Source organism: Streptomyces sp. NPDC002276 (assembly GCF_053891435.1).
This window is the reverse complement of record NZ_JBSFCQ010000028.1, coordinates 1-90,255: the sequence shown is the minus strand read 5'-3', so window position 1 is coordinate 90,255 and position 90,255 is coordinate 1. Positions and strand designations below refer to the sequence as shown.

Annotated in this window: 81 protein-coding genes; 42 read left to right on the top strand and 39 right to left on the bottom strand. The window is 70.3% G+C overall.

Annotated elements, in window-relative coordinates; all coding sequences use genetic code 11:
- The first annotated feature begins 192 nt into the window (after positions 1–192).
- The 3 genes from ACWIHT_RS42980 (at position 193) to ACWIHT_RS42970 (ending at position 2,899) form a co-directional block, all read left to right on the top strand.
- Entirely contained in the window at positions 193–489 is a 297-nt protein-coding gene (locus ACWIHT_RS42980; RefSeq protein ID WP_456174071.1) for a hypothetical protein, read from the top strand.
- A gap of 166 nt (positions 490–655) precedes the next feature.
- Positions 656–1,678, top strand: a complete 1,023-nt coding sequence (locus ACWIHT_RS42975) for a phosphotransferase family protein (protein WP_456174070.1) — start codon at positions 656–658, stop codon at positions 1,676–1,678.
- A 6-nt stretch (positions 1,679–1,684) separates the two neighbouring features.
- Positions 1,685–2,899: an acyl-CoA dehydrogenase family protein gene (locus tag ACWIHT_RS42970; protein WP_456174069.1), complete on the top strand. Its 1,215-nt coding sequence runs from the start codon at positions 1,685–1,687 to the stop codon at positions 2,897–2,899.
- Between the two features lie 64 nt (positions 2,900–2,963).
- On the opposite strand, the gene ACWIHT_RS42965 is transcribed toward ACWIHT_RS42970, so the two are convergent.
- Positions 2,964–3,530, bottom strand: coding sequence for a hypothetical protein (locus ACWIHT_RS42965; RefSeq protein ID WP_456174068.1), 567 nt, complete (start codon positions 3,528–3,530; stop codon positions 2,964–2,966).
- 199 nt (positions 3,531–3,729) lie between these two features.
- On the opposite strand from ACWIHT_RS42965, the gene ACWIHT_RS42960 reads away from it, so the two are divergent.
- Positions 3,730–5,724, top strand: a complete 1,995-nt coding sequence (locus ACWIHT_RS42960; RefSeq protein ID WP_456174067.1) for a sensor histidine kinase — start codon at positions 3,730–3,732, stop codon at positions 5,722–5,724.
- Positions 5,721–6,422: a response regulator transcription factor gene (locus ACWIHT_RS42955; RefSeq protein WP_456174066.1), complete on the top strand. Its 702-nt coding sequence runs from the start codon at positions 5,721–5,723 to the stop codon at positions 6,420–6,422. The genes ACWIHT_RS42960 and ACWIHT_RS42955 overlap by 4 nt, the downstream gene beginning before the upstream one ends.
- 7 nt (positions 6,423–6,429) lie before the next feature.
- Here ACWIHT_RS42955 and ACWIHT_RS42950 read toward each other — a convergent pair whose 3' ends face one another.
- The 3 genes from ACWIHT_RS42950 to ACWIHT_RS42940 are packed head-to-tail and all read right to left on the bottom strand — an operon-like array spanning position 6,430 to position 9,493.
- Positions 6,430–7,023 (bottom strand): TetR/AcrR family transcriptional regulator, encoded by a 594-nt coding sequence (locus ACWIHT_RS42950; RefSeq protein WP_200714572.1) that lies wholly within the window; start codon positions 7,021–7,023, stop codon positions 6,430–6,432.
- Between the two features lie 26 nt (positions 7,024–7,049).
- The gene (locus tag ACWIHT_RS42945) at positions 7,050–8,732 is read right to left on the bottom strand and encodes a class I adenylate-forming enzyme family protein (protein WP_456174065.1); all 1,683 of its coding nucleotides are present in this window, start codon (positions 8,730–8,732) and stop codon (positions 7,050–7,052) included.
- A complete protein-coding gene (locus ACWIHT_RS42940) occupies positions 8,729–9,493 on the bottom strand; it encodes an SDR family oxidoreductase (RefSeq protein WP_427923458.1) in 765 nt (254 codons plus the stop codon). Before ACWIHT_RS42940 ends, ACWIHT_RS42945 begins: the two co-directional genes overlap by 4 nt.
- Before the next feature lie 158 nt (positions 9,494–9,651).
- Here ACWIHT_RS42940 and ACWIHT_RS42935 point away from each other — a divergent pair, with 158 nt between their 5' ends.
- Together ACWIHT_RS42935 and ACWIHT_RS42930 are read left to right on the top strand one after the other, a co-directional pair.
- On the top strand, positions 9,652–10,872 hold the full coding sequence (locus tag ACWIHT_RS42935) for an exo-beta-N-acetylmuramidase NamZ family protein (RefSeq protein ID WP_456174064.1): 1,221 nt from the start codon (positions 9,652–9,654) through the stop codon (positions 10,870–10,872).
- 81 nt (positions 10,873–10,953) lie between these two features.
- Positions 10,954–12,318 carry a serine-threonine protein kinase gene (locus ACWIHT_RS42930; protein ID WP_456174063.1) on the top strand — a complete coding sequence of 455 codons (1,365 nt, stop codon included), beginning with the start codon at positions 10,954–10,956 and terminating at the stop codon, positions 12,316–12,318.
- Here ACWIHT_RS42930 and ACWIHT_RS42925 read toward each other — a convergent pair.
- Positions 12,307–15,090 (bottom strand): penicillin acylase family protein, encoded by a 2,784-nt coding sequence (locus ACWIHT_RS42925; RefSeq protein WP_456174062.1) that lies wholly within the window; start codon positions 15,088–15,090, stop codon positions 12,307–12,309. The two genes, ACWIHT_RS42930 and ACWIHT_RS42925, sit on opposite strands and share 12 nt — an antisense overlap.
- Positions 15,091–15,311: 221 nt before the next feature.
- On the opposite strand from ACWIHT_RS42925, the gene ACWIHT_RS42920 reads away from it, so the two are divergent.
- Entirely contained in the window at positions 15,312–15,914 is a 603-nt protein-coding gene (locus ACWIHT_RS42920) for a hypothetical protein (RefSeq protein WP_456174061.1), read from the top strand.
- 154 nt (positions 15,915–16,068) lie between these two features.
- Here ACWIHT_RS42920 and ACWIHT_RS42915 read toward each other — a convergent pair whose 3' ends face one another.
- Positions 16,069–16,860 (bottom strand): G1 family glutamic endopeptidase, encoded by a 792-nt coding sequence (locus tag ACWIHT_RS42915; protein WP_456174060.1) that lies wholly within the window; start codon positions 16,858–16,860, stop codon positions 16,069–16,071.
- A 237-nt stretch (positions 16,861–17,097) separates the two neighbouring features.
- Here ACWIHT_RS42915 and ACWIHT_RS42910 point away from each other — a divergent pair, with 237 nt between their 5' ends.
- Both ACWIHT_RS42910 and ACWIHT_RS42905 read left to right on the top strand, forming a co-directional pair.
- The gene (locus ACWIHT_RS42910; protein ID WP_456174059.1) at positions 17,098–18,036 is read left to right on the top strand and encodes a hypothetical protein; all 939 of its coding nucleotides are present in this window, start codon (positions 17,098–17,100) and stop codon (positions 18,034–18,036) included.
- Positions 18,037–18,072: 36 nt separating this feature from the next.
- Positions 18,073–18,801, top strand: coding sequence for a 3-keto-5-aminohexanoate cleavage protein (locus tag ACWIHT_RS42905; RefSeq protein WP_456174058.1), 729 nt, complete (start codon positions 18,073–18,075; stop codon positions 18,799–18,801).
- On the opposite strand, the gene ACWIHT_RS42900 is transcribed toward ACWIHT_RS42905, so the two are convergent.
- Positions 18,783–19,253, bottom strand: coding sequence for a GNAT family N-acetyltransferase (locus ACWIHT_RS42900; RefSeq protein WP_456174073.1), 471 nt, complete (start codon positions 19,251–19,253; stop codon positions 18,783–18,785). The genes ACWIHT_RS42905 and ACWIHT_RS42900 overlap by 19 nt on opposite strands.
- Before the next feature lie 196 nt (positions 19,254–19,449).
- Between ACWIHT_RS42900 and ACWIHT_RS42895 the strand changes: the two genes are divergently transcribed.
- Entirely contained in the window at positions 19,450–20,517 is a 1,068-nt protein-coding gene (locus ACWIHT_RS42895) for an RNA ligase (ATP) (RefSeq protein WP_456174057.1), read from the top strand.
- A gap of 348 nt (positions 20,518–20,865) precedes the next feature.
- Here the strand turns inward: ACWIHT_RS42895 and soxR are convergent, their stop codons facing one another.
- Positions 20,866–21,369: a redox-sensitive transcriptional activator SoxR gene (gene soxR, locus ACWIHT_RS42890; RefSeq protein ID WP_456174056.1), complete on the bottom strand. Its 504-nt coding sequence runs from the start codon at positions 21,367–21,369 to the stop codon at positions 20,866–20,868.
- A gap of 124 nt (positions 21,370–21,493) precedes the next feature.
- Between soxR and ACWIHT_RS42885 the strand changes: the two genes are divergently transcribed.
- Positions 21,494–21,955: a MaoC family dehydratase gene (locus ACWIHT_RS42885; RefSeq protein ID WP_456174055.1), complete on the top strand. Its 462-nt coding sequence runs from the start codon at positions 21,494–21,496 to the stop codon at positions 21,953–21,955.
- A gap of 25 nt (positions 21,956–21,980) precedes the next feature.
- Here the strand turns inward: ACWIHT_RS42885 and ACWIHT_RS42880 are convergent, their stop codons facing one another.
- From ACWIHT_RS42880 to ACWIHT_RS42870, 3 genes are all read right to left on the bottom strand, one after another.
- A complete protein-coding gene (locus ACWIHT_RS42880) occupies positions 21,981–22,604 on the bottom strand; it encodes a TetR/AcrR family transcriptional regulator (protein WP_093624869.1) in 624 nt (207 codons plus the stop codon).
- Positions 22,605–22,698: 94 nt separating this feature from the next.
- Positions 22,699–22,944, bottom strand: a complete 246-nt coding sequence (locus tag ACWIHT_RS42875; RefSeq protein WP_019066249.1) for a YiaA/YiaB family inner membrane protein — start codon at positions 22,942–22,944, stop codon at positions 22,699–22,701.
- Between the two features lie 61 nt (positions 22,945–23,005).
- Complete coding sequence (locus tag ACWIHT_RS42870; RefSeq protein WP_456174054.1) at positions 23,006–24,157, bottom strand: acyl-CoA dehydrogenase family protein; 1,152 nt, start codon at positions 24,155–24,157, stop codon at positions 23,006–23,008.
- A gap of 95 nt (positions 24,158–24,252) precedes the next feature.
- On the opposite strand from ACWIHT_RS42870, the gene ACWIHT_RS42865 reads away from it, so the two are divergent.
- Entirely contained in the window at positions 24,253–24,891 is a 639-nt protein-coding gene (locus tag ACWIHT_RS42865; protein ID WP_456174053.1) for a TetR/AcrR family transcriptional regulator, read from the top strand.
- 75 nt (positions 24,892–24,966) lie between these two features.
- On the opposite strand, the gene ACWIHT_RS42860 is transcribed toward ACWIHT_RS42865, so the two are convergent.
- Positions 24,967–25,902 carry an acetamidase/formamidase family protein gene (locus tag ACWIHT_RS42860; protein ID WP_456174052.1) on the bottom strand — a complete coding sequence of 312 codons (936 nt, stop codon included), beginning with the start codon at positions 25,900–25,902 and terminating at the stop codon, positions 24,967–24,969.
- Positions 25,903–26,071: 169 nt separating this feature from the next.
- Here ACWIHT_RS42860 and ACWIHT_RS42855 point away from each other — a divergent pair, with 169 nt between their 5' ends.
- Entirely contained in the window at positions 26,072–27,022 is a 951-nt protein-coding gene (locus tag ACWIHT_RS42855) for a DMT family transporter (protein ID WP_456174051.1), read from the top strand.
- A gap of 45 nt (positions 27,023–27,067) precedes the next feature.
- On the opposite strand, the gene ACWIHT_RS42850 is transcribed toward ACWIHT_RS42855, so the two are convergent.
- From ACWIHT_RS42850 to ACWIHT_RS42810, 9 genes are all read right to left on the bottom strand, one after another.
- Positions 27,068–28,150: a Zn-dependent alcohol dehydrogenase gene (locus tag ACWIHT_RS42850; protein ID WP_456174050.1), complete on the bottom strand. Its 1,083-nt coding sequence runs from the start codon at positions 28,148–28,150 to the stop codon at positions 27,068–27,070.
- 27 nt (positions 28,151–28,177) lie between these two features.
- Positions 28,178–29,566 carry an aldehyde dehydrogenase family protein gene (locus tag ACWIHT_RS42845; protein WP_456174049.1) on the bottom strand — a complete coding sequence of 463 codons (1,389 nt, stop codon included), beginning with the start codon at positions 29,564–29,566 and terminating at the stop codon, positions 28,178–28,180.
- Between the two features lie 146 nt (positions 29,567–29,712).
- Positions 29,713–29,988, bottom strand: a complete 276-nt coding sequence (locus ACWIHT_RS42840; RefSeq protein ID WP_456174048.1) for a DUF3574 domain-containing protein — start codon at positions 29,986–29,988, stop codon at positions 29,713–29,715.
- Between the two features lie 20 nt (positions 29,989–30,008).
- On the bottom strand, positions 30,009–31,343 hold the full coding sequence (locus ACWIHT_RS42835; protein ID WP_456174047.1) for an ABC transporter ATP-binding protein: 1,335 nt from the start codon (positions 31,341–31,343) through the stop codon (positions 30,009–30,011).
- A 156-nt stretch (positions 31,344–31,499) separates the two neighbouring features.
- Positions 31,500–32,726, bottom strand: coding sequence for an MFS transporter (locus ACWIHT_RS42830; protein ID WP_456174046.1), 1,227 nt, complete (start codon positions 32,724–32,726; stop codon positions 31,500–31,502).
- Positions 32,727–32,749: 23 nt separating this feature from the next.
- Positions 32,750–34,174 (bottom strand): CitMHS family transporter, encoded by a 1,425-nt coding sequence (locus ACWIHT_RS42825; protein ID WP_456174045.1) that lies wholly within the window; start codon positions 34,172–34,174, stop codon positions 32,750–32,752.
- 122 nt (positions 34,175–34,296) lie between these two features.
- A complete protein-coding gene (locus ACWIHT_RS42820; protein WP_456174044.1) occupies positions 34,297–36,537 on the bottom strand; it encodes a molybdopterin oxidoreductase family protein in 2,241 nt (746 codons plus the stop codon).
- A gap of 153 nt (positions 36,538–36,690) precedes the next feature.
- Entirely contained in the window at positions 36,691–37,311 is a 621-nt protein-coding gene (locus tag ACWIHT_RS42815) for a TetR family transcriptional regulator (RefSeq protein ID WP_456174043.1), read from the bottom strand.
- Positions 37,312–37,375: 64 nt separating this feature from the next.
- Positions 37,376–37,939: a hypothetical protein gene (locus ACWIHT_RS42810; RefSeq protein WP_456174042.1), complete on the bottom strand. Its 564-nt coding sequence runs from the start codon at positions 37,937–37,939 to the stop codon at positions 37,376–37,378.
- A gap of 168 nt (positions 37,940–38,107) precedes the next feature.
- Here ACWIHT_RS42810 and hmgA point away from each other — a divergent pair, with 168 nt between their 5' ends.
- From hmgA to ACWIHT_RS42795, 3 genes are read left to right on the top strand one after another with little or no spacing between them, the layout of a single operon-like run.
- Positions 38,108–39,424 carry a homogentisate 1,2-dioxygenase gene (gene hmgA, locus ACWIHT_RS42805; protein ID WP_456174041.1) on the top strand — a complete coding sequence of 439 codons (1,317 nt, stop codon included), beginning with the start codon at positions 38,108–38,110 and terminating at the stop codon, positions 39,422–39,424.
- 60 nt (positions 39,425–39,484) lie between these two features.
- Positions 39,485–40,237: a GntR family transcriptional regulator gene (locus ACWIHT_RS42800; protein WP_456174040.1), complete on the top strand. Its 753-nt coding sequence runs from the start codon at positions 39,485–39,487 to the stop codon at positions 40,235–40,237.
- A gap of 12 nt (positions 40,238–40,249) precedes the next feature.
- The gene (locus tag ACWIHT_RS42795; RefSeq protein ID WP_456174039.1) at positions 40,250–41,413 is read left to right on the top strand and encodes a type ISP restriction/modification enzyme; all 1,164 of its coding nucleotides are present in this window, start codon (positions 40,250–40,252) and stop codon (positions 41,411–41,413) included.
- Positions 41,414–41,493: 80 nt separating this feature from the next.
- On the opposite strand, the gene ACWIHT_RS42790 is transcribed toward ACWIHT_RS42795, so the two are convergent.
- On the bottom strand, positions 41,494–42,201 hold the full coding sequence (locus ACWIHT_RS42790; RefSeq protein WP_456174038.1) for a TetR/AcrR family transcriptional regulator: 708 nt from the start codon (positions 42,199–42,201) through the stop codon (positions 41,494–41,496).
- Positions 42,202–42,264: 63 nt separating this feature from the next.
- On the opposite strand from ACWIHT_RS42790, the gene ACWIHT_RS42785 reads away from it, so the two are divergent.
- Genes ACWIHT_RS42785 through ACWIHT_RS42775 form a run of 3 tightly spaced genes read left to right on the top strand, consistent with a single transcriptional unit; the run spans position 42,265 to position 45,246 of the window.
- A complete protein-coding gene (locus tag ACWIHT_RS42785) occupies positions 42,265–43,209 on the top strand; it encodes an ATP-binding cassette domain-containing protein (RefSeq protein ID WP_456174037.1) in 945 nt (314 codons plus the stop codon).
- On the top strand, positions 43,206–43,988 hold the full coding sequence (locus ACWIHT_RS42780) for an ABC transporter permease (RefSeq protein ID WP_456174036.1): 783 nt from the start codon (positions 43,206–43,208) through the stop codon (positions 43,986–43,988). The genes ACWIHT_RS42785 and ACWIHT_RS42780 overlap by 4 nt, the downstream gene beginning before the upstream one ends.
- A 49-nt stretch (positions 43,989–44,037) precedes the next feature.
- A complete protein-coding gene (locus tag ACWIHT_RS42775; RefSeq protein ID WP_456174035.1) occupies positions 44,038–45,246 on the top strand; it encodes a CaiB/BaiF CoA transferase family protein in 1,209 nt (402 codons plus the stop codon).
- A 42-nt stretch (positions 45,247–45,288) separates the two neighbouring features.
- Here the strand turns inward: ACWIHT_RS42775 and ACWIHT_RS42770 are convergent, their stop codons facing one another.
- The 3 genes from ACWIHT_RS42770 to ACWIHT_RS42760 all read right to left on the bottom strand — a co-directional run bounded on the left by ACWIHT_RS42770 (position 45,289) and on the right by ACWIHT_RS42760 (position 47,054).
- Positions 45,289–45,555: a hypothetical protein gene (locus ACWIHT_RS42770; protein ID WP_456174034.1), complete on the bottom strand. Its 267-nt coding sequence runs from the start codon at positions 45,553–45,555 to the stop codon at positions 45,289–45,291.
- A 126-nt stretch (positions 45,556–45,681) separates the two neighbouring features.
- A complete protein-coding gene (locus ACWIHT_RS42765) occupies positions 45,682–46,515 on the bottom strand; it encodes an anti-sigma factor (protein WP_456174033.1) in 834 nt (277 codons plus the stop codon).
- Positions 46,512–47,054, bottom strand: a complete 543-nt coding sequence (locus ACWIHT_RS42760; protein ID WP_093624915.1) for a sigma-70 family RNA polymerase sigma factor — start codon at positions 47,052–47,054, stop codon at positions 46,512–46,514. The genes ACWIHT_RS42765 and ACWIHT_RS42760 overlap by 4 nt, the downstream gene beginning before the upstream one ends.
- A gap of 250 nt (positions 47,055–47,304) precedes the next feature.
- Between ACWIHT_RS42760 and ACWIHT_RS42755 the strand changes: the two genes are divergently transcribed.
- The 4 genes from ACWIHT_RS42755 (at position 47,305) to ACWIHT_RS42740 (ending at position 54,200) form a co-directional block, all read left to right on the top strand.
- Complete coding sequence (locus ACWIHT_RS42755; RefSeq protein ID WP_456174032.1) at positions 47,305–48,843, top strand: DUF4331 domain-containing protein; 1,539 nt, start codon at positions 47,305–47,307, stop codon at positions 48,841–48,843.
- Positions 48,844–48,966: 123 nt separating this feature from the next.
- Entirely contained in the window at positions 48,967–50,820 is a 1,854-nt protein-coding gene (locus ACWIHT_RS42750; protein WP_456174031.1) for a tetratricopeptide repeat protein, read from the top strand.
- The gene (locus tag ACWIHT_RS42745) at positions 50,817–52,538 is read left to right on the top strand and encodes an urease accessory protein UreH domain-containing protein (protein WP_456174030.1); all 1,722 of its coding nucleotides are present in this window, start codon (positions 50,817–50,819) and stop codon (positions 52,536–52,538) included. Before ACWIHT_RS42750 ends, ACWIHT_RS42745 begins: the two co-directional genes overlap by 4 nt.
- A gap of 45 nt (positions 52,539–52,583) precedes the next feature.
- Entirely contained in the window at positions 52,584–54,200 is a 1,617-nt protein-coding gene (locus tag ACWIHT_RS42740) for a serine/threonine-protein kinase (protein ID WP_456174029.1), read from the top strand.
- A 4-nt stretch (positions 54,201–54,204) separates the two neighbouring features.
- Here the strand turns inward: ACWIHT_RS42740 and ACWIHT_RS42735 are convergent, their stop codons facing one another.
- Positions 54,205–55,011, bottom strand: a complete 807-nt coding sequence (locus tag ACWIHT_RS42735) for an SGNH/GDSL hydrolase family protein (RefSeq protein ID WP_456174028.1) — start codon at positions 55,009–55,011, stop codon at positions 54,205–54,207.
- A gap of 283 nt (positions 55,012–55,294) precedes the next feature.
- Between ACWIHT_RS42735 and ACWIHT_RS42730 the strand changes: the two genes are divergently transcribed.
- The 6 genes from ACWIHT_RS42730 to ACWIHT_RS42705 all read left to right on the top strand — a co-directional run bounded on the left by ACWIHT_RS42730 (position 55,295) and on the right by ACWIHT_RS42705 (position 63,921).
- Positions 55,295–56,503: a S8 family serine peptidase gene (locus ACWIHT_RS42730; RefSeq protein ID WP_456174027.1), complete on the top strand. Its 1,209-nt coding sequence runs from the start codon at positions 55,295–55,297 to the stop codon at positions 56,501–56,503.
- Between the two features lie 274 nt (positions 56,504–56,777).
- Positions 56,778–57,104: a hypothetical protein gene (locus tag ACWIHT_RS42725; RefSeq protein WP_456174026.1), complete on the top strand. Its 327-nt coding sequence runs from the start codon at positions 56,778–56,780 to the stop codon at positions 57,102–57,104.
- Between the two features lie 369 nt (positions 57,105–57,473).
- Entirely contained in the window at positions 57,474–58,292 is an 819-nt protein-coding gene (locus ACWIHT_RS42720; RefSeq protein ID WP_456174025.1) for a glycosyltransferase family 2 protein, read from the top strand.
- Positions 58,289–59,290 (top strand): glycosyltransferase family 2 protein, encoded by a 1,002-nt coding sequence (locus ACWIHT_RS42715; RefSeq protein ID WP_456174024.1) that lies wholly within the window; start codon positions 58,289–58,291, stop codon positions 59,288–59,290. Before ACWIHT_RS42720 ends, ACWIHT_RS42715 begins: the two co-directional genes overlap by 4 nt.
- Positions 59,283–60,083 (top strand): polysaccharide deacetylase family protein, encoded by an 801-nt coding sequence (locus tag ACWIHT_RS42710; RefSeq protein ID WP_456174023.1) that lies wholly within the window; start codon positions 59,283–59,285, stop codon positions 60,081–60,083. Before ACWIHT_RS42715 ends, ACWIHT_RS42710 begins: the two co-directional genes overlap by 8 nt.
- Entirely contained in the window at positions 60,076–63,921 is a 3,846-nt protein-coding gene (locus tag ACWIHT_RS42705; RefSeq protein ID WP_456174022.1) for a lipopolysaccharide biosynthesis protein, read from the top strand. The genes ACWIHT_RS42710 and ACWIHT_RS42705 overlap by 8 nt, the downstream gene beginning before the upstream one ends.
- A gap of 24 nt (positions 63,922–63,945) precedes the next feature.
- Here ACWIHT_RS42705 and ACWIHT_RS42700 read toward each other — a convergent pair whose 3' ends face one another.
- Positions 63,946–65,361 carry a GH39 family glycosyl hydrolase gene (locus ACWIHT_RS42700; protein ID WP_456174021.1) on the bottom strand — a complete coding sequence of 472 codons (1,416 nt, stop codon included), beginning with the start codon at positions 65,359–65,361 and terminating at the stop codon, positions 63,946–63,948.
- 188 nt (positions 65,362–65,549) lie between these two features.
- On the opposite strand from ACWIHT_RS42700, the gene ACWIHT_RS42695 reads away from it, so the two are divergent.
- The gene (locus ACWIHT_RS42695) at positions 65,550–66,644 is read left to right on the top strand and encodes a DUF5925 domain-containing protein (RefSeq protein ID WP_456174020.1); all 1,095 of its coding nucleotides are present in this window, start codon (positions 65,550–65,552) and stop codon (positions 66,642–66,644) included.
- A 16-nt stretch (positions 66,645–66,660) separates the two neighbouring features.
- Here ACWIHT_RS42695 and ACWIHT_RS42690 read toward each other — a convergent pair whose 3' ends face one another.
- Positions 66,661–67,029 (bottom strand): GntR family transcriptional regulator, encoded by a 369-nt coding sequence (locus ACWIHT_RS42690; RefSeq protein WP_456174019.1) that lies wholly within the window; start codon positions 67,027–67,029, stop codon positions 66,661–66,663.
- A gap of 71 nt (positions 67,030–67,100) precedes the next feature.
- Between ACWIHT_RS42690 and ACWIHT_RS42685 the strand changes: the two genes are divergently transcribed.
- Positions 67,101–68,030 carry an N-acetyltransferase family protein gene (locus ACWIHT_RS42685; protein WP_456174018.1) on the top strand — a complete coding sequence of 310 codons (930 nt, stop codon included), beginning with the start codon at positions 67,101–67,103 and terminating at the stop codon, positions 68,028–68,030.
- Positions 68,011–68,511 carry a DUF402 domain-containing protein gene (locus ACWIHT_RS42680; protein ID WP_456174017.1) on the top strand — a complete coding sequence of 167 codons (501 nt, stop codon included), beginning with the start codon at positions 68,011–68,013 and terminating at the stop codon, positions 68,509–68,511. Before ACWIHT_RS42685 ends, ACWIHT_RS42680 begins: the two co-directional genes overlap by 20 nt.
- Positions 68,512–68,518: 7 nt before the next feature.
- On the opposite strand, the gene ACWIHT_RS42675 is transcribed toward ACWIHT_RS42680, so the two are convergent.
- Positions 68,519–69,118, bottom strand: coding sequence for a class I SAM-dependent methyltransferase (locus ACWIHT_RS42675; protein ID WP_456174016.1), 600 nt, complete (start codon positions 69,116–69,118; stop codon positions 68,519–68,521).
- A gap of 135 nt (positions 69,119–69,253) precedes the next feature.
- Between ACWIHT_RS42675 and ACWIHT_RS42670 the strand changes: the two genes are divergently transcribed.
- Positions 69,254–69,388, top strand: a complete 135-nt coding sequence (locus ACWIHT_RS42670) for a hypothetical protein (protein WP_267930306.1) — start codon at positions 69,254–69,256, stop codon at positions 69,386–69,388.
- 21 nt (positions 69,389–69,409) lie between these two features.
- Here ACWIHT_RS42670 and ACWIHT_RS42665 read toward each other — a convergent pair whose 3' ends face one another.
- Positions 69,410–69,856 carry a GNAT family N-acetyltransferase gene (locus ACWIHT_RS42665; protein WP_456174015.1) on the bottom strand — a complete coding sequence of 149 codons (447 nt, stop codon included), beginning with the start codon at positions 69,854–69,856 and terminating at the stop codon, positions 69,410–69,412.
- Positions 69,853–70,209: a cupin domain-containing protein gene (locus ACWIHT_RS42660; protein WP_456174014.1), complete on the bottom strand. Its 357-nt coding sequence runs from the start codon at positions 70,207–70,209 to the stop codon at positions 69,853–69,855. The genes ACWIHT_RS42665 and ACWIHT_RS42660 overlap by 4 nt, the downstream gene beginning before the upstream one ends.
- Before the next feature lie 191 nt (positions 70,210–70,400).
- Between ACWIHT_RS42660 and ACWIHT_RS42655 the strand changes: the two genes are divergently transcribed.
- Positions 70,401–71,438 (top strand): lytic polysaccharide monooxygenase auxiliary activity family 9 protein, encoded by a 1,038-nt coding sequence (locus tag ACWIHT_RS42655; protein ID WP_456174013.1) that lies wholly within the window; start codon positions 70,401–70,403, stop codon positions 71,436–71,438.
- Positions 71,439–71,510: 72 nt separating this feature from the next.
- Here the strand turns inward: ACWIHT_RS42655 and ACWIHT_RS42650 are convergent, their stop codons facing one another.
- The gene (locus ACWIHT_RS42650; RefSeq protein ID WP_456174012.1) at positions 71,511–72,368 is read right to left on the bottom strand and encodes an esterase/lipase family protein; all 858 of its coding nucleotides are present in this window, start codon (positions 72,366–72,368) and stop codon (positions 71,511–71,513) included.
- Positions 72,369–72,514: 146 nt separating this feature from the next.
- Positions 72,515–72,961 (bottom strand): MarR family winged helix-turn-helix transcriptional regulator, encoded by a 447-nt coding sequence (locus ACWIHT_RS42645; RefSeq protein ID WP_456174011.1) that lies wholly within the window; start codon positions 72,959–72,961, stop codon positions 72,515–72,517.
- Positions 72,962–73,055: 94 nt separating this feature from the next.
- Here ACWIHT_RS42645 and ACWIHT_RS42640 point away from each other — a divergent pair, with 94 nt between their 5' ends.
- Complete coding sequence (locus ACWIHT_RS42640) at positions 73,056–73,430, top strand: cupin domain-containing protein (RefSeq protein WP_456174010.1); 375 nt, start codon at positions 73,056–73,058, stop codon at positions 73,428–73,430.
- A gap of 90 nt (positions 73,431–73,520) precedes the next feature.
- Here the strand turns inward: ACWIHT_RS42640 and ACWIHT_RS42635 are convergent, their stop codons facing one another.
- Positions 73,521–74,504, bottom strand: a complete 984-nt coding sequence (locus tag ACWIHT_RS42635; protein ID WP_456174009.1) for a DNA polymerase Y family protein — start codon at positions 74,502–74,504, stop codon at positions 73,521–73,523.
- The gene (locus ACWIHT_RS42630; protein WP_456174008.1) at positions 74,501–77,953 is read right to left on the bottom strand and encodes a DNA polymerase III subunit alpha; all 3,453 of its coding nucleotides are present in this window, start codon (positions 77,951–77,953) and stop codon (positions 74,501–74,503) included. Before ACWIHT_RS42630 ends, ACWIHT_RS42635 begins: the two co-directional genes overlap by 4 nt.
- A 415-nt stretch (positions 77,954–78,368) precedes the next feature.
- On the opposite strand from ACWIHT_RS42630, the gene ACWIHT_RS42625 reads away from it, so the two are divergent.
- From ACWIHT_RS42625 to ACWIHT_RS42600, 6 genes are all read left to right on the top strand, one after another.
- On the top strand, positions 78,369–79,709 hold the full coding sequence (locus ACWIHT_RS42625) for an aminotransferase-like domain-containing protein (RefSeq protein WP_456174007.1): 1,341 nt from the start codon (positions 78,369–78,371) through the stop codon (positions 79,707–79,709).
- Between the two features lie 52 nt (positions 79,710–79,761).
- Positions 79,762–80,916: a 3,5-dihydroxyphenylacetyl-CoA synthase DpgA gene (gene dpgA / locus ACWIHT_RS42620; RefSeq protein ID WP_456174006.1), complete on the top strand. Its 1,155-nt coding sequence runs from the start codon at positions 79,762–79,764 to the stop codon at positions 80,914–80,916.
- A gap of 23 nt (positions 80,917–80,939) precedes the next feature.
- Entirely contained in the window at positions 80,940–81,638 is a 699-nt protein-coding gene (gene dpgB / locus ACWIHT_RS42615) for an enoyl-CoA-hydratase DpgB (RefSeq protein ID WP_456174005.1), read from the top strand.
- Entirely contained in the window at positions 81,635–82,993 is a 1,359-nt protein-coding gene (dpgC, locus tag ACWIHT_RS42610) for a (3,5-dihydroxyphenyl)acetyl-CoA 1,2-dioxygenase DpgC (protein ID WP_456174004.1), read from the top strand. The genes dpgB and dpgC overlap by 4 nt, the downstream gene beginning before the upstream one ends.
- Positions 82,990–83,796 (top strand): enoyl-CoA-hydratase DpgD, encoded by an 807-nt coding sequence (dpgD, locus tag ACWIHT_RS42605; protein ID WP_456174003.1) that lies wholly within the window; start codon positions 82,990–82,992, stop codon positions 83,794–83,796. Before dpgC ends, dpgD begins: the two co-directional genes overlap by 4 nt.
- Positions 83,797–83,858: 62 nt before the next feature.
- Complete coding sequence (locus ACWIHT_RS42600; RefSeq protein WP_456174002.1) at positions 83,859–84,506, top strand: histidine phosphatase family protein; 648 nt, start codon at positions 83,859–83,861, stop codon at positions 84,504–84,506.
- A gap of 78 nt (positions 84,507–84,584) precedes the next feature.
- Here the strand turns inward: ACWIHT_RS42600 and ACWIHT_RS42595 are convergent, their stop codons facing one another.
- From ACWIHT_RS42595 to ACWIHT_RS42580, 4 genes are all read right to left on the bottom strand, one after another.
- A complete protein-coding gene (locus ACWIHT_RS42595; RefSeq protein WP_456174072.1) occupies positions 84,585–85,877 on the bottom strand; it encodes a cysteate synthase in 1,293 nt (430 codons plus the stop codon).
- A 130-nt stretch (positions 85,878–86,007) separates the two neighbouring features.
- Positions 86,008–87,156 (bottom strand): alpha-hydroxy acid oxidase, encoded by a 1,149-nt coding sequence (locus ACWIHT_RS42590; RefSeq protein ID WP_456174001.1) that lies wholly within the window; start codon positions 87,154–87,156, stop codon positions 86,008–86,010.
- Positions 87,153–88,274, bottom strand: a complete 1,122-nt coding sequence (gene hppD / locus ACWIHT_RS42585) for a 4-hydroxyphenylpyruvate dioxygenase (protein WP_456174000.1) — start codon at positions 88,272–88,274, stop codon at positions 87,153–87,155. Before hppD ends, ACWIHT_RS42590 begins: the two co-directional genes overlap by 4 nt.
- Positions 88,275–88,496: 222 nt before the next feature.
- A partial coding sequence (locus ACWIHT_RS42580; protein WP_456173999.1) for an alpha/beta fold hydrolase occupies positions 88,497–90,255 on the bottom strand: 1,759 nt, incomplete at its 5' end.

Below are 90,255 nucleotides of genomic sequence, written 5' to 3'. Positions count from 1 at the left end.
CGAGCCCGCCGCTTAGCTGGTCCCCACGCCGTCCACTGTGACAACACCAGAGGGGCACAACCGCGGCGGGCTCGCCGTACCGCCACGCCCCCGACCCCACCCCCGGCGCCACGCGGCCGAGATGACCCGATACGCGGCGTTTGCATGACAGCCTGTGCGACGTCATCCCCCGCACCTCCGAAGGTGAGCACCATGACCACCCTGCACCTGGAGCACTCCGCGCACACCCACGCCCACGGCCCCGACTGCGGCCACGCCCCGGTCCCGCACGGCGACCACGTCGACTACGCGCACGACGGCCACCTGCACCGCGAGCACGGCGGCCACTGGGACGAGTGCGAGCCCGGCGGCCATGTCGCCCACCAGGAGCACGCACACCAGCACGGCCAGGACTGCGGCCACGAGAGCGTGCTGCACGGCGACCACATCGACTACGCCCACGACGGCCACCGCCACGCCGAGCACAACGGCCACTGGGACGACCACTGAGCCGACAGACAAGGCACCCGACAGCTCCCCGCCGCCCCGCGCGGGGAGCTGTCGGCCTATCGTGGCCCCTCGTGGCCCCGGTCACGTTTCACTCCCCCACTGGACGACATACCGACCGGTCGGCATGATGGTGCACGACCTGTTCGTCCATTCACAGGAGTGATGTATGAGCCCCGACCACCCGCCCGGACTCGATCTCGACCGGCTGCGCGGTCTGCTCGACCGCGAGCGGCCCGGTCTGGTCACCGCGCCCCTGTCCGGCCGGCTGATCGAGGGCGGCAGGTCGAACCTCACCTACGCGGTCACCGACTCCACCACCAAGTGGGTCGTACGACGCCCCCCGCTGGGCCACGTCCTGGCCACCGCGCACGACATGAAGCGCGAGCACCGGGTGATCAGCGCCCTGCACCCCACCAACGTACCGGTGCCGAACCCCGTACTCCTCTGCGAGGACGACGACGTACTGGGCGCACCCTTCTACGTCATGGAGTTCGTGGAGGGCACCCCGTACCGCACCGCCGACGAACTGCTCCCACTCGGCCCGGACCGCACCCGGGGCGCGGTGCTCGAACTGGTGGACACCCTGGTCGAGTTGCACGCGGTGGACCCCGCAGCCGTGGGCCTCGCGGACTTCGGCCGCCCCGAGGGCTTCCTGGACCGCCAACTGCGCCGCTGGGGCAAGCAGTTGGCGGCATCCCGCAACCGCGAGCTGCCCGGCGTGGAGGAGCTGCACGCAGCCCTCGGCCGCCGCCTCCCCACCTCCCCCACCCCCACGGTGGTCCACGGCGACTACCGCTTGGACAACGTCCTCATCGGCGAGGACGACAGGATCAAGGCGATCCTCGACTGGGAGATGTCGACGCTCGGCGACCCCCTCACGGACCTGGGCCTGCTGGTGATGTACAGCATCCCGCTGGAACTCCCCAACTCCCCCATTTCCACGACCGCTTCGGCCCCCGGCCACCCGACACCCGCCGAGCTAATCGAGCGATACGCCGCGCGCTCGGGACGCGACGCGTCGTCGGTCGCCTGGTACACGGCGTTCGCGTGGTTCAAGCTCGCCGTGATCCTGGAGGGCATCCACTACCGCTACACCCTGGGCCAGACCGTCGGCCGCGGCTTCGACCGCATCGGCGAACTGGTCCCGGTCTTCATCGAGCACGGCCTGACCACCCTTCAGGAAGGCTGATCCACCATGGACTTCGCGTTCGACGCACGCACCGAGGAACTGCGCGCCAAGCTCCTGGCCTTCATGGACGAGCACGTCTACCCGGCCGAAGCCGTGGCGGAAGAGCAGCGCGCCCAACTCCCCTCCCCCTGGGACACCCCGGCCGTAGTAGGGGAGTTGAAGGAAGAGGCCCGCAGCCGAGGCCTCTGGAACCTCTTCCTCCCGGACGCCGAGTACGGCGCCGGCCTGACCAACCTCCAGTACGCCCCCCTCGCCGAAATCACCGGCCGCTCCCCGCACTTGGCCCCCACCGCCCTGAACTGCGCGGCACCGGACACAGGAAACATGGAGGTACTCGCACAGTTCGGCGACGAACAACAGAAAAAGCAGTGGCTGGAGCCGCTACTCGCAGGCGAGATCCGCTCCGCATTCGCGATGACAGAACCAGAGGTGGCTTCCTCGGACGCCACCAACATCACGACCCTCATCGAGCGGGACGGCGACGACTACGTCATCACGGGCCGCAAGTGGTACATCTCCGGGGCGATGAACCCGGACTGCAAGATCTTCATCGTGATGGGCAAGACGGACCCGACAGGCGCCGACATCCGCCGCCAGCAGTCGATGATCCTCGCCCCCCGCGACACCCCCGGCGTCACGGTCAAGCGCGCGATGCAGGTCTTCGGCTACGAGGACCACTCCCACGGCGGCCACGCCGAGGTGATCTTCGACCACGCGCGGGTACCGGCGACGAACCTGATCGGCGAGGAGGGCGGCGGCTTCGCCATCGCCCAGGCGCGGCTGGGCCCGGGCCGTATCCACCACTGCATGCGGCTGATCGGTATGGCCGAGCGGGCGATCGAGTTGATGTGCCAACGGGCAGTGTCCCGAGTCGCGTTCGGCAAGGCACTCGCCCAACAGGGCGTCGTCCACAACTGGATCGCGGACGCCCGGGTAGCCGTGGAACAACTAAGGCTGCTGGTCCTGAAGACGGCATGGATGATGGACACCGTAGGCAACAAGGGTGCCCACGCGGAGATCCAGGCCATCAAGATCGCCACGCCCCGCACGGTGGTCGGCATCCTCGACAAGGCGATCCAACTGCACGGCGCGGGCGGTGTCAGCCAGGACTTCCCGCTGGCGGAGCTGTACGCGAGCGCCCGCACGTTGATGCTGGCCGACGGCCCGGACGAGGTGCACCAACGATCTCTCGCCCGCCGGGAGTTGAAGAAGTACCTGTAGCAAAACGAATGGGCTGGAAGGGATACGCGAACCCCCCTCCAGCCCATTCCCCCCGAGGCGATGGTCAGTTGGGCGTGCTCGCCTTCAACGTCCAGCCCTGCCGGCAGGTGTGCCCGAAGGTCCCGATGTCACAGCCCTCAACGACGAACACATACGCGCCAGTGTTCCGCTCCTGCACCCGGATCCGCCCGCCCGTCCCCCCGCCGAACTCCCGCTGGGTCCCCCCAGGGTCGGAGGCGCTCGTCCAGCGGACCAGGAACGAGTCGTAGCGGTGCTCAGGGGCCGTCGTACCCCAGTTGAAGTAGGCGTAGCCGCGGTCCTCCCACGCGGCGACGACCATGTTCGAGCCCTGGCGGGGCGACCACGTGGCGGTGCCGTAGGTGAAGTACTGGCGCTTCCCGGCGTAGGCGCCGTTCAGGTACACGTCCCTGGTACCGGTGGTCGGACAGCCCAGCCACCCACCGCCCCCGCCGAGCGCGCTCCACCGCTGATAGATGTGAGGCTCGTTCACCGCGATACCGCACCCGGCCCGCGCCGGAGTCTGCGCGGCGGCAGGCACCGCCGCCGTACCGCCGAGAGCGAGCACGGACCCCAGGACAACGCCGGTCAGGCGCCGCTTCGTTGACAGCATGGTGTTCCCCCGTTGGTTCCCGTTGGTTCCTGTCGGTCGATCCGGCGGTGCGTGCGCCCGCCGTTCCGCTGCTACGAGCATCACGGCGACGGGGGCCGGGAGTTGAGGGGAAGCCCCCGGGCAACGCCGGGGACCTCTCCCGGGTGGTCCGGGAAGCGTTCCCATGACACCCGGGTGCCGGGCCCCCACGATGGGACGCATGGAAGACCGCGACGGGCGCACCCGGCCCCACTCGGCCGCCGCGTACGCGCTGTTGGGCCTGGCGGCACTCCAAGTGGCGGTCGGGTCGGCCGCGTTGGCGGCGGCCGACGTCTCCCTCACCGACCTGGTCCACTACGACATGGTGGTCGACCTGGCGGTGGGCCTCGCCTACCCGGTCTGCGGCACGGTGATCGCGTTGCACCGCCCCCGCAACCCCATCGGCTGGCTGCTGATCGCCTACGGCCTGGGCCACGCGTTCACGGGCATGTCGATCGGACTGGCCGTAGAGGGGCTGCGGTTGGGCTGGCCGCCGGACGTACTGCACGCGGTCACGACCGTCGGCCGCCACAGCTGGATCCTCGGCAGCTCCACTGCGTTCGTGCTCGTCTTCTTCCTCTTCCCCGACGGCCGGCTGCCCGACCACCGCTGGCGCTGGGCCCTGGCCGCCCAACTCCTGTCCTCCCCACTGGACTTCGCGATCTGGGCCCGGGACGACTGGGGCCTGTTCCGCGGCACGCCCGCCCAACCCTCGTACCTCCCGGTGCCGGACGGCTGGATGCCCGTCCTGCGGGACGTGGAGACCGCCAAGGCCTGCCTGGTACTGGCCGCCGTGTTCGCCGTCATGGCCGTCCGCTACCGGCGTGGCGGGGAACAGGACCGCCGCCGACTCCTGTGGCTCATCGCGGGCATGCTCCCGCTGGCACTGAGCGTGGCCCTCCAGATCCTCGGCTTCCCGGCCGTCTACACCTCGTGCTGCACCCTGTTCCTGCCGACCGCCATCATGATCGCCGTGGTCCGCGAGGAACTCCTCGACATCCGCCTCGTCGTCTCCCGCAGCCTCCTCTACGGCACGCTCACGGTCGGCGTGATCGTCACCTACGTCGGCCTCGTCACCTCCGTGCAGGCCCTCGTCAACCCCGACCCCGCCCTCCTCGGCCCGGCGCTGATCACCGTCACCCTGGCCCTCGCCTTCGCCCCCGCCCGCCGCCTCCTCCAACGCATGGTCGACCACGCCCTCTACGGCGACCGGCACGACCCGGTGCGCGCGGTCTCCCGCATCGGCGAACGGCTGGCCGGCACCGGAGTAAACGCGATCCCCGAGGCGGTCGGCGAGGCGCTGCGGCTGCCGTACGTCTGCGTGGAGTCGAAGTCCGGGGTGACGGACGGCAGTTGGGGCGAGCCGGGCGAACGCATCCACGCCATACCCCTCGACTACGACGGCAGGACCGTAGGCGCCCTGGTGATCGGGCTGCGCCCCGGCGAACAGCAGCCGACACCCGCCGACCTGGCCGTACTCGAACTGCTCGCCGTACCGCTGGCCGCCGCGCTCCACGCCACCGACCTCACCCGGCAGTTGCAGCACTCCCGCGAACGCATCGTGGCCGCGCGCGAGGAGGAACGGCGCCGGATCCGCCGCGATCTGCACGACGGGCTCGGACCGACCCTCGCCGGAGCGGCCTTCCAGGCGGACGCCGTCCGCAATCTGCTGGCGTTCGATCCGGAGCGGGCGGCGGAGCTGCTCACCGAGTTACGCTCCGAGGTCGGCGGCGCGGTCGCGGAGGTGCGCCGCCTGGTGGACGGGCTACGGCCCCCGGATCTCGACCAGTTGGGGCTGCTGGGCGCACTGCGGGAACGTGCGGTGCGGCTGTCCTGGCGGGCGGACGGCATCCCGCTCCAGGTGCGGGTCCAGGCACCCGAGCGGCTGCCCGCCCTGCCCGCCGCGGTCGAGGTGGCCGCGTACCGCATCGCGATCGAGGCACTCACCAACGCGGCCCGGCACGCCCGCGCCTCCCGCGTCGACCTGCGGATAGAGATCGGCGACGGGTTGCGGCTTGAGGTGTCCGACGACGGTTCGCCGACCGGCGAGGAGACGGCATGGACACCCGGCGTGGGCATCACGTCGATGCAGGAGCGCGCGGCGGAGCTGGGCGGCCGGTGCGTGGCGGGGCGCGGGCGGGTGGTGGCGACGCTGCCGCTGGGAGGCGTGACGTGACGGAACACGACGTGACGGAACAAGAGGACGACACCGACGCGCTGCGGGTCGTACTCGCCGATGATCACCCCGTGGTCCGCACCGGGTTGGCCGCGCTGCTGGAGTCCGTGCGGGACGGGACCCCGCGGGTGCGGGTCGTCGGAGTCGCGGCGAGCGGGCGGGAGGCGGTGCGGGCGGCGGTGACCCTGCGTCCGCACGTCATGGTGATGGACATCCGGATGCCCGACGTCAACGGCATCGAGGCGACCCGCGAAATCGGCCGGGTCGCGCCCCGGGTCGCCGTGCTGATGCTCACCATGGTCGAGGAGGACGACTCGGTGTTCGCCGCGATGCGGGCGGGCGCCCTGGGCTATGTCCTCAAGGGCGCGGGCCAGGACGAGATCGTCCGGGCGATCCGCGCGGTGGCCGCCGGTGAGGCCATCTTCGGCCCCGGTGTCGCCCGGCGCGTGCTCGGCCAGCTCAGCAGACCGCCCGACCGGCCCGACCCGTGCCCGACGCTCACCCCGCGCGAACGGGACGTACTCGCCCTGATCGCCGACGGTGAGCCCAACTCGACGGTGGCCACCCGGCTGGGCCTGTCCCCCAAGACGGTCAGCAACCACATGTCGGCGGTCCTGGCCAAACTGGGCCTCCCGGACCGCGCGGGAGCGGCGGCCTGGGCCAGGGAGGCGGGACTGGGACGCCCACCGGACACGTGACCGCGGATCAGGGGCGCAGTGCCCGCAGCAGCAGGTCCGCGAGGTGGTCGGCGACTTCCTGGGGGCTGAGCGGGCCGCCCGGCCGGTACCACGTCGACAGGTGGTGGACCGAGCCGAAGTGGTAGTCGACGACGAGGTCCGCGGGGGTCGCCGTGGAGAAGACGCCCTCGCGCTGGCCCTCCTCCACCAGCGCGCGGAAGCGCTCGTGGTAGCGGCGGCGCTCGGCGCGCACCTGTTTGTTCTTCTCCGGGCTCAGATGGTGCATGGACCGGAAGAAGATCGACGCGTCGTCGAGGTTGTCGATCGTCGTCACGACGACGTCGGCCGCAGCCGCCCGCAGCCGCTTCTCCACCGGCTCGTCCGCGCCCGCGAACACCTCAAGACGCTCCATCTGCACACGCAGCACGCGCGCGTACACCTCGTGCAGGAGGTCGTCCTTGGAGCCGAAGTAGTGGTAGAGCGCCCCCTTGGTGACCCCTGCCGCCTCGACGATCTCCTGCACCGAGGTGCGGTCGTAGCCCTGCTCGGCGAAGAGCCGGGTGGCGGCGGCCAGCAGCCGCTGCGGGACGGGAGCCCCGTCTCCGTCGGTCGTCCTGGGCACTGCCGCCACCTGCCTTTCCTAGGTGTTCACTCGCTGTCGTGCGACCGGGAACGCAGTTCCCGCCGGAGGATCTTCCCACTTGCCGTCTTCGGCAGCTCGGGCAGGATCTCCACCTGGCGCGGGTATTTGTAGGCGGCCAGTCTCTCCTTGCAGTACACGGCGAATTCATCCGGGTCGGTTTCGGCGCCCGGACGGAGACTGATGTACGCCTTCACGGTCTCGCCCCGGTACCCGTCGGGCACCCCGACGACGGCCGCCTCGCGTACCGCCGGGTGGGTGTACAGGACGTCCTCGACCTCGCGCGGCCACACCTTGAAGCCGGACGCGTTGATCATGTCCTTCTTGCGGTCGACGACGTACAGCCAGCCCTCCGCGTCCATGAACCCGATGTCCCCGGTGCGCAGTTCACCGTCCGGGAAGGTCTCGGCGGTGGCCTCGGGGCGCCGCCAGTACCCGGGCACGACCTGCGGCCCGCGCACGACGATCTCGCCCTGCTCCCCGAAGGGGACCTCGTCGCCCTGGTCGTCGACGATCCGTACGACGGTGTCGGGCCCTGGCACGCCCACGGCCAGCGTCCCGGACGCGGGGTCGACGGGCGCCTCCAGCTGGGGCGGCACGGAGGCGCAGGGCGCGGTGCACTCGGTGAGGCCGTAGCCGTTGCGGATGTACGGCCCGAAGCCGGCCCGGAACTTCTCGACCAGGGTGGGCGGTACGGGCGCGCCGCCGGAGGAGATGTTCCGGAAGGACGCGAAGTGTTCGCGGGTGACGGCCGGGTGTGCGGCGAGTGCCATGAAGGCGGTGGACGGGCCGACCGTGTAGTGCGGCTTGTGCTCGGCGAACGCGTCGAGCACGACCCCGCCCTCGAAGCGGTACGCCAGCACCAGCGAGCCCCCGCTGACGAGCGAGGCACCGAGCTGGCACACCATCCCGGTGATGTGGAACAGCGGCGCCATCGCGAAGTAGACGGGCGGGTCCGGCAGTCCGAGCCCGGTGCGCTGCCGTTCGGCGTTGTAGAGGATGTTGCCGTGGGTGTTGGTGGCGCCCTTCGGGGCACCGCTCGTCCCCGAGGTGTAGCTGATCAGCGCGATGTCGGAGGGCACCGGGGCGGGTACTTCGGGCGTCTTGCGCCCCTCCTTGGCGACGGCCACGAGATCGGCCGCGTCCTCGGCCTGCGGAAGCCGCTCGAAGGTGAGCACGCGCGCGTCGTCGCGAGTTTGGAAATCCAACTCACACGCGGTGAGGACGATCCGCACCGGCGGCCCGCTCTCCTCGACCGCAGCCGCGGTCTCGCGCAGATACGACTCCCACGCGCGATCGGAACAGATCAGCGCGGCCACCTCGCCGTCCCGCAGGACATGGGTCACCTCGCCCGACTTGTACATCGGGTTGACGGGCACGACGATCGCGCCCGCCTTCCAGGCGCCGAGCAGCGCGAGCACGAAGTGCGGCGAGTTCTGGAGCAGGATCGCGACCCGGTCGCCGTGCTCAAGTCCCCGCGCGGCCAGGTACCCGGCGACGGAGTCGCTCAGCTCGTCGACCTCTCGGTAACTGAGCGAGCCGTCGAAGTAGGTGAGGAAGGTGCGGTCGGGCGTCTCGGCGACGACCCGTCGCAGGGCGTGCACCAGCGAGTCGTCGGGGCTGACGGGCCCGCGCTGGGCCTCGTTGAGCAGCCCGACCCAGGGCCGGGCGGCATAGCGGGAGTCGGTCACTCTCCGGCCTCCCACTTCTGCTGGATGTGGTTCATGGTGGTCAGCCAGCGGTCCGGTTCGGCGGCCCTGAGCTGGTAGTACCCGGCGACCTCGGGGTGCGGCAGGATCAGGAAGCGCTCCTCCTCGATCCCCGCCATCAGCGCGTCCGCCACAGCGTCGGGCTCGATCGCGGTCGGCTGGAGCACGAGGTCGCCCGCGCTGCCCGTGGCGGCCAGCATGTCGGTGCGGACGCCCTGCGGACAGATGGCGTGGACCTTGATCCCGCGGTGGCGGTACGTCAGCGACAGCCACTCGGCGAAGGCGTACGCGCCGTGCTTGGTGACGCTGTAGGGCGCGGCGCCGATCATGGTGAGCAGCCCGGCGGCCGACACGGTGGACACGAACCGCCCGCCGCCCCGCTCCAGCCACCCCGGAATCAGCGCCTCCGCGGCCCGTACATGGGCCATGACATTGACGTCCCAGGCCTGCGCCCAGACCTGCTCACCGGCGGCTTCGGACCCACCCGAGCCGAGCCCGGCGTTGGCGCAGTAGATGTCGACGGTCCCGCCGAGCGCGTCCCGGGCCTCACCGACAACGGCGGAGGCATCGCCCGGCACGGCGATCCCGCCGATCTCGTCGGCGACGGCTTTCGCACGATCACCGTCCAGGTCGTTGACGACGACCCGGGCCCCCTCGGCGGCGAACCGCCGCGCGAGCGCAGCGCCGATGCCACCCCCGGCCCCCGTGACGACTACCCCGGCACCCTGAACGGCTTCCACCATCGGTCTCCTTCGACTGCGGCTCCACTGCACGGCCAGACTAACCGGTCGGTATGTAACACCGGAAGGGCAGATCCGCTTACGGGCGCGGGGAACGGCGCGACCAGCCACACACAGCCCGCAGCCGACAAACCACACGCGGTAGCACATACCGTGCCGACATGCCCCTCACCAGAAGAGCCCTCCTGGCAGCGACCCCGGCGGCAACCCTCACTCCGACACAGCCCAGGAAGACCGCACTACGCACCGGCTTCGAACAACTCGCCGCACACGACTACACCCAGCTCGACGGCCAACGCATCGGGATCGTCACCAACCCCACCGGCATCACCAGAGACGCCCACCACATCGTCGACGTCCTGCACGCCGGCCCCCATGTGAACCTCACCGCGGTCTTCGGCCCCGAACACGGCTTCCGCGGCACCGCGCAAGCAGGCGGCTCCGAAGGCCGCCACACCGACCCGGCCACCCAACTCCCGGTCTACGACACGTACTTGAAGAGCGGTCAGCCCCTCGCCGACATCTTCGAGGCCTCCGCCGTCGACACCGTGGTCTTCGACATCCAGGACGTGGGCGCCCGCTTCTACACCTACATCTGGACCCTGTACGACTGCATGGAGGCGGCCCGACTCGCCGGCAAACGCTTCGTCGTGCTCGACCGCCCGAACCCGGTGACCGGCCGCAGCGCCCAAGGCCCGGTCCTGCACCGGGAGTTCGCGACCTTCATCGGCAGGCAGCCGATCGCGCAGGCGCACGGGATGACGGTGGCGGAGCTGGCGCGGTTGTTCAACGGGGAGTTCCTCAGGACACCCGTGCCGCTGGAGACCGTACTGATGACGGGCTGGAAGCGGTCGGAGTTCTACGACGCATGGTCGCTGCCGTGGGTGCCGCCGAGCCCCAACATGCCGACGCCGGACACCGCCCTCGTGTACTCGGGAACGTGTCTCTTCGAGGGGACGAACCTGTCCGAGGGGCGCGGCACCACCCACCCCTTCGAACTGCTGGGCGCGGAGGGGATCGACGGCCGTTGGGCGGCGGCGGTGAATCAACTCACCCTGCCCGGTGTGCACTTCAGGGAGGCGTACTTCGCGCCGACGTTCTCCAAGTTCGAGGGCAAGACCGTCGGCGGAGTCCAGATCCACGTCCACGACCGGGCCGCGTTCGACCCCGTGCGCACCGGGATCGCGCTCCTGGTGACCGCCAAGAAGGTCTGGAGCGGCTTCCGTTGGCGCTCGGACCACTGGATCGACAACCTCACCGGGTCCGCGCGGGTGCGTACGGCGATCGACGCGGGCGCGGGCACCGACGAGGTGGTGGCGCAGTGGCAGGAGGAGTTGAGGGTGTTCCAGGGGATTCGAACTGAATACCTCTTCTACAAGTGACTCGTGACGTATGGCCAATCTTCACCGGTAGCGGGACGATGCGCCCACATTGAGCCACTCCGGGGGACGAGGAGGCCGGTCATGGCGGATCCGGCGATGAGTGTGAGCCCGTACTGGGAGTTGACCTTCGACGCCGACGGAGACGTCGACCAGGGGGAATGCGATCGGATGCTGCGTGAGGTGCGGCAGCGCGGGGTCGGTGACCTGATCGTGTTCTCGCACGGGTGGAACAGTCAACGCGCCGGTGCCACGCGGCTCTACAGCCGCTTCTTCGCGCCGATTCCGAAGCTCGCACCGAAGGCCCGCATCGGGTACGTGGGCGTGATCTGGCCATCGATGGAGTTCCCGGACCAGCCGATCCCGAACTTCCCGCGATCGAACGTGGCCGCGACCGAACCGATCGCCTCTCGGGTGCTCGACGACGACACCCGGCACACACTCCTGGACGCCTTTCCGGGCAACGCGACGCTGATCGACCAGATCGCCCGCATGCTGGACCAACAGCCCGCCCAGGACGCCGAGTTGGAGGAGTTCGGGCGGCTGGTGCGGACGCTCGTGGAGGTGGTGCCGACCGGGCCGCAGGCGCAGTTCGGCGCGGACACGATGGCGGAGGGGTCGCCACAGTGCGAGCCGCGGATGCTCGCCGTCGGCTGCACGGCCGAGGTCTGCGACCAGTTCGCGCAGGCCCTGGAGCAGCTCGTGTCGCCCCAACCACCGGGCGCCACCGTGGAGTTCACGCTGCCGAACCCGTGGAAGGGGGCGCGGGAGCTGCTGCGGCAGGCGGCGTACTACGCGATGAAGCGGCGCGCGGGCACGGTCGGCGAGCGGGGTCTCGGTCCGGTGATCGGGCGGCTCGCGGGGGTGGCGCCGGAGGTGCGGGTGCATCTCGTGGGGCACAGTTTCGGCGGGCGCCTGGTGTCGTTCGCGCTACGCGGTCTGCCCGAGGGGGTGCACTCGGTCAAGTCGGTGACGCTGCTCCAAGGGGCCTTCTCGCACTACGCGTTCGCGTCCCGGCTGCCGGACGACGTGCGCGCCGGGGGTGTGTTGCAGGGGCAGCAGAACCGGGTCGACGGTCCGTTGGTGTGCTGCTACTCGCACTTCGACTCGGCGCTCGGCACGATCTATCCGCTGGCCTCGCGGATGGCGGACGACGACCGCTCGTTCGCCGCGTTCGAGATCGGCCGGGTGCTGGGCGACAAGTGGGGCGCGATGGGCCACGACGGGGTGCGGGCGGTGCCCGGCACCCAGGCGCTGACGCTGGCCGAGGCCCTCAACTCGCCGCTGCCGATGTCGGGTTGTGTGAACGTCGACGCCTGTGCGGTGGTGTGTCAGGGCGGCGCTCCTATGGGAGCACACAGCGACATCGTGCACCCTGAACTGGCCCGGGTGGTGCTGGCGGCAGGCCGGATCGGCCGGCCCACCGCCGCTACGGCGTCACCGGTGTGACGTGTACTCCACCACTTGCTGGAAGGTGGGCCGGTTCTGCCAACTGATGTTGTAGTGCTTGATGCCGCCCAGGGTGCGCTGGACGATCGAGTCGGCGCACCACTGGTCGCCGGCCGAGCACAGGGAGTCCCCGGGGTAGACGGTGGCCGCGGTGGTGCCGGCCGCCGTCTTCAGGGTGCTGATGAGGATGTCCCGGCAGGCGCTGAGGCTGCCGCCGCCGCAGTACTGCGCGCCCAGCGGCCCCGACACGGTCTGCCCGAGCACCGACCGGATGTCCTTGTCGACGTAGCTCCACCAGCCGTACTGGAAGGAGCTGCCGGCGTGCGACCCGGTCGGGCCGTGGGCGGCCGACGGGGTCTCGTCGATGTACAGGTTGTTGGTGAAAGCGGTGTACAGGCTGTCACCGAGGCCGGGTTGGAACTCGGCCTTCACCAGCAGCGGCCACCAGCCGTCCAGGATCCGGATGGCGTCGGCATTGGCGTAGGTCTTGGACCCGGCCGAGGTCTCGGTGCGCTTGCCGCCCGCGGTCAGCCAGGTCTGGAGCTTGGTGACGGCGGCCGCCGCGGTGGTGTCGGTGACCGTACTGCTGTTGACGACCTTCAGCAGGTCGGGCAGTACGTCCTCGGCGCGCAGGTCGGTGAGCGAGGCGTCCGACATGGCCTTCACGAGCGCGGATCTGGTGACCCCGCCGGCCGCGACGAGTTTCTTCACCCGGTCGTCGAGGAGGTTGCCCCGATGGACGGACCCGTCGCCCCAGCTCGCGGTCGTGTAGTTGAGGGCCTGTTTGTTGTTCCAGGAGATGTAGTAGTCCTGGTCGATGGAGTTGGGGTGCGCGGAGGCCGGGGTGTAGTCGGAGGTGTTGGTGGTGGGGTCCCAGTTCTGCCACTCGTAGGCGGCCTGGCCCCAGACCGGGAACTCGGGGTCGACACCGCTGGCCCGCACCGGGTTGTTGCCGCTGTTGTAGTACGCGGTGTGCTGGGAGTCGGCGTAGAACCAGTTGAACGTGAAGTTGATGTGCTGGGCCGCGGTCTGGAAGGTCTGCGGGCTCTTCACGTAGTCCGGGTCGTTGAGCATCTGGAAGCCGATGATCGAGTCGGCCTCGTGCATGTAGGAGGAGCGCAGGGTGGTGTAGGCGACCTTCTTGCCGCCGACGGTCGCCCGGTACTCGACGGGTCCGTACTCGGTCTTCCAGACCCGCATGGTGTACGACCCGGCGGCGGTGCCGTCGGCCGTGGTGGGCTTCCAGGAGTTCGCCTGCTGGACCTCCTCCATGGCGGTGCAGGTGCCGTGGAAGAGGTAGTGGTAGTCGTCCTGGCAGAGTTCGACCGCGTAGGTGTCGATGATGTCCTGGCCGGAGGTGGTCGCGGACCACGAGTAGTCCTGGCCGCGGCCGAGTTCGACGTACATGCTCAGGCCCGCGAAGGAGGCGCCGCGGGCGCTGATGCCCGGGCCCTGGATCTCCTGGAGCATGAGCAACTGGGGTGCGAAGTAGCCGGTTTGGGGTCCGAAGACGGCGATCGGGTGGCCGCTGGCGGTGTATTTGCCGCTCACCACAAGGGCGTTGGACATCCCGCGCTTGGCGGAGCTGAGGGCGGTGGCGGTCGCCGCGGCGGAGGCGGCGTCGGCGCTCTGGTCGGCACCGGTGCCCGTGGCGTCGTAGACGAGTGGTTCGGTCGTCACCGAACCGGCGTCCGGCAGGGCCTCGCCCAGTGCGGTGGTGGGCTTGGTGCCGTACGGGAAGCTCTCGCCGTTGTGGACGGTGAGCACGGCCTCGGGGTCGTTGCGTTCGCGGAAGGACTCCCAGACCTTGGTGCCCTGTTCCACGCCGTACTTCTCCTGGGCGGCGAGCAGGGAGATCGCGTTGTTCACCTCGCCGCCACCGCCGGAGCCGAACAGGGTGCCGATGACGGAGGCCAGCGCGACCAGGTCGGTGATCTTGAAGTGGTCGATCGTGCCGGCGTTGGTGATCGAGTCCTTGTGGCCGGTGAGGACGTACTCGCCGGGGAAGTAACGGCCGCTGTCCGAGGCGTCGATGTAGGCGTTGATGCCGGCCAGATAGGCGTTGGCGTCGGCGAGTGCCTGCTGGCCGCGGGCGCCGTTGTTGGCGACGGCGTTGTCGATCTGGGACTGGAGTTCGGCCTCGGTGTAGGGGGCGTTGCGGTAGAACTCCTGCTCAAGGCCCTGGTTGGCGGCGACGCCGCCCGCGAAGGTGGTGAGCTGGCCGCGTCCGACGTGCCGGAAGACGTCCATCAGCCACAGCCGGTCCTCGGCCGCCGCGTATCCGGCGCCGTACTCGGTGCCGTAGCGCGTGGTGCCTGTGATGTGCGGCACACCGGTCGCCTTGTCGCGGACGATGGTCACATCGGTGCGACCGCTGGGGCTCTCGGTCGAGGCGACGTTGGCGGCGGGGACCCCGAACGAGGCGTCGTTGAAGAAGGTGTTGATCTTCGCGTCGGTCAGTGTGGAAGCGCCCGTGGCCAGGTTGGCGTAGGGGCCGAGCTGATCCTCGGCGTGCGCGGGCTGCACTCCGAAGGCCTGGTTGAGAAGGATCTGGGCGAGGGTCGCGTTGCCGTTCTCGCCGGCCGGGAGGATGTCCGAACACTGGCCGCCGCAGTAGTCGTTCGAGGCGGTCGCGGCGGTCGCCGTTCCCTGGGCAAGAGGAGACAAAAGGGCGGCAATGAGGGCGCATACGGATGCGGCCTTCAGGAACCCGGGGAATCTGCCGGGAGTTCTCAGTCTGTCGAACAAGTTACGTGGGGTGCGCCGAGGCATGGCGGCTCCTACCGACGGGGGTGTGGCCGGACGTTACCGCCGGTATCCCCGGGATTGAAGATGAACATGCGTCAAGTTTTGGATGAGCAGCAGCGGCTTATGGGGGCCATCGGAAATCGGATGGAGCCAAATCGCTTGTCGATACGTCTATTCGGCGACGTCCGTACGACGACGCCGAGGTGACCGAAGTACAGGTGCAGGTGTGACGGAGGTGCAGGGCGATGGCCGGTTTCCGGAGTCTGGCGAGACAGGTGCGAGACCCTCGGTGCGATCTGGCGCTGCGGCGCTACTCGCTGCGCAAGTGCCTTGAGCGGTTCGCCCCTTATGGGCACAGGGCGACCTGGGACCACTTGAGCTCCCGGGCTGGGTTCGGACCCGAGGACCGCTCCCCCGACCCGGCGCGGCTCGTGGCCGCACTGGACGAACTGGAGGAAGCGCGCAAGGTCTGGCTCGCCTACGAGGCAGGGTTCGCCGAACGCCGCAAGAAGGAGAAGCACGACGGGCTCCGCCGCCCGGGCACCGTGGACGACTGGCACCGGCTGACCTGGGGCGGCTTCGGTGTCGCCTGGTGCGACGACCCCCGACTCCACCCCCATGAACCACTGGCCGAGGTGCTGCGACGGCTGATCGCCGCCCTGGAGCGCGAACCGGGTTCCGTGTGCCCGGTGTGCGCCGGGGAGCGCCTCCAGTGGAAGTACGACCTGGCCCACGAACCCTCCTCGGGCCCGGTCTGCACCGACTGCGGCATCGTCGTCCCGCGTCCGGTGCTCACGCCCGAGGCCCTGGCCTACGCCAGGCGCGGACGGCTGCTCATGTCGGCCTGAACCGGGGCGATCTACGAAGGGCGCCAGGGGTGCGCCGGGGATGCCGCACCCCCTTTGGACCGAACCGGTTTGCCCTTGCTCCCGCAACGGCCGAGGCTGCCGACGGCGATCCGTCGACAGCCCCGAAGTGGTGCGCCACAAGTGCCGGCAGGTGTCAGCTGGCCTTCCACACGTCGGCGAAACTACCGCCGGAGATCGAGCCCGGCTGCGCCCGTACGGCGGAGCTGCTGCTCTTCGTCATGACGATCTCGTTCGGCGAGTAGGTGTCCAGGTTGCTGCCGTTCGTCTTGGCGCCGGTGAAGGTCACGGTGCCGAAGTTGGCGAGGCTCGCGACCGAGCCGCCGACCTCGGGGGCCTCGGCGATGACCTCGGCGGAGGCGTTCTTGAAGCCGGACGAGCCCGCGTGCGTGGTGGTCTTGGTCCAGCCCTCGGTGGAGTCGGCGAGGGTCATGGTGAAGGTGGAGCCGGTGTAGGTCACGGTCGCGGTGAACTTGTCGCCGCCCTTGACGGTGACACCGGAGTACGCGCTCTCGGAGGCGGGCAGCACCTCCCACCAGGCGCCGTAGGTGGCCTTGCCGCCGATGCAGTCGGCTTCCGTTCCGGTCTGCTCCAGCGCGGAGTTGCTGTAGCCGTCGAGGCCGACCCAGAACGACGAGTACGTGGTGGCCGAGCCGCAGGTGACGGTCGGCTGGGTCCAGGCCGAGGTCACGGATGTGTAGGCGCCGGTCGAGCCGGTGGCCGCGTAGCCGGACCAGTTGGTGGACGAGACGGTGGCGTTGACCTTGCCGGGGTTCGCGAGCCCGTGCAGGGTGTGGCTCTCGTGGCTCGCTATGGCCTGGGTGAGCTGGGCGGGGGTGTTCGAGGCCGCAAGCGAGGGCGTGGCCAGGGCGGCGGTGAGGGCCGCGGCGGTGACGAGAACGAACCCGGCGGAAGATCTCGGGGACATGACTCTCCGTCATTCGAGGGGTGGGGGGCTGCCGTGACGACAGTGGACAGCAGCTTCCGCGAGGCCTCATGAGCATGGCAAGACGGTCAAGCCCCTTCAGTCTTGAGGGAATTGACGGCGCAACAACTGAGAAATCTGACAGGTTCATTCAAATTTGATCAATAACCGGGCAAGACTGACCAAACTTCAGGGCAACGGTCTTCCGCCCCACGACAGCCCTGACTTGAGCTGGAGTACGTGACTTCCAGACCGGAGTACGCGACGCCCGTCGGCGGGGCGATGCCGTTCCACGAGGCCTTGCGCGCGGCCATCGCGGCCAGCGGGCTGAGCCTGGACCGGATCCAGGACCGGCTGCTGCGCCGCGGTACGCCGGTGGCGTCGGCGACGCTCAGTTCCTGGCAGTCCGGGCGCTACCAGCCCGAACGCCAACGGTCGTTGGCGGCCCTGACCGTCCTGGAGGACGTCCTGCGGCTGCCGCCCGGCGCGCTCACCGGACTGCTCGGCCCGCCCCGGCCCCGAGGCCGGTGGCTGCCACCGGTCGGCGACCACCCGGATCTGGCCCGGGTCTGGTCGGACCACCGCGACCTCACCGCCACCCTCGCCGCGCTCGACACCCGCTGGGACGACAGCCTGACCCGGCTCAGCTGCCACAACCGGGTCGACGTGGCCGCCGACCGCAGCGTCCGCTCCATGACCAGCCGCCGACTTCTGCGCGCCGAGGCGGACGGCGCGGACCGCTGGATCGCCCTGTACCGCCTCGACGCGCCCGGCCCGTTGCCGCGGATCCGGCTGGCGGCCCCGGCCCGGCTGGGCACCGTCGTCGAACTGCCCGCCGAGGGGCTGGTGGCCGCGGAGCTGCTCTTCGACCGCCCGCTGGCCCGCGGCGAGACCGTGATCGTCGACTACACGGTGGAGCACCGGGACCCGCCCCCGTACTCGCTGCGCGCCGAGACGACCATCCACGTGCCGATGCGCGAACACCTCCTGGAGGTCCGGTTCGCCAAGGGGGCACTCCCGCGCGCGTGTTACTCGTTCCGCACGAACGGCCTCGACTCCCACGCCGGTACCGCGCGGCCCAGGGAGCAACGGCTACGGGTGGACGCGTCCGGGTCGGTGCACGCGGTGGCGTTGGGGGTGGGGCCCTGCCGGGTGGGGATTCGGTGGGTATGGACGTGAGTGGGCGTTGTCAGTGGTGGGTGGCACCATCGAGGCATGGTGCAGGTCTGTCTCAACGGGGCCCGAGGGGCCGCCGACGGCTGGATGGTGCCGGTCTCGCCCGGGGCGTTGGCCGATGCCGCGGTGGAGGCCGTCGCGGCGGGGGCCACGGATGTCCACCTCCACCCCAAGTCCCCTTGCGGGGACGACACGTTGTCGCCGCGTGTCCTCGCGGTGACGCTGGACGCGATACGGGCGCGGGTGACCGTGCCGGTCGGTGTGACCACCGGCGCCTGGGCCGAGCCGGACCCCGCCGCCCGGCTGGAGCGGGTGCGCGGCTGGACCGTGCTGCCCGACCACGCCTCGGTCAACTGGCACGAGCCGGGCGCCGAGGAGGTCGCGGCGGCGCTGCTGGACCGGGGCGTCGGCGTGGAGGCCGGTATCTGGTCCGGCACGGACGGCGCCGCCCGCTTCGCCGTCTCACCGCTGCGGTCGAGGGTCCTGCGGGTCCTCGCGGAGGTGACGGACCGGGACGGGGACACGGCGGAGGCGTCCGCGTACGCGCTCCTCGCCGAACTCGACACCGGTCACGGCCGCCCGGTGCTGCTGCACGGCGAGGACGGCGGCGCCTGGCCCGTGCTCCGGCTGGCGGGACGGCTGGGGCTCGCGACCCGAATGGGGCTGGAGGACACACTGTTCCTGCCGGACGGCCAACGGGCCCTGTCCAACGCCCAGTTGGTCGCCGAGGCGCTGGTGCGGTACGGATGTCAGGACGGCGCCGCATAGCAACTGACGGCCACCGTCTGCTGGGGGCTCCATCGCTGCTCGACCGTGGCCATCAGTTCCCAGCCCAGCCGCTCGTACAGGGCGGCGGCTGCGGTATCCGTGGTGACGACGTCGAGCACCGGATGCAGGCCGTGCCGCCGCGCCTCCTGGACTGCCCGGCCGATCAGCAGTGCGCCGATCCCATGTCCCCGCGCCTCCGGGGCGACGAACAGTCTGCCGACCACGGCGGCCGTACCCGGCGGCACCCCCGTCCGCTCGCCCCACAACACCGGTGCCAGATCGCCTTCGCCGACCCGCGACAGACTGACGTGCCCGACGAGGCGGCCTCCGCCGGCGGACTGTTCGGCGACCCAGGAGCCCAGCGAGGGCCCGTGTGTCAGCCAATCACCGGGCCGATCGGGCCAGTTGACCGGATAGCCGTCGTGCGCGTGGACCTCCGCGAGAACCCGCACGCACTCCTCGACATCGCCGTCGGCCCTCTCCCGGATCTTCACTCAGGAAGGGAAACACAGGCCACGGCGTCACGACCACCGGTTTCGACACCGGCCGCAGCCCGGCCCTAGCAGCCGAAATTCCCCTCGCTCAACCCGTTTCGTATCAGGACAGTTGAGGACGATGAAACCCAGTTGAAGAACCCGAGGAGTCCCGATGTCGACGCTGCGCGTCACCGCCGAAGTGCTGACCGTCCACGAACACCCGAACGCCGACGCCCTCGAACTGGCCCAGGTCGGCCTGTACCGGGCCGTCGTCGCCAAGGGCGCGTACCGCACCGGTGACACCGCCGTCTACATCCCCGAGCAGTCCGTGCTCCCGGCCGCGCTGATCGAGGAGTTGGGGCTGACCGGACGCCTCGCGGGGAGCAACGCCGACCGGGTCAAGGCGGTGCGCCTGCGCGGTGAGCTGTCGCAGGGCATCGTGTGCCGGCCCAAGGCGCTCGCGGACGTGGATCTGGCCCGGGCCGCCCTGGACGGCACGGACTTCGCGGAACTGCTCGGCATCGTCAAGTGGGTGCCGCCGATCCCGCCCACGATGGCCGGGGACGTCGAGTCCGCGCCCGATCTGCTGCCCTGGGTGGACATCGAGAACATCCAGCGGTTTCCCGGGATATTCGAACCGGGCGAGGCTGTGGTCCTGACCGAGAAACTGCACGGCTCGGCCTGCCTGCTCACGTACTTCGCCGAGGACGGCCGCGTCCAGGTCTCCTCGAAGGGCTTCGGCGCCAAGTCCCTTGCCCTGAAGGAGGATCCACGCAATCTGTACTGGCGGGCGGTCCGCGGCCACGCCGTCCCCGAGGCCGCCGCCCGCCTCGCCGAACGACTCGGCGCACGCCGGATCGGAATCTTCGGCGAGGTCTACGGCGCGGGCGTACAGGACCTGACCTACGGCGCCGACGGCCGACGCGCCACGCTCGGGTACGCCGTGTTCGACGTCTCCGCCGAGATCGACGGAACGCTGCGCTGGCTGAACCCGACCGAACTCCTCGCCGGGGAGCTGCCGTTGGTGCCCCGACTGTACGAGGGACCGTACGACATCGAGCAGGTACTGAAGGTCGCGAGCGGCCGGGAGACCGTGTCCGGGCGGGAACTGCACCTACGAGAGGGCGTCGTGATCCGCCCCGCCGTAGAGCGCTACAGCCCCGTGACCGGCGGCCGGGCGATCGCCAAGGCGGTGAGCCCCGCGTATCTGACACGGAAGGGCGGCACGGAGTACGAGTGACGCCCGGGCGCGGCCTCCGGCGGGGTGTGAGTGACGGCCGTCGCGCGAAACCCCCGGCAGGGTACGCGTGACGGCCCGACGCGCAACGCCCCCGCCGGGGTACGGGTGACGACCCGACGCGCGAATCCCGCGGCCCGATACGGGCAACGCCTCGGACGCTCAGCCCCGGCACGGTGCGCATGACGGCCGACGTGCGAAACCCTCGGCGCGGTACGGGTCACGCCCGTGAGGGAAGCCTTCGTGCGGTGCGCGTAACAGCTAGCGTGCGAGCCCCTCGGCGCGGTGCGCCTGTCGGCCGGTGTGCGAAGCGTTCGTCGTTGTGCGCGTGGCGGACGGTGTGCTCGCCGGTCAGTCGCGCTTCTCGGGGTCGGGGCCCGGCGCCCCGCCCCTGCCTGTGCCCGGTTCCGGCATCAGGCGGGAACCCGCGCCCCGTTCGCCGATCACGTCGTCCGGGTTGGAGAGGACGCAGGTCGCCAGGGAGAGGCAGCCGCAGGCGATGCAGTCGGTGAGGTGGTCGCGGAGGCGGTTGAGCTGCTTGATGCGTTCGTCGAGTTCGGAGCGCCAGGCCTCGGAGAGGTGGGCCCAGTCCTCACGGGTCGGGGTGCGCTCCTCGGGGAGTTCGGCGAGCGCCTCGCGGATCGTGGCCAGCGGGATGCCGACGCGCTGGGCGGCCCGTACGAAGGCGACCCGGCGCAGGGTGTCACGGGTGTACCGGCGCTGATTGCCCGTGGTACGGCGGCTGCTGATCAAGCCCTTGGCCTCGTAGAAGTGCAGGGCGGAGACGGCGGCACCGCTGCGCGCGGCGAGTTGGCCGACGGTCAGCTCGTGGATCTTCTCGGGAATCTGGGGCACCCCTCGAACCCTACCCATCCACCGGCACGGGTGTTCCGTTGACAGCGGCCCGGCATACGACCATGCTAAGCAGTTGCTTAGGCATGGCGACACATATGAGCTGGATGACGTGAGAGGCCGGGACATGGCAGAGCCGAGGATCTTCACCTCCGTCGACGACCTGCGGGCGGCGGTCGGCGAGCAGTTGGGGTACACCGACTGGGTGGAGGTGGACCAGAAGCGGATCGACCTGTTCGCGGACGCGACGGGCGACCACCAGTGGATCCACGTGGATCCGGAGAAGGCGGCGGCCGGTCCCTTCAAGACGACCATCGCGCACGGCTACCTCACCCTGTCGCTGCTCCCCCTCTTCGGACCGCAGCTCATCAAGGTCGAGGACGTGAAGATGGGCGTCAACTACGGGACGAACAAGGTCCGTTTCCCCGCCCCGGTCCCGGTCGGCTCCCAACTGCGCGCCACCGCGACGATCACCGGCGTCGACGACGTCCCCGGCGGCGTCCAGGTGACCGTCGCCTTCACCGTGGAGCGCGAGGGCGGCGACAAGCCCGTGTGCGTCGCCGAATCGGTGTCGCGCTACTACCTCTGAGCGGCCGACTCCCGCTCGGCAGGGGCTAGTTGGCCCCCACCATCCGCAGCACGAGGTCGGCGTACAGCGCGCCGACCTCGTCGGGCGTCCGGGGTCCGTCGAGGCTGAACCAGCGCGCCACGTCGATGCACAGCGACAGGATCGCGAGGGTCGTGCCCTTCACGTCCGGCACGTCGAAGGAGCCGTCCGCGACCCCGTCCTCGACGATCCCGCGCACCTCGGCGTCGACCTGCCGGCGCAGCGCGAGGATCTCGGCGCGGGCGTCCGGCCCGAGCGAGTCGAGTTCGTACTGCACGACCCGCGCGGTGGTACGACCGCCCGCGTGCCAGCGCACGAAGGAGCTCACCGCGTCGGCCAGCCGCTCGGCCGCGCTGCCCTCGCGCGCCGCCGCCGTACGCAGGATGTCGAGGGCCTTCTCGTGGCCGATCCTGCTGATCCGGTGAAGCAGCTCTTCCTTGGTCTTGTAGTGGATGTAGAGCGCGGCCGGGCTCATCCCGGCGCGGCCCGCGATGTCCCGGGTGGTCGTCGCGTGGTAGCCGCGCTCGGCGAAGGCCTCCACGGCGGCGATCAGCAGCCGCCGGGCCGCGTCGGGCGTGACCTCCGCCCAGGCCTGCGGGTCGCCCGCGGTGGTCTCCTCCGCCGTACTCATCGCTCGTGAACCCCTCTTCGATGACCCTTGATGACTCTCGATGACAAGGGCTCCACCATACCGCCGAACCTGAGCGAGCGCTTAGTCTCCCCGCTCAGAGCTTTTCGAACGGGTTGTAGGTGCCGCGCGCCCCCTCCTGCCGGTCCCGGATCACCTTCGCGAGGGTGAAGGAGGAGGTGACCAGATACAGGACGGCGATCGCGAGGAAGGCCCGCACCCAGGCGTCGGCCTGGAGCTTGAAGATGCCGATGGCGGTCGCCGCGATGGCGACGGAGAAGGACGCGACGGCCTGGCCGTAGAAGGCGGCCGTGTTCTGCGGTTTGCCCGATGCTTCACTCATGGGGACAAGCGTCCGCTCCTACGGCCGTCCCGGCATCCGTACGGATACTCAACTCCCGTACTCAGAAAGCCGAAACACCCGTCAACGCCCGCCCGATGAGGAGTTTCTGGATCTGGCTGGTGCCCTCGTAGAGGGTCATCACGCGGGCGTCGCGCAGCAGCTTCCCGGCCGGGTACTCGTCGATGTAGCCGTAGCCGCCGAAGACCTGGAGCGCGTTGTTGGCGGCACGCACGGCCGCCTCCGAGGCGAAGAGCTTGGCCTTGGAGGACTCGGTGGCGAAGGGGAGCCCTCGGTCGATGAGGTCGGCGACCCGCCAGGTCAGCAGGCGGGCCGCGTCCACGTCCACGGCGATGTCGCTGATGAGTTCCTGGACGAGCTGATGGTGAGCGATCGACTTCCCGAACTGCTCGCGCTCACCGGCGTATTGGACCGCCACGTCCAGCGCGGCCTGGGCGATGCCGACGCAGCCCGCCGCGACCGACATCCGCCCCTTGGCCAGCGCCGACATGGCGACGGAGAAGCCCTTGCCCTCGGGCGCGAGCATCGCGGAGGCGGGGACACGGACGTCTTCGAGGACAAGCTCGGCGGTCGCCTGGCCGCGCAGGCCGAGCTTGCCGTGGATGGTGCGGCGGGTCAGGCCGGGGGTGTCGGTGGGGACGAGAAACGCGGAGACGCCCTTGTGGCCGGGCGCGTCCGTCGAACGGGCGAAGAGCAGCACCACATCGGCCCAACTGCCGTTCGTGATGAACATCTTGGTGCCGTTGACGACGTAGTCGTCGCCGTCGCGGACCGCGCGGGTGGTGAGGTTGCCCGCGTCGGAACCGGTGCCGGGTTCGGTGAGGCCGAAGCAGCCGACGTACTCGCCGGAGGTGAGCCCCGGCAGCCAGCGCCGTTTCTGCTCCTCGCTCCCCCAGGCCGCGATCGACTTCGCGACGAGCCCCAGCGACACGGAGACGATGCCGCGCACGGAGGAGTCGCCGCGGCCGAGCTCCTCGGTGACCAGGCAGTACGCGAGATGGTCGCCGCCCGAGCCGCCGTACTCCTCGTCGATGGTCAGCCCCAGGAAGCCGACCCCGCCGAGCTTCTTGACGATCGACCGGTCGACCTCCTCGGCACGGTCCCAGGCGATGACGTGCGGGGCGATCTCGCGGTCCACGAAGTCCTTGGCGAGCCGCCGTACGGCTTCCTGCTCCTCGCTCAGTCCCAGGTCCATCGCGTGTCACCCCATAGCCGTATGCCCATTGCCCAATTGCCGCACATTTAAATTAGCACTGCTAGTTTCCCTCTCGCAGCCCTACTATGTGCGCCATGGCCCGACCGCGCAAGCCCCTCCTCAGCACCGACCGGATCGTCGAGACGGCTCGCCTGCTGGTGGACTCGGAAGGGCTGGCGGCCGTCTCCACGCGTCGGCTCGCCGCCGAGCTGGGGGTGAGCGGGCCCTCGCTCTACAACCACTTCCGCACGAAGGACCAGATCCTGGAGGCGGTCGCGGACTCGGTGAGCGCGCAGGTCGATCTGTCGATGTTCGAGGACGGCCGCGACTGGCGTACCGCGCTGCACGACTGGGCCGTGTCCTATCGGTCCGCGCTGCGGGATCACCCGAACATCGTGCCGGTGCTGGCGACCGGGCCCGGGCGGCGGCCGGCGGGGTTGCGGCTCGCCGACGCGGTGTACGGCGGGATGGTGGAGGCGGGATGGCCGCCTGCGCAGGCCACGTCGATCGGGGCGTTGATGCGGTACTTCGTCATGGGGTCGGCGTTGGGGTCGTTCGCCGGGGGGTTCGTGGGCGACGCGAGTGCGTACGATCCGGCCGACTATCCGCATCTCGGGCAGGCGCATCTTCTTGCCGAGCAGCAGGAGAAGGTTGACGAGCGGGCTTTCGAGGTGGGGCTGGCCGCGTTGCTGGATGGATTGGCGGGGCAGTTCTCGGAATTGACAGACAGGTAGGGTTCCGCGGTTTGCCCGGTGCCGGTCCGCTGTGGCTGGTCGCGCAGTTCCCCGCGCCCTGGCAGGCAGCGCTTCTCAAGAAGCTCGCAGGATCGCCTTCGGTAGGTACGCCGACACCACCCAGTTCGGCGCGTCCACGACCTCCGTGATTCTCAGGTCTACGGCGACACTGCACAGCACGTACGCGTCGATCGGGGCGAGGCCGTAGCGGCTGCCCAGGTGGTCGATCATTGCGCGGGTCGCGTCCTGGGCCGCCCTCATGAGATCCGGAGCTACGCCCATCGTGGCGTAGTGGCCGACGCGGTCGGCGTCGGTGCGGAGTGGGCCTGCCGTTTCGAATTGGGGGGCCGTGATGCGGCGGCCCTTGTGCAGGCGGATCCGGGCCGCGCCCGACAGGGACGCCTCGATCGCGCTGACGCACAACTCGCCGTCGCCCTGGGCCGCGTGGGGGTCGCCGAGGCTGAGGCGGGCGCCGGGTACCTGGACGGGGAGGTAGAGCTTTGTGCCGACGACCAGGTCCTTGCAGTCCACGTTGCCGCCGAAGTGGCCCGGCGGGAGCACGCTTTGGGGCTCGGTCGCGTCCGGGCAGACCCCAACCACCCCGCAGAAGGGGCGAATTGGGATGTCGGCCACGTCGAGGAAGTCGGCCGTGGATCCGCCGCTCAGGTCCCACAGGTGCAGATGCGCGTCGGGGAAGTCCTCGCTGAGCAGGCCGAGTCCGGGGAGTACGGCCGTCCAGCCCCAGTCCACCGAGCGGAGTTCAAGGAACTCCACCTCCAGTACGTCGCCCGGTTCGGCGTCCTTGACCACGATGGGCCCGGCCAGCGGATAGACCCGGTCCCAGTCGAAGCCCGCGACCGCGTCGACGGTCGACGTCGGGTCGAACTGGCCGTCCGTCGCCTCGGTGAGGTCGAACGACACGGTGTCACCGTCCTCGACCTCCAACACGGGTTCGTGCTCGGTCGACCACAGGCGATGCACGCGCTTCGGTACGGAGTGGTGGTGGCTCATCTGACCGTCCTCACCTGTCGGCACTTGTGCCGGACTCTGCCCCTCCGACCGAGCCGACGTCAAGCCTCATAGGCAACAAATCTAACCTCGTGGGCATCGCGCCGGCACCCCGAACCTCACGTCCGATTTCCGCTAGCGCCCCCTCCCCGCCCCCGCATAGTCTCGGGACATGAAGAAACCTCTCCGTCCCGCCGAAGCAACCGCCGCCGCAGCCGCTGTCGTCACCGTCGTGCTGTGGGCCTCCGCGTTCGTGTCCATCCGAAGCGCCGGAACCGCATACTCGCCAGGAGCCCTGGCCTTGGGGCGGCTGACGAGCGGGGCGCTGACGCTGGGAGTGTTCTGTCTCTTACGGCGGGAAGGGCTGCCGCCACGGTCCGCGTGGCGGGGGATCGCGATCTCGGGCGCGCTGTGGTTCGGCTTCTACATGGTCGTCCTGAACTGGGGCGAGCAGCAGGTCGACGCCGGTACGGCCGCCCTGGTCGTGAACACCGGGCCGATTCTCATCGCTCTGCTCGGCTCGCGACTGCTCGGTGACGCGATGCCGCCGCGGCTGCTCGCGGGGATGACGGTGTCCTTCGCCGGTGCGGTGACCGTGGGGCTGTCGATGTCGGGTGAGGGCGGCTCGTCCGTGCTCGGCGTGGTGCTGTGTCTGCTCGCGGCGGTCGCGTACGCGGGTGGGGTCGTCGCCCAGAAGCCGGTCCTCGGCCGGGCCAGCGCGCTCCAGGTGACGACGTTCGGGTGTCTCATCGGGGCGGTGCTGTGCCTGCCGTTCGCGGGGCAGCTCGTCCAGCAGGCGGCCGACGCGCCCGTCTCAGCCACGCTCAACATGCTCTACCTGGGCATCTTCCCGACCGCCATCGCCTTCACCACCTGGGCCTACGCCCTCGCCCGTACGACCGCCAGCCGCATGGGCGCGACGACGTACGCCGCGCCCGCACTGGTCGTCCTCATGTCGTGGCTCGCGCTCGGCGAGGTACCGGGCCTGCTCACGCTGGGGGGCGGGGTGCTGTGTCTCGCGGGTGTGGCGGTGTCGCGGTCCCGGCCGCGCGCCAAGGCGAAGGCCGAGACAGAGGGGGCTACGGCCATCGCCACTGACCCGCAGCCCGAACAGGTCCCGTAGGCAAGGCAGTTCAGCCCGAACCGCCAACGCTGCCGACCGGGCCGGTCAGAACACCACCAACGCCCGGCCGCCCTTCCCCGCCACCATGTTGTCGAACGCCGCCGGAATCCCCTCAAGCCCGATCCGTTCCGTCACCAGCGTTCCCAGGTCCAGGCGTCCGGCCCACACGTGTTCGGCGAGTACCGGCAGGTCCTTCGCCGGGTCGGAGTTGCCGTAGACGCAGCCGCTCAACGTCCGTCCCCAGTGGAAGAGTTCGAGGGCGTTGAAGGTGACCTGCTGGTCCTTGCCGCCGATGCCGACGACCGTGGTGCGGCCGCCCCGGCGGGTGGACTCCCAGGCGGTGCGGATGGTGACCGCGCGGCCGACGCACTCCACGGCGACGTCGACGCCCTGCTTTCCGGTGAGGGCGCGGATCTCGCGGGCCGTGTTGTCGGAGGCGACCACGTAGTCCGTCGCTCCGGCCGCGCGCGCCAACTCCTCCTTCTCCGGGGAGACATCGACGGCGACGATCTTCGTGGCGCCGGCGATCCGGGCCGCCTGGAGCGTCGAGAGACCCACTCCGCCGACGCCGAACACCGCGACCGTCTCGCCCTCCCGCACCTGCGCCGAGTGGTGCACGGCGCCGTAGCCGGTGAGGACGGCGCAGCCCAGAAGTGCCGCGTCCGTCAACGGGATTCCGCCCGGGAGGGGGAGCACGCAGGCGGCGGATACGACCGTCTCCTCGGCGAACGCGGCTACGTTCAGGCCGGGGTGGAGGTCGGTGCCGTCGGAGGCGCGGTGGGCGTAGACGTCGGCGGCGCCGTTGAGCGCGTTGGCGCAGAGCCAGACCTCGCCGAGCGTGCAGGCGTGGCAAGTGCCGCAGGACGGGGCCCAGTTGAGGACGACGGGGTCGCCGGGTGCGATGTGGGTGACCTCCTCCCCCACGGCCAGCACCGTGCCCGCGCCCTCGTGGCCGAGGACCGCCGGGACCGGTACGCGCATGGTGCCGTTGGTCAGGGACAGGTCGGAGTGGCAGACCCCGGCGGCCGCGAGGCGGACACGGACCTGGCCGGGGCCGGGGTCCGGGAGGTCGATCTCGGCGATCTCCAGCGGAGCGCCCACGGCGGGCAGTACGGCGGCGCGAACCATGCGAGGCCTCCTGGAGGGTCAACGGGATCAGAACTGAAGGGACTTGGTCTGGAGGTACTCGGACAGCCCGTGCGAGCCGAGTTCCCGGCCCACGCCCGACTGCTTGTAACCCCCGAACGGGGCACGGGGGTTGAAGCGTCCGCCGTTGATGTCCACCTGCCCGGTCTCCAACCTCCGTGCGAACGCGACCGCTTCCGCCTCCTCCCCGGCCCACACCGCGCCCGCCAGGCCGTAGACCGTGCCGTTGGCGATGCGCACGGCGTCGTCCTCGTCGTCGTAGGGGAGGATCGACAGGACCGGGCCGAAGATCTCCTCCTGCGCGATGGTCATGTCGGGGGTCACGTCGGCGAAGACGGTCGGGGCGACGAAGTAGCCCTGCGGGGACGGGTGTTCCGGCCCTCCCGCGACCAGGCGCGCGCCCTCCGCCACCCCCTTCTCGATGTAACTCCGCACCCTGGCCCGCTGCTTGGCGTTCACGACCGGGCCGATGCGGTCGCCGTACTTGACGGCGGCCGTCGCGGCCAGTTGCACCGCCTCGTCGTACTGGTCGCGGTGGACCAGCATGCGGGTCCAGGCGCTGCACGTCTGGCCGGAGTTGGACATCACGTTGGCGACGCCGACGTTGACGGCCTTGGCGAGGTCGGCGCTCGGGAGGATGACGTTGGCGGACTTGCCGCCGAGTTCGAGGGCGACCTTCTTGATCGCGGCGCCCGCCGTGGCACCGATCTGGCGGCCCACCGCCGTGGAGCCGGTGAAGGAGACCAGGTCGACGCCCGGGTGCTCGGCGAGGGCCTGTCCCGCGATCGGGCCGAGGCCGGTGACAAGGTTGAAGACACCGGCCGGGATGCCCGCCTCGGCGACCGCTTCGGCGAACAACTGGGCGGTGAGCGGGGTGTCTTCGGCGGGTTTCAGCACCACCGTGCAGCCTGCCGCGAGCGCCGGGGCGACCTTGGCGACGATCTGGTGGAGGGGGTAGTTCCAGGGGGTGATCGCGCCGACCACGCCGATCGGCTCCTGGTGGACGGTCGAGTTGCCGACCTTCTCCTCGAAGGCGTGGGTCGCGGCGAGTTCGGCGTACGAACCCGCGACCGCGATCGGCACGCTCGCGTGGACGGCCTGCGAGAAGGCGAGCGGGGAGCCGAGTTCGGCGGTGACCGTCTCGGCGATCTCGTCCTTGCGGGAGACGAGCACGTCCCTCAACACCCCCAAGAGCGCGGCCCGTTCGGCGGGCGGGGTGGCGGCCCAGCCCGGGAGGGCGGCACGGGCGGCCCGTACGGCGGTGTCGATGTCCTCGGCGTTGCCGACCGGGACGCGGTCGATCACCTGCTCGTCGACCGGGTTCACCACGTCGATGGTCTCCCCGCTCGCGGCGGGGCGCCAGGCGCCGTCGATGTACATGCCGTCGTGTGCCTTCATCGTGCTGCCTCCCGGGCGTGACTGCGTCGTCCGCCTCACAAACTAGCGGTGTTAGTTTTCCGGCGCCAGAGACCTCCGGTCACGGGTGCTCAGAGGTCCTCGGTCACGGGTGTCCAGAGGTTCCCGGTCACGGGTGCGCGGCCGGGTCAGAAGTCGGCCCGGGTCCGGTCGTCCACCCGGCCCACCGACTCCTGCGCGAACGCCTTCTCGTACGCCCGCCGGATCTCCTCGATCTTCCGGTCGCTCGCGCCCGCCGCCACCGGATATCGCGTCTCGACGTACGGCGTTCCGCGCGTCGACGCGGGAGCGGTTGCGGGGGCGGTCTCCGTGTCGAGGGTGGCGTAGGCGGTCGGGGCCGCGGCGGTCAGGAGGAGGCCGGCGAGGGCGAGGGCTGCCCGGTTTCGGGTGAGATGCACGTTCATGCGCCTATCCGTACCGGTCGTCACTCGTCCAGGTCGGGCAGCCGCGCCGGGGCGGGCGAGATCCGTTCGCCGTGCTGGTCGAAGACGAACAGGTGGGCGATGTCGACGAGGAGCGGGACCTGCATGCCGTGGCGGAGCTGGATGTCGGGGGTGGTGCGGACGACGAGGTCGCCGGGGAGCCGGCCCTCGGGCGGTATGAGGTCGGGTTCCGTGTCCGCCGGGTGGTCCAGGACGACGACCGGTCCCGCGCGCAACACGCCCGCGCGCTCCCGCAGTCGGCCCAGGACGCCGCCCTCGCGTCGACGGCGACGGGCCGGGCGGGTGGGGCGCGGGGCCTCCAACTCCGGTACGACGGCGGGCCGGGAGCCGGTGTTGAAGTGGACGAGGACCTCGTGGCCCTGGAACTCCACATGCTCGACGAGACCGCTGATCGCCACCTCGCCGGGGCGGGCGGAGGCGGGCTTGGCGATGCGGATGGCCTCGGAGCGCAGGCCGACGATGACCTCGCGGCCCTGCTGGACGCGGAGCAACTGGTGGTCCAGGCACAGGGGTTCGGGCAGGCGCAGATACTGCTTGCCGAGGCTGATGGTCATCGCGCCGTCCAACGGGGCCCGGACCAGGCCGCGCAGGAGGTTGATGCGCGGGGTGCCGATGAAGGCGGCGACGAAGACGTTGCGGGGCAGCGCGTACACCGAGCGGGGGCTGCCGACCTGCTGGAGGACTCCGCCGCGCAGGACGGCGACCCGGTCGCCGAGCGACATGGCCTCGGCCTGGTCGTGGGTGACGTAGACCGTGGTGACGCCCAACTCGCGGGTGAGGGAGGAGATTTCGGCGCGCAGGTGGTTGCGGAGTTTGGCGTCGAGGTTGGAGAGCGGCTCGTCCATCAGGAACGCGGAGGGGTGGCGGGCGATGGCCCGGCCCATGGCGACGCGCTGGCGTTCGCCGCCGGAGAGCTGGCTGGGGAAGCGGTCGAGGAGTTCCTCGATGCCGAGCATGCGGGCGGTGGCGTCCACGCGGGGGCGCGGGTCGGTGCCGGGTGACTCGATGCGCAGCGGGAAGCCGATGTTGTCGCGGCTCGTCATGCTCGGGTAGAGGGCGAAGTTCTGGAAGACCATCGCCATGTCCCGTTCGGAGGGGGCGAGATCGTTGGCGTACTCGCCGTCGAGCCTCAACTCGCCCTCGGTGATCTCCTCCAGGCCCGCGATCATGCGCAGTACGGTCGACTTGCCGCACCCGGAAGGCCCGAGCAGGACGAGGAACTCCCCCGGCGCGATGTCCAGCGACAACCGGTCCACCACGCGGGCGCCTCGCGGGTAGGCCTTGCTCACGTCGTGCAGGGAGATGGCGCGTGTCATGACGAGTGCCCCCGGGGGCTCCGCGATCGGATCACCCCGTACGGGTCGTACGAGGCTTGTGAGTCACGGAAGTTAACGGATTGTGCGCGCCGGGGGGAAGAGACCGGACGGGATCGGGCGGGTGGGTCCGGGTGGTGAGAAAACGGACGATCGCGTTCAGGGGATGCGGCGCTCCGCCGAGGTGTCGGCGGACCTGATCCGCTGCCGCGTGCGGGGCGGTTTCGCCGGTGAGCGCAGCGCGACCCCGGCCGAGAGCACCAGCAGCGCGCCGAGCATCACGAACGGGGCGGCCACGCCCGCGACTCCGGCGACGAGACCCGCGGCGGCGGGCGCGGCGACCTGGCCGAGGCGGTTGCCGGTGAGCCGTAGGGCGAGGGCGGTGGAGCGGGCGTCGTCGGGGGCGGCCTGGACGACCGTCGTCATGGAGAGGGGCTGGCCGACGCCGAGGCAGAAGCCGAGGGCGGCGAGCATCAGGCCGACGGCCCACACCGGCAGCGGGAGTGCGATGCCCGCGCAAACGACGCCCGCCAGGAGGCAGGTCGCGGTCAACAGGGCGGCTCGGCCGAGGAGTTGGAGGAGCGGGGTGAGGACGAGACGGCAGGCGATGGTGGCCGCCGCGCGGATGCTGAGCAGTACGCCGATCACCGAGGGCGCGATGCCGCGGTGTTCGCCGACCACCGGGAGGTAGGCGGTGAGGATGTCGGTCGCGGACAGCACGGAGAGGCTGACGAAGATGCCCGCGGGCACGCCCCGGGCGCCGAGGATGCTCCGCATGGGCACGCGATCGCCTTGTGCCGTACGGGACTTGACGGTCGTACGGTCCTCGATGCGCCACAGGGACGTGAACGACACGGCGGCGCCCGCGCCCGCGACGAGCAGGGCAAGGGCGCTGGTGCCGGCCATGTCGGGGCCGCCGATCAGGGCGCCCGCGGCGATGGGGCCGACGAGTTGGCCGAGGGAGGCGCCGATGGTGAAGTGGCCGAAGTTGCGGTCCTGTTCGTGCGGTGCGGACTGGCGGGCGACCAGCGACTGGGCGCCGATCACGAAGCAGAGATGGCCCAGGCCCATCACGCCGCTCCACATGGCCATCGCCCAGAGGGAGTTGGCGAGTCCGCTCAGTGCGCAGCCGCCGGAGATCAGGAGTACGCCGACGGGCAGCAGGGGTGCGCAGCGGCCGTGGTCGGTGCGGCGGCCGAGCGGTACGGCGGCGAACAGCGGGAGCAGCGCGTACACCCCCGCGATGACACCGATCGCCCGCTCGTCCGCGCCGAGGGCGAGGGCCCGGTAGGAGACCGCCGGGCGGGCCATCGACACGGCCGCCTGAGCGAAGCTGAAGGCGATGACGAGGCGGAGCAGCCAGCCGCGGTTCCTGCCGGACGTCATGGTGAAGTCCCTTGTCGTGTGGGTCAGATGATGCCGAACAGGATTCCTGCCCCGAGGACGACGAGCGATGTCAGGGCGGCCCACTTGACCACGAACCTGGTGTGGTCGCCGAACTCCACCTTGGCCATGCCGACCAGGACGTACACGGCGGGCACGAGCGGGCTCGACATGTGCAGGGGCTGGCCGACGAGGGAGGCGCGGGCGATCTCCAGGGAGGAGACGCCGTGTGCCTGACCGGCCTCGGCGAGCACGGGGAGGATGCCGAAGTAGAAGCCGTCGTTCGACATGAAGTATGTGAGCGGGATGCTGAGCACGCCGGTGACGAGGGCCATGTGCGGGCCCATGCCGTCGGGGATGCTGTCGACCAGCCAGGTCGCCATGTGGTCGACCATGCCGGTGCCCTGGAGGACGCCGGTGAAGACGGCGGCGGCGAAGACCATGCCGGAGACGTTGAGGACGTTCTCCGCGTGGGCGCCGAGGCGGGCCTTCTGGTCGGGCATGTGCGGGAAGTTGACGGTGAGGGCCATCGCCGCGCCGAGCAGGAACAGGACCGGGATCGGCAGCCACTCCATGATCATGGCGGTGAGCAGGGTGACCGTGAGCAGCGCGTTGAACCAGTAGAGCTTGGGGCGCAGGGTCGCGCGGTGGGGGTCGAGGCCCTGGAAGCCGTCGTCCTCGTGCTCCTCCGGAAGGTCCGCGCCGGAGCCGGAACCGCCGGTGGCCTTACGGTCGTTGCCGACGCCCGGGTCACCGGCGCCCTTGCCCGTACCGGCGCCCACGAGCACAGTCTCCGACTCGGCGGGCTCCTCGACCAGCGCCTCGTCCAGTGTCAGCACGCCGAGCCGCTTGCGTTCGCGGCGGCCGAGGACGTACGCGAGGACGAGGACGCCCAGCAGGCCCACGGCGAGCGCCGGGATCATCGGGACGAAGATGTCACTGGCGTTGAGCTTGAGGGCGGTGGCGGCACGGGCGGTCGGGCCGCCCCAAGGGAGCGTGTTCATCACGCCGTTGGCCATCGCGGCGACCCCGGTCATCACGACCAGGCTCATCTTCAGGCGCTTGTACAGCGGGTACATCGCCGAGACGGTGATCATGAAGGTGGTCGAGCCGTCGCCGTCCAGCGAGACGATCGCGGCGAGGACCGCAGTGCCGACCACGATCCGCAGGGGATCCGCCTTGCAGAACTTCAAGATCCCCCGGACGATCGGGTCGAAGAGACCCACGTCGATCATCACACCGAAGTAGACGATCGCGAACATGAGCATCGCCGCGGTGGGCGCGAGGCTGGTGACGCCGTCGATGACGTAGTCGCCGAGCTTGCCGCCCTTTCCGACGACAACGCAGAACAGCGCGGGTATCAGGACGAGCGCCGCGATCGGCGACATCTTCTTCAGCATGATCAGGACCAGGAAGGTCGCGATCATGGTGAAGCCGAGGATGGTCAGCATGAGTGGAACACCTAACGTTCGCCTTTGAACTCCCACCAGGGGCGGCGGTCCGACGACGTTAGGTCGCGCAAAGCTGCGTTAACAAGATGTTGACGCGCGAGCAATAAGCGCAAAACTCCAGGTCACAGCGGTGCGATGAGTGCGGCGACCTCCACGGGTACTCCGTTGAGCACCGCGTTGCCCGACAGCGGGTCGAGGAGACTGCCGTCGAGCAGCTGGTTCACGTTGACGCCCGGATCGGCGGACGCGTGGTTGAGGCGGGTGCCGGGACGGTCGTGGCCCCAGCCGTGCGGGAGGCTCACCACACCGCGCCGCAGACCGTCCGTGATCTCGGCGGGGGCGGTCACCTCTCCCCCGGCGCCCTTCACCCGGACCGGCGCTCCGTCGACCACGCCGAGGCGCTCGGCGTCCTCGGGGTGGATGTGCAGGGTGCAGCGGTTGGTGCCGCCGGTGAGGGCGGGGACGTTGTGCATCCAGCTGTTGTTGGAGCGGAGATGGCGGCGGCCGACGAGGACGAGTCCGTCCGCGCGCTCGCTCATGGCCTGCCGGAGCCGGGGCAGGTCGTCGACGATCGGCCGCGGCAGCAGTTCGACCTTGCCGCTGCGGGTCTTGAGCGGCTGGGGCAGGCGGGAGGCCAGCGGGCCCAGGTCGATGCCGTGCGGATGCGCGAGGAGTTTCTCCAACGACAGCCCGTCGGGCCGTACGCCGAAGCCGTCGCCGTAGGGGCCCAGGCGCAGCATCATGTCGAGCCGGCGCTCGGGGCCGGTGTCGCCGGTGAGTTGAGCGGCGACCTCGCCCGGATCGCGGCCGTGGACGGGCGAGTTGGGGTCGGTGACGGCCTTGCCGAGGGTCTGGTCGATGACCATCGTGTCGACGGCGGCCGGGTCGGCGCCGTGCATGCCGGTCGCGGCGAGGATCAGCCGGGCCAGGATCTCGGTCTCGGCCATCCGGCCGGGCTCCAGCGGGATCGCGGGGCGGGTGTAGCGGACCTGGTTGCGGACGGCGAGGGTGTTGAACGCGAAGTCGTGGTGCGGACTTTGGGAGGGCGGGGGCGGCGGCAGTACTACGTCGGCGTGGCGGGCGGTCTCGTTGAGGTACGGGTCGACGCTCACCATGAAGTCGAGCGAGTCGAGGGCCTTGTCGAGGCGGGTGCCGTCCGGTGCGGAGAGCACCGGATTGGAGGCTACGGCGATCAGCGCGCGGATCGGTTCGCCCTCGGCGGTCGCGGTGTCGATCTCCTCGGCGAGCGCGGAGAGCGGCAACTCGCCCTTCGCTTCCGGGTATTGACTCACCCGTGAGTGCCAGCGGCCGAGCGCGAAGCCGCGTCCCGGTCCGGCGGGCCGGGGTGTCCGGTCGGTGGCGGCCTGGGGGAAGAGGGCGCCGCCGGGCCGGTCGAGGTTGCCGGTGAGGATGTTGAGGACGTCGACGAGCCAGCTGGCGAGGGTGCCGTGCGGGACGGTGCAGCTGCCGATGCGGCCGTAGACGGCGGCAGTTGGGGCGGCCGCCAGTTCGCGGGCGAGGGCGCGGATCTCGTCGGCAGTCACATCGCAGGCCTCCGCCACGGCCTCCGGGGTGAAGTCGCCCATCTCGGCCCGGAGTTCCTCGACACCCTGGACGTGCGGGGCCAACTCCCCCAGCTCCACGAGGTGTTCCTCGAAGAGCACGTACGTCATCGCCGCGAGCAGCAGGGCGTCGGTGCCGGGGCGGACCGCGATGTGCCGGTCGGCGAGCTTGGCGGTGCGGGTGCGGCGCGGGTCGATGACGGTGAGGGTGCCGCCGCGGGCCTTGAGCGCCTTGAGCTTGCCGGGGAAGTCGGCGGCGGTGCACAGACTCCCGTTGGACTCAAGGGGGTTGGCGCCGATGAGGAGCAGATGGTCGGTGTGGTCGAGGTCGGGTACGGGGATCGCGTTGGCGTCGCCGTAGAGCAGGCCGCAGGAGACGTGTTTGGGCATCTGGTCGACCGTGGAGGCGGTGAAGACGCTGCGGGTGCCGAGGGCGCCGAGCAGGACCTGGGGGTAGAGGGCGCCGGCCATGGTGTGCACGTTGGGGTTGCCGAGGACGACGCCGACGGCGTGCGGGCCGTGGCGTTCGACGACCGGGCGCAGGCCTGCCGCGACCGCGTCGAAGGCCTCCTCCCAGGTGGCCTCGCGCAGTTCGCCGTCGCGGCGGACGAGGGGGGTGCGCAGCCGGTCGGGGTCGCCGTCGACGGCTCCGAAGGAGGCGCCCTTGGGGCAGATGAACCCCTTGCTGAACACGTCCTCGCGGTCGCCTCGGGCGCCGGTCACCCGGGTGCCCTCGATGGTGAGGGTCAGCCCGCAGGTGGCTTCGCACAGGGGGCAGATACGCAGGGCGGTGCGGGACACGGGGCCTCCCAAGGGCGACGTTGCCTCTTGGCGGTGAGCATACCGACCGGTATGGACGGTGGCGAGGGGGTGCAGGGGTGAGGTCGGAAACCCGCGGACCGGCAGGCGCCCGGCCGTACCTCGGTCCGGCCCGCACGGAAGGGCGACCGCCGCTCAGTCCAGCACGCGCGCCAGATAGGCCCGCAGCAGCGCCCGGGTCTCCTCGATGACCTTCTCGTCGCCCTCCGGAGCGACCCGGAAGGCGAGATGGACGAGGGAGTCCGCGGTCTCCACCGCGATGAGGAAGGTGCGGCGGAGGTCCTCGTCGGGTTCGCGCGAGAGATAGCCGGAGAGCAGGTCGGTGAGGCGGTCGGCGACGCGGTGATTGGGTTCCGCGTGGCCCGAGCCGACCGGGATCTGGTTGCCGAAGTCCACGAGGGAGAAGCCGGGCGCGGTGCGCTTCATGGCGATGTACTCGTCCAGGACGGCGTCCACCGCCGCCCGCCACCCTCCCCCGCCGCCGGTCTCCTTGAGGCGCTCGGTGACGCGCTCCGTGTAGCGCTCCAGGTTCCGCAGGGCGAGGGCGTCGGCCATCGCGCGCTTGTTCCCGAAGAAGCGGTAGACCGACCCGATGGGGACACCGGCGCGCACGGCCACGGCCCGGGTGCTCAGCGCGTCGTAGCCGACCTCGTCGAGGAGGTCGGCGCAGGCGTCGAGGATCCTGGTCAGCCGTTCGGCGCTGCGCCGCTGCACGGGCGCACGGCGGAGCGATGTCGTGTGGGGCACGGGCTTCATGATGCCTTTCCGCAGCGGTCAGGAGAAGCTCGCACCTCAGTACGGAACTGGGTGCCCGTTGCACTCATTCCGGCCCCCGCGTCGATGCGGAACCGGGTGTCTTGCTGCCGTCGGGGGTGGCCTGCACCGCCGACTCCGTGATGTCGGCCGTACTCTCCACCGGTTTGCCGTGCACGGCCCACACGGTGCCGTCGTCGGCGTAGAGGCGCGCGGTGACGTGGTGGGTGCCGTGCGGGACGAGGTCGGACGCGAGCCGGTACTCGGGGACGCGGAGCCGCGCGACGGTGCGGCCGTCCACGAGGAGGCGGACGGTCCCGCGCCCCGCGACCGCGACCGGCTTCGCGCCGGCGGGCGAGAAGCGGAAGTCGTGGACGGTCAGCCGGACGTCCCAGCTGTCGTCGGCGGCGTCGGGCTCCACCTCGATACCGACCTCGGGCGCGCCCTTCTTGCCCACCTCGCGGTAGTGCCGGCCCTGCTCGTCCGTGTTGTCGAGCACCTTGCCCACCGGGGACGGCGACACCCCGTCGCCCTTCCGCCCCTGGGCATCGCCGGAACCACAGCCCGCCGATCCGGCCAGCAGCAGGGCACAGACCGCGAGCGCGGTGAGAAGTGCGCGCGACCACGACATGCCGGGGAGACTAGAACACCGGTCTGACAGCCGGATCCCCCTTGAGGCTGGTTCTTCGCCTCCGAAGGTCGGATTTCCCCCGGACCTTCGTCGTCCCCTTGCGCCGGCGAAACCGCAATCCTACGGTGATGCATAGGAATCGTACGGCTCGGATGGCGAGGGGCAGAGATGAGCGGGGACGCGCGGAAGACCGCCGAGGGACTGACCCACCTCACCGGATTCGGCAATGAACACAGCTCGGAGGCGGTGCCGGGGGCCCTGCCCGAGGGCCGCAACGCCCCGCAGCGCGCCCCGCTCGGTCTCTACGCCGAGCAACTCAGCGGTTCGGCGTTCACCGAGCCGAGGGCACACAACCGCCGCTCGTGGCTGTACCGCGTCCGCCCCTCGGCCGCGCACCCGCCCTTCACCCGCGCCGACAACGGCGCGATCCGTACGGCGCCCTTCACCGAGTCGGTGCCCGACCCGAACCGACTGCGCTGGAACCCGCTCCCCGAGCCCGCGCCCGGCACCGACTTCCTGGCCGGCCTGTGGACCCTGGGCGGCAACGGCGACGCGACCCAGCGCACCGGCATGGCCGTGCACCTGTACCACGCCGACGCCTCCATGGACCGGGTCTTCAGCGACGCGGACGGCGAGCTGCTGATCGTCCCGGAGCGCGGCGGACTGCTGCTGCGCACGGAGTTCGGGCTCCTCCATGTGGAGCCGGGACATGTGGCGTTGATCCCCCGTGGGGTGCGCTTCCGTGTGGAGCTGCTGGATGGTTCAGCCCGCGGATATATGTGCGAGAACTATGGGGCACCCTTCCAACTCCCCGACCTCGGCCCGATCGGCGCCAACGGACTCGCCAACGCCCGGGACTTCAGGGCACCCGTCGCCGCGTACGAGGACGTCGAGGGCCCGGTCGAGGTGGTGAACAAGTTCTGCGGCAACCTCTGGACCGCGACCTACGACCACTCGCCCCTCGACGTGGTCGCCTGGCACGGCAACCATGTGCCGTACGCCTATGACCTGCACCGCTTCAATGTGCTCGGCTCCATCTCCTACGACCACCCCGACCCGTCGATCTTCACGGTGCTGACGTCTCCGTCGGACACCCCGGGCCTGGCCGGCGTGGACTTCGTGGTGTTCGCCCCGCGCTGGCTGGTGGGCGAGGACACGTTCCGGCCGCCGTACTTCCACCGGAACGTGATGAGCGAGTACATGGGGCTCATCGAGGGCGCCTACGACGCGAAGGCGGAGGGCTTCGTGCCCGGGGGCGGCTCGCTGCACAACATGATGTCGGCGCACGGGCCGGACCGGGAGACCTTCGACCGCGCGAGCGCCGCCGAGCTGCGCCCGCAGAAGATCGACGACGGCCTGGCGTTCATGTTCGAGACCCGCTGGCCGGTGACGGCCACGGCCCAGGCGGCCCACGCCGACCACCTCCAGCAGGGCTACGACGACGTCTGGCGGGGCCTGCAACGCCACTTCCGCCCCACCCGCTGACAATTCCCCACCGTCCTACGGCCCTTGCACTGATCCCTTCCTACCGGTACGGATGGCCCCGTGACCTCCTTCGCCCCGGATTCGATCGTCCTGAACCGCAAGCTGCCGCTCTGGTACCAGGTGTCGCAGTCCCTGCGCGCCTCGATACTCGGCCGCTCGCCCCAGGACCCGCTGCGGCTCCCCACGGAGGAACAGCTCGCGGGGCACTACGGCGTCAGCGTGCTCACCATGCGGCAGGCGCTGAAGGAGCTGGAGGACGAGGGGCTGATCACCCGGCACCGCCGCCGGGGCACGTTCATCGAACCGGACGTCCGACGGGCCACGCCGGTACGGCTGTTGGGCTCGGTGGACGCGATCGTGGCCCAGCAGTCCGGCATGACGACCGAGCTCCTGGAGCATGGTGCGGTGAAGGTGCCGCCCGAACTGGCCGAGTACTTCACGGACTTGACCGAGCTGGCGGCGTACCACCGTCTCCGCTGCGACGAGAAGACCGGCGAGCCCACGAACCACGCCCGCAACCACATCCGCCCCGAACTGGCGGCCCGACTCGACCCGGACGACCTGATCCGCTGGCCGATGACCAAGGTGCTGCGGGACGTCGTCGGCGCGGACATCAGCCGCATCACGGACACGGTGGAGGCCCGCCTCGCCGACCCGGAGACCGCCCGCCTCCTCCAAGTCCCGCTCCTCAGCCCGATCCTGCACTACACGGGCATCACCTACGACACCCGGGGCAGAGTGCTGGACGTGGCCGTCATCCACTACCGGGGGGATCGTTTCTCCTTCTCGGTGACGCTCGACGTCGCGAACTGAGGTCGTCGTACGATGCCGAGCGTGACGCACGACGACGCTCCGCTGCTCGCGGACCTGATGCCGTGGTCCGTCGCACCGATCCGGCTCGGCCGGGGGTGGCCGACGGCTCCTGACGCGGCAACCCTGAAAGCCCGCTGGGACGCTCTGCTGAAGGCCGAAGTCCCGGACCGGGAAACCCTGTTCGAGCCGAGCCGCTCCCGCACCCTCCACTCGGCGGTGACCCAACTCCCGGGCCAGTCCAGCGGCACGGAGAAACTGGTCCGCGCCACGGGCCCCTACCCCGAACCGGTCCGCATCCTCCACGCCCCCTTCGACGAGCAGTGGCTGATCCCCGACCACCGCGTGATCGACGTGGCCCGCCCGGAGTTGTGGCGGGTGGCGGACGAACACCAGGTCTTCGTGGTGGAGACGTCCCCGAACACCGCAGGCCCACCCCTCCTCACGTCATCACTCCTGCCGGTCCTCCGCCCCGGCCGCGTCCGCCCCCTGTACCGCCGCCCCGACGGCGAGGAACCGAACCTGGCACCGGGCCTGCTGGAACACCTGGCCAACCGCCTCGGCCACTCCCCCGCCCCGCTGGACCTCCTCGCCTGGACGGTGGCGGCGGTACGCCCCGGCCCGGCCGTACCCCTGACGGCCGACGCCGAACTCTGGTCACACGGCGTCGAGTTGGGCCGCCGCATCCTCTGGCTGACGCGCCGCAACGGCGACCGCCCCAAACTCCCCGGCGGCCGACGCCCCTACGTCCGCGCCCCGTTGCCGCCCCTCCCCCTCACCCTCCACTACGACCGCGACGAGGAGACCCTCCACCTCGACGAGGGCCGCATCTCCCCGGTCCCGCCCGAGTCCTGGGACTTCGAGGTGAGCGGGGTACGCGTCCTGGAGGAGTGGTTCACGTCCCGCACATCGGAGTCCGCCAACCCGGGCACGCTGGCGGCGATCCGCCCGACGACATGGCAACAGACGTGGACGTCAGAACTGCTGGAGCTGATCACGGTGTTGGCGTTGTTGGCGGAACTGAGGCCGCAGCAGGAGGAGTTGACGGTGACGGATCCAATCACCGCAGCGGAGCTACGCAAGGCGGGCGTCCTCCCGGCGCCAGAGTCAGCGCGCCACCCCGCATCGGTCTTGGACCACCACGAAGAGGGCCCAGAGGGTCAATTCACACTCATCTGAGTCACTTAAGGGCGCGGGGCTGTATTTGATATGCGGCTCCGCCGCGTGGGCGCGCCCAGCCACAACGAACCCGCGCACGCCTACAACGCAAACGCATCCAAAACCTTCCCCACCGCCACATCAAAAATCGCGTCCAGATCAATGGGCCCCGGGTCCTCCAAGAACGCCGCAGCCATCCGCGGATACGCCCCACCCGCGACCTGACTCCCCAAGTACGCGATCCGCACCGCGTGTTCCTGCTCCTCCGACCACGGCAACGACCGCGACCGCTCGGCAGTCGCCAACTCATTGCTCACGTACATGGTCACAACGCCGTTGAGCATCCCGACGAGTTGCATCTTCGTGCCGTACGTCGCCTCGACCGGATCGAGACAGGCAAGGCAGTGCTCCAGATACCGCAGCGCGTTCGGGCTGAAGCCGTACACCGGTGACATCAGCCGCGGCAGCCAGGGATGCCGATGCATCAACGTCCGCGTCTGATGGGCGACTCGGACCATGTCCGCCCGCCAGTCCCCCGACGGCTCCCACTCCTCGTGCTCGCCGCTGACCGCGTCAACCATCAGCTCGTACAGGTCCTCCTTGCGGGGGACGTAGTTGTAGAGCGACATCGTGCCGCACCCCAACTCGGCCGCGACATGCCGCATGGACACCGCGTCCAGCCCCCCGCCGTCGGCGATCCGCACCGCCGCCGCCGCGATGTCCGCGCGGCTGTACGCGGGCTTGGGCCCGCGCCCCGCCCGCTCGGGGCGGGCCCAGATCACTTCGGGTACGGCCGCTCGGTCCGCCATTGATCATCACCTCGACCACCATCCTAGTTACGTACACCGTACGTAGTGCGCTATGGTCGGCCCATGACTACTACGTACGCTGTACTTAGTGAAGGTCTGGAGAAGCGCTTCGGCGCCGTGCACGCGCTGCGCGGGCTGGACCTGGCGGTGGCGCGGGGCACGGTCTGCGGGGTCCTCGGGCCCAACGGCGCGGGCAAGACCACGGCCGTCCGGCTGCTCACCACCCTGCTGCGCCCCGACGCGGGCTCCGCGCGGATCGCCGGGCACGATCTGGTCCGGGAGGCTTCCGCCGTACGGCGCCGGATCGGCGTCGCCGGGCAGTACGCGTCGGTCGACGGCGACCTCACCGGCCGGCAGAACCTGCGCCTGTTCGCGCGGCTGCACCGGGTGCGGGCGCCGGCCGAACGGGCCGGTGAGCTGCTGGACCGGTTCGGTATGACCGAGGCCGCCGACCGGCCCGCGTCCACCTACTCCGGCGGGATGCGCCGCCGCCTCGACCTGGCGGCGAGCCTCGTACGCCGCCCCGACGTGCTGTTCCTGGACGAACCGACGACCGGCCTCGACCCGGCCAGCCGCAATCAAGTCTGGGACGCCGTACGGGACTTGAAGAGAGAGGGGACGACCGTGCTGCTGACCACGCAGTACCTGGAGGAGGCCGACCGACTGGCCGACGACATCGCTCTGGTGGACCGGGGTCGGGTCGCGCACAGCGGGTCGCCGTCCCAACTCAAGGCGCTCATCGGCACGTACGCCGAGGTCGTCGTCGCGCATGCGGACGCGCTGGCGAGGGCGGCCGGGGTCCTCGACCAACTCACGGGCGCCGAGCCGTCGTTCGACCACGACCGGAACACCGTCGGCGCGGTCACCGGCGACCCGACCCTCACCCTGCCCCGGCTCGTCCGCGAACTCGACGCGGCGGGCGTGCCGTTGCTCGACGCGAGCCTGCGGCCACCGACCCTCGACGACGTGTTCCTCCGGCTGACGGACCGTAAGGAGCAAGCGGCATGAGCGCGTTGGCGTACGACGGCGGCGCGATGCTCGGCCGGCAACTGCGGCGGGTGCGGAACAATCCGGCGCTGGCGATCCTCACCCAGACCATGCCGATCACGATGCTGCTGTTCTTCGGGTACGTCTTCGGCAGCGCGCTGGCGATGCCCGGCGACGCCTACCGCTCGTACCTGGTACCGGGGTTGCTGGTCGCGACCGCCGCCAACGGCATCATGACCGGCATGTTCCAGGCCGCCCAGGACTCGCACCGGGGCGTGACGGACCGCCTCCGCACGCTGCCGATGAGCAGGGCCGCCGTACCGCTCGGGCAGGCGAGTGCCGATCTGGTCGTCACGGCGGTCGGTACCGTGCCGTTCCTGCTGGTCGGTCTCGCGGTGGGGTGGCGGGTCGAGGGGTCGGTGGCCCAAGCCGCCGCCGCTGTGGGCCTGTTGCTGCTGTTCCGGTTCGCCTGCGCCTGGGTCGGCATCCTGCTCGGGCTGGCCTCGCGCAGCGAGGAGGCGGCCGGTCAGCTCGGCAGCGCGACCTTCATGCTGCCGCTGCTGTCCAACGCGTACATCCCGACGGACCGGCTGCCGGGCTGGCTGCGCGCGCTGGCCGAGTGGAACCCGATCAGCGCGGTGACCACGGCCCTGCGGTATCTGTTCGGCAACTCGCCCGTGCCCGAGGGTGCCGCCTGGCCGGTGGCCCATCCGGTCGCCGGGTCGCTGGCGTGGTGCGCGGCGCTGATCGCCGTGTTCGCGCCGCTCGCCGTACGCCGGTACGCGCGCGGCGGGCGTTGAGGTCCCCGCATGACAAAGGTGCTGGTGACAAAGGTGCCGGGCGCGGGACATGATCCCTCGCATGGAGCCTCTGCCGCTGCCCCTTGAGGGCGTCACCGTCGTCGCCGTCGAACAGGCCGTCGCCGCCCCCTTCGCCACCCGTCAACTCGCCGATCTGGGCGCCCGGGTGATCAAGGTCGAGCGGATCGACGGCGGTGACTTCGCGCGCGGTTTCGACACCGCGGCAGGCGGTCTGGCCTCGCACTTCGTGTGGTGCAACCGGGGCAAGGAGTCGATCGCGCTGAACCTGAAGGACCCACGCGGGCTGGACGTCGTGCGGCGGCTGGTCGCGGACGCGGACGTGTTCGTGCAGAACCTCGCGCACGGGGCGGCGGCCCGGCTCGGGCTGGACGCGGCGACGCTGTGCGCTGCGCATCCCCGGCTGGTCGCCGTGGACATCTCGGGGTACGGGGCTTCGGGGCCGTACGCGGACAAGCGGGCCTACGACATGCTCGTGCAGTGCGAGGCGGGGCTGGTGTCCGTGACGGGGACGCCGGAGCGGTCGGTGAAGGCGGGGATCCCGGTGGCCGACATCGCGGCGGGGATGTACGCGTTCTCCGGTGCGCTGGCGGCGCTGGTGCGGCGCGGCACCACCGGGCGGGGCGGGCCCGTCGAGGTCTCGATGCTGGACGCGGTCGTGGAGTGGATGGGGCATCCGCTGCATCACACGATGCACGGCGGAACTCCCCCGGCGCGTACGGGTCTTGCGCACGCCGTCATCGCGCCGTACGACGTCTATCCCACGGCGGACGGCGGGCAGGTGCTGCTCGCGGTGCAGAACGACCGGGAGTGGCGGCGGCTGGCCGAACAGGTGCTGGGGCGGCCGGAGTTGGGGACCGACCCGGACTTCGCGACCAACGCGGAGCGAGTGCTGAACCGGGAGCGCACGGACGGTCTCGTCGGTGCGGTGCTGGGTGGGCTGGCCACCGACGAGGCCGTGCTGCGGCTGGAGCGCGCGGGCGTGGCCTGCGCGCGCCTCAGGAACGTACAAGAGGTGGCGGAGCACCCGCAGTTGGCGGCCCGGGAGCGGTGGCGGGAAGTGGGTTCGCCGGTCGGGCCGTTGCGGGCGCTGCTGCCGCCCATCACCTTGCCGGGCGGAGGCGAGGCGCGGATGGGCGACGTGCCCGCGCTAGGGGAGCACACCGAGGCGCTGCTGCGTGCCGTGGGGATGGCGGACGTAGAGATCGCAGCACTGCGCCGGGACGGTGTCGCGTCCTGAGCGCGGGCCCCCGGGAACTCCCCGGGGACGCCGAGGACTTGCTCAGCGCCCGCCGAACAGCGAACGGCGCAGCCTGCGCAGTGGTGCGAAGAGCGAGACCCTGCTCACTCGCGCGCCCCTGTCGCTGCGTTCCTGTGTGGTGTCGCGCGAGGTCAGCTCGCGCATCAGCGAGGTCGCCTCGGCCGTCTCGCGCTGCGGGACGACAGGGCCGCCCAGCACCGAAAGATGGCGGTCGAGGCGCGAACTCGTCGCGCTGCTCCCGCACGTGATCGCAGGGACCCTTGCCCTACTGCGCACTATCTGTTCCATGTCACTCCCCACCCGTACGAGTCCACCCGGCCCGGGCAGGGTAACCCTATCGCCCCAACCGGGCACTCGTGTATCGAGGTCTCAGGATTCACCTTCCCCGTAAGGGCGTTGACGACCCCTCCCTGATTACTCTCCGAATCCAACCGATTTCAGGGCGAGTTGGACAACTGGCTGCGTTGTGGGCTGCGCTGAGCCCCCGTCGGGCTCGACGGTCACTGCGAGTGATGTTGCTGATTTGTCGAGTCCGGTGGTGACCAAGGGCGTGTCGTCCTTGAAGAGCCCGAGGGAGCGCGGTTGCACATTGGGGCGCATCAGCCACAGTTGACGCACGCGCCCGCTCGGCGGTGCGCCGTATCCGCTCAGGGTGACGACCGCGCGCCCCTCCGACGCGGAGGCGATCACGCCGATGCTCCGGCCCGCGGTGTCCGCGCCGGTGGTCGCACGGGCGTCGGGAGCCGCGAGAACGTGTGCGATCTCACGCGACTGCGCCTGCGCCGCGTCCAGCTTGTCCTGCGTCCGGTTCGCCTGCACGGCGAACAGCGAGGCCACGACGAGCGCGGCGGCGGCCGTCGCGGTGGCGAACGGCACGAAGAACGGCCGCCGTTGGGGCACGCGGGCGCGTGACGCCTGCGGCTCCGCGCCCCACACATGGGCCGGCAGCCGGGGCGTGTACTCCCGCGTCTCCCGCCCGCGCTCCCGCAACGGCCCGGGCTCCTGCGGGGTGTTGCGTATCGCGGACAGCACCCGGTCACGCATCGCGGGCGGCGGCTGGGCGGCCATGGACCTGGCGAGGCGGGCCGCGCCCTCGGTCAGGCCGCGGACCTCGAAGGCACAGCGCTCGCACTTCTTGAGGTGCTTCTCGAACTGGGCGCGCTCACCGGGTTCGAGGGCGTCGAGGGCGTAGGGGGCGGCGAGCGAGTGGAGATCGCCCCGGCGGAAAAGTCGGGCGAGGACGCTCATGCGGCACCTCCCAGGCAGTCGCGCAGCCGGGTGAGTCCGTCACGCATACGGGTCTTGACGGTGCCCAGCGGCAGCGAGAGCCGCTCGGCCACTTCACGGTACGTATAGCCGTCGTAATAGGCGAGGGTCACGGACTGCCGTTGCAGTGCGGTGAGCCGGTCCAGGCAGCGGCGCACCAACTGGCGCTCCAGGCCCGCCTCGACCTCCTCGGTCACCTGGTCGAAGGCCGGGTTGTGGGAGCGGCGGGCCTCGCGCTGCTCGCGGTCCACGGCCGCGCGGGCGCTGCGCACCCGGTCCACGGCCCGGCGGTGGGCGAGAGTGAGGACCCAGGACAGCGCACTGCCCCGGCCAGGATCGAACCGGGCGGCGGACCGCCACAGTTCGAGCAGCACCTCCTGGGACACCTCCTCGGACTGCGCGGGGTCGCGCACCACCCGGCGCACCAGTCCGAACACGGGCCCGGACACCAGTCCGTAGAGCTCCTCGAAGGCCTGCTGGTCCCCTCCGGCGACCTGCACCAGGAGTTCGTCCGCCCCCACCCGTCCCCCTCTCGTCGACCGCACGCGGCCCCTCCTCTTCGACCGCACGCGGTCAGTCACTTCGCATCCCGTCACACGAGGCATTCGCAGCGGATGCCCCTAAGGATGGGTTACGGATCAGCGGTCTTGAAACGCGGGTCACGAGCCGGATTGGAGTCCACCAAAAAAACTTTTCGGATTCGACCAATCCGGCCCGGCACCAGCTCCGAATCCCCGAGCGTCAGGCAAGTTGGCACTGAGGACGGACGGCATGACACCTATCTCCAGGAGCGGTGCGGGACGCAGGAAGCTCGCGGCCCTCATATGTGGCGCGCTCGCCGCCGGAGGGCTCGCAGCCGCCGGCACGGCCGCGCTGGAACCGGGAGTGGCCTTGGCCTCCTCCCACCGGGAGGCGCCCCTCATCTCGGGGACCCCCCAGTACGACAACACGGACCTCTACGCGTTCGTGAGCCCGGATAAGCCGAACACCACCACGATCGTGGCGAACTGGATCCCGTTCGAGGAGCCCGCCGGCGGCCCGAACTTCTACCAGTTCGCGGACGACGCCCAGTACGACATCCACGTCGACAACAACGGTGACGCGCTGGACGACTTCATCTTCCGCTACACCTTCAGCACCCAGATCAAGAACAAGAAGACGTTCCTGTACAACACGGGCCCGGTCACCAGCCTCACCGACCCGGACCTGAACGTCACGCAGTCGTACGACGTCGAGCTGATCAAGCTCAAGAAGGGCAAGGCGGTCTACAAGACCAAGATCGCCGACGACATCCCGGCGGCGCCCTCCGACGTCGGCGACGCGTCGATGCCGGACTACGCCAAGCTGCGTTCGCAGGCGATCTACAAGACGGCGAACGGCGGCGCGACCTTCGCCGGTCAGGCCGACGACCCGTTCTTCGCCGACCTGCGCGTGTTCGACCTGCTGTACGGCGGCAACCTCAGCGAGGTCGGCAACGACACGCTGAAGGGCTACAACGTCAACACGATCGCCCTCCAGGTGCCGAACGACCTGATCCGGCAGTCGAAGTCCCGTCCGACCGTGGGTATTTACTCCACGACCCAGCGCAAGAACGCCAAGGGTTACTACACGCAGGTCTCGCGCCTGGGCAACCCGCTGGTCAACGAGGTCGTCAACCCGCAGAAGGACAAGGACAAGTTCAACGCGTCCGAGCCCAAGGACGACGCGCAGTTCCTGAAGAACGTGACCGAGCCGGAACTGCCGAAGCTGATCGAGTCGATCTACAAGATCAAGGCGCCGAAGGAGCCGCGCAGCGACCTCGTCAGCGTGTTCCTCACGGGCGTCAAGGACCTCAACACCGAGCAGCCGTACGCGAAGCCGTCGGAGATGCTGCGCCTCAACACGTCCATCCCGCCGACCGCGCACCCCAAGCGGCTCGGTGTGCTGGACGGCGACAACGCGGGCTTCCCGAACGGGCGTCGGCTCACCGACGACGTGATCGACGAGGCGCTCCAGGTCATGGAGGGTGAACTCGTCGGCTCCAAGAACGACTTGGGCGACGCGGTCGACAAGAACGACAAGGGCTTCGAGAAGTACTTCCCCTATGTCGCCGAGCCGACCTCGGGTTCGCGCGGTCCGCTCGCCAAGGGCACCAGCGGCGGCAGTGACGTCAAGAACCAGCTCGGCGACGCGTTGCAGCCGGCGGGCTCGTCCTCCAGCAACAACATGATGCTGATCACCGCGTCGGCGGCCTCGGGTGTGGCCGGTGTCCTGCTGATCGGCGCGGGCGTCGCGTGGTGGCGCCGCCGGATGACCCACCGCCCGTACTAAATCCCCACCGACTGGCGCGGCCCGCACAGCTTCTTCCCCCACGGTGCGGGCCGCGCCACCCCTGCGTGACAACACTTCTCAGCAGTACGGCACTTGAACCACCCCAGGCGATGGAGGAACGGCATGGCCCCGCGCGAGCACGACAACAGGCCGACGGAGGGCGAGCCCGGCGAGACGCCGGTGGCGGCGGAGCGGGAACGCGAGTGGGAACGTGTGTGGGCGGAGGACGAGACCGACGCCGAGGCCGGGACCGGCCCTGAGCGCGAGGCCAACTCCCAGGCAGCCGAGGTCCGTTCCGAAGGCGGGGCCAACTCCAAAGCGGTCAAGGCCAGTTCCGAAGCTGAAGCCGAGGCCGAGGCCGACTCCGAAGCCAGCCCTGAAGTCAAGGCCGCCCCCGAGACCGAACCCGAGGCCGAGATCGAGCCCGAAGCCGAGATCGAGCCCGAAGCAGGACCGACCGAAGCCGCAGCCCCATCGCCTGGGCACGACCACCCCCATCCCCACCCGCACCCTCACTCCCACGATCACGACCACCCCCACGCGCACGACCACGACCATGACCACGACGATCACGCCCCGCACCCCGGCACACCGGAAGACTCGGTCGCCGATGAACGCGTCGCCGCCGTACGCCGGTTGGGCGCCGCGGGGCGTCGCTGGCAGGTCGTCCAACTCGCCGGGTGCGCCGCCCTGTTGGCCGTGGCGATGACCGCCGGGGCCATCGCGATCGGCGCGGCGAAGGACAGCGGTGCCACCGGCGTCACGAACGTCTCCAGCACCGTGTCGCCGGACCTGCTGGCCAGCGGGAGTCTGGACGCGAGCATCGCCGCGCTCCAGGCCCATCTCCGGGGCCAGCCGAAGGACTTCGACGGGTGGGCGACGCTCGGACTGGCCTATGTCGAGCAGGCCAGGACCAAGGGCGACCCTTCCCGGTACCCGCAGGCGCAGGCCGCCTTCGCGCGGTCGCTGAAGATCTCGCCGGACAACGAGAACGCCCTTGAGGGCAAGGCCGCGCTCGCCGCCGCCCGGCACGAGTTCGCGGAGGCCCTCACCTACGCGGACAAGGTCCTCAAGGAGAACCCGTACAGCGAGCGCGCCCTGTGCTCCCGTATCGACGCGCTCGTCGAACTCGGCCGCTACGACGAGGCGTCGAAGGCCGCCGACCTGGCCGACGCCCGCAAGCCCGGCGTCCCGGTGTTCACCCGCTACGCCTACGTCCACGAGCTGCGCGGCGACGTCAAGACGGCCCGCACCGTGCTGGAGCAGGCGCTCGCCGCCGCCACCTCCCCCGGCGACATCTCGTACGTGGCCGGCACGCTCGGCCAACTCGCCTGGAACCAGGGCGACTACAAGACGGCCCTGGACTACTACGGCCGCGCGCTCGCCGCCGACGAGAACTACCTCCCCGCCCTGGAGGGCCGCGCCCGCGCCCAGGCCGCCCTGGGCGACCGCGCCGACGCCATCAAGGGCCTGGAGCTGGTCGTCTCCCGCTACCCGCTGCCCCAACCCCTCGTGGAACTCGGCGAGTTGTACGAGAGCCGGGGCGCCGCGGGCGACAAGGCGAAGGCCGACGACCAGTACGCCCTCGTCGACGCCTGGATCGCCCTGGCCCGTGCCAACGGCGTCAACGCCGACCTCGACACCGCGCTCGCCGCCGCCGACCACGGCGACATCAAGTCGGCGCTGAAGGCCGCCCGCGCCGAGTGGGCCCGCCGGCACACCGTGCACACGGCGGACGCCCTGGCCTGGGCCCTGCACGTCAACGGCCGCGACGCGGAGGCCCTTCCGTACGCCCGTCAGGCCACGGCCACCGACTACCACAACGCCTCGTTCATCTACCACCTCGGCATGATCGAGCTGGCCACCGGTCACAAGGCCGACGGCCGCGCCCACCTGGCCAAGGCGCTGAAGCTGAACCCGGGCTTCTCGCCGCTGGGTGCGGCCAAGGCCCGTAAGGCGCTGGAGGCGACCAAGTGAGGCCCGTCCGCCGCCTGTTGGCGTCCACCGCGGCCGTCCTCACGGCCGCCGGCGCGCTCCTGCTCGTCCCCACGGCGGCAGCGAGCGCGCACCCGCTGGGCAACTTCACGGTCAACCGCTACGACGGTCTCGTCGTCGCCCCCGGTGTCCTGCGCGTCGCGCACATCGAGGACCTCGCGGAGATCCCGGCGACCCAGGCCAAGCCCGACATCAAGCGGCTCGGCATGACCGAGTGGGCCCGGGAGCGCTGCGACAAGGCCGCCGAGGGCAGCAAGGTCACCGTCGACGGACGTACGGTCGCGCTCACGCCCGGCGCCAGCACCGCGCGGCTACGGCCCGGGCAGGCCGGGCTCAACACCCTGCGGCTGGAGTGCAGTTCGACGGCGGCGCTGCCCAAGGGCAGCACGGTCGCCCTTGGCTTCCACAGCGCGGGCCTGACCACCGGGCCCGGCTGGCGGGAGATCACCGCGCGCGCCGACCGGATGACGCTGACCGGGACGGACGTACCGAAGAAGTCGGTGTCGCACGAACTGACCAGCTATCCCAAGGACTTGCTCTCCTCGCCCGCCGACATCACGAAGGCGTCGCTGCACGCGCGTCCCGGCGGCCCGGCCCTCACCGACGGCGACCAGTCACAGGCCGACTCGACCGCGTCCAACATCCTCCCGCGTGGTGTGGACCGTTGGACGGAGGCCTTGACCAACATGGTCGCCCGCCACCACCTCAGTGTCGGCTTCGCGGCCCTGTCCCTGCTCATCGCGATCGCCCTGGGCGCGATGCACGCGCTCGCCCCCGGTCACGGCAAGACGCTGATGGCGGCCACGGCGGCTGCCCGGGGCGGTCGCGCCCGGCTCAAGGACGTGCTCCCGCTCGCCGCCTCGGTCACGGTCACCCACACGCTCGGTGTGATCGCCCTGGGCCTGCTGGTCACGGCCGGTTCCGCCGCGACGCCCTCAGTGATCGCCTGGCTCGGGATCGCGAGCGGCGTCCTGGTCCTCTTCGCGGGCGGCAACCTCGTACGCCGTGCCTGGCGCAACCGCCCACGCCCACAAGCCACTTCGCACCCCCACCCGCACCCGCACCCCCACGGTGGCGATCACCGTCACGCGAGCGCCAAGTCCCCCGAGCGCTCGCTGGTCCTCGCGTCCGCGCATGCCCAGGCCGGTTCGACGCACACGCTCACCGAGGCCCACCCGCACCCCCACAGCCACGACGACGACCATGACCACAGTCACGATCACGAGCACGGCCATGACCACCCCCACCCCCATGAGCACGACCACGATCACGAGCACGGCCACTCGCACGACCACGAGCACGACCACGCCGTAGAGCACACGCACGGCGGCTTCACGCACACCCACTCCACCGCGCCCACCCTGCGCGGTACGCTCCTGCTCGGCTTCGCCGGAGGGCTCGTGCCGAGCCCGTCCGCGGTGGTCGTCCTCGTGGGGGCCGCCGCGCTCGGCCAGGCCTGGTTCGGGCTGCTGCTGGTCGTCGCGTACGGCGTCGGGCTCGCCCTCACCCTCACCGCCGCCGGATTCGCCGTCGTCAAGCTGGGTACAGGGATGAACCGAGTGCTGGACCGGCGCCCCCGCTGGACCACCAGCCCCATGGCGGTCGTGGTCCGCAGGACACTGCCGTTGGCATCGGCGTTCGTCGTCGTGGCCCTCGGTATCGGTTTGGTGCTCAAGGGGGCGGCATCCGCACTCGGCTGAGTTACGTTTGTGGAGAATTGGCCCGGATGCGAATGGGGAGCGACCATGCCCGAAGAACCGGGCACTGAACGTGTGATCGCGGACCGCTACCGACTCCTGTCCCCCCTCGGCGAGGGCGGTATGGGAACGGTCTGGCGGGCCCGCGACGAGGTTTTGCAACGCGAGGTGGCCGTCAAGGAGGTCCGCGCGCCGGCCGGACTCGCCTCCGGTGACGTGGAGCGGATGTACGCCCGGCTGGAGCGCGAGGCGTGGGCGGCGGCGCGGGTCGCCAACCGCAATGTGGTGACGGTGTACGACGTGGCGATGGAGGAGGGCCGTCCCTGGATCGTCATGGAGCTGGTGCGGGGCGTGTCCCTGGCCGATCTCCTGGACGCCGAGGGCCCGTTGACGCCGCAGCGGGCCGCGCACATCGGTGCCGAGGTGCTCGCCGCGCTGCGGGCCGCGCACGACGCCGGGGTGCTGCACCGCGATGTGAAACCGGCCAACGTGCTGATGTCGAACGACGGTCGGGTCGTGCTGACCGACTTCGGTATCGCGATGGTCGAGGGCAGTTCGGCGCTCACCATGACCGGCGAGGTCATCGGTTCGCCCGAATTCCTCGCTCCGGAGCGGGCGTTGGGCCGTACGCCGGGGCCCGAGTCCGATCTGTGGGCGCTGGGTGTGCTGTTGTACGCGGCGGTCGAGGGCAGTTCGCCGTTCCGGCAGAACACCCCGCTGAGCACGCTGCGCGCGATCGTCGACGAGGAGCTGCCCACACCGCACCGGGCGGGACCGCTCGCTCCGGTGATCGAGGGGCTGCTGCGCAAGGACCCGGCCGAGCGGCTGACGGCCGAACAGGCTGAGCAGGAGCTGCGGTTGGTCGCGGCGGGCGGTACGCCGCGTGCGGCCACCGCGCCCACGACGCCGTACACGCCGACGATGGCGGGCGTCCCGCAGGGCGCCTACGGGCAGCAGGACTCGCGGACGCCCGTGCAGGGCTTCGGGCCGCCGCCCACCTCCTACTCGACGCCGACGGCCGCGGACGAACCGCACCGCAATCGGCGGGCGGCCGTCGTGATCGCCGCGGGTGTGCTCGCGCTGGCCCTGGCGATCGGTGGACTGACGTACGCGCTGCTGAACCAGGGCAACGGGGACAACACCGACGCGGGCAAGGGTGCCAGCACCCCCAAGAGCCAGCCCTCGGACGGGACTTCGCCCAGCGCGAGCAGCGAGACCACGGCCGCCAGTGAGACGCCGAGCCCGAGCGCGAGCAAGTCCTCGTCGGCGCCGCAGTCGGTGCAGGTGTCCGTGGAGGGCGCCAACACCCAGTATTCCGGGAGCTGTCCGCCGTCGAACACAAAGGCGCCGACCTTCACCGCGAGCTTCACGGTGGGGAAGCTGCCCGCGGACGTGTCCTACCGGTGGGTGCTGAAGAACGGTTCGGTCTCCGACCCCGGCTGGAAGACGCTGTCGTTCCCGTCGGGCGGCGGGAAGACCAAGCAGGACCGGGTGTTCCTGACGACGTACTCCAACAGCGGGACATTCACGAACGAGATCAGTGTCGAGGTCCGTACCCCGGTGAAGACGACGTCCAACTCGGTGCCGTTCTCGGTGACTTGCCTGACGGAGACCCCGTCGGACGGGGCCTCCGCGTCGGACTCGGCGTCACCTTCTGACGGGTGAGCGGTCAGGCGGCGCTGGTGAACACCGGGAGGTAGCCGCCGGACTGGCCGGCCGCGGTCGGGTGGTACGACTCGGTGATGCTCAGCAGGTTGAGGCTGTGCAGCCAGGAGCTGCCGGAGCAGATCTCGTGGCCGGTGAACGTGGTGCGGACGTCGCCGAACGTGAAGCCGTGGTCGGCGGCGCGCTTGGCGAGGGCCGCGTCGAGGTAGTCGGCCGCGCCGTTGATGGCGGTGCGCTTGGTCGCGGAGAGGCCGAGGCAGGTGGTGCCGAGCTTGTAGAAGCGCGGGTAGCCGAGCACGACCACGTGCGCGGCGGGGGCTTTGGCGCTGATCGCCGAGTAGACCTTGTCGAGTTGGGCGGGGAGCGTCGAGTCGACGTACGCCTTCGCGGTGGCGATCCGGGTCAGGCAGGAGCTGTCGGACTGGAGGACGCAGGTCGTCATGACGTCGGCGAAGCCCGCGTCGTTGCCGCCGACGGAGATCGAGACGAGGGTCGTGGCCGAGCTGAGCGGGGTGAGTTGACTCGCCAGAACATCACCCGTTCGGGCGCCGGAGCAAGCGGTGAAGTCGAACGTCGAGGGTGAGTGGGCGGCTGCCCAGAGGTAGGGGTAGGCCTTGGTGCTGCGGTCGCAGGAGCCGCTGGAGCTGATGTAGCTGCCCGCGCCGACGCCCGAGGAGTAGGAGTCGCCGAGGGCCACATAGCCGCCGGTTGCGGCGAGTTGGGACGCCTGCGCCGTCATCGCCCCGGTGAGGGCGAGTCCGGCGGCGAGGAGGAGCGAGGTCACGTATGCCGTAAATCGGGAACGTCTCATGGAACCTCCCTTAGCAGGATCTCTGCCACAACCGTCGTACCAACTACGCGCATCGGCGGGAAGTGTCCATGCCAATAGACGGGTTGCCGGGGCCATTGATTGCGTGTTCATGACAGGTGTGTGACAGGCCGTCAACTCCCTTGAACCACACCGGTACATGACCCACTCTTTACTCAGCCTTGGTGCGGAACGCAACGCTCCACGGCTGTGCGCACGACGACGCGCGCACCCCCACATTCGCGCGCCGACCCGGGCGCGCCGCCTGGAGGAGGACTCCCTCGCAATGGCACTCCTGCGTAGCAACAAGCTCCGGCTCGCCGCGATAACCGGCGCGGCCACCGCCGCTCTCGTCGGCGGGCTCACCGCACTCCCCGCCCAGGCCGCTCCGGCCACGGGCACGGTCCTGGCCGCCGGCTCCCCCACAGCCGTCGACGGCAGCTACATCGTCACCCTCAAGAAGAGCGCCGGCCTCAAGGCGTCCTCGGCCGCGGGCAAGGGCCTGGTCAAGGAGTACGGCGGCACGGTCACGAAGACGTTCGGCACCGTGCTGAACGGCTACACGGCCAGCCTCTCCGCGGCCGAGGCCGCGAGACTCGCCGCCGACCCGGCCGTGGCCGCGGTGGAGCAGAACCAGCGCGTCCACCTGACCGACACCACCCAGTCCAGCGCGCCCTGGGGCCTGGACCGCATCGACCAGGCCGCGCTGCCGCTCTCGGGCACGTACACCTACCCGGACACCGCGGGCAGCGGGGTGACCGTGTACGTCATCGACACCGGCGTCCGGATCACCCACACCCAGATCAGCGGCCGTGCCTCCTACGGCTACGACGCGGTCGACGGCGACACCACCGCCTCCGACGGCAACGGCCACGGCACCCATGTGGCCACGACGATCGCGGGCTCGACGTACGGCGTCGCCAAGAAGGCGAACATCGTGGCGGTCCGGGTGCTCGACAACAGCGGCTCGGGTACGACGGCCGGGGTGATCGCGGGCATCGACTGGGTGACCTCGAACCACACCACCCCGGCGGTCGCCAACATGTCGCTCGGCGGCTCCGCCTCCACCTCGCTGGACACGGCGGTCGCCAACTCCATCTCCAGTGGCGTGACTTACGCCATCGCGGCGGGCAACAGCGCGGCCAACGCCTCCTCGTACTCCCCCGCCCGGGTCGCCACCGCGATCACGGTCGGCGCCACCACCAGCACGGACGCCAAGGCCAGTTACTCCAACTACGGTTCGGTGCTGGACATCTTCGCGCCCGGCTCGTCGATCCTGGCGGGCTACAACACCAGCGACACCGCCACCGCCACCCTGTCGGGCACCTCGATGGCGACCCCGCACGTGGCGGGCGCGGCGGCCGTCTATCTCGCGGGCCACACCTCGTCCACTCCGGCCCAGGTCGCCACCGCACTGGTGAACGGCGCCACTTCGAATGTCGTGACCAGCGCGGGCACCGGTTCGCCGAACAAGCTGCTGAAAATCGTCCCGTAGCGCTCGACCGGCCCCACTCGATTAATTGTTCCCCGGAGGCAACAGCCGCCTCCGGGGAACATTCATTCGGAGAGCCACGAGAACCGGTGCAAGCCTCTTCCGCACCTTGACGTGCCCGGTCGGGCTGCGCCACATTGAAACCCGGCATCCGGCGCGCTGGGGGGCAAAGTCGCCAATGCAGACCTTAGGTATCAAGAGAACATCCACCGCCGACACCGAGCGGGCGCGACCAGGACCGGGGAGGGACCTGTCGGCGCTTTTCGCCGGTGCGGCCGTGACCATCGGGGCGGTCGGCGCGGTGCTCGCGCTCATCGGTTCCGGATCACCGTTGCGCGGACCGTTCGCGCTGTTCTTCCTTTTCTCCGCGCCGGCCTCGGCAATTGCGGCGGCGCTGCGCGGACTTGATCCCTACGGCCGCGTTCTCGCGTCGGTCGCGGGCGCGGTGGTCGTCGACATGCTGGTCGCCCAGGGAATGCTGGCCGTGCACCGGTGGTCGATCGACGGGGGAATCGTCGCGGTGGCGGTGATCAGTGGCCTGACAGCACTATCGGTATTCGTGCGGCATATGCGCCGCCGTACAACGGCTGACAAAGGAGTGTAACGGTCAAACCAACAAAAACGTGAGGCCTCGTTTCAGGCCTTGCCATACGGGTTCAATCATCAATACCGTCGTAATCTCACCCGCACTGGTCCATCATCGAGCGGCTCTAGGGGAGGGCTCAAGGACCGCGATGAACCGGCGCGGGGCGCGGTAGGGGGGTGCCGTGCTCGGTGACCGCACTGGTGGCCGAGTCGTCCGCGCGGCCGGCTTTCATATGTGTTTTCGGGGGTCGACCAGCTTTGCCAGCTCACCACGCGTGCACGGAGATCCATTGATCCGTGTCGCCCGTGAGAACCCCCCTTTCGAACCGGAGCACAGAGCCGGGCCGCCCAGGGGCGGGCGGTCCGCCGGACGAGAGGGACCAGACTCATGAGTTCCGTTCTGCGCCCAGCCACATCGGGCCAAGATCCATTAATGTCGGCCAAATACCGGCCGATCTCTTCTCACCTGGCCATCGCACCGCCGGTGAGCGTGGTGATTCCCGCCATGAATGAGGCGGAGAATCTCCCGTACGTCTTCAAGACACTGCCCGCGTGGATACACGAAGTGGTTCTTGTGGACGGCAATTCCACCGACAACACCGTGGAAGTGGCCCGCGAACTGTGGCCCGGGGTGAAGGTCGTCGAACAGCAGGGAAAGGGCAAGGGGGATGCCCTGATCACCGGATTCGAGGCGTGCAGCGGCGACATCATCGTGATGGTCGACGCGGACGGCTCGGCCGACGGACACGAGATCGTCAGCTATGTCTCCGCGCTTGTCTCGGGCGCGGACTTCGCCAAAGGTTCCCGTTTCGCCAACGGCGGCGGCACGGACGACATGACGTTCATCCGCAAGCTCGGCAACTGGGCGCTGTGCACGATCGTCAACCGCAAGTTCGGCGCCCGCTACACCGATCTCTGCTACGGATACAACGCGTTCTGGCGGCACTGCCTCGACAAGATCGACCTCGACTGCACCGGCTTCGAGATCGAGACCCTGATCAACATCCGGGTGGTCAAGGCCGGCCTCAAGGTGCAGGAGATCCCCAGCCACGAGTACCTCCGCATCCACGGCACGAGCAATCTGCGCGCCGTGCGGGACGGCATCAGGGTGCTCAAGGTGATCCTCAAGGAGCGCTCCAACAGGCGTGCGCTGCGCAGCCGTTCGCACGCGAGGGTGATCGACTCGGTCCGGGGAGAGGTGTCTTGAGCGGTCCCGACATCTCCGTCGTGATCTGCGTCTACACCGAGGACCGCTGGGAGGACATCCTCGCGGCGGTCTCCTCGGTGCGTGCGCAGTCACGGCCCGCGCTGGAGACGTTGCTGGTCGTCGACCACAACCCCGCTCTCCTGGACCGACTCACCAGGGAGTACAAGGACTTCGAGGAGAGCGGCGAGGTCCGTGTGCTGGCGAACGCGGGCCCGCGCGGCCTGTCCGCCGGCCGCAACACCGGCATCTCCGTGTCGTTCGGCGAGGTCATCGCCTTCCTCGACGACGACGCCGTGGCCGAGCGTGAGTGGCTGCGGCACTTCGCCGAGGCGTACGCCGACCCCAAGGTCATGGCCGTAGGCGGCCGTACGATGCCGATCTGGGCGTCGGGGCGCCGACCGGCCTGGTTTCCCCAGGAGTTCGACTGGGTGGTGGGCTGCACGTACAAGGGCCTGCCGCCGGGCCGGGTCCGGGTGCGCAACGTCCTCGGGGGCAACGCCTCGTTCCGGCGTACGGCGTTCGACGCGGCGGGGGGTTTCGCCACCGGCATCGGTCGGGACGGCGACAAGCGTCCGCTGGGCTGCGAGGAGACGGAGTTGTGCATCCGGCTCACGCGGGCCAGACCGGACGCGGTGCTACTGATCGACGACCGGGCGGTGATCCACCACCGGGTGCCCGAGGCGCGCGAGCACTTCGGGTACTTCCGTACGCGGACGTACGCCGAGGGTCTGTCCAAGGCGCTGGTGGCCCGAAGTGTCGGCGCGGACAAGGGACTTGAGTCGGAGCGCCGTTACACCACCCGGGTCCTGCCGGCCGGGGTGGCGCGCGGGCTGCGGGACTTCGTGTTCGCCCGGCCGGGCGGCGCGGGCCGGGCGGGCGCGATCGTCGCCGGGGTGTTCACGGCGGCGGGCGGGTATGTCGTCGGGAGCGTACGGGCACGGCGGGGCGGGGCCGGTTTCGAGGTGGCCGGGATCGAGCGGGGGGACGCGCATGAGTGACACACCGGTGCCGATTCTCATGTACCACTCCGTCGCCGCCGCCCCGAACGACGCCACCCGCGACCTGTCCGTGGCGCCGGAGGCGTTCGCCGAACAGCTGGCGCTGCTCGGCGACTTGCACTTCACCCCGATCAACACCGCCGATCTGGCGGCTAGTTGGCGCTCGGGCAAGCCGCTGCCGGAGCGCCCGGTCCTGATCACGTTCGACGACGGCTACGAGGGCGTGCACCGGCACGCGCTGCCCGCACTCGTCCAACACGGCTTCGCGTCCACCCTGTTCGTCTCCACCGGCTGGATCCGGGGCGCGTACGACACCGGGGGCGGCCTGGACACCATGCTCGACTGGGACCAGATCCGCCGACTCGCGGACGCCGACGTCGAGATCGGCGGCCACAGCCACACCCACCCGCAGCTCGACCAGCTCGACGACGAGACCCTGCGCGCGGAACTGGTTCGCTGCAAGGAGATCGTCGCCGACGAACTCGGCGCGGTACCCGTCTCGTTCGCGTATCCCTACGGCTACTCCAGCCGCCGGGTGCGCGTCGCGGTGCGGGAGACCGGGTTCACGCAGGCGCTCGCCGTCGGCAACGACCTCGCCCGCCGCCGTCAGGGGCCGTACGCGCTGCGACGGGTAACCGTGCGCCGCGGTACGGGTGTCGAGGAGTTCGAGCGGCTCGTCGAGGGCCGTGCGATCGCCCGCAACTTCGCCAGGGACCGGGCCCTCACCCAGGGGTACGCCATGGTCCGCAGAGCCCGACAGGTCCGCCGGAAGGCCAGCCGTTCCCGTGTCTGACACGACGACCACCACCCAGGACGCAGTGCCCGAGACCCAAGCGCCCCAGCAGTCCGGGCGCCGTCTGCGCCTGCCGGGGAGGCGCAAGTCCCCCGGCGGCAGCCCGCTGTTCCGCAACGCCTACGCCCTGATGCTCAACACCGGGATCTCCGCGGTGCTCGGCCTCGGCTACTGGCTGATCGCGGCCCACTACTACTCGGCCTCCGCCGTCGGACAGGGTTCGGCGGCGATCGCCGCGATGAAGCTGCTCGCCGGGCTCACCGCGGTGACGCTGACGGGCGCCCTCGCCCGCTTCATCCCGGTCGCGGGGCGCGCCACCGGACGCCTCATCTTCCGTACGTACGCGGGCAGTTCGCTCGTCGTCGCGCTCGGCGCCGGGGTCTTCCTGCTGACCCTGAGCGACTGGGGACCCTCGTACCGCTTCCTGCACGGGCCCATCCCCGCGCTCGGCTTCGTCGTCGCCGTCATGGCCTGGAACCTGCTCACGCTCCAGGACGGGGTGCTGACCGGACTGCGCAGCGCGCCCTGGGTGCCGGTGGGCAACACCGTGTTCTCGGCGGTGAAGTTGGGGCTGCTGGTCGGGCTCGCGTCGGTCTTCACCATGAGCGGTGTCTTCGTGTCGTGGGTCGCCGCGATCGCGTTCTCCGTGGTGCCGCTCGGCTGGCTGGTGTTCCGGCGGCTGGTGCCCCGGCACATCAAGGCGACCGAGGAGCACGCGAAGCCGCCGACGCTGCGGGAGATCGGGCGGTTCCTCGCCGGGGACTACACCGGCTCGCTGTTCTCGCTCGCCGTGGTCTACCTGGTGCCGGTGATCATCGCCTCGCAGGTCAGCTCCGAGGACAACGCGTACTTCTACATCACCACGACGATAGGCGGCACGGTCAACCTGCTCGCCATCAACATGGGTGCCTCACTGACCGTCGAGGGCTCCCACGACCCGGCGCGCATCGCCGCCAACACCCGGGCCGCGCTCAAGCGCATGGCCCGCATCATGCTGCCGATCTGCGGACTCCTGTTCATCGGGGCGCCGTACATCCTGGGCGTGTTCGGCTCGGGCTACGCGGACGCGGCGACCCCGCTGCTGCGCTGGTTCGCGGTGGGCGCGCTGCTGCGGGTCGTCATGGAGACGTACTTCGCGGTGCTGCGCGCGCAGAGCCGTACCGGTGGACTCGCCTGGCTCCAGGGCCTGTTGTGCGTCCTGGTGCTCGGTCTGACGCTGCTGCTGCTCCCCCGCATGGGCCTGACCGGCGCGGGTGTCGCCGAGATCTCCAGCCTCGCGGTGATCGTGACGATCGCCGCGCCCAAACTCTTCAGGACGCTCAGGGCCGCACCCGTGGAACTGCCCGCGGACGCGGCACCGGACGGCGACCTCGCCGACCTGGGGGCCCGCGAGGTCCCGGCCGCCGCGCGCCGTCGCGGCCCGGCCTGGGCGCTCGACTCCGACACCCTCGCGCTCGGCATCCACGTCGACTTCGACCACCTGGAACGGCGGCCCGACGTACGCCCGGGTCCCGGCACCCCGCCCGCCGGCACGCCCATCGTGTCCGGTGAGCAGCGGCCGACCTGGGCGCTCGGCATCAAGCGGTCCGAGATCGTGGGACTGCCGGTGGAAGAGCGCGAGCCGGGCTCGGAGTCCTCGGTGAGCCCGGTCGCGGAACCCGAGGTGGACGCGCCGTTCGAGCCCGCCAACGGCTCGGACCGGATGGTCGTACCGGAGGCGGCGCTGGTGGCGGCGGAAGCACGGGCGGCGGAGTCCCGGGGTGCGAAGTCCCTGGAGGCCGAAGTGCCGCCGCCCGCACGGCCGTTGTCGCTGCGCGAGCGTCTGGTGCCCACCCGTCCCGGGGTCGTCCTCGGCTGTCTGTTGGTCGCCGCGCTGCTCCTGTACTGGGTGCCCGCGCTGCGGCTCGGCGAGTCCGACCTCGACCGCATGGGCGGGCTCGGCCTGATCTCGGTGCTGCCGCTGCCCACCCTGGTCGGCGCCGCGCTGCTGATCACGGTGTTCGCCTCGCTGCTGTGGCTGGGCCGCGAGCACAAAGCACTGCTGCTGATCACGCTCCTCGCGACCGTGGTTTCATTGCACGCGCTGCCCGCCGTCATCGAACCCGAGCCGCGCTTCCCGACGGCCTGGCAGCACCTCGGGTTCATCGACTACATCGACCGCACCGGGTCGGCCGTACCCGACCTGGACGCCCGCTGGAGCTGGCCGGGCTTCTTCGCGGCGGCGGCGTTCATCGGCAAGGCCTGCGGGATCACCGACTGGACCGAGGTCATCCGCTGGTGGCCCACGGCCATCCAACTCGCCTATCTGGCACCGCTGTTCCTCCTCGTCCGTTCGCTGCGGGCGAGTTGGCGGGCGAAGTGGACCGGCGTCTGGATCTTCGTGCTCAGCGGCTGGGTCGGCCAGGACTACTTCTCCCCGCAGGGCTTCACCTTCCTGCTCTATCTGGCCTTCGTGGCGATCCTCCTGGTCTGGTTCCGGGCGCCCGGGGTCCTGTGGACGAAGATGCGCCCCGGCGAGGCGGAGGTCGAACCCACCGACCGGCGCCAACAGGCCGTCCTGCTCCTGGTGTTGATCGGTCTGTTCGCGGCGAGCGTCCCGGCCCACCAGCTCACCCCGTTCGTGATGCTGGGCGTCCTCACGGTCCTCGTCCTGATCGGCCGCTCCGAACTGCGCGGTCTGCCCATCCTGTTCGCGGTACTGGTCGCGGTGTGGATCGGTTTCATGGCCGAGCCGTACTGGTCCGGACACTTCAACGACCTCTTCGGCGGGGTCGGCGGCGTCGGCAGCAATGTCTCGACGTCCGTCTCCGGCCGTATCCAGGGCGGCAGTTCGACCCACAAGCTGGTCCTCTACACCCGCGTCCTGCTGGCCGGCGGCGTCATGTCCTTCGCCTGCTGGGGCTGGTGGCGCCGCCGCGACCACAAGTACCGCGAACGCTCCCTCCTCGTCCTCACCTTCGTCCCGTTCCTGGGCTTCGGCATGCAGTCCTACGGCGGTGAGATGGCGCTGCGGGTCTTCATGTTCGCGGTGCCGGGCGCGGCCCTGCTCGCGGGTCTCGCCCTCTTCCCGCGCACCGGCGTCACCGCCAAGGAGCGCGAGAAGGACCGCGTGAGCCTCGCCCCGCTGGCCGCGCTGGTCGCGGGCCTGGTGCTCATGGGCGGCTTCCTGGTGGCCCGTTGGGGCAACGAGGGCTTCGAGCGGGTGCGGCCCGGCGAGGTCGCCGCCATGAACTACGTGTACGCCCACGACAAGCCGACCGTACGGCTGCTGTGGCTGACCGACGACACGGTCAACGACGTGACGCCGGCGATGCCGTGGGGCGCGAAGGACATGGAGCGGGTCAACTACGTTCCCACGCTGGCCCCTTCGGACCCGGTGCTGGTGTCCGGTCTGGTCAAGGCGCTCAAGGACGCGGGCCCGAACTCGTATCTGATGCTCAACAAGAGCCAGGTCGTCTCGCTCCAGCTGGACGCGGGCTACTCGGCGACCTGGGAGTCCCGGCTCATCCAGAACCTGGACAACCGGCAGGAGTTGAGGAAGGTCCTCGTCAACGAGGACGTGACCATGTACGCGCTGCGCGAGCAGCCGGCCGGTGCGGTCCCGAAGCCCGATCCCGGGCCGATCGGACCGCAGATCACCTGGACGCCGTGGTCGGTGGTGGGCGCGCTCGCCGCGCTCGCGCTGATCCTGATGCTGACGGCCCGCGAGATCGTCCGGGTCGCGGTACGGCCGAGCGTGCGTCAACTGCGGTGGTTGCAGAGCAGTTTCTGGTTCTCGCTGCCCCTGCTGGCGGTGCTGCTGGCCTCGCTGGTGCAGCGGTTCCTGACGATGAAGTAGCGGGGTCCTACGGGGTCAAGTGGCTCAGCGTGTCAGCCACTTGACCCCATAGGCCGCCATCTCGAATTCCTGGCCGTCGACCTTCGCGCTGATCTGCCGGTCCAGGGTGTTCACGACCAGGACCGTCTTGTCGGTGGCGAGGACCTTCACGTTGGGCACGTCGTCCGCGGCGACCGGCACGGTCGTGAACTTCGTGCCCGGCCCGAAGGCCGCGTCGAAGCGGGAGACCAGGTCGTACATGGGCAGTTGCCTCCCGCCGTCGGAACTGTCGGTCGGCGTCCACAGACAGCCCGCGCAGTTCGCGCCCTTCTCGGTCTCCGGGTTCCAGTAGAAGCCGGAGGTGGCGCCACCCTTGGCCATGGCGATCATTCCGGCGGCCTGGACGGCGACGCGGTGGGTCTCGGACCAGCCCTTGCGGTCATCGTTGCCGTCGGCGGGCTCGACGTAGTACTCGGCCCACCACAGGGGCAGGTCGTGCGTCTGCTGCCGTACCCACTCGCTGACGGCGGTGAGTTTGTCGGTGGCGGCGAACTCGTTCGGCAGCAGTTCGTCGTCGTTGGTGTAGCTGGAGCCGTCCACGACCACGAAGTCCGCGCCGACCTTGTTCTTGTTCCAGTAGTCGAAGGCGTCGATGATCCGCTGGTCCATCGCGCCCCAACTGCCCTTGAAGGAGCTGGAGGCGTTCGGATCGCGCGGGTCGACGCTGTCCATCACGAGGTAGGGGCCACCGACCATGATCTTCGGGTTGACCTTCTTCAGCGCCTTGTAGACCAGGTTGTAGAGCTGCGTGTAACCCTCGTAGTCCCAGCGCTGCTTGGCGTTGTTCCAGAAGCCCTTGAACTCGTTCCACACGATGAAGTGGGTGACGTCCGGGTACCGCTTGGCGACCGTCGCGGCGAGCGCGGCGAAGTCCGCGTAGTGGTCCGGCCGCGGGGCCGTCTCCAGCGACGCCTGGCTCCAATCGGTGTTGTCCACGCCCGACTTGCCGCCCTTCATCCAGTCGGGCGAGCAGCACAGCGTGATCACCGGGGTGCCGCCCGACTTGCGGACGAAGTCGATCCGGCGGTCGAGGGCGCCGAAGTCGTAACGCCCCTTCACCGGCTCGGGGTTGTCGGCACCCCAGCCCATGATGGCCTGGTCCTGCGGGAGTTGGGACTTCGCGAGCAGTCCCTCGACGCGTTCGGTCGCGGTGTCGCTGCCCTCGTCGGCGCTGTACTGGGTGTGGGTGAAGCCCCAGCCGACCTCGGGCCGGTCCTCGTCGGGCGGGCTCGCGGGGGTGCCGTGCACCTTGTCGCCGTCGCGCGAGGTGCCCGCGGTGCTTCCGCCGCCGGGAAGCGTGTTGATCAGGGTCACGATCAGAGCCAGTGCGGCCACACCCACGCCGAGCAGCGCGGTGAGGCGCCACCGTCGTGCCCCCGAATTCCACCCATGACGTCCCATCAAGGGCAACAGTAACGTCGGTGCCCGGTACTGGGGCAGGTCTCCACATGCACAGGCTTGTAACAGGACCGAGGGGATACACGGCCGACACGGAGCGGACACATCGGATGCACCGGGCGCAGGCGACACTCGGGGGCGCACTACGGAAAGCGGGTGCACACGGCGTCCGCGTGCCGGATCATGGCCCCATGTCCACCAACCCGCACGACGCGCTGCCGATCCGGCTCAACGTCGACGACTCCGACTCCCCGTCCGATGTCGTCGACGCGCTGTTCCTCGGCCGCTTCGCGACGGGCGAGCAGCCGTACTCGCACGCGGCGAACATCGACCGCGTACGGTCCGGGGCGACCCTGCTCCCGCCGGGCGCCCGCGTGCTGCGCGCCGCCCGCGACGACGACCGCAGCGCGACGCTCGCGGAGGGTGACGGCTGGACGCTGCTGATCTCCCGCTGGAACCGGGGCGCCGACGTCACGGTCACGGCGACCAGCGAGGAGCTCGCCGAGAAGGTCCTCGGCCAGGCGACCGACGGCGCGGCGGACGAGCCCGAACCGCAGCCGGAGAACGTGACGATGGGGTTCTGGTACGTCTCCCCCCGGCGCGGCCCGCACCGGACGACCCGGCAGATCTCGGCGGGCACGTGGGACGAGGTGCGCCCCAACTACACGGGTCCCGTGGCCAATGCGATGGACACCCTGATGAAGACGACCCCGGAGGACATCGCGGGCCGGCTGCTGTTGCTGCACGGCCCGCCGGGCACCGGCAAGACCTCGGCGCTGCGCACGCTGGCGCGTTCCTGGCGGGACTGGTGCCAGGTGGACTGCGTCCTGGACCCCGAGCGCCTCTTCTCCGACGTCGGCTATCTGATGGACATCGCGATCGGCGAGGACGACACGACGGGCAAGGGCCGTTGGCGGCTCCTCCTCCTGGAGGACTGCGACGAGCTGATCCGCGGCGAGGCCAAGCACACGGCGGGCCAGGCCCTCTCCCGCCTCCTGAACCTCACGGACGGCCTGCTCGGCCAGGGCCGCAACGTCCTGGTGGGCGTCACCACCAACGAGGACCTGGAGCGTCTGCACCCGGCCGTCGTCCGCCCCGGCCGCTGCCTCGCCCGCATCGAGGTCGGCGCGCTCACCCGCCGCGAGGCGATCGGCTGGCTCGGCACGGAGGAGGGCATCGGCCGCGAGGGCGCGACCCTGGCGGAGCTGTACGCCCTGCGCCGGGGCACCCAGCCGACCTCGGTTCCGGACCAACGGGAGGGGGCGGACGCGGGGTTGTATCTGTGAACAACACCCGTAGCGGCTAAGCCCCGTAGGCCGCGCGCAGCGCATCCCGTACGGCCGCCGTCGCGTCCTCCCGCGTAAGCCCCAACCGCCGGACCTTCTCCGCGTAAGCCTGCGCGGCCGACGACGCCTCCCGCTCCGCCGCCGAGCCCGCGGCGGCGATCAGCGTTCCGTTGCGGCCCCGCGTCTCGATCACGCCGTCCGTCTCCAGCGCCCGGTACGCCTTGGCGACGGTGTTCGCGGCGAGGCCGAGCGACTCGGCCAGTCCCCGTACCGTGGGCAGCCGGTGGCCGACCGGCAGCGCTCCGGACCGGGCCTGCTCGGAGATCTGGGCGCGGATCTGCTCGTAGGGCGCGGCACTGTCATCGATGTGGATCTTCAAGGTCACGGCCCGATTGTCCCGCACCCACCGGAAAATGAGAGGCACTACGGCGCGGCTCCGCCGTAGCGTGCGGCTCCATGACCGTGATCGCGCGCGACCTGAACCCCGGCGTCCGGGCCGACCTGGACGGCTTCGTCGAGGTCCGCCGCCTCGCGCTGCCCTACGTACTGTTCACCCCGGAGTCCGTCGCCTTCGACATCGCCCACGCGCACCCGGAGGCCCGGCTGCGCAGACTGGTCGCGGAGGAGGACGGCGAGATCATCGGCACGGCACAGGTGGGCATCGCCTACGAGAGCCCCGAGCCCGGCCAGGGCTTCGTCAACGTGTATGTGCACCCGGGGCGGACGCGCCGGGGCGCCGGGGCGCTCCTGGTTCGCGCCGCCGAGGAGCACCTGGCCGCCGAGGGCGCGGTCAGGCTCTACGCCTGGGTCCTGAACGCGCCGGACAACCGCGCCTTCGCCGAGCGGTTCGGCTACACGGCGAGCCGCTCCGCGCACTTCCTGCGGCTGGACCTGGCGCACGGCACCCTGCCCCCGCTCCAGGGCCTTCCGCCGGGCGTCGAGATCCGCCCGGGCTCGGACTTCGGCGACGATCCGCGCCCACTGTTCGAGCTGGACGCGGAGGCGATGCTGGACGAACCCAGCGACATCGACACCGAGTTCACCGACTACGAGGCCTGGCTGGAGGAGACCTGGCGAAATCCGCTCTTCAGCCCGGAGTTGACGTCCGTCGCCCTCGTCGACGGACGCCCGGCGGCCTTCAGCGCGGCCCGCACGGACGGCGGTACTCGCTACGGCACCGTCATGACCGGTACGGCCCGCGCCCATCGCGGCCGGGGGCTGGCCAAGCTCGCCAAGAACGACTCCCTGCACCGCGCCCGCGCCGCCGGATGCGCGGAGGCGTTCACGGGCAACGACGCCGGGAACGGGCCGATGCTCGCGATCAACAAGTGGTTCGGCTATGAGACCTGCGCTACGGAGGTGCGGTATGTCCGTGAACTCGCCTGATTCCGCTCGCCAGTTGGACGTCGTCCTCGTCAAGGCGGGCCGTACGAAGATCCGTTACGCGGCGGAGCTGCTCTTCGACGACGGTATCCGCCTCGCCGTCCGGGCCCCGTGGGCGGGGGACGGCGTCCGCGACTTCGGCTTCGTGCGCTTCGAGCGCGGTGACGTGTTCACCGAGTACTACTGGCGGGACCGCTGGTACGCGGTGAAGGAAGTCCGGGACGGCGGCGGGAGGTTGAAGGGCTGGTACTGCGACATCACCCGCCCCGCGACCCGCTCCGGCGCCGAACTCGTCGTAGAGGACCTCGACTTGGACCTGTGGCTGTCCGCCGACGGCAGGGAGGTGCGGCGGCTGGACGAGGACGAGTTCGCGGCGAGTGGGCTGGCCGTCTCGGACCCCGTGGCCGCGGCGGCGGCCGTGGCGGCGCTCGACGAGTTGGAGGGGCTGGCCCGTGCGGGCGGGTTCGCCGCGCTGCTGCGGTGAGGCCCGCTCACCCCGTGGCGACCACCGCGTACCGCTCGTCGGCCACCGGCTTCCCCCACAGCAGCGGGTCGTCCGACAGCCGCTCGACGCGCACGTGCCCGGCGACGGGCGCCAGGAGCTCGGCGAGCCGCTCGGCGGATATGCCGACCGGGCTCACCGCCCCCCAGCGGCCCTCGATCAGCACCAGCCGTCCTTCGGGGCGCAGCAGGCCGTGCCAGTGCCGCAGGACCCGGGCGGGGTCGGGCAGCGTCCACAGCACATGCCGTACGAGGACGACGTCGTAGCGCTGCTCGCCGACCGGAGGGGTCGCCGCGTCACCGAGCAGGAATGCCGCGTCACGGCCGGCCAGTTTCGCGCGGGCGAGGTCCACCATCGCCGGGGAGAGGTCGACGCCGGTGACACGGTGTCCCTGCTCGGCCGCGAGGAGCGACAGGGTGCCGGTGCCGCAGCCGAGGTCGAGGACATCGGCCGCGGCGGCGGGCAGCCAGCCGCGCATTCGGTCCGCCCAGGCCCGCCGGACCTCCGGGTCGCGCAGGCCGTGATCAGGCTCTTCGTCGAAGGTCGGGGCCTCCGCGTCCCAGTCCACGTTCGCTTCAAGTTCACTCATGCGCCCAGCGTGACACCCGCCACTGACAGTCCCATCGTGACAGCCACCACAGACAGACCCGCTTCGATGAGTCACCCTCCCGGGAACGGTCCACCTCGTGAGAACACGAACCCGGGTGGACACAAGGAGGCAGCCATGCGCCGCGTAACCGTGCAGAAGCCCCTGAAGAAGTCGGACACCCGTCGGGTACGGGACGAGACCGACGAGCGCCCTGTAGAGCGCCCGGAGGTCCGAAAGGACATCGCCCGCACGTGGTGGCCGGACGGCTGATCCGGCCCGCCGGTCCACCGGTCAGCCGAGCCGCTTGCGGTAGTGGACGCGGTCGTAGGGCCCGTCCGTGCGCCGCTCGACGACCTCGTAGCCGAACCGCGGGTAGATCTCCTGGTTCTCCCACATCAACGCGTTCGTGTAGAGCCTGACCTCCGGCAGGCCGAGCGCACGCGCGCGTGCCTCGACGAATTCCAGCAGCCGCCGTCCCACCCCCGTGCCGTGTGCGTCGGGGTGGACGGCGATGCTGTCGAGGAACAGGTGGTCGGCGCGCTCCTCGATCACCACGAGGCCGATCACGGGGTCCCCCGTCACGAAGACGCGCCCGGCGGCCACATTCGCCATGTGGTCCGCCTCCATGGGCTGCGGCACCACACCGATGCGCGCGGTGTAGTGGCCGTACGCCATGTCGGTCACGGCCTTCACGGCCGGTACGTCGGTGGGGACGGCCGCGCGGACTCCGGTGGTCACGGGCGATGCCCGGCGGTGTGCGTGCTCATCACGAGCATCCGGACGCCCTCCGTGCTCGTCCACGGTCCGTGTTCCATGTCCGGGTGGCGGTAGGCGTACATGCCCGCGGTGAAGGTCTCGCCGAGGCGCAGGTCGGTGAGGTCGCCTTCGAGGATGTACACCTCCTCGAAGTAGTCGTGCCGGACGGCACCCTGGGCGCTGGTGTCGGTCCCCGGCTCGTAGTGCTGGAGCACGGTGGAGTCCCCGGAGACCGGGTCCACGGCCAACTCCTGCTCCCACACTCCCGCGGGCGCCCCGGCCGGCCGCCGCCAGGGTGTCTCGGGGCGATGGAACTCCGACTGCGGTCTGCTCATCTGCGACACCTCTCCACCCTCACGACACCCGACTCCCTGAGCCCTCGGTTAGCCCTGCCTTAACACGACCATAAGGATCTCTCTCCCCCGTCTCCAGCAGGCGATTTCGCGGTTTCCAGGGGCTAGCTTCTGATCACCCCACGGGATTCGTCCCCCGCGCCGCGAACCGTTCGAGGAGTTGGAGTTCCGCCATGCTCGCACGCCGCAAGGCCGTCGCTGTCGCCGTCCTCGGCATGGCTCCCCTCGTCCTGACCGCGCTCGCCGCGGCACCCGCGGCGGCCCACGGTTCGATGGGGGACCCGGTCAGCCGGGTCGCGCAGTGCTACGCGGAGGGACCGGAGAACCCGAAGTCGGCCGCGTGCGAGGCAGCCGTCGCGGCCGGTGGCACCCAGGCGCTCTACGACTGGAACGGCATCCGCATCGGCGACGCCAACGGGCAGCACCGGACGCTGATCCCGGACGGCAAGCTGTGCAGCGCGAACAACGCGGAGTTCAAGGGCCTCGACCTGGCCCGCGCGGACTGGCCGGCGACCGGCGTCAGCAGCGGCTCGTACACCTTCAAGTACCGCGTGACCGCACCGCACAAGGGCACCTTCAAGGTGTACCTCACCAAGTCCGGCTACGACCCCTCGCAGCCGCTCGCCTGGACCGACCTGGACCTGGAGCACCCGGTCGCGACGGCCACCGACCCGGTCGCCTCGGGCGGCTTCTACACCTTCTCCGGCACGCTCCCCCAGCGCTCGGGCAGGCAGCTCCTGTACGCGATCTGGCAGCGCTCGGACAGCCCGGAGGCGTTCTACTCCTGCTCGGACGTCAGCTTCGGCGGGAACGGCGGCGGCAACACGGGCTCCAACGGCGGTGGTGCGGCGGGCAGTTCGACACCGGCGCCCACCTCGGCCGCTCCCGCCCCGACCGCTCCCGCGCCGTCCGCCTCCGCCCCGTCCGACGAGCAGATCGCGGCCGGGGCCGACAAGTCGACCGTAGAACACCACGGTCACGGAGACGCGAACGCGAACGCGAGCACCCCGGCGGAGCCGGTCGCCGCCGCGGAACAGGCCAACGGGCCCCAACCCGCGGGCAGTTCGCAGAATCTGGCGGCGACCGGCAGCAACGACAGCTCGCCGTATCTGGTCATCGGCGGCGCGGCCTCCCTGGCGCTCGGCGCCGCGGCCCTGTTCGCCTCGGTCCGCCGCCGCGCGACCAACGGCGGTGGACGGCACGGCCGTTAGTACGGCCGTCCAGGGGGCGGGGTCTGTCCGGCGGCTCAGGTCGGACAGACCCCGCGGTGTGCGAATCGGGTATCAGCTCAGTGCCGACAGGCAGTTGGTGGTGGTGGCGTGCGCCGGGTCGAGGGCGTTGGCGACCTCGTGGAAGGCGATCCGGTCCGAGAGCCCGAGCAGCGCGTGCTCGGAGAGGTCGAGTGAACACAGGTTCTGGATCAGCACGTTGTGCACGTCGGACCCGCTGAGGAACTGGCTCTTGTACGGCGTGACGACCTCGTCGTACTTGGTGGCGATGACCGTGTAGTGGACGCCGGGGACGGTGTCGCCGCCCGCGTTCAGCTTGGTGAGGAAGGCCGAGCCGGCGATCTGGTCGGCGAGGGCGGGGGTGGCCGCCGAGATGACGTCCTCGGCGCCCGGGAAGTACGGCAGGAGCTTGGTGAGGCCGTCCAGGGTGGTGCCGTGGTTGTCGGGCGCGATGCCGACGAAGGTGTCCACCTTGGCCGCTCCGCCGAGGAACTTGAGGTAGTAGCGGGGCATCATGCCGCCCTGCGAGTGGCCGACGAGGTCGACCTTGGCGGCGCCGGTCGCGGCGAGCACCGTGTCGACGTAGGCCTGGAGTTGCTCTGCCGACTTGTCGATGGGGCCGAGGCCGTGGATGAGGGGGACGCCGGGGAGTTGGCCGTAGTCGAGGGAGAAGACGCAGTAGCCGCGGGCCTCCAGGTATGGGGCGAGAACCAGCCAGTTGTCGGTGCTGTTGGCGAACGTTCCGTGTACGAGGACGACCGGGTCGGGGTGGGCGGTGGAGGGCTTGCACGTGTAATCGTTCCAGCCGGTGCTCGGGGCGCTCGCCGCGTGGGCGGCGGTGGGGAGAGCGGCGACCGCGGCGGTCAGGAGCAGTGCGGTCAGGGGTCTGAGCACTCGTTTCCAGGGCAGCATCGTGTGATCTCCTTGCGGCTCAAGGGAGTTGCGACGGCCTTACGCCCTGTGATCCGGATCACAAGAATGCTGTTCTCTCATCAAGTTACGAGCGAGTAGGTGAAGCGTGAAGTTACGCGTCAGTAAAAACTTCCAGTGATAACCAGTCACCAGGTCGGCCTGATGGGACCGTAGGGCGCAATCCGCACCAAACGGTCACACAACACGCGCACTTCACTTTCGCCCAGCAGTTCGACCCACGGCCGCACGGCGTCGGCGGCGGCCTCCTCCGCCGCACGCGTACAGGCCCAGCCCGACTCGGTCAGCACGATCAGCCGGGCGCGCGCGTCGACGGGATGCGGACGCCGCTCGACATACCCCCTGCGCACCAGCTCCTCGACGAGCTGACTCGCGGCCTGCTTGGTCACTCCGAGGTGGGCGGCGAGTTCGGTGACCGTCGCACCGTCCGGGGCGAGACGCACGAAGGTGAACCCGTGCGCGGGCCGCACCCCCTCGAAGCCGCGGGCGACGACGCCCTCGTTGATGCGCCGCGTGAGTTCACCGGCGACGGCGAGCACGGCGGCGGACAGGGCGATGGCCTCGGAGTTCTGCACGGAGGCATTGAAACACCCTTGACGAACCGGTCAAGCGGCTTGACCATGGAGCCATATAGTCAAGCAGCTTGACCACCTCGGGAGAGGCTCACCCATGCCCGTCATCCGCTCGACCGAAGCCGTCACGCACGAGATCCACGGCGCCCGCTTCGTCTCGTACGCCCATCCCCGCACCGGCAGCAAGGAGTTGTGCGCCTGGCGCGGCGAGATCCCGGCCCGCACCAAGGCGCCCCTGCACACCGTCAACCGCGAGGAGATCCTGCACATCCTCGAAGGCGAGCTGGTCGTCACGCTCGACGGCCGCACCGAGCGGGTCGGCGCGGGCGACACGCTGATCATCAACCCCGGCGCGACCTTCGGCGCCGAGAACCCCACCGACCGTGCCGCGATCACCTGGGTCACCACGTCCATCGGCCTGGAGGCGGAGCTGGCCGACGGGACGCACATCGTTCCGCCGTGGGCCAACTGACGTATGGATGGGGGGAGTTCGGTGGAACATGGCGCCGCCGACCTGCCGCATCGCGCTGACCGCCGCGGAGCCGACGGCCGAGACGTCTGGTCACGCGACATGGAATGTCGCCGCTCCCGCCGGCTGTACCGCCCGCGCGCCAAACCGGTCCCGGGCGCGATCGGCGGCGGCCTCGATACGGCGAGCCTTCTCGTCGGTCGGTTCGAAGAGCAGTTGACGGGAAGCCCGTTCGGCGGAAATCAAGTTCTCCGCCCGCAGAGAGACGGTACGGACACGGGCGCGCTGAAGAGCGAGTCGGTCATGGAGGTCGTGAGCGAGTGCGGTCAGGGAGCGGGTGTGGGCGGTCGGTTCGCGTAGCTTGCGGGTGCGAGTCGTTGTCGAGCGGTCCGCGTAGCGGATGGTGAGAGTGAGGGCACAGGCCACCTGGGACTCTCCGCGCAGTCGTAGGCCGAGGCGGTCGGTGAGCGCGAGCAGGGCGGCACGCTGCCGGTCCCGGTCCAACTCGTCCTGGGCAAAGCGGTGTTCGACGCTCATCGAGCGGGATGGAGCCGAAGGGGTCACTGGCGTCGGGTCGAGGCCGCGGGCCGCGTCGTGGAAGTGGCGGCCGGCGGTGACGCCCAGGATGCGTTGCAGCGTGCCGAGGGGTGCGGCGGCGATCCTGCCGACGCTGTCCAGGCCGTACGAGGACAGGGTGCGGGTGGTCGCCGGTCCCACGCCTTGCAGGGCGGCGGTGGGTTTCTTCGCGAGGAAGGCGGTGACCGTGTCGATGTCGTCGGGCAGGGTGCGGACCGCCGAGGGCGGGCCGTCGGCCGCGACCATGCGGGCAAGCATCGGGTTCGCGGCGATGCCGACCGTGGAGCGGAGCCCGTAGAGCCCACCGGTGCGCGCCCGGATCCGCTCGGCCAGTGCCGTGGCGTCCGTGCCGAAGTAACACAGGCTGCCGGAGACATCGGCCAGCGCGGCATCCGGGGGCAGCGCCTGCACCAGGGGGGTGTACTCGGCCAGCAGGGCGAGAAGACGGCTGTAGAGCCGCTCGTCCCGCAGGTCGTGGAAGTGGATGTAAAGGATGTTCACCCTGCGCTCCCGGGGCTCTGGTGCCATAGCTTGCGGCTCTGTTTGACGGACTCGCCGGGTGGTTGCAGATCCGCCCAGGGATGCAGCGCGTAACCGGTTTCCAGTTGGAGGCTGCGGCTGCCCGCGGCTCCGCCCTGCGGTGGATCGGCCTGGGTGAGTCGTTCCGTCACCGCCGACAGGCCGCCCGCGCGGCGCAGTTCGGCCAGTTCGGTGAGGTCCCAGGCGGCGGAGCCGGTCACCGACAGCGCCTTTCCGCCGCCTCCGCCACGGCGCTGCACCACTCCGCGCACGAGCAGCAGCCAGGAATGGAAGACGGTGTGCGCGCAGGCCTCGTGGCTGTCCTCGAAGAACGCACAGTCCACCAGCCCTGTCGTGTCGTCGAGCGTGGTGAAGACGACGCGTTTGCCGGAGCGGACCGGCGGGGTCTGGACGGCTCCTTTCGCCCCGGCGACCAGCACCACCTGGCCGTGCGGCAGGTCTTTCAGCCGCTTCGCGTGGATGACACCGAGTTCTTCCAGCAACTCCCGGTGATCGCCCATGAGATGGCGGGAGGTGTCCATGCCGAGCACCCCGAGCTCGGCTCCGAGCCGCTCGGCATCGTCCAGGTCGGGCAGGCCGAGGGGGGCGACCGTACTGGCCTCCCCCAGCGTCAACTGCCCCTGCGCGGAGCGCTGTAGGCCGTGATGCAGCTCGGCGAGGTGCAGCAGCAGGTCACGGCGGTTGCGGCCGAAAGCGTCCAACGCGCCGACCTGGGCGAGGCGTTCGGCGACGGGCCGGGACGGCCGGGCCCGAGAAGCGAAGTCTTGAAGCGAGCTGTAGGGGCGCCCCGCGACGATCCGCGCCGCCTCGCTCTCACTCATCCCGCGCACGTCACAAAGGGCGAGCCGGATCCCGTGAACGGGCCGACCACTCCCCATATCAGACACCAGTTCGATTCGATAGGCGGCGTCTGACGCATTCACATCCAGCGGCAGGATCGGTATGCCCCGCCGCCGGGCATCCGCGAGCAGCAGTCGCTTCGGATACATCCCCGGATCATGCGTAAGGAGCCCGGCGTAGAAGGCGGCCGGATGATGAGCCTTCAGCCACGCCGACTGATACGAGGGCACCGCGAAGGCCACCGCGTGCGCCTTGCAGAAGCCGTATGCCCCGAACGCCTCGACGATCTTCCAGGTCCGCTCGACGACCTCCTCCTCGTACCCCCGTCCGCGAGCCTCCCGCGCGAACCACGCCCGCACTCGTCCGATCTGGTCCGCATCGGACAGCGCCCGTCGCGTGTAGTCGCCGAAGGCCAGGGTGCAGCCGGTCATGACCGACAGGATCTTGATGATCTGCTCGTGGAAGACCACCACGCCGTATGTCTCCCGCAACGCGGGCTCCAGGTCCGGGTGCGGACAGCGGGGTGCCTGGCGCCCGTGCCTGGCCTTGATGAACGGATCGACCATGTTGGCCGCGACCGGTCCTGGCCTGAACAACGAGATGTCGACGACGAGATCGTGGAAGGTGTCGGGCTGCAACCGGGCGATCAGGTCGCGCTGGCCCGGTGACTCGGTCTGGAAGCAGCCCAGGGTCTGCGAGGACTTGATCAGCTGAAATGTCTTCGGGTCGGCCGGCGGCACCTGGGCGGCGTCGTCCAGGTCGATGCGATGCCCGCCGGCCCGCTCGATCTCGGCGACGGCGTGCGCCATGGCGGACTGCATGCGTACGCCGAGTACGTCGAGCTTGAGCAGCCCGAGGTCCTCCACGTCCTCCTTGTCGAACTGGGACATCGGGAAGCCCTCACCGCTGGTCGGCATGACGGGGGTGCGGCGCAGCAGCGTGACGTCGGAGAGCAGGACACCGCACGGGTGCATGGCGATGCCGCGCGGGAGCGCGTCCAGGGCCTCGACCAGGTCCCACATGTGCGGGCCGTACGACTCCGGATCGATGCCGCGCAGCTCCGGCAACTCCCGCAGGGCGGTACGCGCGTCCCTGGCCCGGATGTGAGGAAACGATTTTGCAAGCCGGTCCACCTCGGCCGGATCCAGACCGAGAGCAAGGCCGACGTCGCGTACGGCGTGCCGCACCCGATAGGTCTCCGGCATGGACACGGTAGCCACCCGCTCCGGTCCGAAACGGTCGATGATCGCCCGGTAGACCTCCAGGCGACGGGCGGACTCCACGTCGATGTCGATGTCGGGCAGTTCCGCGCGCCGGTCGGACAGGAAACGCTCCATGAGCAGACCGTGCTCGACGGGATCGGCGGTGGCGACCCCGAGGAGATGGTTGACCAGGGAACCCGCGCCGGAGCCGCGGGCGGCGACCCGGATACCGAGTCCGCGGGTGTCGGCGACGACCTGGGCGACGGTGAGGAAGTACGAGGCGTATCCCAGCCGTTCGATCAGGCGCAGCTCGTCATCGAGACGCTCCCAGCGGCGGTGGTCGTGGTCGTAGCGGTGCAGCAGCATGGCGGCGGCGCACTTCGAACGCAGCACCCGCTCGGGAGTGCGCCGGTGAGCGCCGACGAGTTCCGGCTCGGGAAAATGCACACGTCCGAGCCCCAGGTCGTTCTCGGGGTCGACACGGCATGCGGCGGCGGTCTCCTCGGTGACCTCAAGCAGTCGGCGTACGGTGTTCGCGCCGTACCCCGCGGCTTCGGCGACCTGCTCGGCGATGCGCGCCATGTCCGTCGCCGGCTTGAGCCACCGCTCGCCACCGTCGCGCTCGCCGCGCGGATCGATCGGCACCAGGCGGCGCGCGGAGTCCAGGACGTCCGCGACCGGGCCCTGGCCGGGGTCGGCATAACGTACGGCGTTGCTCAGGACGGGCGTGATCCGCTGATCGGCGGCGAAGCCGAGGGTACGGGCCGCGAGCCGCAGCGAGCCGGAGCCGGTGCCGCCGCGGCCGTGGCAGACGACCTCGACGCGAAGCGCCGCGTCCTCGTAGCGCTCCCGCCAGGGCGCGAGCAGCTGGGCGGCGCGGTCCGGCCGCCCCGCGGCCAGGGCGCGGCCGACGTCCGACGCGGGACCGAGCAGCACGGTGAGGTGCTCCCCGCCGAGGGCACTCCAGGGCAGCAGGGGACGCCCGCCTCCCGCGGGATCCGCGTGCGCGGCACTCACCAGCCGGCACAGCTCGGCCCAGCCGCGGGCCCCGTCCCGGGCAAGGAAGACCACACGCTGGGCCGATTCGTCGACGAAGGCGCCGCCGCGGGCCGGTGCGCGTCGCCGCTCCGTGCGTCCGGTCGCTTCGGGGGGCGCCTCCACCGCGAGATCCACTCCGAACAGGGGGCGGACACCGGCCCGGTCCGCGGCCTTGGCGAAGCGGACGGCGCCGCCGAGAGTGTCCCGGTCGGTCAGGGCGACCGCGTCCATTCCCCGCTCGGCGGCCCGTTCCGCAAGCCGCTCGGGGTGCGAGGCGCCGTACCGCAGGGAGAACCCGGAGACGGCGTGTAGATGCGTAAAACCGCGCATCTGGACCACCTCGCCACTGGCTGCCCCCTGGTTCCCCTTTTCCACTCCGGTCCCTCCGGGGCGATGTCACCACCCTAAACCAGTATCGAACGTTTATGCGATCGGACGCCCCCTCACCTGCGGGAGCAGCCCGGTACGCCTCGATGGGCTTCGCGAAGGCATGCCACCGACTCCGGGCGGTCCGCTCTCGCGGAGCAGTCGGGACAAGCGCGGACAGCGCCGCCGCGGCAAGCTCCGACGCGGCCCCGAAACGGGGACTCCGCTCGCGATGCCCGCCGCCGGCACGGGACGGCGCGGGTGATCAGAAAATCCCTAGGCCGCCGAGTTGCGCACTGGTAGCCTTCCGAAAAAATCTTGTTCCTACGAGATCACAATCGGGCGGCCGGCCTGATGGCCGCCTGGCGGAGGTACCTGCGTGGCAGCAGATCATCTGTTAAAGGAGGAGCTGCACGCCAGCATCTCCGATCCGGTGCTCGACACGATGAACTTCCTGAACGGGATCACGCACCGCTATCCGGAGGCGATCTCATTCGCTCCGGGCCGCCCGTACGACGGATTCTTCGACGTGGAAGAGATATTCGGGCACATCCGCCGCTATCTGGACCACCTCGCCGAGAACGGTCGCTCCCCCGGCGAGATACGCGACGCGATCTTCCAGTACGGTCCCACGCACGGCCAGATCCGGGAGCTGATCGCCGACTCGCTCCTCAAGGACGAGAACATCGACGTGCCGCCCGAGGCCATCGTCGTCACGGTCGGCTGCCAGGAGGCCATGCTCCTGACGCTGCGGGCCCTCTTCGCGAGCCGCGACGACGTACTGCTGGTGGCGAGCCCCTGCTACGTGGGGATCACCGGAGCCGCACGCCTCCTCGACATCGAGCTCACCCCCGTCGAAGAGCGGGCCGACGGCCTGCGGTGCGCCGATGTGGAGGCCTCGATCCGGGCCGAGCGGGCCCGCGGACGTCGCCCCCGGGCGCTCTACGTGGTCCCCGACCATTCGAATCCGTCCGGCGTCACGCTCTCGCTGGAAGCGCGCGGAGAGCTCCTCGAACTCGCCGCCCGCGAGGACATCCTCCTGCTGGAGGACAGCCCGTACCGGATGGTCAGCCCCGGCCGCCAGGTGCCCACGCTCAAGTCCCTCGACCGCGACCGCCGAGTCGTCCACCTCGGCTCGTACTCCAAAACGCTGTTTCCCGGCGCACGGGTGGGGTTCGCCATCGCGGACCAGATCGTCGTCGACCGCGACGGCTCCACGGGGTTGCTGGTGGACGAGATCACCAAGATCAAGAGCATGGTGACGGTGAACACGTCCGCGCTCGGCCAGGCCGCCGTGGGCGGAATGCTGCTGGCAGCCGGCGGCCGCACCGCGGACATCAACGTCGAGACATCCCGCTATTACGGCGATGCGATGCAGGCCATTCTGCGAGAACTCGACGAGGCCTTCCCCCAGGACGAGCAGACCGCGCTCGGCGTCCGCTGGAACCGGCCCACCGGTGGATTCTTCCTCACCATGGACGTGCCGTTCCGAGTGGACAACTCCGCCCTGGAACGTTCGGCGGAGGAATACGGCGTCATCTGGACGCCCATGTCCTACTTCTATCCCCAGGGCGGCGGAGCCAACAGCATCCGACTGTCCATCAGCTACCTGACCCAGTCCGAGATCACGGACGGCGTCAAGCGCCTGGCGCGGTTCATCAGGGATGAAACCGCCGCCCAGGTTCCATTACGACCCACAGGGAAACCGACAAATTGCTGACCATGCACACACCGATTCGCAGTAAGCCGCGAATGTGGGGGTGGACCTTCCGATGACCATATCGGTGAACCCCCCGTATACCGGATTCCCCGAACCTTCCAAGGCACCACCCGTCCGTACACTTGTCGCACCCCGTATCGCGGGCGTCGCGACAGCGGTGACCGACACCTCGTACACCCAGCACGAATTACTCGACATATTCGAGATATCGGATCCCAAGGTCCGGTCCGTCTTCCTCAACAGCGCCATCGAAAGACGCTTCCTCTCCCTGCCGCCGCGGGACCCGAACGGCACCTGCCTCCCCGAGGCCCAGGGCGCGCTGCTCGACAAACACAAGAGACTCGCCCTCGACATGGGGGTTCGAGCCATCCAGAAGTGCCTGGCCGACACCGGCATCGACCCGCACGAGGTCGACTACCTGTGCGTGACGACCACCACGGGCTTCCTCACTCCCGGCCTGAGCGCCCTGTTGATCCGCTCCTTGGGACTCCGCCCGCAGACGAGCCGCGTGGACGTCGTGGGCATGGGCTGCAACGCCGGACTCAACGCCCTCCAGGCGACCGCCAGTTGGGCCACCGCGCATCCCGGCCGGGTGGCCGTCATGCTGTGCGTGGAAGCCTGCTCCGCCGCCTACGTGATCGACGCGAGCATGCGGACCGCCGTCGTCAACAGCCTCTTCGGGGACGGAGCGGCCGCTGTGGCCCTGGTCGCCGACCGGGCCGAGTCCGATCCCCCGGCACCGCCCGGTGTCCCGCGCGGGTTCGACGGTCCGCGGATCCTGGGCTTCTCCAGCCACCTCATCACGGATGCGATCGAGGCCATGCGCTACGACTGGGACGACGCACAGGGCAAGTTCAGCTTCTACCTGGACCCACAGGTGCCCTATGTGGTGGGCGCCCACGCGGAGCGGGTCGTCGACCGCCTGCTGTCCGAGGCGGGCCTCCGCCGTTCCGACATCGGCCACTGGCTCGTGCACTCCGGCGGGAAGAAGGTCATCGACTCCGTACGGGTCAACCTCGGTCTCACCCGTCACGACGTGCGCCACACCACCAGTGTCCTGCGCGACTACGGCAATCTCTCCAGCGGTTCGTTCCTGTTCTCCTACGAGCGGCTGCTCCGGGAAGACGTGGTCACGGCGGGCGAGTACGGCGCCCTGATGACCATGGGCCCTGGCTCGACCATAGAAACCGCGCTCGTCCAATGGTGAAAGAGCAGCAGGTGAAGGAAACCATGCCCGAAGCAAGCACCACCTACGCGACCTTCGACCACGCGACAGCGACCCTCACCGTCGACGGCCGCCTGCCCCTGTCCTCCGCGACTGTCGACGCCGTCACCAGAGCCTGTGACAGCGCCGAGGACGGGCGCACCGCCCACCGACTGGCCATCCGCGTCTCGGGCGTCCCCGTCATGCGTCAGGCCGACGGGGTGACGGTTTCCCTGGTGAACAAGTGGGAGCGCGCGCTGCGGCGCCTGGAACGCCTGCCCACACCGACCATCGCGGTCGCGGAGGGGCCGTGCGGCGGCCTCGCGCTCGACCTCCTGTTCTGCGCCGACCACCGCATCGCCGACGGCGCCGCGAGCCTCGTGATGGCGGTCGAGAACGGAGCGACCTGGCCGGGCATGACGCTGTACCGGCTCGGCAGGTCCCACGCCGGCGCCGCCGCGGTCCGCCGTGCCGTGCTCTTCGGCACCCCTATCGCCGCCCGGGAGGCACTGGCCCTGCAACTGGTCGACGTACTGGCCGACGACGTCGACGACGCGCTCGCGGCAGCCGTCGGATCCACCGCGTCGGTCCGGGGAGCGGAGCTGGCCATCCGCCGCCAACTCCTCTTCGACGCCGCGACCACGAGCTTCGAGGAGGCCCTCGGTGCCCATCTCGCGGCGTGCGACCGGGCGCTGCTGAAGACCGCCGCCGAGGCGGCCGTATGACCGTCGGCCAGGTCCTGCCCCGATCGCACGGTGACCTGCCCGCCGGGCCGGCCGATCTGGGCACGGCCCGGCTCTCGCTGGCGCGTACGGCGGCGGCCACCGAAACCCTGTTGGCCGGCCTGGGCGACCCGGTGCACCGGTCACCGCGGCAGCGCGCCGAGGCCGCAGCGGCCGTCGACGCCACCAGGGCGCTGCGCATCGCGTTCATGGACGCACACGCGGAAGCGGTCTACGACGAGCTCACCGAACGCCGGTCCAGCCACCCGCGGCTCGCGGAACTCGCCCGGACGGCTGCCGCGCGGTTCCCCGGTCTCGTGCCGACCGAGGAACAGTTGGCGGCCGAACGCGGCAGGGCCCAGTCGCACAAGGAGGGCCACGAGATCGATCAAGGCATCTTCTTCAGCCGCGTGCTGCGCTCCCCGTCGGCCGGGGCACACCTGCTGGACGCGATGCTGCGCCCCACCCCCGGTGCCCTGGCGCTGCTGCCCGAGTTCACGAGGACCGGCAAGGCGGAGCTGCGGTCCGTGAGGGTGGAGCGCATCGGTGCCGTCACCCACCTGACCATGTGCCGCGACGACTCGCTGAACGCGGAGGACGACCAGCAGGTCGACGACATGGAGACGGCGGTCGATCTCGTCCTCCTCGACCCAGCCACGGAGGTCGGTGTGCTGCGGGGCGGTGTCATGTCGCATCCCCGCTACCGCGGGCGACGGGTCTTCAGCGCCGGCATCAACCTCAAGGCGCTGCACGGTGGTGACATCTCGCTCGTCGACTTCCTGCTGCGGCGTGAGCTCGGGTACCTCCACAAGCTGATCCGGGGTGTGGCGGTGGAGGGCGCGGCAGACTGGCGGCGGCCCACCGTGGACAAGCCCTGGGTGGCCGTCGTGGACGGGTTCGCCATCGGCGGCGGCGCCCAGCTGCTCCTGCTCTTCGACCACGTCATCGCGGCCTCGGACGCCTATGTGAGCCTGCCCGCGGCGCAGGAGGGCATCATCCCGGGTGTGGCCAACTTCAGGCTGACGCGTTCGGTCGGCCCCCGGCTGGCACGACAGGTCATCCTGGAAGGACGCCGCATCCACGCGAGTGAACCGGCGGCCCGCCTGCTCATCGACGAGGTGCACGAGCCGGCCGGGCTGGACGCGGCCGTCACCGCCGGCGCCGAACGCCTGCGCGGCTCCGCCGTCCTGGCGAACCGGCGCATGCTCAACCTGGCCGAGGAGCCGGTCGACCAGTTGCGTTCCTACCTGGCCGAGTTCGCGCTCCAGCAGGCCCTGCGGCTGTACGACGCGGACGTGCTCGACAAGGTCGGCCGCTTCTCGGCGGCCTCGGCCGGGAAGGCGGGACCGGGCCGATGACCGGCGGCGAGGAGAGCGGGGTCCGGTACGAGAAGAAGGGGCGCGTCGCGTACGTGACCCTGGACCGGCCCGCCGTGCTCAACGCGATGAACCGGCGCATGCACGAGGCGCTGGCGGAGGTCTGGGACGACGTCGAGGCCGACGACGACGTCCGGGTCGCGGTGCTGACCGGGGCCGGGGATCGCGCCTTCTCCGTCGGCCAGGACCTGCGCGAGCGGGCCCTCCTCGACCAGGAGGGGGTGCCTCCCTCGACGTTCGGCAGCCGGGGTCAGCCGGGCTGGCCCCGGCTGACCGAGCGCTTCGCGCTCTCCACACCGGTCATCGCTCGGGTCAACGGTTACGCCCTGGGCGGTGGCTTCGAGCTGGCCCTGGCCTGTGACTTGATCATCGCCTCCGATCGGGCGGTCTTCGCCCTGCCCGAGGCGACTCTCGGGCTGGTGCCCGGCGCGGGCGGGGCATTCCGGCTGGCCCGCCAGCTTCCGTTGAAGGCCGCCATGGGCTACCTGCTGACCGGCCGCCGTATGCCGGCGGCGGAGGCACTGCGGTTTGGACTGGTCAACGAGGTCGTTCCGGACGAGGACCTCGACGAAGCGGTCGGCGCGTGGACGGAGGCCCTGCTGTGCAGCGCCCCGTTGGCGGTGCGCGCCATCAAGGAGGCCGTGATGCGTTCCGTGGACATGCCGCTGGAGCAGGCGTTCACCGAGGCCTTCCCGTGGGAGCAACGCCGCAGGCACAGTGCGGATGCCGTCGAGGGCCCGCGGGCCTTCACGGAGAAACGCCCGCCCGTATGGCAAGGGCGCTGAGACGTCCGCGCCATCCGTTGTCCGGCCGAACACCGCACCCCGAGAAGGGATTTCATCGGAACATGGTTACCGCGAGCTCAAGAGGCCGCAGGATCGTGCTGTGGCGTCATGGTCAGACGGCCTGGAACCGGGAACGGCGCTTCCAGGGAACCATCGACATCGAACTGAACCCCGAGGGCGTGCGGGAGGCGCGGCGCGCGGCAAAGGTGCTGGCGGCCCTGGCCCCGGATGCCGTCATCACCTCCCGTCTGAAGCGCGCCACCGCCACCGCACGGGAACTGTCCGCGCTGACACTCCGCCCGGCCGCCCCCGAGGAGGGATTGCGCGAGGCGTACACCGGCCGGTGGCAGGGACTCACCCACGACGAGATCGTGGCCGAGTACGGCGAGGAGTACGCGGCCTGGAAACAGGGTGAGCCCGTGCGGCGCGGAGGCGGCGAGCTGGACACCGAGGTGGCCGAGCGTGCGGTCGCCGTCGTGGAGCGCCATGCCGATCGGCTTCCGGACGGGGGGACGCTGGTCGTGGTGAGCCACGGCGGGACCATCCGCGCGACCGCCGGTCACGTCCTGCGGATGGATCCGGGACACTGGATGTCGCTGGCCGGCTTGTCCAACTGCGGTTGGCACGTACTGAGCGAGGAGTCGTCGGGGTGGCGACTGTCGGTACGCAACGCGGGGGCACCGCAGGAGGAGGAGTTCGGCGAGGGGTGACGGTGCCGCCGCGCCGTCTCCCCCCTGCTCGACCTGTGTGCCCGCGTGCGGTGCGTGCCTGCTCGCGGTACGTGCGGCCTAGCGGATCCGGTCCGGGAACAGTCCCTCGATCCGCGGCACAACACCCTCCACCGTCTCATCCTGAAGGTCGACGATCAGGGTCGGCTCCGCGTCGTACAGGGGATGGTCCCGCGCCAGCCGGGCCCGGCCGCCGCCCGTGACGTTCAGGAGTACGACCGCCTCCTCGGTGATCCGCCCGGCGGTGACCGCCTGGCGGAGCCCGGCGAGCGCCACGGCGGAGGCCGGCTCGATGTCGACGGACTCTGCCTTGCTGAAGACCTTCCTCTCGTACTCCGCCGCCTCCCGCTCGACGGTCAACATGTCGCCCGCGCTTTCGGTGAGCACGTCGTAGATGCCCGATCTGACGGCGTAGGGAGGGAAGCGGTTGGTCAGCTCGTCGGCGAAGACGGTTCTCGTCGCGGCCCGCGCGTCATCGGCGCTGCAGGTGCTGAGCCGACGCGTCCCCGACTTCCAGGAGTCGGCGAGCGGCGCGAACGACGCGTTCTGGCAGAGCAGGAGCCGCGGCAAGTCACTGCCGTAGCGACCCGTCGCCAGAAGCCGGACCGCCGCCTCGTGGACCGCGATGGCGCCGGCTCCGCTGCCGACGGCTTGGACGTAGTGGTCGGGCATCCTGCCCATGGCTTCCACGCCCGCGTACAGGACCGTGGCCAGTCCGTCGCGTCGGCCGATGTTGCGAACGCCGCCCTCGGCCTGGAAGCCGGGGAGTGCGGCCACCGACTCGGCGATGGCGATGGCGTCGGAGTAGTCGGCGCCGTCCAGCACGACCAGCTTCACCGCCGGGTCCAGTGGCGTACGGAGTCTCATCCTGGCCAGTCCGCGCCTGGGCACGACGAGGAGGCACGGGCGGCGGTACCGCGAGCAGACCGTGGCGAACGCCGCCGCGGTGTTGCCCGCGGAGGCCACCACCAGCACCGGCGGGTCACTCGGCAGGCGCCCCAGGACCGCGTACGCCTCCAGTTCCTTGAAGGTCGCGGTTTCGAGGTGGGCCCCGCGCTCGGGCCAGTAGCCGTTGAAGGCGATCCAGAGGTTCGGCAGGCCGAGCTGGGTGCAGAGTTCCTCGCTCTGGAACACGACCGTGCGGGCCCGTGTCGGGAACGTCCGGGTGACCGGAAGCCAGTCCCGGTAGCGGAAGAGACCCTCGCAATCGGTCTTCGGCGCGAACTCCTTCACCGAGTAGTCGGACTGGAGCAGCGCCGGCCCGTGATCACGACTGCACGACAGTGTCAGTCCGTCATCCATACCGCGCTGTCCGCATATCGGACAGAACACCACGTAGTGACGGCTCACCATTTGCTCCATTTCCGCATTCCTTTCTCAGGGCCCGCACTGACATGTCTTCCGGAGACTCATGGATCCGCCCGGGGTCCGCGCCCGGCCGCGACCGGGCGCGGTGGCGCGGAGGACGCCTGACGGCCGGGGCTCAGCCGACCCCCCTGACGGTGCGGATCTCCCTGGCCGCCGCCACCCCGTCGCAGCCCGCGAGGCCGAAGGCGTCGCGGAGTTCCTCCGCCAGGAGGTGCAGGACGCGCCCGACTCCCCGCTCTCCCGCCGCGGCGAGCCCCCACAGCACCGGCCGCCCCACGAGTACGGCGTCGGCTCCCAGCGCGAGGGCGCACAGCACGTCGGTCCCGCTCCGGATCCCGCTGTCAAACAGGACCCGGCAGTTGCTCCCCACCTCCCCGGCGACCGCGTCGAGGGAGTCGATGGCGGCGATGGCACCGTCCAGCTGACGGCCGCCATGGTTGGACACCACGACGCCGTCCACCCCGGTGTCGGCGGCGCGCCGCGCGTCCCGTGGGTCGAGGACGCCCTTCAGGATGAGCGGCAGCCGGGTGCGCCGCCGCAGTTCCTCCACCTCGGCCCAGGTCAGCGAGGACGTGAACGCGGCCTGGGTGTGGGCCGCGACCGCGGATCCGGACGCCCGCGCCCGGTGGGCCTCGGAGGCCGATCCCCATGCCAGGTTGGCGGCCTCGACCCCGGGGGGCAGGACAAACCGGTTCCGGACGTCCCGCAGCCGGCGCCCCATCCACGGCACGTCGACGGTGAGCATCAGCGCCGCGCATCCGGCGGCCTCCGCCCGCTCGACCAGCTCGAAAGTCGCCTTCCGGTCGCGCAGCCAGTACAGCTGGAACCAGACGGTCCCGCCGATCCCGGCGATGTCCTCGATCGGGCAGCTGCTCAGAGTGCTCGCGGTGAAGGGAATTCCCGCCGCCTTCGCCGCTCGCGCGCCGGCCAGCTCGCCCTCGGGGTGGACCAGGCCCTGGTAGGCGATGGGGGCGGTGGCCACCGGCATGGCCTGCACCGCTCCGAACAGCGTGGTCTCCAGGGCGCAGTGCGCCACGTCCCGCAGGACGCGCGGGACGAGGGCGATCCGCCTCAGTGCCGCGCGGTTGGCGGCCAGCGTCACCTCGGCGCCGCTGCCGCCGGCGAGAAAGTCCCACACGTCGGCGGGCAGGGCCTGCCGTGCCGCCCGCTCCAGGTCCTCCGTGCGGTGCACGTCCCGCTCGACGTCCCACGACGTATCGGACGATGCCGGCAAGCCGGCCGCGTCCCGCCCGGTGCGGTTCACAGCGGCTGATCCTGTTTCGCGATGCGCTCCATCTCCACTGCCTCGTAGAGGGCCTTGATGTTGGAGCTTCCGAAGGTCTCCGCCCCGCACCGCTCGATCACCTCGAAGAAGAGGGTGCGCCGCGGATGGGTGGAGCGCGCGAATATCTGGAAGAGCTGTCCGGCATGGTCCTCGTCGACAAGGATGTTCAGCGCGCGCAGGCTCACCAGGGAGTGCTTGCTCAGGGTGATGCGCTGCTCCAGGAGGGTGTAGTACGCGTTCGGGGTGGTCAGGAACTCCACTCCCCGGCCGGTCAGCGCACCGACGGACCGGACCACGTCGTCTGCGGCGAAGGCCACGTGCTGTACACCGGATCCGACGTGGTTCTTGAGGAATTCGTCGATCTGACCGGGGTCCGCCGCGGGGTCGGGCTGAAGGATCGTGAAGGTCACTTCACCCGACCGGCTCTGGACCACCTTGGACAGCATCGCCTGAGTTCCCACGACTATCCGCTCCGCGAAGGTCTCGCTGAACCCGAACGACTTCCGGTACAGCTCCACCATCGGGTCCAGCTCACCGACGTTCACGCACACGGCGAAGTGGTCGATCTTCAGGAGGCGGAGCCCGTCCGCGGCAACCGCTTCCGCCTCCGTGGGCCGGTCGGCGCCGGGAATCGGCCGGAAGTCGGCAGGCAGGCCGGCGCTCTTCCCTGTACGCCGCTGCACCAGGGTGTGCACCACATCGCCGAATCCGGACACCGTCGCGCTGACCGCGACGTCGCCCTCCGCGTGCTCCACGGGTTCCGCGAGCGCCCGTGCGCCGTTCTCCACAGCCTGGCCGAACGCCGTACGTACGTCCCGCGTGCGCAGGGCGATGTTCGCGATGCCATCGCCGTGGGCGAGCACATAGTCGGAGGCGGGATGCTGTTCGCCCGTCGCCTCCGTCAATACGAGCCTCATCACGCCCTGACACATCACCGCGGCCCGGAATCCCTGCTTCGGGGATCCGCCCGCCGCGACCTCCACGAACCCATAGGAGTCACGCCACAGAGCGATCTGCGCGTCCAGGTCGCGGACGTACATCTCCACATAGTCCAGCTCGAAGTCGTCGACAACTGTGTTCACCAAGGAAGACGTCACGGAAACTCCAGTTCTCTTGCGTGGCGAGAAAGCATTGGAAAGAAAGAGAAAGGACAAAACACTCTCGATTTCAGATCGCCCCCCCTGCACGGGCGCAGGAAAAAGCGCAGGCACATTCCGGGAGGGGGTCGCCGGGGCACCTGATGCGGCCCACGGGAATCGTGCGAGAGACAGGGCGGAGTCACGTGACGGAAAAGCGCCCGCCCTGTCCCTTCCAGCTGATCAGAAGGCGCCGGGGTCTTTTCCTGGCTGTAGCCGGTTCCGGAGTACACGGCCAATGTGCGCGAGCGGCTCGGGCCGCATCATGGCGACGTGATCACATTCAATCACGTGTTCGTCAACTCCGCCTGAAACATGGGGAGTCCACGCCTCGCTACCGGACATCGGCATCGGATTGTCAACGCCTGCGCGGAAGAAGACGAGATCCCCGTCCACCGCGCCCGGGGTCAGCGAACGGGAGAGCTCGCGGTTGTTCTCGATCACGGCGATCAGGCCCGCGACCTTGTCCTCGTCGACGTCGAGGCTCTGGGCCACTTCACCGATCTGGTCGGCGGCATAGGCCTCCAGCAGGCTGGAGAACCCTTCGGCGTCATCGCCTCCGGCGGCTTCGTCGGGAAGGGTCAGACCGGCGGCCTCGGCGAGGGCCCGGACGAGGCCCCGCTGGTCGCCGTCCGTGTCGGGTACATGCGACGTCGGGTAGGCATCGACGACCGCGAGGAGGCCGACCTCCTGCTGTTGCCTCTGGAGCTCTTCGGCCACCGCGTGCGCGACGAGTCCGCCGAAGGACCATCCCAGGAGGTGGTACGGCCCCACGGGTTGGACGGAGCGGATGAGCTGCGCGTACTCGACGACCATCTCCTTGACGGTGGCAGCGGGCTTTCCTCCGCCCACTCCCCTGGACTGGAGACCGTAGATCGGCACATCAGCCGGCAACTCCCTGATCAGGCCCGAATAGCACCAGCTCAGACCCACCACGGGGTGCACGCAGAAGAGCGGGTTGCCCGCGCCCTGGCGACGCAGGGGGAACAGGGCGTCGAAGGGATCCGTGACGTCGACTTCATCAAGCCGGTCGATCAGGCCGGCAACGGTCGGCGCCTCGAACAGCGACCGGATACTCACCTCGACCCCGAGGACGGAACGGATCCGACTCACCAGACGGGTCGCCAGCAGCGAATGACCACCGAGATCGAAGAAGCTGTCGTCGATGGAAACGGCGCTGACGCCGAGGATTTCGGCGAAGAGGCCGCAGAGCAGTTCCTCGCGCGATGTCCGGGGAGCCCGTCCGGACTCATCCGACGCGTACTCGGGGGCGGGCAGGGCCTTTCGGTCCAGCTTCCCGTTCAACGTCAACGGCAAGGAGTCGAGCGTGACGAACGCGGACGGCACCATGTAATCCGGCAACCGCTCCGCTGCGAATCCGCGCAGCACCGCTGTGTCGACAGCACCGCCGTCGGCAGGCACCACATACGCGACCAGCCGCTTGTCGCCAGGCGTGTCCTCCCGTACCACCACGGCCGTCTGGGCCACCTGCCCGTGCTCCGCCAGGACGGCTTCGACCTCGCCCGGCTCGATACGGAAGCCGCGCACCTTCACCTGTGCGTCAGCCCGGCCGAGGAACTCCAGGACCCCGTCCGTGTTCCAGCGCACGACATCCCCGGTCCGGTACATCCGCGAACCCGACACCACCGCGAAGGGATCCGCGACAAACCGCTCAGCCGTCAAGCCCGCGCGGCCCAGATACCCGCGCGCCAGTTGCGCACCCGCGACATACAACTCACCCGCAACACCCACCGCCACCGGCGACAAACCCGCATCCAGCACATACACCCGCGTGTTCCACACCGGACGACCGATCGGAACAGCCCCCGCCGACAGCACCGCATCCCCAGGAACCGGATAATCCGTACAGCCCACCGTCACCTCGGTCGGACCGTAATGCGCCACCACCGACACCCGCGGATACACCTCACGCCAGCGAGCC

What these genes read in the sequence shown, in the direction of transcription:
- ACWIHT_RS42980 (WP_456174071.1), top strand. Translation starts at nt 193, where the DNA reads ATGACCACCCTGCACCTGGAGCACTCCGCGCACACCCACGCCCACGGC.
- ACWIHT_RS42975 (WP_456174070.1), top strand. Translation starts at nt 656, where the DNA reads ATGAGCCCCGACCACCCGCCCGGACTCGATCTCGACCGGCTGCGCGGT.
- ACWIHT_RS42970 (WP_456174069.1), top strand. Translation starts at nt 1,685, where the DNA reads ATGGACTTCGCGTTCGACGCACGCACCGAGGAACTGCGCGCCAAGCTC.
- ACWIHT_RS42965 (WP_456174068.1), bottom strand. Translation starts at nt 3,530, where the DNA reads ATGCTGTCAACGAAGCGGCGCCTGACCGGCGTTGTCCTGGGGTCCGTG.
- ACWIHT_RS42960 (WP_456174067.1), top strand. Translation starts at nt 3,730, where the DNA reads ATGGAAGACCGCGACGGGCGCACCCGGCCCCACTCGGCCGCCGCGTAC.
- ACWIHT_RS42940 (WP_427923458.1), bottom strand. Translation starts at nt 9,493, where the DNA reads ATGGTGGAAGCCGTTCAGGGTGCCGGGGTAGTCGTCACGGGGGCCGGG.
- ACWIHT_RS42935 (WP_456174064.1), top strand. Translation starts at nt 9,652, where the DNA reads ATGCCCCTCACCAGAAGAGCCCTCCTGGCAGCGACCCCGGCGGCAACC.
- ACWIHT_RS42930 (WP_456174063.1), top strand. Translation starts at nt 10,954, where the DNA reads ATGGCGGATCCGGCGATGAGTGTGAGCCCGTACTGGGAGTTGACCTTC.
- ACWIHT_RS42925 (WP_456174062.1), bottom strand. Translation starts at nt 15,090, where the DNA reads ATGCCTCGGCGCACCCCACGTAACTTGTTCGACAGACTGAGAACTCCC.
- ACWIHT_RS42920 (WP_456174061.1), top strand. Translation starts at nt 15,312, where the DNA reads ATGGCCGGTTTCCGGAGTCTGGCGAGACAGGTGCGAGACCCTCGGTGC.
- ACWIHT_RS42915 (WP_456174060.1), bottom strand. Translation starts at nt 16,860, where the DNA reads ATGTCCCCGAGATCTTCCGCCGGGTTCGTTCTCGTCACCGCCGCGGCC.
- ACWIHT_RS42905 (WP_456174058.1), top strand. Translation starts at nt 18,073, where the DNA reads ATGGTGCAGGTCTGTCTCAACGGGGCCCGAGGGGCCGCCGACGGCTGG.
- ACWIHT_RS42895 (WP_456174057.1), top strand. Translation starts at nt 19,450, where the DNA reads ATGTCGACGCTGCGCGTCACCGCCGAAGTGCTGACCGTCCACGAACAC.
- ACWIHT_RS42885 (WP_456174055.1), top strand. Translation starts at nt 21,494, where the DNA reads ATGGCAGAGCCGAGGATCTTCACCTCCGTCGACGACCTGCGGGCGGCG.
- ACWIHT_RS42880 (WP_093624869.1), bottom strand. Translation starts at nt 22,604, where the DNA reads ATGAGTACGGCGGAGGAGACCACCGCGGGCGACCCGCAGGCCTGGGCG.
- ACWIHT_RS42875 (WP_019066249.1), bottom strand. Translation starts at nt 22,944, where the DNA reads ATGAGTGAAGCATCGGGCAAACCGCAGAACACGGCCGCCTTCTACGGC.
- ACWIHT_RS42870 (WP_456174054.1), bottom strand. Translation starts at nt 24,157, where the DNA reads ATGGACCTGGGACTGAGCGAGGAGCAGGAAGCCGTACGGCGGCTCGCC.
- ACWIHT_RS42865 (WP_456174053.1), top strand. Translation starts at nt 24,253, where the DNA reads ATGGCCCGACCGCGCAAGCCCCTCCTCAGCACCGACCGGATCGTCGAG.
- ACWIHT_RS42860 (WP_456174052.1), bottom strand. Translation starts at nt 25,902, where the DNA reads ATGAGCCACCACCACTCCGTACCGAAGCGCGTGCATCGCCTGTGGTCG.
- ACWIHT_RS42855 (WP_456174051.1), top strand. Translation starts at nt 26,072, where the DNA reads ATGAAGAAACCTCTCCGTCCCGCCGAAGCAACCGCCGCCGCAGCCGCT.
- ACWIHT_RS42850 (WP_456174050.1), bottom strand. Translation starts at nt 28,150, where the DNA reads ATGGTTCGCGCCGCCGTACTGCCCGCCGTGGGCGCTCCGCTGGAGATC.
- ACWIHT_RS42845 (WP_456174049.1), bottom strand. Translation starts at nt 29,566, where the DNA reads ATGAAGGCACACGACGGCATGTACATCGACGGCGCCTGGCGCCCCGCC.
- ACWIHT_RS42840 (WP_456174048.1), bottom strand. Translation starts at nt 29,988, where the DNA reads ATGAACGTGCATCTCACCCGAAACCGGGCAGCCCTCGCCCTCGCCGGC.
- ACWIHT_RS42835 (WP_456174047.1), bottom strand. Translation starts at nt 31,343, where the DNA reads ATGACACGCGCCATCTCCCTGCACGACGTGAGCAAGGCCTACCCGCGA.
- ACWIHT_RS42830 (WP_456174046.1), bottom strand. Translation starts at nt 32,726, where the DNA reads ATGACGTCCGGCAGGAACCGCGGCTGGCTGCTCCGCCTCGTCATCGCC.
- ACWIHT_RS42825 (WP_456174045.1), bottom strand. Translation starts at nt 34,174, where the DNA reads ATGCTGACCATCCTCGGCTTCACCATGATCGCGACCTTCCTGGTCCTG.
- ACWIHT_RS42815 (WP_456174043.1), bottom strand. Translation starts at nt 37,311, where the DNA reads ATGAAGCCCGTGCCCCACACGACATCGCTCCGCCGTGCGCCCGTGCAG.
- ACWIHT_RS42810 (WP_456174042.1), bottom strand. Translation starts at nt 37,939, where the DNA reads ATGTCGTGGTCGCGCGCACTTCTCACCGCGCTCGCGGTCTGTGCCCTG.
- hmgA (WP_456174041.1), top strand. Translation starts at nt 38,108, where the DNA reads ATGAGCGGGGACGCGCGGAAGACCGCCGAGGGACTGACCCACCTCACC.
- ACWIHT_RS42795 (WP_456174039.1), top strand. Translation starts at nt 40,250, where the DNA reads ATGCCGAGCGTGACGCACGACGACGCTCCGCTGCTCGCGGACCTGATG.
- ACWIHT_RS42790 (WP_456174038.1), bottom strand. Translation starts at nt 42,201, where the DNA reads ATGGCGGACCGAGCGGCCGTACCCGAAGTGATCTGGGCCCGCCCCGAG.
- ACWIHT_RS42785 (WP_456174037.1), top strand. Translation starts at nt 42,265, where the DNA reads ATGACTACTACGTACGCTGTACTTAGTGAAGGTCTGGAGAAGCGCTTC.
- ACWIHT_RS42780 (WP_456174036.1), top strand. Translation starts at nt 43,206, where the DNA reads ATGAGCGCGTTGGCGTACGACGGCGGCGCGATGCTCGGCCGGCAACTG.
- ACWIHT_RS42775 (WP_456174035.1), top strand. Translation starts at nt 44,038, where the DNA reads ATGATCCCTCGCATGGAGCCTCTGCCGCTGCCCCTTGAGGGCGTCACC.
- ACWIHT_RS42770 (WP_456174034.1), bottom strand. Translation starts at nt 45,555, where the DNA reads ATGGAACAGATAGTGCGCAGTAGGGCAAGGGTCCCTGCGATCACGTGC.
- ACWIHT_RS42765 (WP_456174033.1), bottom strand. Translation starts at nt 46,515, where the DNA reads ATGAGCGTCCTCGCCCGACTTTTCCGCCGGGGCGATCTCCACTCGCTC.
- ACWIHT_RS42755 (WP_456174032.1), top strand. Translation starts at nt 47,305, where the DNA reads ATGACACCTATCTCCAGGAGCGGTGCGGGACGCAGGAAGCTCGCGGCC.
- ACWIHT_RS42750 (WP_456174031.1), top strand. Translation starts at nt 48,967, where the DNA reads ATGGCCCCGCGCGAGCACGACAACAGGCCGACGGAGGGCGAGCCCGGC.
- ACWIHT_RS42740 (WP_456174029.1), top strand. Translation starts at nt 52,584, where the DNA reads ATGCCCGAAGAACCGGGCACTGAACGTGTGATCGCGGACCGCTACCGA.
- ACWIHT_RS42735 (WP_456174028.1), bottom strand. Translation starts at nt 55,011, where the DNA reads ATGAGACGTTCCCGATTTACGGCATACGTGACCTCGCTCCTCCTCGCC.
- ACWIHT_RS42730 (WP_456174027.1), top strand. Translation starts at nt 55,295, where the DNA reads ATGGCACTCCTGCGTAGCAACAAGCTCCGGCTCGCCGCGATAACCGGC.
- ACWIHT_RS42720 (WP_456174025.1), top strand. Translation starts at nt 57,474, where the DNA reads ATGAGTTCCGTTCTGCGCCCAGCCACATCGGGCCAAGATCCATTAATG.
- ACWIHT_RS42710 (WP_456174023.1), top strand. Translation starts at nt 59,283, where the DNA reads ATGAGTGACACACCGGTGCCGATTCTCATGTACCACTCCGTCGCCGCC.
- ACWIHT_RS42700 (WP_456174021.1), bottom strand. Translation starts at nt 65,361, where the DNA reads ATGGGACGTCATGGGTGGAATTCGGGGGCACGACGGTGGCGCCTCACC.
- ACWIHT_RS42695 (WP_456174020.1), top strand. Translation starts at nt 65,550, where the DNA reads ATGTCCACCAACCCGCACGACGCGCTGCCGATCCGGCTCAACGTCGAC.
- ACWIHT_RS42685 (WP_456174018.1), top strand. Translation starts at nt 67,101, where the DNA reads ATGACCGTGATCGCGCGCGACCTGAACCCCGGCGTCCGGGCCGACCTG.
- ACWIHT_RS42680 (WP_456174017.1), top strand. Translation starts at nt 68,011, where the DNA reads ATGTCCGTGAACTCGCCTGATTCCGCTCGCCAGTTGGACGTCGTCCTC.
- ACWIHT_RS42675 (WP_456174016.1), bottom strand. Translation starts at nt 69,118, where the DNA reads ATGAGTGAACTTGAAGCGAACGTGGACTGGGACGCGGAGGCCCCGACC.
- ACWIHT_RS42670 (WP_267930306.1), top strand. Translation starts at nt 69,254, where the DNA reads ATGCGCCGCGTAACCGTGCAGAAGCCCCTGAAGAAGTCGGACACCCGT.
- ACWIHT_RS42660 (WP_456174014.1), bottom strand. Translation starts at nt 70,209, where the DNA reads ATGAGCAGACCGCAGTCGGAGTTCCATCGCCCCGAGACACCCTGGCGG.
- ACWIHT_RS42655 (WP_456174013.1), top strand. Translation starts at nt 70,401, where the DNA reads ATGCTCGCACGCCGCAAGGCCGTCGCTGTCGCCGTCCTCGGCATGGCT.
- ACWIHT_RS42650 (WP_456174012.1), bottom strand. Translation starts at nt 72,368, where the DNA reads ATGCTGCCCTGGAAACGAGTGCTCAGACCCCTGACCGCACTGCTCCTG.
- ACWIHT_RS42640 (WP_456174010.1), top strand. Translation starts at nt 73,056, where the DNA reads ATGCCCGTCATCCGCTCGACCGAAGCCGTCACGCACGAGATCCACGGC.
- ACWIHT_RS42630 (WP_456174008.1), bottom strand. Translation starts at nt 77,953, where the DNA reads ATGCGCGGTTTTACGCATCTACACGCCGTCTCCGGGTTCTCCCTGCGG.
- dpgA (WP_456174006.1), top strand. Translation starts at nt 79,762, where the DNA reads ATGACCATATCGGTGAACCCCCCGTATACCGGATTCCCCGAACCTTCC.
- dpgB (WP_456174005.1), top strand. Translation starts at nt 80,940, where the DNA reads ATGCCCGAAGCAAGCACCACCTACGCGACCTTCGACCACGCGACAGCG.
- dpgC (WP_456174004.1), top strand. Translation starts at nt 81,635, where the DNA reads ATGACCGTCGGCCAGGTCCTGCCCCGATCGCACGGTGACCTGCCCGCC.
- dpgD (WP_456174003.1), top strand. Translation starts at nt 82,990, where the DNA reads ATGACCGGCGGCGAGGAGAGCGGGGTCCGGTACGAGAAGAAGGGGCGC.
- ACWIHT_RS42600 (WP_456174002.1), top strand. Translation starts at nt 83,859, where the DNA reads ATGGTTACCGCGAGCTCAAGAGGCCGCAGGATCGTGCTGTGGCGTCAT.
- ACWIHT_RS42595 (WP_456174072.1), bottom strand. Translation starts at nt 85,877, where the DNA reads ATGGTGAGCCGTCACTACGTGGTGTTCTGTCCGATATGCGGACAGCGC.